At 48.7% G+C, this 84,390-nt stretch carries 66 protein-coding genes, 2 tRNA genes and 1 pseudogene (1 of these 69 cut by a window edge); 36 read left to right on the forward strand and 33 right to left on the reverse strand.

Features of this window, described 5'->3' with window-relative positions; all coding sequences use genetic code 11:
* The 5 genes and pseudogenes from coaBC to rlmD form a co-directional block, all read left to right on the forward strand.
* Positions 1–64: the 3' end of a bifunctional phosphopantothenoylcysteine decarboxylase/phosphopantothenate--cysteine ligase CoaBC gene (coaBC, locus tag G499_RS20665; protein ID WP_035727986.1), read on the forward strand. 1,172 nt of this gene lie to the left of the window's left edge; only the last 64 of its 1,236 coding nucleotides appear in the window; its start codon lies beyond the left edge, outside the window; it ends in the stop codon at positions 62–64.
* A 63-nt stretch (positions 65–127) separates the two neighbouring features.
* Positions 128–964, forward strand: a complete 837-nt coding sequence (gene menB / locus G499_RS0117660; RefSeq protein ID WP_027001032.1) for a 1,4-dihydroxy-2-naphthoyl-CoA synthase — start codon at positions 128–130, stop codon at positions 962–964.
* A 309-nt stretch (positions 965–1,273) separates the two neighbouring features.
* Positions 1,274–2,044: pseudogene (locus tag G499_RS20670) on the forward strand (sulfite exporter TauE/SafE family protein).
* Positions 2,045–2,201: 157 nt separating this feature from the next.
* Positions 2,202–2,900, forward strand: a complete 699-nt coding sequence (locus G499_RS0117675) for a hypothetical protein (protein ID WP_154658531.1) — start codon at positions 2,202–2,204, stop codon at positions 2,898–2,900.
* 45 nt (positions 2,901–2,945) lie between these two features.
* Positions 2,946–4,373, forward strand: a complete 1,428-nt coding sequence (gene rlmD / locus G499_RS0117680; RefSeq protein ID WP_027001035.1) for a 23S rRNA (uracil(1939)-C(5))-methyltransferase RlmD — start codon at positions 2,946–2,948, stop codon at positions 4,371–4,373.
* Positions 4,374–4,392: 19 nt separating this feature from the next.
* Here the strand turns inward: rlmD and G499_RS0117685 are convergent, their stop codons facing one another.
* The 5 genes from G499_RS0117685 to G499_RS20675 all read right to left on the reverse strand — a co-directional run bounded on the left by G499_RS0117685 (position 4,393) and on the right by G499_RS20675 (position 9,412).
* On the reverse strand, positions 4,393–5,145 hold the full coding sequence (locus tag G499_RS0117685; protein ID WP_027001036.1) for a polyprenol monophosphomannose synthase: 753 nt from the start codon (positions 5,143–5,145) through the stop codon (positions 4,393–4,395).
* 83 nt (positions 5,146–5,228) lie between these two features.
* The gene (gene hemG, locus G499_RS0117690) at positions 5,229–6,548 is read right to left on the reverse strand and encodes a protoporphyrinogen oxidase (protein WP_027001037.1); all 1,320 of its coding nucleotides are present in this window, start codon (positions 6,546–6,548) and stop codon (positions 5,229–5,231) included.
* A gap of 421 nt (positions 6,549–6,969) precedes the next feature.
* Positions 6,970–7,695, reverse strand: coding sequence for a PP2C family protein-serine/threonine phosphatase (locus G499_RS0117695; RefSeq protein WP_027001038.1), 726 nt, complete (start codon positions 7,693–7,695; stop codon positions 6,970–6,972).
* A gap of 54 nt (positions 7,696–7,749) precedes the next feature.
* Entirely contained in the window at positions 7,750–8,370 is a 621-nt protein-coding gene (locus G499_RS0117700) for a hypothetical protein (RefSeq protein ID WP_027001039.1), read from the reverse strand.
* Between the two features lie 154 nt (positions 8,371–8,524).
* Entirely contained in the window at positions 8,525–9,412 is an 888-nt protein-coding gene (locus tag G499_RS20675; RefSeq protein ID WP_051296375.1) for a WG repeat-containing protein, read from the reverse strand.
* Between the two features lie 76 nt (positions 9,413–9,488).
* Here G499_RS20675 and G499_RS0117710 point away from each other — a divergent pair, with 76 nt between their 5' ends.
* The 3 genes from G499_RS0117710 to G499_RS20680 all read left to right on the forward strand — a co-directional run bounded on the left by G499_RS0117710 (position 9,489) and on the right by G499_RS20680 (position 11,437).
* Positions 9,489–10,004: a hypothetical protein gene (locus tag G499_RS0117710; RefSeq protein ID WP_027001040.1), complete on the forward strand. Its 516-nt coding sequence runs from the start codon at positions 9,489–9,491 to the stop codon at positions 10,002–10,004.
* A 136-nt stretch (positions 10,005–10,140) separates the two neighbouring features.
* A complete protein-coding gene (locus G499_RS0117715; RefSeq protein WP_027001041.1) occupies positions 10,141–10,665 on the forward strand; it encodes a ferritin in 525 nt (174 codons plus the stop codon).
* Positions 10,666–10,822: 157 nt separating this feature from the next.
* On the forward strand, positions 10,823–11,437 hold the full coding sequence (locus tag G499_RS20680) for a DUF6935 domain-containing protein (protein WP_051296376.1): 615 nt from the start codon (positions 10,823–10,825) through the stop codon (positions 11,435–11,437).
* Positions 11,438–11,465: 28 nt separating this feature from the next.
* On the opposite strand, the gene G499_RS0117725 is transcribed toward G499_RS20680, so the two are convergent.
* Together G499_RS0117725 and G499_RS0117730 are read right to left on the reverse strand one after the other, a co-directional pair.
* Entirely contained in the window at positions 11,466–13,277 is a 1,812-nt protein-coding gene (locus G499_RS0117725; protein ID WP_027001042.1) for a MutS-related protein, read from the reverse strand.
* Positions 13,278–13,388: 111 nt separating this feature from the next.
* Positions 13,389–14,777, reverse strand: a complete 1,389-nt coding sequence (locus tag G499_RS0117730) for a type III PLP-dependent enzyme domain-containing protein (protein ID WP_027001043.1) — start codon at positions 14,775–14,777, stop codon at positions 13,389–13,391.
* Between the two features lie 103 nt (positions 14,778–14,880).
* Here G499_RS0117730 and G499_RS0117735 point away from each other — a divergent pair, with 103 nt between their 5' ends.
* Positions 14,881–16,323, forward strand: coding sequence for an arginine deiminase family protein (locus tag G499_RS0117735; protein ID WP_027001044.1), 1,443 nt, complete (start codon positions 14,881–14,883; stop codon positions 16,321–16,323).
* Positions 16,324–16,462: 139 nt separating this feature from the next.
* Here the strand turns inward: G499_RS0117735 and G499_RS0117740 are convergent, their stop codons facing one another.
* From G499_RS0117740 to G499_RS0117750, 3 genes are all read right to left on the reverse strand, one after another.
* On the reverse strand, positions 16,463–17,059 hold the full coding sequence (locus G499_RS0117740) for a nitroreductase family protein (protein ID WP_027001045.1): 597 nt from the start codon (positions 17,057–17,059) through the stop codon (positions 16,463–16,465).
* A 71-nt stretch (positions 17,060–17,130) separates the two neighbouring features.
* A complete protein-coding gene (locus tag G499_RS20685) occupies positions 17,131–17,946 on the reverse strand; it encodes a formylglycine-generating enzyme family protein (RefSeq protein ID WP_051296378.1) in 816 nt (271 codons plus the stop codon).
* A gap of 20 nt (positions 17,947–17,966) precedes the next feature.
* Positions 17,967–21,332, reverse strand: a complete 3,366-nt coding sequence (locus G499_RS0117750; protein WP_027001046.1) for a tetratricopeptide repeat protein — start codon at positions 21,330–21,332, stop codon at positions 17,967–17,969.
* Between the two features lie 290 nt (positions 21,333–21,622).
* Here G499_RS0117750 and G499_RS0117760 point away from each other — a divergent pair, with 290 nt between their 5' ends.
* The 5 genes from G499_RS0117760 to G499_RS0117780 all read left to right on the forward strand — a co-directional run bounded on the left by G499_RS0117760 (position 21,623) and on the right by G499_RS0117780 (position 24,960).
* Positions 21,623–21,817, forward strand: coding sequence for a hypothetical protein (locus G499_RS0117760; protein ID WP_027001047.1), 195 nt, complete (start codon positions 21,623–21,625; stop codon positions 21,815–21,817).
* 227 nt (positions 21,818–22,044) lie between these two features.
* A complete protein-coding gene (panD, locus tag G499_RS0117765; RefSeq protein ID WP_027001048.1) occupies positions 22,045–22,389 on the forward strand; it encodes an aspartate 1-decarboxylase in 345 nt (114 codons plus the stop codon).
* Positions 22,390–22,434: 45 nt separating this feature from the next.
* On the forward strand, positions 22,435–23,463 hold the full coding sequence (locus G499_RS0117770) for a lysylphosphatidylglycerol synthase transmembrane domain-containing protein (protein ID WP_027001049.1): 1,029 nt from the start codon (positions 22,435–22,437) through the stop codon (positions 23,461–23,463).
* Positions 23,447–23,938: a D-glycero-beta-D-manno-heptose 1-phosphate adenylyltransferase gene (rfaE2, locus tag G499_RS0117775; protein ID WP_027001050.1), complete on the forward strand. Its 492-nt coding sequence runs from the start codon at positions 23,447–23,449 to the stop codon at positions 23,936–23,938. Before G499_RS0117770 ends, rfaE2 begins: the two co-directional genes overlap by 17 nt.
* A complete protein-coding gene (locus tag G499_RS0117780; RefSeq protein WP_027001051.1) occupies positions 23,938–24,960 on the forward strand; it encodes a radical SAM/SPASM domain-containing protein in 1,023 nt (340 codons plus the stop codon). The genes rfaE2 and G499_RS0117780 overlap by 1 nt, the downstream gene beginning before the upstream one ends.
* Here G499_RS0117780 and uvrB read toward each other — a convergent pair.
* The gene (gene uvrB, locus G499_RS0117785) at positions 24,957–26,978 is read right to left on the reverse strand and encodes an excinuclease ABC subunit UvrB (protein WP_027001052.1); all 2,022 of its coding nucleotides are present in this window, start codon (positions 26,976–26,978) and stop codon (positions 24,957–24,959) included. The genes G499_RS0117780 and uvrB overlap by 4 nt on opposite strands.
* A 231-nt stretch (positions 26,979–27,209) precedes the next feature.
* Between uvrB and G499_RS0117790 the strand changes: the two genes are divergently transcribed.
* A complete protein-coding gene (locus tag G499_RS0117790; RefSeq protein ID WP_027001053.1) occupies positions 27,210–27,434 on the forward strand; it encodes a KTSC domain-containing protein in 225 nt (74 codons plus the stop codon).
* 91 nt (positions 27,435–27,525) lie between these two features.
* On the opposite strand, the gene gldJ is transcribed toward G499_RS0117790, so the two are convergent.
* From gldJ to G499_RS0117805, 3 genes are all read right to left on the reverse strand, one after another.
* A complete protein-coding gene (gene gldJ, locus G499_RS20690; protein WP_035727988.1) occupies positions 27,526–28,893 on the reverse strand; it encodes a gliding motility lipoprotein GldJ in 1,368 nt (455 codons plus the stop codon).
* 140 nt (positions 28,894–29,033) lie between these two features.
* Positions 29,034–32,393 carry a transcription-repair coupling factor gene (mfd, locus tag G499_RS0117800; protein ID WP_027001054.1) on the reverse strand — a complete coding sequence of 1,120 codons (3,360 nt, stop codon included), beginning with the start codon at positions 32,391–32,393 and terminating at the stop codon, positions 29,034–29,036.
* Between the two features lie 148 nt (positions 32,394–32,541).
* Positions 32,542–33,807 (reverse strand): DNA/RNA non-specific endonuclease, encoded by a 1,266-nt coding sequence (locus tag G499_RS0117805; RefSeq protein WP_027001055.1) that lies wholly within the window; start codon positions 33,805–33,807, stop codon positions 32,542–32,544.
* A gap of 215 nt (positions 33,808–34,022) precedes the next feature.
* On the opposite strand from G499_RS0117805, the gene dusB reads away from it, so the two are divergent.
* The 5 genes from dusB to G499_RS0117830 all read left to right on the forward strand — a co-directional run bounded on the left by dusB (position 34,023) and on the right by G499_RS0117830 (position 39,747).
* Positions 34,023–35,015 carry a tRNA dihydrouridine synthase DusB gene (dusB, locus tag G499_RS0117810; protein WP_027001056.1) on the forward strand — a complete coding sequence of 331 codons (993 nt, stop codon included), beginning with the start codon at positions 34,023–34,025 and terminating at the stop codon, positions 35,013–35,015.
* Positions 35,016–35,080: 65 nt separating this feature from the next.
* On the forward strand, positions 35,081–35,545 hold the full coding sequence (locus tag G499_RS0117815; protein WP_027001057.1) for a hypothetical protein: 465 nt from the start codon (positions 35,081–35,083) through the stop codon (positions 35,543–35,545).
* A gap of 72 nt (positions 35,546–35,617) precedes the next feature.
* Complete coding sequence (gene recJ, locus G499_RS0117820; protein WP_027001058.1) at positions 35,618–37,324, forward strand: single-stranded-DNA-specific exonuclease RecJ; 1,707 nt, start codon at positions 35,618–35,620, stop codon at positions 37,322–37,324.
* A 60-nt stretch (positions 37,325–37,384) separates the two neighbouring features.
* Positions 37,385–38,197: an LPS export ABC transporter ATP-binding protein gene (gene lptB, locus G499_RS20695; RefSeq protein ID WP_051296379.1), complete on the forward strand. Its 813-nt coding sequence runs from the start codon at positions 37,385–37,387 to the stop codon at positions 38,195–38,197.
* Positions 38,198–38,226: 29 nt separating this feature from the next.
* Entirely contained in the window at positions 38,227–39,747 is a 1,521-nt protein-coding gene (locus G499_RS0117830) for a GH3 auxin-responsive promoter family protein (RefSeq protein WP_027001059.1), read from the forward strand.
* 2 nt (positions 39,748–39,749) lie between these two features.
* Here G499_RS0117830 and G499_RS0117835 read toward each other — a convergent pair whose 3' ends face one another.
* From G499_RS0117835 to G499_RS0117860, 5 genes are all read right to left on the reverse strand, one after another.
* Entirely contained in the window at positions 39,750–41,663 is a 1,914-nt protein-coding gene (locus G499_RS0117835) for a RecQ family ATP-dependent DNA helicase (protein ID WP_154658533.1), read from the reverse strand.
* Between the two features lie 107 nt (positions 41,664–41,770).
* Positions 41,771–42,637 carry a bifunctional 5,10-methylenetetrahydrofolate dehydrogenase/5,10-methenyltetrahydrofolate cyclohydrolase gene (locus G499_RS0117840; protein ID WP_027001061.1) on the reverse strand — a complete coding sequence of 289 codons (867 nt, stop codon included), beginning with the start codon at positions 42,635–42,637 and terminating at the stop codon, positions 41,771–41,773.
* A gap of 218 nt (positions 42,638–42,855) precedes the next feature.
* Positions 42,856–43,980: a glycosyltransferase family 4 protein gene (locus tag G499_RS0117850; RefSeq protein ID WP_027001062.1), complete on the reverse strand. Its 1,125-nt coding sequence runs from the start codon at positions 43,978–43,980 to the stop codon at positions 42,856–42,858.
* 303 nt (positions 43,981–44,283) lie between these two features.
* On the reverse strand, positions 44,284–44,508 hold the full coding sequence (locus G499_RS0117855) for a hypothetical protein (protein WP_027001063.1): 225 nt from the start codon (positions 44,506–44,508) through the stop codon (positions 44,284–44,286).
* Between the two features lie 45 nt (positions 44,509–44,553).
* Positions 44,554–44,835 carry a hypothetical protein gene (locus G499_RS0117860; protein ID WP_027001064.1) on the reverse strand — a complete coding sequence of 94 codons (282 nt, stop codon included), beginning with the start codon at positions 44,833–44,835 and terminating at the stop codon, positions 44,554–44,556.
* A 343-nt stretch (positions 44,836–45,178) separates the two neighbouring features.
* Between G499_RS0117860 and G499_RS0117865 the strand changes: the two genes are divergently transcribed.
* From G499_RS0117865 to lipB, 3 genes are all read left to right on the forward strand, one after another.
* Positions 45,179–48,838 (forward strand): T9SS type A sorting domain-containing protein, encoded by a 3,660-nt coding sequence (locus G499_RS0117865; protein ID WP_154658534.1) that lies wholly within the window; start codon positions 45,179–45,181, stop codon positions 48,836–48,838.
* Positions 48,839–49,093: 255 nt separating this feature from the next.
* Positions 49,094–50,482 (forward strand): DNA repair protein RadA, encoded by a 1,389-nt coding sequence (gene radA / locus G499_RS0117870; protein WP_035727990.1) that lies wholly within the window; start codon positions 49,094–49,096, stop codon positions 50,480–50,482.
* Positions 50,483–50,738: 256 nt separating this feature from the next.
* On the forward strand, positions 50,739–51,431 hold the full coding sequence (gene lipB, locus G499_RS20700; protein WP_051296380.1) for a lipoyl(octanoyl) transferase LipB: 693 nt from the start codon (positions 50,739–50,741) through the stop codon (positions 51,429–51,431).
* Between the two features lie 2 nt (positions 51,432–51,433).
* Here the strand turns inward: lipB and G499_RS21365 are convergent, their stop codons facing one another.
* A complete protein-coding gene (locus G499_RS21365; RefSeq protein ID WP_051296381.1) occupies positions 51,434–54,508 on the reverse strand; it encodes a PAS domain S-box protein in 3,075 nt (1,024 codons plus the stop codon).
* 168 nt (positions 54,509–54,676) lie between these two features.
* A complete protein-coding gene (locus tag G499_RS21370) occupies positions 54,677–55,102 on the reverse strand; it encodes a response regulator (protein WP_161627783.1) in 426 nt (141 codons plus the stop codon).
* Between the two features lie 447 nt (positions 55,103–55,549).
* Here G499_RS21370 and G499_RS0117890 point away from each other — a divergent pair, with 447 nt between their 5' ends.
* A complete protein-coding gene (locus G499_RS0117890) occupies positions 55,550–56,125 on the forward strand; it encodes a DinB family protein (RefSeq protein ID WP_027001067.1) in 576 nt (191 codons plus the stop codon).
* A gap of 130 nt (positions 56,126–56,255) precedes the next feature.
* On the opposite strand, the gene G499_RS20715 is transcribed toward G499_RS0117890, so the two are convergent.
* Positions 56,256–57,812: a phytoene desaturase family protein gene (locus tag G499_RS20715; protein WP_081413887.1), complete on the reverse strand. Its 1,557-nt coding sequence runs from the start codon at positions 57,810–57,812 to the stop codon at positions 56,256–56,258.
* A gap of 286 nt (positions 57,813–58,098) precedes the next feature.
* Here G499_RS20715 and G499_RS0117900 point away from each other — a divergent pair, with 286 nt between their 5' ends.
* Both G499_RS0117900 and folE read left to right on the forward strand, forming a co-directional pair.
* Positions 58,099–58,506: a 6-pyruvoyl trahydropterin synthase family protein gene (locus tag G499_RS0117900; RefSeq protein WP_027001068.1), complete on the forward strand. Its 408-nt coding sequence runs from the start codon at positions 58,099–58,101 to the stop codon at positions 58,504–58,506.
* Positions 58,469–59,158, forward strand: a complete 690-nt coding sequence (folE, locus tag G499_RS0117905) for a GTP cyclohydrolase I FolE (RefSeq protein WP_027001069.1) — start codon at positions 58,469–58,471, stop codon at positions 59,156–59,158. Before G499_RS0117900 ends, folE begins: the two co-directional genes overlap by 38 nt.
* A 157-nt stretch (positions 59,159–59,315) precedes the next feature.
* Here the strand turns inward: folE and G499_RS0117910 are convergent.
* The 4 genes from G499_RS0117910 to G499_RS0117925 all read right to left on the reverse strand — a co-directional run bounded on the left by G499_RS0117910 (position 59,316) and on the right by G499_RS0117925 (position 62,757).
* Positions 59,316–59,388 (reverse strand) — tRNA-Met (locus tag G499_RS0117910).
* Between the two features lie 193 nt (positions 59,389–59,581).
* Positions 59,582–59,654: transfer RNA gene (locus G499_RS0117915), tRNA-Met, on the reverse strand.
* A gap of 106 nt (positions 59,655–59,760) precedes the next feature.
* Complete coding sequence (locus G499_RS0117920; RefSeq protein WP_027001070.1) at positions 59,761–61,923, reverse strand: muramidase family protein; 2,163 nt, start codon at positions 61,921–61,923, stop codon at positions 59,761–59,763.
* 21 nt (positions 61,924–61,944) lie between these two features.
* Positions 61,945–62,757 carry a DUF4905 domain-containing protein gene (locus G499_RS0117925; protein ID WP_081413888.1) on the reverse strand — a complete coding sequence of 271 codons (813 nt, stop codon included), beginning with the start codon at positions 62,755–62,757 and terminating at the stop codon, positions 61,945–61,947.
* A 281-nt stretch (positions 62,758–63,038) separates the two neighbouring features.
* Here G499_RS0117925 and G499_RS20720 point away from each other — a divergent pair, with 281 nt between their 5' ends.
* From G499_RS20720 to G499_RS0117950, 5 genes are all read left to right on the forward strand, one after another.
* On the forward strand, positions 63,039–64,445 hold the full coding sequence (locus G499_RS20720; protein WP_081413889.1) for an NfeD family protein: 1,407 nt from the start codon (positions 63,039–63,041) through the stop codon (positions 64,443–64,445).
* Positions 64,446–64,590: 145 nt separating this feature from the next.
* Positions 64,591–65,742: a GTPase HflX gene (gene hflX, locus G499_RS0117935; RefSeq protein WP_027001072.1), complete on the forward strand. Its 1,152-nt coding sequence runs from the start codon at positions 64,591–64,593 to the stop codon at positions 65,740–65,742.
* Between the two features lie 241 nt (positions 65,743–65,983).
* A complete protein-coding gene (locus G499_RS0117940; RefSeq protein ID WP_027001073.1) occupies positions 65,984–66,295 on the forward strand; it encodes an HU family DNA-binding protein in 312 nt (103 codons plus the stop codon).
* 11 nt (positions 66,296–66,306) lie between these two features.
* Entirely contained in the window at positions 66,307–67,119 is an 813-nt protein-coding gene (locus G499_RS0117945; protein ID WP_161627784.1) for a tetratricopeptide repeat protein, read from the forward strand.
* Positions 67,120–67,507: 388 nt separating this feature from the next.
* Positions 67,508–69,067, forward strand: coding sequence for an Rne/Rng family ribonuclease (locus tag G499_RS0117950; protein WP_027001075.1), 1,560 nt, complete (start codon positions 67,508–67,510; stop codon positions 69,065–69,067).
* Between the two features lie 289 nt (positions 69,068–69,356).
* On the opposite strand, the gene G499_RS0117955 is transcribed toward G499_RS0117950, so the two are convergent.
* Entirely contained in the window at positions 69,357–69,773 is a 417-nt protein-coding gene (locus G499_RS0117955; RefSeq protein WP_154658535.1) for an ISAs1 family transposase, read from the reverse strand.
* A gap of 367 nt (positions 69,774–70,140) precedes the next feature.
* Here G499_RS0117955 and G499_RS20725 point away from each other — a divergent pair, with 367 nt between their 5' ends.
* A complete protein-coding gene (locus G499_RS20725) occupies positions 70,141–71,565 on the forward strand; it encodes an amidohydrolase family protein (RefSeq protein WP_035727994.1) in 1,425 nt (474 codons plus the stop codon).
* Between the two features lie 81 nt (positions 71,566–71,646).
* Positions 71,647–72,672 (forward strand): hypothetical protein, encoded by a 1,026-nt coding sequence (locus G499_RS0117965; RefSeq protein ID WP_027001077.1) that lies wholly within the window; start codon positions 71,647–71,649, stop codon positions 72,670–72,672.
* A gap of 16 nt (positions 72,673–72,688) precedes the next feature.
* Here G499_RS0117965 and G499_RS0117970 read toward each other — a convergent pair whose 3' ends face one another.
* The 6 genes from G499_RS0117970 to rsmG form a co-directional block, all read right to left on the reverse strand.
* Positions 72,689–73,765 carry an ABC transporter ATP-binding protein gene (locus G499_RS0117970; RefSeq protein WP_027001078.1) on the reverse strand — a complete coding sequence of 359 codons (1,077 nt, stop codon included), beginning with the start codon at positions 73,763–73,765 and terminating at the stop codon, positions 72,689–72,691.
* A gap of 254 nt (positions 73,766–74,019) precedes the next feature.
* On the reverse strand, positions 74,020–75,504 hold the full coding sequence (locus G499_RS0117980; protein ID WP_035727996.1) for an FAD-binding domain-containing protein: 1,485 nt from the start codon (positions 75,502–75,504) through the stop codon (positions 74,020–74,022).
* Between the two features lie 113 nt (positions 75,505–75,617).
* Positions 75,618–76,475, reverse strand: coding sequence for a phosphatidate cytidylyltransferase (locus G499_RS20730; RefSeq protein ID WP_035727999.1), 858 nt, complete (start codon positions 76,473–76,475; stop codon positions 75,618–75,620).
* A gap of 30 nt (positions 76,476–76,505) precedes the next feature.
* Positions 76,506–77,510 carry a CPBP family intramembrane glutamic endopeptidase gene (locus tag G499_RS0117990; protein WP_051296385.1) on the reverse strand — a complete coding sequence of 335 codons (1,005 nt, stop codon included), beginning with the start codon at positions 77,508–77,510 and terminating at the stop codon, positions 76,506–76,508.
* A 237-nt stretch (positions 77,511–77,747) separates the two neighbouring features.
* Positions 77,748–78,965: an S-adenosylmethionine:tRNA ribosyltransferase-isomerase gene (locus G499_RS0117995; protein ID WP_027001081.1), complete on the reverse strand. Its 1,218-nt coding sequence runs from the start codon at positions 78,963–78,965 to the stop codon at positions 77,748–77,750.
* 34 nt (positions 78,966–78,999) lie between these two features.
* Positions 79,000–79,638 carry a 16S rRNA (guanine(527)-N(7))-methyltransferase RsmG gene (gene rsmG, locus G499_RS0118000; RefSeq protein WP_035728001.1) on the reverse strand — a complete coding sequence of 213 codons (639 nt, stop codon included), beginning with the start codon at positions 79,636–79,638 and terminating at the stop codon, positions 79,000–79,002.
* 234 nt (positions 79,639–79,872) lie between these two features.
* Between rsmG and G499_RS0118005 the strand changes: the two genes are divergently transcribed.
* The 3 genes from G499_RS0118005 to G499_RS0118015 all read left to right on the forward strand — a co-directional run bounded on the left by G499_RS0118005 (position 79,873) and on the right by G499_RS0118015 (position 83,899).
* Positions 79,873–80,475, forward strand: coding sequence for an NfeD family protein (locus G499_RS0118005; RefSeq protein WP_027001083.1), 603 nt, complete (start codon positions 79,873–79,875; stop codon positions 80,473–80,475).
* A gap of 47 nt (positions 80,476–80,522) precedes the next feature.
* Positions 80,523–81,992: a flotillin family protein gene (locus tag G499_RS20735; protein WP_154658536.1), complete on the forward strand. Its 1,470-nt coding sequence runs from the start codon at positions 80,523–80,525 to the stop codon at positions 81,990–81,992.
* 182 nt (positions 81,993–82,174) lie between these two features.
* On the forward strand, positions 82,175–83,899 hold the full coding sequence (locus tag G499_RS0118015; RefSeq protein ID WP_035728003.1) for an N-acyl-D-amino-acid deacylase family protein: 1,725 nt from the start codon (positions 82,175–82,177) through the stop codon (positions 83,897–83,899).
* Positions 83,900–84,390 lie beyond the last annotated feature (491 nt).

The following is an 84,390-nucleotide window of genomic DNA, read 5'->3' on the forward strand; positions in this document are numbered from 1 at the left end:
CCATATTGTGCAGGCTATTATAGCTTTGCGCAGCCCAAAAGCAAACCCTGAGCAGCTTTCTTGAGTTTGTCTTATTGTCGATATTTGTTTATCATTTTCCAATATTCACCCCCTAAACCCTCGCACTATGCAAGCTACTTGGGAAACCATCAAAGAATACAAGGAGATTTTGTTCCAATACCACCAACCCGAGGGCTACCCCGTCGGCGTGGCCAAAATAAGCATCAACCGCCCCGAGGTTCACAATGCCTTTACGCCCTTGACCGTGATGGAAATGCGCGAAGCCATTGACCACTGTCGCTACGATGACAAAATAGGCGCAATCATCCTCACAGGCGAAGGCGGAGAGGCTTTCTGTAGTGGCGGAGACCAAAAGGTGCGCGGCGAAGGTGGCTATGTGGGCAAAGACGGCGTGCCACGACTCAACGTACTTGATTTCCAAAAGCAAATCCGCTCTATCCCCAAGCCCGTAATTGCTGCCGTGGCAGGCTGGGCTGTCGGAGGCGGGCACGTGCTGCACGTAGTGTGTGACTTGACCATTGCCGCCGAGAATGCCAAGTTTGGCCAAACAGGCCCCAAAGTAGGGAGCTTCGACGGCGGGTTTGGTGCGTCATACTTAGCCCGACTCGTAGGGCAGAAAAAGGCTCGCGAAATTTGGTATCTCTGCGATGTATACAACGCACAAGAAGCGCTAGATATGGGCTTGGTCAATAAGGTGGTGCCGCTAGATCAACTCGAAGCCACTACGCTCGAATGGTGCCGCAAGATTCTGGATAAATCACCGCTGGCGCTACGGATGCTCAAGTGCTCTTTCAATGCGGAGCTTGATGGGCAGGCCGGCATCCAAGAGCTGGCCGGCAATGCGACCTTGCTTTATTACCTCACCGAAGAGGGCAAAGAGGGCAAAAACGCCTTTATTGAAAAACGCAAGCCAGATTTCCACAAATACCCCAAGTTCCCCTAGTCTTCTAGGCCATTAGTTTGCCAAAACCAATGTCGCTACCCTCGCTATACCTTGCTGAGGGCAGCGACTTTTTTGATTACTTAAAGGCCATACGATAGCGGTAGCCTATAGCAGAAAAACGATGCAATACTCAAGCTTTTGCCAAAGCTAAAAATCCTTTGCAACTTTACGCCCCCTGAGCCTCCACGCATTGATGCCAAGAGTTATTGGGCTTCAAAATTCACCGAATTTGATGTTATTGGTGCTCAAGGATTTTCAGCGCATATTTTGCTCAAACTAATTTCGATGGGGTTATAAAAATACATAACAATGCTTTGGACATACATTCTGGTAACGGTAGTGGGTGTGATGGTGGGATTTATCAATACCCTCACAGGCAGCGGTAGTTTGATTATGGTGCCGCTCTTGATGTCGATGGGTTTGCCTCCACACATTGCCAATGGTACTAACCGTATTGCGGTGGTGGTGTAGACCTTCACAGGCACCAGCGCCCTACGCAGTAGTGGGGAGACGATTTCGGGAAGGCAGGCTTGGCTATCGGTAGGGATTGGGGTAGTGGGAGCGCTATTAGGTGCTTGGATTGTAACACAAATCGACCCTAACCTGCTCAAAGACATCATCGGAGCTTTGCTTGTCGTGATGTTGGGTATTATCTTTATCAAGCCTTCGCGGTGGTTGCGCGAAGCTAGCGAGCCCGCTACAGGCCGGCGGCTGTATATAGGCTATGGACTGATGTTTTTGGTGGGGATGTATGGGGGCTTTATCCAAGGAGGAGTAGGGATTTTCTTGCTAGCTACTATGGTCTTGGTGTTGCGTTATAGTATGCGTCAAGCCAATGTACTCAAGCTATGGGTTGTATTGATTTATGCCATTCCGGTAGCGTGTATCTTTATTTGGCAGGGGCAGGTAGACTGGTTTTGGGCAATCTTTACCTCTGTCGGGCAATCGGTAGGCGCATACATCGGCGCGGTATTTTTGACACGCTTCAAGTCCGCCTCTCTTTGGACTTATCGGCTACTCTTGGTGGTTTTGTTGGGAACAGTGATACAATTTTATGAGCTTTGGCGTTTTGTTTTATGAAATACTTGCACACTAACCTAAGCATACTTAGCTACGTACATAGTACGTGTACGAAGATTCACAGGATTTGATTTTCTTGATTCTCAAGGATTTTCAGTGCAGACCTTTCCCAAACTAATTTTGATTGGGTAAAAATGCCTTAGCCTCTACTAAAGTTATGAAGACAATAAAAACCCCGGTGATGCTGGGACTGTGGAGCAGTCTGAGTCTCTTGCTTCTATTTCCAGCCTATGCCCAACAGCAAAAAGTGGCCGCGCCGGCCTCTTACAATATGCACGGCTTGCTCAACGGTGAAAAGGTATACATACACATTGCCGACAATCATCAGTTAGCGCCTGATAGTTACTTTTTTTATGCCCGCAGCCCGCAAGAGCCACGCCGCTTGGTGGTGGAGTTTCCCCCGGCCAATCGCTCAGATGTGTTTGATGTTTGGCGCGAAGAGTTTCAGGGCAGTACATCGGCTTTTTGGTATATTACTTCGTTTCCGGCAGAGTTGGCCATCAAAGGCTACCGCCAAGTAGGAACGGTACAACAAAAGTTTACCCTCTATCACGTCCTCAACATATTTGGAACCATCAACAGCAAGCAAATTCGAATGGTGTTGGAGTTTAATGGGCAAGAAAAGGCAGGAAAATTGGGCTACAAGGGCTATTTTTATTATCTCACCCACCCCCAACAACAATATCCTGTTACGGGTATTTGTGGCCCGGAGGGCATTGAGGAATTGATTCAGGAAGATGAAGACGGTGATTTTGTCGCTTTTTTTGAATTTACTCTCGACGCGCAGCGCCGCCCCATTATCCTCTGGCATAGCGCCGACGGCCAAAAAAGCTTTCCGGTCGTGCTCCGATTTTGAGTTTTTGGGCTAATTTTGCCTTTTATTTCTCAAAAATTCCTGCTGATGAAAAAGAAACCCCTGCCGCTATTGCAAGGCATTACGATAGAAGGCTTTGCGGCTGAAGGTAAATGCATTGCAAGACACGAAGGACGTGTAATCTTTGTAGAAGGCAATCAAGCGGCTCCACAAGATGTGGTTGACCTGCAAGTATTGCGCAAGCGCAAAAGCTACTGGGAGGCGGCAGTAGTGGCCATCCACCAAGCTTCTCCTCAACGCACCGAGCCTTTTTGCCAACATTTTGGTACTTGTGGAGGGTGTAAGTGGCAACATATCCCCTATGAGGTACAACTGGCACAAAAACAACAGCAGGTATGGGATAATTTTACTAAAATCGGCAAGCTTGACTTTCCGGCCATACGCCCCATCCTCCCCTCAGTCGATACTCAATACTACCGTAATAAACTAGAGTACACCTTTTCGAGTAGACGATGGCTGACCGCCGAGGAGGTAGCTCAAGGCGGCGATAACCTCTCCCGAGAGGCGCTGGGTTTTCATATCCCTAAGCGTTTCGACCGTATTCTCGACATCGAGCACTGCTACCTCCAAGCAGATCCCTCCAATGCTATTCGTTTGGCGATTAGGGCTTATGCTTTGGAACATCAGCTCAGCTTTTTTGACCAAAAAGAGCAGACCGGCTGGCTGCGCAACCTCATCATCCGTACTGCCTCTACCGGCGATTTGATGGTCATCCTCATCGTGTCAGAAGAGCAACCTGAAGCGCTCGAAGCCCTACTGGCACACCTTCAGGCGCAGTTTCCACAAATCAGCTCCTTGCAGTATGTCATCAACGGCAAACGCAACGACAGCATCCACGACCTGAGCGTACAGTGTTATGCCGGTCAGCCTTATATCGAAGAACAAATGACTTCGCTCTCCGGCCAACAAACTTTGCGTTTCCGCATCGGGCCGCAGTCGTTCTACCAAACCAATGCCGCCCAAGCCGAGCGCCTCTACCGTGTGGCGGGCGAAATGGCACAGCTCAGCGGCCAAGAGTGTGTGTATGACCTTTATACTGGTACGGGCACCATCGCTTGCTTTGTAGCCGACCAAGCCGCCAAAGTCGTAGGCGTAGAATATGTCGAAGCTGCCATCGAAGATGCCAAACGCAACGCCGCCCTCAATGGCATCAACCATACCCACTTTTTTGCCGGAGATATGAAGGATGTCCTCACGGACGAATTTGTACACGCCCACGGTACGCCCGATGTCATCATCACCGACCCGCCACGCGCCGGAATGCATACTGATGTAGTGGAAATGTTGCTGCGCATTGCGCCCAAGCGTATTGTATATGTAAGTTGTAACCCGGCGACCCAAGCCCGCGACTTGGCTCTGTTGCAAGAGGCATACGCCATCGAAGCTGTACAGCCTGTGGATATGTTCCCACATACACACCACGTAGAGTGTGTGGTGGCCTTACAGAAACGCTAACAATGTCCAAAACAAGGGTTTATGATTGTTGGGAAGCTTCTTGGTATCTTCTGAATAAGCTCCTCAACTTAATGGCAATGACACCCCAAAGTGCTTCTTTGAAAATACCGGATGACATTTTGGACTGACCCTTGGAGCGGTCTGTGAAGATAATGGGTACTTCTTTGAGCTTGAAACCGTGTTTCCAGGCCAAAAACTTCATCTCTATCTGAAAGGCATATCCCACAAACCGGATATTGCTCAAGTCAATAGTACGCAGTACCTCTGCGCGATAACATTTGAACCCAGCAGTAGTATCACGGATGGGCATCCCGGTGATGAGGCGTACATAGTAACTGGCAAAATAAGACATCAATACCCGCCCCATTGGCCAATTGACCACATTGACCCCAGTGATATAGCGCGAACCAATGGCCACATCAAAGCCTTCGTGCGCACAGGCCTGATAGAGCGCCTCAAGGTCTTGGGGATTGTGTGAAAAATCAGCATCCATCTCAAAAATATAGGCATATCCTTGGCTGAGAGCCTGACGGAAACCGTGGATGTAGGCTGTGCCCAATCCTTGTTTGCCCGGGCGTTGTAAGAGCTGTAGCCGGGTGGGATACTGGGGTTGTAATGCCTGTACTAGGGCTGCTGTGCCATCGGGGGAGTTGTCATCGACAATGAGCAAATCAAACCCTGAGGGCAAGGCCATCACCGCGTTGATGATGGCAGTAATATTCTCACTTTCGTTGTAGGTTGGTATGATGACCAAAGCTTGGGAAGCACTCATGAACGGGGTGGGGAAAATAAATGAAGTACAAAAGGCTGCCGTTTGGGTGTGGAGGCCTGAAATTTGGTGGACAGGTGTCTTGGCTAGCAAACACTGCAATTGATTTGGGTAAGCAGTTGGGCTAGGTCATGGCCTTTTTTGATACAATCGGGGAGGGAAACCCCTCCTTTCCAATTGGCACAAATATATAATTCTTGGTGGCTGAGCGGCAATATGGCCTGTTCGGCCTCAGCTTGTGCTTGGTCGTACTGGGGAATGGCTTGCGGCCAACGATAAATCTGACGATGTTTGGGGGGGGCTACGATTTGATAAGCTTCGGCCAGCTCGTGGGCTACTTTGTCGAAGATAGTCTCGTCGTCGAGGGCATAGTGTTTTGCGGCTTGGCTACCGCCTACAAAGTTGGTCAACAACACTTGGTCTTGGGGGCATTTGTTGCTAAAAATACTGCTGGCCCAGATGCTGCCCGCTGCAAAGCGCTGCTCGCGGCGGGGGTTAAGCCCACCAAAGCCATCGAGAGGGTGCTTGACAGCGCTGCGGTCATACACCAAATGTACGGCAGCCATAGGGGGGTAGTTGATTTTGGCCACAGCCTCTGAGGCTTGGGGAGCCAAATCGGCCAATAACTTGGCCGCCACCGGCGCAGGCGTAGCCAGCACTACTTGGCGCGCCTCAAGAATGCCTTCGGGTGTTTGGAGTTGGTAGTGTGTCCCAGTGCGGTTGATTGCCAACACAGGGCTATGGTACTTGATATGTCTGAGATGTTGGGCTATGCCCTGAGGGAGCGCCTGCATCCCATTTTGGAAGCTATAAGAGTGTTTGCGGCCTGTGCTTTTATTTTTGCGAAATCCTTTGATGACCGAACCATACTGCTGCTCATAAGCTTTGAGCTGTGGAAAAGTCTGTGCTACGAGTAGTTTGTCTGGGTCACCAGCATAGATACCGGCCACAAAAGGAGCTAGCGCATACTCTACAATCTCTTGCCCGAAACGGCGGCTAAAAAAACTGCTCAGAGTTTCGTTGGGAATATTTTTGACTGGCTGTTTGGTTTCACGCCAAAGTTGATACTTGGTTTTCCAGCTAAAGAAGTTGTTCCAAAGCAAATCTTTCGGGCCAGACGGTAGCTTGCGGTAGCGCCCCCGACGGTAGATATAGCGGTGTTGGCTTACGGCAGCTGCTGGGAGCAAGGCTTCGGCCAAGCCCCACTCTTGTATCCATTGAAGTGTTTGGGGGTCTGCCAAGATAGAGTTAGGGCCTACTTCAAATAAATAGTTTCCTTCTTGGATAGTTTGAATATAGCCCCCTACACGGTCAGAGGCTTCTAACAACACATAGTCTTGTTGGTTTTTTTGAAGGAAGTAGGCCAAGCTCAAGCCCGAAATACCTGCACCGATAATGGCTATCATATAGAGGGTGGTTTTGCTTCTATGAGGAAAATAAAAAGTACAGCCACTTGCCCAAACCCCCTTGATGGCTTCCAAACACATTGTTTGGGGAGGCATTGTGTCAGTATCTGGCCAAGGAGGCCACACGAATACCACAATTTTGCAAATCTCCAACAGTAGGGACAAAGGCTAACGAGCTTACAAAATAAATAGATATTGCTGAGGTAAAGAAGTTTTTAACTTTTTTTGTAGGTCGACTGTTATGCATTAAGGAGGCATTCAAAAAAAACTACCCCATTATTTGTTGAAGCATCCCTCCTGTGCTATAAGAACTTCACCCCCTTCGGGATATGGAATCATTGAAATAAAGAACATTCGAAGAAACATCCAATATCACCCTGAGGTCTTCTATGGAAATGGGGAAGTTATTTATTACCCTCGATTAGGACGTTGAGCGGCTGTGTCGAAAGCCCCAAACCAGCATATCGTCAATGGGCTGCTCGTGGCCTTGTGTCATCCAAGTTTCGATATATTCGGCAAGTGCGGCTGTTTGTTGGGCTGCTGGCAATAAGGCCACACGGGTAAGCAACTGCTTGAAGCGTTCCTTGCCTAGTTTTTTGTTTTCAGTCCCTCCAAATTGGTCAAGGTAGCCGTCAGAGGTCATATAAAACCACGTATCGGGCGGCAAGTCGTTTAAGGCCAAAGTATGTTGTTCAAACGCTGCGGTGGGGCTTGCGCCTCCAATAGAACGCCGTGTCCCTTTTAGCTCTCTGACTTGAGAGTCAGTAACGACAAAAAGGCTGTTTTTGGCTCCGGCAAAGCGTAGTGTTTGCTGGTCTTTGTCAATGACACATAAACTGACATCCATGCCGTCGCGGTTGCGGCTTTGGCCTTGTTTGAGGGTACGGTATACGCCCTTGTGTAAGGCCGAAAGAATGACCTCGGGCTGTGCTAAGGCATCTGTTCGGGAGATTTCATTCAAGATCTCCCCACCCAACATACTCATCAGAGCTCCGGGTACGCCGTGCCCCGTACAGTCTACCACTGCCAAGGCAATGTGTTGTGCTGTATGGCTCATCCAGTAGAAATCACCACTGACCACATCGCGTGGGCGATAAAACACAACACTCTGGGGCAATACCTCTGCGATATTTTCCTCACTTGGCAAAAGCGCCTGCTGGATACGCTGGGCATAGTCGATACTGGCATTGATATTGGCATTTTACGCGGCCAAGTCGGCGGTAGAGGCCTTGAGCGCCTGAGTGATATGGAAATTTTCGTAGATGCCCCGGTAGCGCATCCAGATAATAATGACCATCCCCACGCCTACCGGTGTGATGATGAGCCATTTTTGTACCCAAGCAACCCATAGCGTAGGGGAGTGAAACACAAAAATACTTCCACACAACAACACAGAGCCGACAAAGCAAATGGCTGCGTGCTTCCAGTGCCAAACCGTTAGTAGGGCAAAGGTAATATAAATGGCAATTTGTGTTTCGGTCAGAAACAGCCAGCTGTCATTGTACATACTGGCGTAGCCTACCACCAAAGCCCCCGAAACGGTAAGGGAGAAGAAGATGGTATATCCCAAAATCAGGCTATTGGCCTTGGCATAGCGCACCATCAGCCACGCGACAATGATAAGAGGAGCCGGAAGCCAGTTGCGCCACATCAATTCCCAAAACAGTTCTTGCGAAACATCATACTCCAGCCAAGTGCCCAAACTAGTGCCTCCACAATAAGTAACGATGGCAGCCAAGGCGGTAGGCTCCAGAAAACGACGGTTGATGCGTTCCTTCTCTTGAGGCCAAGCTACGGAGGTCATATTGATAGCTTGATTCATAATGGTAAGTAGTTTTTTGAGCGCTTATGGTTTATCCCCAATCAATATTGGTTTGGAATGTGTGTGTGCTGAAAATCCTTGAGAATCACGAAAATCAAATCATATGAACTTAATATAAAAACAGCCTTGAGGTACGTCAGGATAACAGCCTAGGCTATTGAGGACAGTCTTGTTGGCAATTTCCGTTTTTGTCAATGAAGAAAGTCTTGCCTTCTCGCAACACCTTGGCCAATATTTTAGGGCTGGTTTGTTTGTCTTTTTTTACTTCTACAAAATCTTCTACCCTATCGTATTGGGGCTTGATTACCCAGGTACCCTTACGGTCTATAAACCCCCACTTGCCCTCCAACCATACAGCAGCTAGGCCTTCGCTGAAATCACGTGCGCCATCATATCGGAGCGCGATGATTTCTTGTCCTTGTCGGTTGATAAAACCCCATTTGCCTTGTTTTGACACCTTAGCCAAGCCTTCATAAAAGTTGCCACCCCATTCATACTGCATCGGCACAAGCAGCTTACCCGTGGTATCGATATAGCCTACTTGTTTGTCTTTGACTACCATTGCTGCGCCCTCTTGGAAAGAGCCCGCATCATCATATTGCGCCTTGATGACTGTCTTGCCTGCTTTGTTGATAAAAGCCACCAATGAATCAGGTTTGCGCACCCGTGCCCTGTTTTGGCTAAACCAAGCAGCTTCTTCATAAACAGCCTCTATAACCAGTTGTTTTTTGGAGTCAATATACCCATACTTCCCCTTGATGCGCACCTTGGCCAGGCCTTCTGTATACACATCCACAAATTCAAAGGTAGTGGTATCGGTAGCCACGGCAAGCAGGCTATCGGCAGGGTCATAACTTTGGCCGGGGTCGCGGCGGTCTTCCATATCGGCGAGCGCATCGCTATGGTCTTCGGCGTGGCTCTCGTCCGTACTTTGAGAACGACAAGCCCACAACAGCCCGCCTAATAATAATGCGATAAAAATCCGGCTTATCGAACCACTTGCAGAAGTGTTGCGTAAAAGCAATCGTAACAAATTCTTCATAACTTTTTGGGAGTAATAGGAGTAAACACTCGTATATGTGTAGCAAATATCTCTCAAAACGAATTAATTGCTTAAAATGAGACACCACCTCCCTACCTTGGTATTGTTGTATAGTGTTTGGATGATGCTGGGGATGCCCCTCTTGTTAGCACAAACCGCCCTCAACTGGAACTTACAGTTCAGTATTCCACAAAGTTGGGAAAAAAGCCGAAAAAGCAGCCCTTATAGCCAATATTTCTCCAGCAAGAACGCAGAGGCAGTGATGGAATTGCGGCAGCTCGAAAAAGGAACCCAAGCCCAAACCAACCAGGCAATGCTACAACTCTTACAAGACTATGGCATCTCGACACAAGAGGCTGGCAGCGCTCGCCAACAAAAGCTAAACAACAACCATAACATCAGTTTTGTAAGAATCGACCATAGTGTCTTGAGAGCCACCGGCACACTCAACAAACAATACCAATGGTGGCAATTATATGTCTTTGAGATAGACCATACCCAATACCTGCTCTTTGCTTCTGAGTATTTTCAGCACAAACCTTCTATCCAAAAAGACGTAGAGGCCGTCATTTTATCTATAAAAACCTTATAGCTACTTGGTTTTAGACTCGTTATATATTGGCCTCAAAATAACAAAAACGGAACATTTGCTGCATAGCTTTTGTATTACTTACACAAGCCTAAAAATGGCAATCTCTATCTGTTTCGTATAAAAATTGACATAGACTATGAAAGACCTCGTAAGAATGCGAACTTCTCTGAGCGAAGAGGTTCAAAATATTTTGAATGAACAAATCCGCATCGAAGCTGTAGCTTCTGCCAAATATCTAGCAATGGCTTCTTGGTGTGATGAGCGCGGCTACGAAAATAGCGCCAACTTCTTCTACCACCAATCTGACGAAGAGCGCAAGCATATGCTCAAAATCTTCCACTATGTGGCCGATATGGGTGGCAAGGCTGCTTCGCCCGAAGTTGCCGGCATCAACCACGAATTTGCCTCACTGCGCGAAGTATTCGAAACTGCGCTGGAGCAAGAAATTGGTGTTACACACGCCATCAACCGTATCGTAGATACTTGCCGCAAAGTCAAAGACTTTGGTACTGAGCAGTTTATCGATTGGTTTGTAGAAGAACAACGTGAAGAAGAGTTTGTTGCCCGCCGCATCATCGAACTATTTGATGTCATTGGCGAAGAAGGACAAGGACTCTACTTTATCGACAAGGAAATTCCAAACGTAAAGTACGACGCATAAGCGGCTATTGACCAATAGGCAAAACTGCCATATATTTTCACCCACAGCGCTTGCGTTGTGGGTTTTTTGATGAATGAGCTATGCCAATAGTTGGCCATAGCAGCTGTTTTTGCGTAGAGGTATGAAGATAGTTTGATTCACCCAAAATTTTGCGCTTATGTCTTATACACATCTTCTCTACTACCTAGGGCTATGGTGCCTGATGGCCGTGGCCGCTCCCCTCAATGCCCAGCAAACAGCCCTTGCTACCAAGGGCATCAAACAGTTGCCCAACAGCACAGAGGCCTTCAAAACCTTGCGCGACCAAGTGGCCACTACGCCCCAAGGTGGGGCACAGATGTTTTTGATAGCCCTCAAGGTATATGTAGAAAACCCCGAACTAGGCGAGCAACTGCTGGTAATGGCCGTGGATATGGAGCGCTTGAGCAGCGGCAATACCTATCAGGGCTATGCCTTGGGCACTAGCGACGGCTCGCTACTGCGCCGCCAACTAGAGCAACACCCACACCTGCCCAATTCTTATTTCAAAGGCTCCAGCCCACAAAACGGGTATCAGGTAAAAACACCTCTCGACATTGAGTGTAGCAGCAATCCCTATAGCGGTGATATGGCACAGGGCAACTTCAAAGTATTTGTCAGAAGTAGTGGCGCAGACAGCCCCCGACCCTTACAAATGAAACGCAATGATAAGGGGATTTGGAAAGTAGCTGAGTGGAGCTCGGTGTTGGTGGGCATACGCCAACCAGAGCGAAAAGTTGTAGACGATTTGTAGGCCAAAGCGCCTCTAAGCCTTCCCCCAGCTAGTCTTGAGGGGCTTCATCCGCCACTGCAATCCCCATCTTGCGCATCAACTGTACGGCATTGAAGCTCTTACAAGCGCCGGGGGTGAGGCGATAGTCAAAAAGAATCTCGTCGCCGACTATCTGGCTGTTGAAGCTGTAGTTGTGGATAAAAGAATGGGTGGTTTCCATTTCGCTCAACACCAAGTCGTGTGTCGATACGATGCCACTGGCCCGTAGCTGATGGAGCTGCAAAATCAACCCGCGCGCGCCTTGGTGTCGGTCTTGGGAGTTGGTTCCCTTCAGAATCTCATCCAATAGATACAATACCGGAAGCTGAGGTTGAGCTTGCAAATGGTCAATTAGTTGGCGCAGGCGCTTGAGCTCAGCATAAAAAGACGAAATGTTCTCCTCTAGGGAGTCTTGGGTACGCATAGAGCTAAAAACCTGACAAACACTCAGGCGCATTTGCGAAGCCAATACCGGCGCGCCACAAAGCGCCAATACGGTATTGATACCCACAGTGCGTTGAAAGGTGGTTTTGCCCGACATATTGGCTCCTGTAATGAGCATCGTATGGCCGATACCCTGCAAGCGCATATCATTGTTAATTCGTTGACTATCAGGTATCAATGGATGTGCCAATGCCTTAGCCTCCCATACAAAATCAGTCTCGGTATCAATCGTGGGCAAAGTCCAAGTGGGATTGGCATACCAAGCTCCGGCAAGGCTGGTAAGGGCTTCCCATTCGCCCATTACCTGCCACCATTGTGCTACTTGGCTGCGGTTTGCTTCTTTCCAACGCTCCAAACGCCGGACGCTGTGGATGTCCCACAGGAACAGGCCATTGGCCAAAATTGTGAACCAAGGGTTATTGCGTTGGGAGAGCAAGTAGGCTGCGTAGGCCAATCGCTTGATTTGGATAGAGGCTGCGCCAGTACCTTTGCCCAAGCTTGCTTGGTACTGTCGGACAAGCGGCACATCGACCTCAGCCGCTTCTATGCAAGCAAAAACCTGTGCGTATTCGCGCAAGGCATCAACGCTAGGGTCGATTTGCTCATAGAGGGTTGTTATTTTTTTGAATTGAGGCAGTAGCAAGCTAAAATTGATGGCTACCGGCAGTAGTAGCGGATAATACCCCCACCACAGGGTAGCTATGAGGCAAGCAACAGACAACAAGCTCATTAGCCAAGGCACAACGCGCCAAAAACTACTGTTGAGCCACACAGAGGGTGTATTTAACCATTCGTTGAGCGCCGCCACGGCTTCCATATCTGCGCTAGCGTGTTTGCCCCGTGCTTCAGCTTCTTGGCGTAGGTCTACGGCCTCGCGTAGGGCGCTGAGAGCCTCTTGACGTGCGCTGATAGCCTCGGTAGTGGCGGGGGCTTGTAACCAAGCTGCCAAGGTCTGTGCCCCAAAAGGGCTCGTACTTCGGTTGAGCCATTGGTAGAGCGAACGCCTACCAAAAATATCTAAGTCGGAGGTATAGGGGTGTTTGGCATCTACAAAAGCAGCTCCATCGGGCAGGCTTGCCCAGTTGTTTTGGAGGCGATCAAGCTCTGTTTGGTTAATGGCAGCCAAAAATCGCAAGTGATTGCGTCGATAAAGCACTTGTTGGTGCCAGCGCATCAGCCCAATAAAAGCGCTCAAACCTACCAACAACACCAGCCCGGCTGTTCCCCAAGTCGTTTGCCAGCCTAACCAACCGACACCGATGGCCGTGGCCAAAAAAACCACCAGCCGCAGCCCCGCAACGAGGTTATAGCGGGCTTGCGCTTGTTGGGTTTGTGCTTGAAACTGTTGGAGACGTTGTTGGAATATCGCTTGGGGCATTGCTTGGGAGATGAGTGTTAGAGGGCTGTCGGGCTTAGGCCAAATAAACCCTGCCAACACACCGAAGGCTGTCGCCGTGGGTGTGTTGGGAGGCCAGATAAATCAATAGGTTTATTCAAACCCCAAAATCTTGAGCATTGCCTCGCTGTTTTGCTCTTCCGAGAAGAGGGCTTTGGAGAGGCTGCCATCAGGCTTGCGGTCGATAACGACATGCTTGGGCGCAGGAATGAGGCAGTGTTGGATACCCCCATAGCCGCCAAGCGATTCTTGGTATGCACCAGTATGGAAAAAGCCGATATACTGCTTCTCCTCATTATGAATCATAGGCAAGAACACTTCAGAGCTGTGTGCTTCGGAGTTATAATAGTCCATCGAGTCGCAAGTCAGGCCACCGAGGTTGACACGGTGGAAGGGGTTGTCCCAGTTGTTGATGGCTAGCATAATGTACTTTTGGTTCAGCCCCCACACATCAGGTAGGTGTGTGATGAAAGAGCCATCTACCATATACCACAGTTCTTTGTCATTTTGAAGCTTTTGGTCGATGACAGAATAAATCAAGGCACCACTCTCGCCTACCGTAAAGCTACCAAACTCTGTGAAGATATTGGGCGTGGGTACGTTGTTCTTCTTGCAAATCCACTGGATGTTTTCGATGATTTGCTCGGCCATATACTGGTAGTCATATTCAAATTGCATCGAGGTTTTGATAGGGAAGCCGCCGCCAATGTCGATGGTATCCAGCTCGGGGCATACTTTCTTGAGCTCACAATACTTGTATACAAATCTGCTCAACTCGCTCCAGTAGTAGGCGCTGTCTTTGATGCCGGTATTGATGAAAAAGTGCAGCATCTTGAGCGAATACTTGGGGTTGTTCTTGATTTTATCAAAATACAACCGAGTAACATCATTGTAACGAATACCCAAACGCGAGGTGTAAAAGCCGAAGTTTGGCTCCTCGTCAGAAGCCACACGGATGCCCAAACGGATATGCTCTGCTGTAGAGGCATCATATTGGTCTATTTCGGCCAAATTATCCAAAATCGGCACACAGTTCAAGCCCATATCCAGTATCTCACGGATGTATTGGGTATAAAGTGGGCGCTTGAAGCCATTACAAATCACGTAAGTATCTTTCGTGATTTTGTTACTTTTGTACAAATGTTTGACGATAGGAATATCATAAGAAGAAGACGTCTCAATATGCACATCGTTTTTCAAACTCTCTTCCAACACAAACTTGAAGTGCGAAGCCTTGGTACAATAACAGTAGACATAGTCCCCCTGATAGTTGTACTTTTTCATCGCATCTTTGAATATTTTTTTGGCATATTGAATATGTTCACTTATCTTGGGCAAATAAGTAACCTTGAGAGGAGTACCGTACTCCTCGATGATGTCCATCAAGGGAATATTGTTGAAGAACAGCTCGTTTTGCTCAACCTTAAACTCTTTCGTAGGGAAATCGAACGTCTGCTCAATCAAATCAATGTAACTTTTCATCGTAAAGGTAAAGGGGGGGATTGCAATGAAAGACCAACTATCGTAAAACAGGACAAATTTATTAATAATGCAAGTGAATCAATAATAAACCCACAGCTTTTTTATGAAACAGGATGCTAAGCAGAAACAGGCCATTCAGGTGGCCTCCGAAATCAGTACACTTAAGCGGGTGATGATACACAGCCCCGACAGCGGGCTGGGCAAGGTAGTGCCCTCAAAAGCACAGGATTGGCTCTTTGAAGACATCATCCACCTCGACAAAATGCAGCGCGAAGAGTATGACCTATACATCAAGCTACTGCTTTACTTCCTTGACCCTGAGAAAATCAGGGGTAGAGAAGCGGAGATTGATGACCCAGCCAATAACCGTGCTTTCTATAAACCCGACAACCCAGCCTATTTTTGCTCCGACAAGGTGGTCGAGCCGCAATTTTTACTCTCCGAGATTTTAGAAAATCCAGAACTGCGTGTGAAGCTAGTATGTTCGGTGTGTGCGGTCGAAAAATGTACTTACGAAGTACAAGAGCAGCTGCTACAGCTACCAGCCAAGGATCTGGCCAAAACCATCATCTCAGGCTCTACGCCTGAAGGTAAGATGATTTTCCCGCCCGTACCCAACTTTATCTTCACCCGCGACATTGGTATTGTCATCAACGACCATATCTTGCTCAACAAGCCTGCCAAGCGGGTACGTCTGCGCGAAGCCCTGATGATGAAGTACATCTTTTTCAACCATCCTGCCTTTGCTGAATACCGAAATAAAATCATAGAGCTGTCCGAAGACGAGCAGCACTTCTTCCTCAGCGACGAAGACAAAAAGGACTACGAAGTTACCCTCGAAGGAGGCGATGTGATGACCGTCGCCCCCAACCACGTACTAATCGGATGTAGTGAGCGGACTTCTGAGCACGCCATCAATCAAGCCATTGCGATTCTGTTTGACAAAAAAATTGTGGATAAGGTAACGGTCATCCAGATTCCGCCGCGTCGCGATTTTATGCACATCGATACCGTCTTTACACAAGTCAAGCGCAACGTATGGGTGCTGTTTGACAAGATTTTTCACCAAGACGAAATCAAGGGCTACTTCCGCAAAGACGAGCCGGACATCGAGGACGACAAGGTCAAAATCATCCAGTTCCACCGTGAGCGCAGCGAGCCCCGTATGTTCGATAAGATTGAGCAGCTGCTCGAAGACGTAAGCCGTACTGACTTGGGCGCTACCGAACCTGTCCGCTTTATTTACTCCGGCGGCGGCGAGCCGCTCTATGCCTCACGGGAGCAATGGACAGATTCTTGCAACGTGCTTGCCCTCAAAGAAGGGGTAGTGATTGGCTATGATCGCAACACCAAAACCGCAGAGGCATTTGCCCAAGAGGGGTTTCGTGTGGTAGAGGCCGCCACCTTATTGCAAGAGTTGGCCAAGGGCTTACAGCCTGATAACATCACTGATACGCTCATCTTGTTGCCCTCTGCCGAGTTGTCGCGTGCGCGTGGTGGCTCACACTGTATGAGTATGCCGCTCCTGCGCGATACCTTGCGCTAAACATAGGTACTAGAAGCAGACTCATCCGCTCGACAGATATCCATTAAGAAGGCGCCCCCAATCATCAGTATTGGGAGCGCCTTCTTGTCTATTGGATGAGCCACAAACGGACGAATCGATGGCTTGAGTCAATCCCTGACTAAATTCTCCAAATACATTTTTCTTGGATGGGTTTGCGGGCATTATCTGGTATTTCTACCTCATAATGTCCGACCATCACAAAGCCCATCAGGAGATCTTCTTCGCCCAAGGGAAGCCCAGCCCATTCAAAAAAAGGTACTTTGGCTGGAGCCAAGTTTGTGATTCCTCCCGTACTCCAAAATGCGCCCAAACCATAGGCCGCAGCCGTGAGGAGCATATTTTGTACAGCACAAGATACAGCCGCAATCTCTTCATACTCGGGCAGCAGTTTTTCGTGGCGCTTGAGTGCGATGGCAATTGCATAGGCTGGGCTGCTGAAATTGACCAAAACCTTGTCGTACTTGGCCTGATCAAAAGCCTCAGCAGGGGTATGAAGCTTGTATTGCTCAGCCTGAAATTGTGCCAAAGCCTCTAGTTGTGAGCCGCCAAAAACGACAAACCGCCAAGGCTCTGTTTTGCGGTGGTTGGGAGCCCAGTTGGCATTTTCGAGCATCTGCGCAATGATTTCTTGGTCTACAGCTTGGCGGCTGTATTGTTTGGGATATACCGAGCGGCGGCTACGGATGAGGGTATTCAGGTCTTGGGGGGTTGTCATGAGGGTATTTTGGGTTAGGGAATCGGCAGTGATATATTGCCTGAAACCCCTATTTGGCGCTAAAAGTTCGGCTAGTCAGCCACTCGAAACGGCCAGCAGACCCTAAAGCCCACATCTGATTCACGGCTTTGGGGGGTGAGTGCGCCCCGGTTGTGGAGGCGCAACTGAGGCAGGTCGTGTTTCCAGCCTCCCCCCCTGATGACACATTGTGTAGCCGTTTGGTCGTTTAGAGGGTTTTCTTCGGGGCTGCGGGCATAGAATTTTGCGTGGTAATAGTCTGCACACCATTCCCACACATTCCCGCTCATATCAAACAAGCCTAGGGCATTGGGTTGTTTTAAGCCTACAGGTTGTGGGTTTCGGCGGCTGTTGCGGCTATACCAAGCTACACTATCAGGGGTGGCGCTACCGGCATAGAGGCTGGGGTGTTGGTGAGTGCCCCCTTGGGCGGCATATTCCCATTCGGCCTCGGTAGGCAGCCGCCCGCCAATCCATTGGCAGTAGCCGGCAGCTTCAGCCCAAGTAACCCGCACTACCGGATGTGTGGGGCTGCTCCAAGTCGGTTGAGCCGGCATAGCCAACCCAGTTTGTTGGCAGTAGTATTCAAATTGTTCAACGGTAATTTCGTGTTTACTGAGCGCGAAACTACGGATATCGACCTTGTGCTCTGGCCGTTCATCGACCTCACCTTGGCGTGTGCCCATCACAAAGCTACCTCCTTCTACGACCACCATCGCAGGGCGAAGCCCCTCAGGTATAGCCAGCCACGCCTCCGGCGCAGGCATTTGCGCCCAAAGGTGTGTGGAAAACAAAACAAGCCAAGTAATAAACAGCAAGTGGCGGATATTGGGCGAGGGGTGAAGGATGTTGATGTATGCGCAAATCATATTGGAGGAGTGTGGGTGATTTATTTCAATGTTTGTGCAGCCCATTGGCTAATGGCTTTGGCTTGGTATGATGTTTTGGAAACGCCATTGCCCAGTGCTTCCCATTGGAACAAGCCATAGCTGCCTATGGGGCGATAAAACACCGTTTGGATGCCATCGAGGGCTTCGTTTAAAGGCTGCCAACAAGATTGTACCCAAGTTTGTGGGTCTTCGGGAGCTGCCTCTAAGGTATTGACAAACCATCGGGGCTGTTCCTGAGTGTCTTTCCGCAATATCCAAATCAGGTATTGTGGCGTTTGGGTATCCAGAGGGATGATATCAACGGCAGCGCTACGGCTTGGCAGCAGGGCTTGTAAGCTGCGCCAATCGGTGAGAGGCTGATGACGGGAAGCAAACAAGGGCGAGGCATTGCTGAGTTGTTGCGCAAGGGCGGTTACGGTCTTTTCCCAAGCCTCGGCTTCTATACCTTGGGCTTTGAGGGCTTCGGTGCTGAAGCTGGCATAATAGCTTTGCCGTTGTTTGAGTTGCTCCCATTGGGCATAGCGAGCCTGTTGAGCAGGTTCGAGGGCTAGGGCATAAGGCGCAGCCGCCTGTTGTTGTCGCCAGTAGGCCAGCAAAAGCGATGTGGCTTCTGGCGCATCTTTACCCTGTGAGGCCACCCAAGCGGCATATTGAGTGATATACTGCTGAAGCGCCAAACGAGCCGGCTCATCTTGTTGATGATAGCAGTAGTGGCGGTTGTCTAGGCTGCGCCAAATGGCCTGAGCCATCAAGTGATAGTGTTGCCCGATATCGGCTGTGGAGGCATTTTTTTTACGCTCTGCTAACACAGCGCGGGCACTGTGTAGCGGTATCCATAGGGAGTCCGCAGTAGCTGATTTTTCGAGTAAGCCAGCAGCCGCACCCAAGAGGGGCTCGGCTTTACTGTCTTTGTTGGTGCGCAGATGGTATTGCGCCAAGGCTAGGGTTGTAGCGGCCTGTAGCGGCGTATGGGCTAAGGTTTTGGCTAACTGAGCGGCTTCTTCCAACAAAGCCAAGGTCTGTTTCTCGTCTTTGAGCCCTTCAGTACTTGTTGCTATGCCCAAAAGTGCCTGTATATATGATGTTGTAGGAGCTTTATTTTTTTGCCAATAAGCCGTAGCCGCTTGGAGATTTGGCAATATCCAAGCAGCAGACTCGGGCACTTGGACAGCTTGAGCCAACAGCTGGAGCGTGTGTGGGTGTCCTGCTCCATAACGCAAAGCACTGGTTTCTAGCAAAGACTGCCAATATGCGGGTGTGGGGCTGTGCCTTACCAAACCTTTGAGTGCTTGTAGATAGTAGTTGTCAAGGGTTTTGTGGGGCTGGCTATGCACATACAGCTGTTGATAAGCCGCAGGGGTGGATTGTGTTTGGGCAGACAGCCACATCTTGGCTTCAGCCAGTTGGTAGGGGCTGTTGTCGATGGCGTTGAGCTGCGCCCACAGCGGGGCAAATAAGTCGGTCTGCTTGGTGTCGAGATACCATTGCGCAGCTGCCAAACGCGCCTCAAGGTAAAGCGTGTGCTGTGCTGTCAACAAGGTGTCTGTTGCTTGCAATAGTCTGCTATACAGTTGGTTGGTTCGAGTATATGCGCGCCGCTCTGCCCATACCTGTGCCCACTGGAGGAGGGCTTGTAGGTAACTGATGTCCTGCGCCGACAAGGTGGATTGGTAGATTTCTAGGTTTTTTTGGAAGGCATCCTCGGCGCGGTCGCGGCGGGCTGTTTGATAAAAGAAGCGTTCTTGTGTAAAGAGCGCCTCTGCGATACCCTTAGGGTATTGGAATTGCTGTGCTTGGCGAGTTTCGAGCAGGGTATTGAGCAGGGGCTCGGCCTCGTCTAGCTGTCCGGTTTGGAGAAGTTGCCTACAGAGTGCATCAAGCGTGGCTAAGTACTGACGGTGCTGTGTGCCCAGCAGATTTTGGTAAATGCCCAAAGCCAGCCGAAGTTGTTCTATAGCCAATGGATAAAAGCCCAATTGCGCAGCCAATGCGGCTTGTTGAGACAAGAGCTCAGCCAAGGTTTCGGTCGGTTTGTCGACTTGTTTTTGGTAAATGCGCACTGCTTCCGAGGCCTTGTCATAAGCCTCCTGGTATTGTCCGGTAATGTGAGCCGCTTGCGCCCATTCGGCCAAGAGCAAGGCATAAGATACCTCGTTCTTGCCCCATTGTTTTTCTATCAGAGGCCAATATTGCTGATATAGCTGTGTGCCTTGGGCATACTGTCGGAGTGCATAAAAACTTTGGATGCGCTGTAGTTGTAATTTATAAAACCTGAAATCTTGGTTTTGGGCTTGTTTTTGGAGTAGTTCGGTAGCCTCTTGTTGTAGACGTAGTGCTTCGGCGTGGTGCTGTTGTTGGGTGTTGAGCTGAGCCAGCTCCAGTAGTGCATCTACAAAGTTATCGGGCGGGGTTTCGGCTTGGCTGTAGATATCGAGTGTCTGGGCATACATAGCAGCAGAGGCGCTGGTGTTGCCGGTGGTTTGTTTGAGCTTAGCCATATTTTTCAGGGCTTGCGCATATTCTGCCGACTGTACCCCCCGGGTGTTGGTCAGTGCTTTCAGAATCTCCTCATAATACGGCTCAGCCTCTTGGTAGGCACCCATCGCAAAATGCGCCTGCGCCAACGCCTCGATTGTCTGGAGGTAGATAGGGTGTGTGCGCCCTGGTGTTTGGCGGTAGATATCGGCGGCTTCGCGGTAGAGCTTGATGGCTTCTGCATATTGGCTTGTCTTGAGGCTGAAATCAGCCTTGGCTACTAGCGAAGCAGCATACTCCATATTGCGTAGCCCCAAGGATTTCTGTACCTCTACGGCTTGTTGATAGTAGTTTTCGGCTTCGGTATAGCGATAAGTGGCCTTACACAAGTTTCCCATGGCTTGGAGTGCCTCAGCGTGGCCGGCGCTTTTGCCCTGTTTAATTTTTTGGCGAATATCAAGCGACTGCCGGTAGTAGCGTTCGGCATCGGAGTAGTTGGCCTGCGCTAAGTATATTGTTCCGATGCTTTGTAATGTTTGGGCATACGCCTCACTTTGAATACCAGTAGCATATTGACGAATTTTGAGTGTACGCTCAAAAATCTGTACAGATTGCTCCATTTTGCCTGTCGCATAGAGATAATAACCATAGTTGTGCATAAAATCGCCCAAGGCAGGGCTGTTTTTACCCAATACGGCTTCGGCCTGAGGGAGCAGTATTTCGGCCAAAGCCACTGCCTCGGCATAGCGTTTTTGCTTGGCCGCTTTGGTCATTTCGTCGTAACGGAGCTTGAAACTGTCTTGACCAACAAGTCGTTGGGCAAATAACAGGGCCATACCGAAGAACAAGATTTTGTACAAATCGTTGATTGTATAGATTCGCCAACTCATAAGTGTGTGTATTAGCATAATTATGGATGATTAAGCCGCCTCAGAGTTCAATGAACTATCGTAATTAGGTAAAAAAGCTAAAAAAATATTGCACATCAAAGATAATAAAGGTATAGCTTTTGATGTTTTGCCACAAACACATAAATTTCCAACAAATCTTACTTGTGTTGGCTTCTTCTAAACTAACGACGAACTGTGCTAAATCTTTTATATCCAACTTGTCGTAAAATACAAATAGTAACTTTTTGCCTCGTGGCCGGAGTGTTTTTACCGTTTTTGCTTAGTGATGTATGAAAAAGATAGAATATAAAGTCATCCCCAAACCATTTGCCCCTGACGATCCGGCCTTTTATCAAGAAGAGCAAGAAACGATTGAGCGCGAAGAAGCCTCTGGATGGCAGTTAACAGAACGTAAGCACCGCCCTCACAAAGAGGAGGTGATTTTTGTGTTTCAACGTGAAATACCCCCAACGTCACAAGAGTAAGGCTGCTTGCTTGAGCAAATGTACCCAGCACAGTGTGCTAGGGCCAACCTTATCTGGCAAGCAAGGTATAATCTGATTGTTGCAAAACTAAACTTCCACGAGCTTTGTTTTGGGGGTAGTTGTGCTCCCACTGTTGTAGTTTTACGCTGTGGCAAGTTGGGTGCAGTTATTTTTTTCTACTTTTGCACCCGAAAGAGCGTTTATACCTCCCCTCCTGTTCAAAAACTATGTTAGTCGAAGTTTTAAAATCCAAAATACACCGTGTCAAAGTTACGCAAGCCGAACTACACTATGTAGGCAGCATCACTATCGATGAGGCTTTGCTCGAAGCGGCACAAATGTTTGAAAATCAAAAAGTTCAGATTGTCAATATTGACAATGGTGAGCGCATTGAGACTTATATCATCAAAGGCAAACGTGGCTCTGGTGAGATTTGCCTCAACGGCCCTGCGGCGCGTCGTGTGCAGGTTGGAGATACCATCATCATCATTGCCTATGGTCTGTTACCTTTGGGCGAAGCCCAGAGCTACAAGCCGGTAGTCATTTTCCCGGATGAGCACAACCGCGTCTAGGGTCTTTATTACTGAGGAATAGCTTCCTCTCCACCAACACTGTTTATGCATCGCTACCTTTCGACAGTTTTGCGGTATTTGCTCTCTTTAGGGCTTGCTGTATTTTTGATGTACTATGCCCTGCGACAAATTGATTATCGCTCGGTATTGGCAAGCTTTGTAGAAGCCAACTACGCGTGGATTTTGGTATCGGCAGCGATGGGCGTACTCAGTCATCTTATCAGAAGCCTACGATGGAAAATGTTGCTCTCTCCCTTGGGTTATCACCCTAGCCTAGGGCAAGTTTTTACAGCAGTGATGGGTAGCTATGTGGTCAATTTGGTTATTCCCAGAGGGGGCGAAGTATACCGCTGTGCGGTATTGATGCGCAGCGCCAAAGTACCCGTTACTGTCAGTCTGGGAACACTCATCTTAGAGCGCTTGATTGATGTACTCATCCTAGGAGCAATGATTGGCAGCTTGTTTTTGGTAGAGTTCAGCCGTTTTTGGGGCATTATTGAGCAGGTACTTCAGCCCAAGCTTCAGGCCTTGGGCTTGTCCAGCAGTGCGTTGTTGCTGTTTCCATTAGCATTGTTAAGCTTAGGCCTCGCTTTTTGGCTATGGCTGCATATGCGCAAACGTCTTCAGGCCTGGCAGTTTTATGTGCGCGTAGAGCAATGGCTACAGGAGGTCTTCAAAGGGCTGCAAAGCATCCGTCAAGTCCCCAATAAAGCACTTTTTGTGCTTTATTCGCTCAGTATTTGGGGCTTGTACTTGGGGATGGCCTATGTGCTCTTCTTTTGTTTTGAGCATACTTCCGGCTTGTCGCTTTGGGTGGCGTATGTCAGCTTTGTGGCAGGAGCCATCGGAATGGCGGCTCCCGTACAAGGAGGCATCGGTGCATACCACATGCTCGTCAGTTGGGCATTTGAGAACACTGGACTGAGCGGGCAAGAGGCCATTGTGATGGCCACCTTTATGCATACCATCCAGACAGTGGTTGTGATGGTGGCCGGAGGTTGCACTTTGTTGATTTCTGCCCTATTTTTACAAAATCACCCACAGCCCAAACCCACGTATGCCGACAAAAATTAAAATTTATCCCAGCCCATCCGCGCTGCGTCCGTTGCTTGCCCAGTGGCAAAGCCAAGGCGAGCAGGTGGTTTTTACCAATGGGTGTTTCGACATTCTGCATTTAGGCCATATTGATTATCTCGAAAAAGCCCGCGAACTGGGGCAGCGACTCGTAGTAGGGCTCAATACGGATGCCTCTGTAGCAAGGCTCAAAGGCCCCAAGCGCCCAGTAGTGCCCGAGCACGCCCGCGCCCGACTGATAGCCGCCTTGGCTTTTGTTGATGCAGTGGTGTTGTTTGAGGAAGATACCCCTCTGACACTTATCCAAACACTACAGCCTGATATCTTGGTCAAAGGGAGTGATTATAGTGTAGACAATATCGTTGGCGCGGCAGAGGTCTTGGCCAATGGAGGGCAGGTACTGACTATCGACCTTGTGGATGGCTTTTCGACCAGCTTAATCATCGACAAAATCAGAGACGCTTACCGTGTATGATGCCGTTAGCCCTGCGCGAAGCGTGGTGCATCGCCCGCAAATCTAGCGTTCGGAAGCTTTACAACGCCTATCGACTGCGCCGTAGTTATGAGCACTCGCGCAAGTTGGGTAAGTCCCTGCACCAAGGTTTGCCCCTAAGCCTTTCAATAGAGCCTACCACTGCTTGTAACCTGCGCTGCCCAGAGTGTATCAGCGGCCTAAGGAGCTTTACCCGCCCCACCGGAATGCTCCAAAAGCAGATTCTCAAGGCTGTGCTCGATGAGCTGGACGAGTATTTGCTGTATCTCAACTTTTATTTTCAGGGGGAGCCTTTTCTCAACCCTAGTTTCTTGGAGCAGGTAGGAGAAGCTGCCCAACGAGGCATTTTCACCTCTACTTCTACCAATGGGCATTACCTCAACTCCGAAATGGCAGAGGCTGTGGTGCGCTCCGGGCTAGACAAGCTCATCATTTCGCTCGATGGTACTACACAAGAAACGTATGCCCAGTATCGTGTAGGGGGGCAGATTGACAAAGTACTGGAAGGTACTCGGCAAATCATCGAAGCCAAACGACGACTGCGCAGCGCCTCTCCCTTGGTGGTATGGCAGTTTTTGGTGGTACGCCCCAACGAACATCAAATCGAAGAGGCGCGCCAAATGGCAAGAAAGCTAGGCGTAGATGGAATCGTGTTCAAAACAGCACAGATTTATGACTATGCCCAAGGCTCTCCCCTCATTCCTACCAATACACGCTACTCACGTTATCGCCCGCTGGGCAATGGGCAATATGCCCTCAAAAACGCCCTTGATGATCATTGCTGGCGAATGTGGAGCAGCTGTGTCATTACTTGGGATGGGCGTGTAGTGCCTTGTTGTTTTGACAAAGACGCGCAGCATAGCCTTGGCAAGCTCCCTCAAGAAAGTTTCCGAAGCTTGTGGCAAGGAGAGGCTTACAACCATTTCCGGCAACTAATTCTGAGCAACCGCTCACAAATCGATATCTGCCAAAACTGCACCGAGGGTAGTAAGGTCTGGGCTTAGGCTTTGTTTTTGAGCAGCTCTTTGTATTTGGCCAACTCATCGCGCAGGTGTGCGGCTTCGATAAAGTCAAGGTCTTTGGCAGCTCGCTCCATCGCTTTCTGGGTGTTTTTAACGAGTTGTTCCAGCTCCGTCTTGTTCATATACGAAGTTACAGGGTCGGCAGCCAGAGCAGCACTATAACCTTCCATTTCGTAGGATTGGGGGCTTGCCTTGCGGTCGGCCACAAGTGTTTGCCCCATAATGGCTTCTTTTGATTTTTTGGGTGTGTAAGGGGTGATATTGTGCAAGACATTGTACTCGTGCTGTACTTTTCGGCGGCGCTCGGTTTCGTCCATGGCGCGGCGCATCGAGTCCGTAATCTTATCGGCATAGAGGATAACGCGGCCTTTTTCATTACGGGCAGCGCGGCCAATGGTCTGAATGAGCGAACGCTCATTGCGCAAGAATCCCTCTTTGTCTGCATCCATAATAGCAACCAAGCTCACCTCGGGCAGGTCTAGGCCTTCGCGCAAGAGGTTTACACCTACGAGTACATCAATGATACCAAGCCGCAGCTCGCGCAGGATTTCTACCCGTTCCAAGGGCTTGATGTCGGAGTGGATGTACTGACAGCGAATATCGAGCTTGGTGAGGTACTTGCTCAGCTCCTCAGCCATACGTTTGGTGAGGGTGGTAATCAGCACACGGCCTTCGTCTTCGAGGGTACGGCTGACTTCTTCGAGTAGGTCATCAATCTGATTGACACTGGGGCGCACCGATATTTCGGGGTCTATCACGCCCGTAGGGCGGATGAGTTGTTCTACAATCACCCCTTCAGAGGCTTGCAGCTCGTAGTCGCCCGGAGTAGCACTGACAAAAATTACTTGGTTGACTAAGCGTTCAAATTCCTCAAAATTCAGCGGGCGGTTATCGAGTGCCGAGGGTAGTCGGAAGCCGTGTTCTACCAAGGAAATCTTGCGGGAGCGGTCGCCGCCATACATCCCCCGTATTTGTGGGATGGTTACGTGACTTTCATCGATGACAAGCAGGAAGTCGTCGGGGAAGTAATCAAACAAACAAAAAGGGCGTGTGCCGGGCTTGCGGCGGTCAAAATAACGGGAGTAGTTTTCGATACCGGAGCAGTAGCCTAGCTCTTGCATCATCTCTAAATCAAACTCTGTACGTTCTTTGATGCGCTCGGCTTCTTCGCGCTTACGCTCTTGCTCAAAAAATTGAATCTGCTTGACGAGGTCGTCTCTAATTTCGTTCATTGCCGTGTGGAGGGTCTCTTGCCCTGTTACGAAGAGGTTGGCTGGGAAAATGGCAATGGCTTGCTCTTCGGCCAACTTTTGATTGTTGCTGGGGTTGATGCGGTGGATGGCTTCTACTTCATCACCAAAAAAATAAATGCGGTAGGCAAAATCATCATAGGCTACAAAAATATCTACGGTATCGCCTTTGACTCTAAAATTACCCCGCATAAAATCTCCCTCAGTACGGCTATAAAGGATGTTGACCAAGGCATACAAAAGCTGCTGTCGGTTGATGAGATCCCCTACGGCTAGACGCAGCACGTTTTTGCCAAATTCTTCGGGGTTGCCAATACCATAGATACAAGAAACTGAGGCAACCACCAGTACATCGCTTCGCCCCGAAAGCAAGGAAGATGTGGCGCTAAGGCGCAACTTTTCGATTTCATCATTAATAGCCAGCGCCTTCTCAATATATGTCCCTGTGGTGGGCAAATATGCCTCCGGTTGGTAGTAGTCGTAGTATGAGATAAAATACTCTATCGCATTGTTGGGGAAAAACTGTTTAAACTCTCCGTAGAGCTGTGCTGCTAGGGTTTTGTTATGGCTCAGCACTAAGGTCGGTCGGTTGATTTGGGTTATTACGTTGGCGACGGTAAAGGTCTTGCCCGAGCCTGTTACACCTAATAAGGTCTGGGCGCGTTCTCCTTTGCGTAGGCCTTCGACCAATTGGCGGATGGCGGCGGGCTGATCACCAGTAGGTTGATAATCTGAAACGAGTTCAAACATTGCGTTATACTTTTGGTATTATCTCCGAACAACGAAGATACGGCTTTTGTTTGAGAGCACAAAAATAATGTTTTTTGAATATTAGAGTGCGATTTTATGTACTTAAAAAACAATCATAAACAACTGTATATAAGGCTATTAGCTTTGTTTTTTAGTATAAAAATACGTCTTTTTGCTTTGGTTATGAATATGATTTTTTGTATTTTTACTTATTAACTAAAAGCAAAAACAATGGGTCAATTCAGCAGAGCAGCTGCCAATTCGAGCGGCATTGTATCAGTTAGTTATGATGCCTTTTGCGAGGTGTTAGAAATCATTTTCAGCCATGGCGGTATCTACGAGTATAGCCGTGTACCGGCTCCGGTGGTCAAGGCTTTGCGCCAAGCCAAGTCTCCTGGGGTATATTTCAATGAGTATATCCGGCCTTACTATACCTACCGCAAGGTGCGGGACTAGGCGAGGTAGAGCCAGAGCTTTAAACTTCAAAACCCCTCTTTTGGAGGGGTTTTGAGATTCACAGAAGTTGTGTGCAAAAAATAGGCTTGTCTTATTTCTTTTGAGAGCGGCGTTTTTCACCTTCGCGCTCGCCAGCCATAATCATCGCGCATCGGAAACCGATATAATCACGTTTAGCGTTTTTGTCGGCAAAGCGGCGTGTACCGGGCGACATCCAGTAGGCTACGTCTCTCCAAGAACCTCCTTTGTATACACGAGAGTTGTCGTCTACCAAAGAGTTGGAAGTATTGTCTGGGTTGTAGGGCTCTTTGCCATCACGGAATACGGTTTGTGTGGTATCAGAGCCTAGCTTAGAGTCGAGTAGTTTTTGGCGACGCACAGGGTTGAGGTCGTTGACATCACGGAGAGAGTTGGGTCGGTATACGTCTTCTACCCATTCGCTTACGTTGCCGCCCATGTTGTAGAGGCCGTAATCGTTAGGGGGGTAAGCAAAGATGTACTCGGTGATGAGCGAACCGTCATTGAGCTTTCCGGCAATACCGGCATAGTCACCACGTCCGCGCTTGAAGTTGGCCAACATAAAGCCCATCGGATACTGCTTGGTGTCGTAAGGGTTACGTACGGCGTGGCCGTCCCAAGGGTATACACGTCCATTAGATTGGTTTTCGTCGTTGTATTGCGTACCTACGAGCGCTTTAGAGGCATATTCCCATTCGGCTTCAGTTGGGAGGCGGTAATCGGGAACTACGATGCCTGATTCGAGAGATGCGGCTTCGTCGTCGGGCAGTGATTCAACAGCGCTTACTTTTCCTTTTTTCTTTGCTTCTTTGGTTAGGTTGAGGTTTACAACCATTGTACGCCAGTAGCAGAAGTCACGGGCTTGTACCCAAGATACCCCTACAACAGGGAAAAAGCGGAAGCCTGGGTAGCGCAAGTAGTTGGCTACATAAGAGTCGTTGAAGGCCAGCTCAGAAGCCCAAACGGTTGTATCAGGATAGATAATTTGCGACTTGAACACGTCTGCGCCAATTTCTTGGTACAACGGCGGAATACGGTCATCGTTTTCGCCGCTCAAATAAAAAGCCATATATTCCAACCAGTGGATATTGGCAATTTCGGTTTGGTCCATAAAGAAAGACTGGATACTCACTGTACGCTCGATGTTGTCGTGTGCGTTGGTGATATCCTCCTCAGCAGAACCCATAATCATACGGCCACCTTCGATGAAGACCAAGTTAGGGGCATCGGGTTGGCCTTGATAGTCGGCTACGACAAAGCTGATGGCTCCCTCGGAGTCATCATTATACTTTACGCCGGTAACCATACTGCGTTGGCCTTTGTTGCTGACGTTCTTGCTGTTTTGGAAACCTTTATTCTTTTTACCAAAACAAGAGGTGAGCAAAAATGCGCTAAGGGCGAGCAAACATAGGTTTTTGACAAATCGCCTATTCTTATTCATACCTGTAAATGTTACTTTATTAAAACTTCTGTTATGATGCAGTGGATTGGTTTTCAAACATACTAAAAACACGAATTATGCCAAATGATTCGGAGTGATATTTTTATTGTCATTTTAGGGCATTATTTTCTAACTCAGGCTTATAACGTAGCCTGAATGTCTGATAGTATATCTCGTGCCTCTTGAATGGTTTGAATTTCGGGGATGATGAGCATCGGTTTTTGGTTGACTTCCTTGAGGCGTACCCGTTTGGGGTTGGCTTGTACAAATCGGATGACCTTGCCGAAGCGGTCGGAGGTAAAGTAAGTGTCTTTGTCCACAAAATAACCGCGTATTGTTTGGTTTTTGAGGGTTAATTTTTCAAATCCAATATGGGCTGCCAACCAACGTAGCCGCACCGTATCGATGAGGTCTGCCACTTCGGAGGGTGGGTTGCCGAAGCGGTCTATCAACCCTTTCTTGAATGCTTGTAACGAAGATTCGTCCTGAATGTTGTCTAATTGATTATAAAGGCTGAGCCTTTCAGAAATATTTTTGACATATTCGTCTGGGATGAGCAAGGAGAGGTCTGTTTCGATGTTACAATCACGGTGATTGGTGGAGAGGCCATTTTTGGCGGCTTGGAGTTCGTGCATAAACAGCTCTCGGAAGTCGGTTTCTTTCAGCTCTTGTAGGGCCTCATCTAATATTTTGTGGTACATCTCAAAACCTACATCTGATATAAAACCGCTCTGCTCGGCTCCGAGCAGGTTTCCGGCTCCTCGGATGTCGAGGTCGCGCATCGAGATTTTGAAACCGTCGCCCAAGTCCGAAAACTCTTCCAACGCCCCTAAGCGCTTGCGCGAGTCGGCGGCAAGGGTAGCGCTGGGCGGGGTAATGAGATAGCAAAAGGCTTTGCGATTAGAACGCCCCACACGCCCGCGCATTTGGTGTAAATCAGAAAGGCCAAAGGTATGCGCGCTATTGATGAGTATGGTGTTGGCATTGGGGATGTCCAAGCCCGACTCGATGATATTGGTTGAAACCAGCACATCATAGTCTCCTTCGATAAAGCGCATCATCCGTTTTTCGATTGTAGCGCCTTCCATTTGTCCGTGTACTACCCCTATGCGGGCTTCGGGCACTAGCCTGAGGATGAGATTGGCGATGCTGTCAATATCGGCCACACGGTTGTGTACGAAGTATACCTGCCCACCCCGTCGGATTTCATAACTGATAGCATCGCGCACTAGCTCTTCGCTAAACGTATGTACCTCCGTGGTTACGGGTTGGCGGTTAGGTGGTGGGGTGGCGATGATGGACAGGTCGCGTGCACCCAAGAGCGAAAATTGCAAAGTACGCGGAATGGGGGTAGCCGTTAGGGTCAGCACATCGATATGGATGCGCATTTCCTTGATTTTTTCCTTGGTTTTTACGCCAAACTTCTGCTCCTCGTCGATGATGAGCAGGCCCAAGTCCTTAAATTTCACATCCTTATTGGCTATCCGGTGAGTACCGATAAGGATTTGGGTTTCGCCCTCGGCCACACGTTTGAGGGTTTCACGTATTTGCGCAGCGGAGCGAAAGCGGTTGATATATTCGACCTTACAGGGTAGGGTTTTGAGGCGCTCTGTGAAGGTGCGGTAATGTTGCATTGCCAGTACCGTGGTGGGCACAAGCACGGCCACTTGCTTGTTGTCGCAAACGGCTTTGAAGGCCGCCCTAATGGCTATTTCTGTTTTGCCAAAGCCTACATCACCACACACCAGCCTGTCCATAGGGTATGGTTGTTCCATATCTTGTTTGACATCGGCAGTGGTCTTGGCTTGGTCAGGTGTATCTTCATACAAAAAAGAAGACTCCAACTCGGCCTGTAAAAAACTATCTTGGCTAAAAGCAAAACCGGGAGCAGCCTTGCGTTTGGCATAGAGGGCTATCAGGTCTTTGGCAATGTCTTGGACGTGTTTCTTGACCTTTCGCTTTTTATTTTCCCATTCGCCAGAGCCAAGTTTGCTAATCACGGGTGAGCTACCCTCTTTGCCACTGTATTTGGTGATTTTGTGAAGGGAGTGGATATTGACATAGAGCAAGTCATCATCTCGATACACCAGCCTGATGACCTCCTGTGGTCGGCCATTGATTTCCTGCATCTCCATTCCGGCAAAACGCCCGATACCGTAGTCGATATGGGTTACAAAATCGCCGGGCTTGAGTGCCTTCAATTCTTTGATGGTGATGGCCTTGGATTTGGAATAGCGCTCTTTTTGGCGGTAGCGGTAGTAGCGCTCAAAAATTTGGTGGTCAGTATAGCAGACCCATTGCACCTGATGATCGATAAAGCCCTCACGCAAGCCACAGTGTAGGGATTGGAACTGCACCTGCGGGTTGATTTCGTCGAAGATGGTCTGTAGTCGTTCGGTTTGTTTGGCCGAATCAGTGGCAATGAAATTTTGATACTGCTTGGTTTGGTTATCGAGCAGGTTGTCGGCCAGCAGTTCAAAGTTTTTGTTAAATGAAGGCTGTGGCGAGGCTTGGTACTCGAAAGTATAGTCAGCCTTGGTATTGAAGCGCTTGCCAAAAGCCACGGTCGTAAACCGTTTCAGTTGGGTTTCGGCCTCGGTACGGGTCAAAAACAGTGTTTCGGGGCTACTCACCACTTGCGTGTTGTTGCTTGCGTCCATAATCTGCATAAAGGACTCCTCGACCTTCTGAAACGACTGCGCAAGGGTATCAAGTAAGTGGGTGCGGTCTTTATACCAAACCTTGGTTTGTTTGGGGATAAACTCAAAAAACGATTCCCGCTGTTCCTCGATGAGCTTGGTCTGTACGTTGGGAATGATGGCAATTTTGTCGAGCGTCTGCGTAGACAGCTGTGTAACAGGATCAAAAATACGGAGACTTTCCACCTCATTGCCAAAAAAATCAACCCGGTAAGGCCAGTCATTGGCAAACGAAAACACGTCCACAATCCCTCCCCGCACGGCATACTGCCCTGGCTCGGTTACAAAGTCTGTGCGCTCAAAATCATAGGAGGCCAGAATTTCGGTCAAAAACTGCAGGTCTATTTTCTCCCCCTGACTGAGCGAGAAAGTATGCTGCAGCAAGGATTTTCGGTTGATAACCCGCTCCGAAAGCGCCTCCGGATACGTTACCACCAGCAAACCTTCGGCACTTTGGTTGATGCGGTTGAGTACCTCAGCCCGTTGTAAGACATTGGCGTTTTCGATTTCCTCGTATTGGTATGGACGCTTGTAAGAAGTCGGGAAAATCTGCACTACTTCATCCGAACCTAGCAAATTTTGCAAATCTCCGGCAAAATAGGCTGCCTCCTCCTTGTCGTGCATAATGAAAAGATGCGTGGCCTGATGCTGGCGATAAAGTGCGGCTGCCACTAGTGCATCCAAACTCCCAACAAGCCCTTTGAGGTGTATTTTAGCAGGTTGGGGCTGATGTATTTGCGCCGCCAGTGTCTGGAGGAGGGTGTCTTGTTGGTAATGTAGCAGGAAATCGGTTCGTTTCATAGATATCTACGCAGGTGCCTTCTCAGAGCCAAGCAAGTGCTTGGTTGTGCAAATATACAACAAACCCTGATAGCTAGGGAAATGTTCGGGGGATTGGTAGGGCTTCTTCCCCAAAACATTTCCCCAGCAGCACTAACAGAGAGGGGGCTTAGTCAAAAAACTGAATAGCTTTGGCATTGTCGATGGCCATAGAGGCCGTGCCCTGAAAGTCCGTGATTTTCCCAGTGACGCATATCTGCTTGCCTTTAAGGTACTCGTGGGGGGCATAGGGGAAGTTGATGACCTTGTCGGCAAAGATGGAGACTGTAAAGATTTGGTTGGGGAAAGCCCTGTCGAGGTTTAAAAACACGTTTCCTTTGCCCGATAGTTTGGTGCTGACTACCGTTCCGCAGATAGTTATACTCTTGCCAGTGCCTACATGGTTTTTGGCTTGCAAAGTATTGAAATACCCTCGGGGCAATAGCTCTACCGATACCGGACGCACGTCTTGTTGTTGGGCATCGGGCAGCCAAGGCTTGGGGTCACTCATTGCTTCGAGTTTGGCCTGAAGGCCGGACTCAAGGTTGGGGAAAAAGTCTAGCCCGGTAAGCTTTTCGAGGCTGTCTATCGAAATGGCAAAGGTATAAAGCGGCTCATCACAATAACGGTTGGGCATCACGAAGGCGATACCGCGCTGGTGGGTAAGGTCAAGAGCGAGCTTGGCGTAATACGCTGGAATAGCTACTTTGTTGACACTACGGTCGACCACTGGCAGGCCTTCGTGTAGGATAGGTAGGGTAACGACATACAGTTTGGTGTCGCTGTGGCGGTCTACATAAGCCCTAAAGAGATCCTCGAGCGCAGCCCAACTCTCGCGGTTGAAGCGTGGGCGCTGAGGCGACATATTGGAGTAAAAATAGCTTTCGGATAGTGCCAATTGCGACCAGCGGAAGTCAGCAGAGGGGGCGAGATGCCCTCGGTCGAAGCCAAACCCATCGTATTGGAGTTTGCCATCGGGGAGTGTTTCGACCAAAAAATAATCCTCCTGTACTGCCGAGCCAGTGGGGATGAGCGGGTCGGGGCGGAAGTCATTTGTACGACTAATATTGCCAGTACTTACATCAGGGGTGAGCATATGCATCACCCACCGGGCTTGTTCATACTCCTCAGCATAGGCCAATATCATCGCAGCGTGTTCGGCCACAAAGTCATCATTGTAAGGGCCTTTGGGGAGGCCGATGGCTTTGAGGTCTTGGATGATTTGGGCTAACTTGAGTTTTTCAATTTCTTCGGCCTTGTCAGCCATCTGTTGTTGGAGTTGGGCCTCTTCTAACAAGGCCAGCGCCAATTGTTGGTTGAGGTCTTGGCTCCAAGCTGTTGGGACAAACCCCAAAAGCCAGATAGAAGCCAAACCCCAAAGGCAAAGGTATCGCATTGTATTACAGTGGTTTGTTCTGCTACAAAGATACACATTCTCAACAGTAGGTGCTATCAGGTGATTGCCTGATTCTTGGGATTGATGGATTCGTCACTCGTCAATCTAAAATAAACGACAATCCCCTTGCTTTCAGACAAAATGCCTAATTTTGTGTTTTGTTAGGCGGTACAGTTGAAAAAGCCGTTTTTCTTCAAAAAATCATCTGATATCAAATGGTAAAGATTGGAAGTGTCGAGCTAGGAGAGTTTCCGTTACTCTTAGCTCCTATGGAAGATGTGAGCGACCCTCCTTTTCGAGCGGTATGTAAACAACACGGGGCAGATATGATGTACACAGAGTTTATCGCTGCTGAAGGGCTTATCCGAGATGCTGCCAAAAGCCGCGAAAAACTGGATATATATGACTACGAGCGCCCTATCGGCATCCAAATATTCGGGGAAAATATCGAGTCTATGCGCCAAGCGGCAGCCATTGCCGAAGAGGCACAGCCCGAGGTTTTGGATATCAACTACGGCTGCCCTGTCAAAAAAGTGGCGTGTAAAGGAGCTGGAGCCGGCATACTACTCGACCTGCCCAAGATGCAGGCTATGACTGCCGAGATTGTCAAGCAGGTGTCGCTGCCCGTAACGGTCAAAACTCGCCTTGGTTGGGATGCGAGTACCATCAAAATACTGGAAGTAGCCAAGCGCCTTCAAGATGTTGGCATCCAAGCACTGACCATCCACGGGCGCACTCGCCAACAGATGTACAAAGGGGAGGCAGACTGGAGCTACATCGCCGAGGTCAAAAACCATCCCGATATCCATATTCCTATTTTTGGCAATGGAGATATCGACTCGCCCCAAAAGGCCTTGACCTACAAACAAACATATGGAGTCGATGGCGTAATGATTGGCCGCGCTGCTATTGGCTACCCTTGGATATTCCGCGAAATCAAACACTATATGGCCACCGGCGAGCTGCTGCCGCCTCCTACTTTGCAAGAACGGGTGGATACCTGTCGTGCACACCTCGATTTTTCGGTGGAGTGGAAGGGCGAAAAACGGGGTATCTTCGAGATGCGTAGGCATTATACCAACTACTTCAAAGGATTGGACGATTTCAAACCTTTCCGTACACAGTTGGTCGAAGCACCGGACTATGCCACTACACTAGATATTTTGGGAAATATTGCCCAGTATTATCAAGTTGCGCCTGTTTCTTAAATATTTGCAAGGGCTGACCGCCGGACTACTCAACACATTATCAAAAACTATCAAACTACTTTCTTATGAGCTTTATCTTTGTCGTTGTTTTGGGTCTTGGCGGGCTGATTGCCGTCTTGGCTTTTTTTGGTGCTCAACTTTCTGCCTCGGCAGGAAGGCGTGCCGCCCGCACCATTCTAAACTTGGAGCAACAATACAGCAGCTTGGCGGAGCAGGCTATAAATCGGCATATTTTGGACAACAACAATTTGGAGCTTGATTTGGAAACCACCAAGGCGCAGTTGCTTCGGGTGCTCAAACCACAAGTGGAGGCGCTCATCGGCCATATCAACAGTACTTCGCTTTCTGATGTGCGTATCAAAACCAAAACCCCTACTTTCCGCAATGTAGCTGCTACTGCCGAAGCATTATATGACCGCCGCAATAAGGATAAATCGCTACTTAGAGAAGAAGAAGAAGAGCGCTTATACAAAACATTAGCAACGGCCATTGAGGCTGACCTCAGCGCCCGAATGCTACGTTTGGGTTAAGGCAGCCCTATCACGCTTCGATATTTCATAAAAAATACCTAACTTACTGCCCTTACAAGCGCCCTCTAATCTATGTCTCAAACGAATTTCCGTTGGATACACAAACCCAATCCTAACCCTGCCAAAGTACAAGCTTTAGCCCAAGCCATCAACCTTAGTGAGCCGCTGGCGGCCTTGCTGGTACAGCGGGGCATCGAGACATTTGAGGAGGCCAAGGCATTTTTTCGCCCTGATTGGACACACCTACACGACCCCCTGCTGATGAAAGATATGCCTGTGGCCGTAGAACGCCTAGAGCGAGCCTTGGCTCAGGGGGAGAAAATCCTGATTTATGGAGACTATGATGTGGACGGGACTACGGCTGTGGCCTTGGTCTATGGATTTTTGAGGCAAAAAACACACCATATCGCTTATTATGTGCCCGACCGCTATGCCGAGGGCTATGGGATCTCGTGGCAGAGTATCGAATGGGCTGCCAAGGAGGGGTTTAGCCTTATCATTGCGCTTGACTGTGGCATCAAGGCCGTGGAGCTAATCCTGAAAGCCCAAGGCTTAGGTTTGGACTATATCATCTGTGATCACCACTTGCCTGCCGCAGACCTGCCACAGGCCTGCGCGGTGTTAGACCCTAAGCGCCAAGACTGTAACTACCCCTATAAGGAGCTTTCGGGCTGTGGGGTAGGGTTTAAACTCTTGCAGGGGCTTTGTTTGAAAATGGGTTGGCCACTAGAGCAGCTCTACCCTTGGGCAGGGCTTTGCGCCTTGAGTATTGCCGCCGATATTGTACCGGTTACGGGCGAAAATCGAGTATTGGCCACCCTTGGCCTGAACCAAATCAACCAAACACCCACACCGGGCCTACAGGCACTCATCCAAGTAGCGGGCTTCAAAAACCCCCAGGCGCTCAACATCCGAAATCTTGTCTTTGGTATAGCGCCCCGCATTAATGCCGCCGGACGTATCGAACATGCCCGCAAGGCAGTACAATTACTTGTCAGCCAGACGGCTGAAGAGGCAGAAGCGCTTGCTGCCCAAATTGACCAAAACAACCAAGATCGCCGCCTACTCGATCAACGCATCACAGAAGAAGCACTGGCGATGATTGCCGAAGAACAGGTCGATAAGGCTGCCACTGTTTTGTTCAAACCTGATTGGCACAAAGGGGTCATCGGGATTGTGGCCTCACGCTGTATTGAACATTATTACCGCCCTACAGTTATTCTGACAGAGCACGAAGGCAAGCTAACCGGATCGGCGCGTTCTATCAGGGGGTTTGACCTCTACGAGGCGCTCTCCCAATGCCACGACCTGATGTTACAGTTTGGTGGACATCGGCACGCCGCCGGGATGACCCTGTTGCCCGAAAACCTGCCGGCCTTTCGAGAACGATTTGAACGGGTAACGGCTGAACTGACCACTGCCGAAATGCGCCAACCGGTGCTTGAAATAGATTTGGAGTTGAAGTTTGATTTTCTGACGCTCAAACGGTGGCAGGTCTTACAACAATTTGCTCCCTTTGGCCCCGAAAATATGACCCCGGTGTTTTGCTCTACTCAGGTGATGGCCCTTTACCCCAAAATCATCAACGAGAGGCATCTCAAGTTTATGGCCAAACAAGAGGGCTGTAGCGCTACTTACGATGTCATCGGATTTGATATGGCACATTACTATGAGCAAGTGCTACAACACAAACGCCTTAGCATCAGCTACCAAATCGGAGAAAACACCTATCAAGGCAACACCAGCTTGCAATTGTACTTAAAAGATGTTAAATTTTGAACAAATGCCGCCTTCATCCACGTTTGAAGGATATGTTGCAGCATTTTATTTAGTGGAATTATGATTCTGAGAGCGGAAAACCTCGTCAAAAAATACAAAGGCAAAACCGTCGTCAACCAAGTATCTGTACAGGTAGAGCGCGGGGAAATTGTAGGGATGCTGGGCCCTAATGGAGCTGGCAAAACAACTACTTTTTATATGTGTGTGGGCTTAATCAAGCCCAACTCTGGTAAGGTGTTCTTAGAAAACCAAGATATTACCCATATACCAATGTACAAACGCGCCCGTCTAGGGCTGGGTTACCTCGCTCAAGAGGCCTCTGTTTTTCGAACCCTCACCGTAGAAGAAAACATACAGGCTGTGCTGCAAATGACCAAGCTCACCCGCAAGGAGCAACAGATGAAAGTCGATGCCCTCATCGATGAGTTTAGCCTAGGTCGTGTACGTAAAAACCTCGGAAAGGTGCTCTCTGGCGGGGAGCGCCGGCGGACAGAAATCGCACGGACGCTGGCCACTGATCCTTATTTTGTCTTGTTAGATGAGCCTTTTGCAGGGGTAGATCCCTTGGCTGTAGAAGAAATTCAGCGGATTGTTTACCAACTCAAGCACAAAAATATCGGCATTCTGATTACTGACCACAACGCCGATGCCATTCTCTCAATCACAGACCGCTCCTATGTAATGTCGGAGGGTAAACGCTTTGCCGATGGCTCCCCCGAAGATTTAGTGGCGAACCCTGCCGTAAGGGCTGGTTACCTAGGGGAGAACTATACGCTCAATAGGAAGTTTAGGAAAGAAGATGAAGACTTGCTCATACGCCAAAAGCAAACCACCGAAACCACGACCATCAACGCTACTACCCACCAAACCTAGTCAAACAGACACCCTCATTTTTTGTGCCTATGAAACTACTCAATACGCTCATCAAAAAGGTGCTCAAGCAGCGCCTCACCCAAATAGAGCATTTTATGCGCCACCCTCACGAAGTACAGGAGCGCACCCGCCGACAACTCGTAGCCCTTGCCGCCAATACAGAATGGGGAAAACGCCACCGTTACGAGAAAATCCGACACTATGAGCAGTTTCAAGCACAAGTCCCCGTGATGTCTTATGAGGAAACTCAACCCTACATCCGGCGGATGATGATGGGCGAAAAAAATATCTTATGGCCTTCACAGGTGCGCTGGTTTGCCAAATCATCGGGTACTACCGATGCCCGCAGCAAGTTCATCCCTGTATCGCGGGAATCCATGGAAACCTCCCACTTCCGTGGTGGGCGTGATGTATTGGCTTTATATATCCACAATAACCCCAAAACCAAATTCTTCTGGGGTAAAGGGCTCTCTATTGGTGGCACTTTCCAAGTAAACCCCGAAAACCCCAAAACCTACTACGGCGATGTGTCGGGGGTGATTATGCAAAACCTACCCCAGTGGGCGCAGCTTATCCGTACCCCGCCTGTACGCGTGGCAACGCTTGAAAAATGGGAAGAAAAAATAGAAGCGATGGTGCGTGTTACGATGCAGCAAAATGTAACGAGCATCCTTGGTGTACCTACTTGGACTATCGTGCTCTTGGAGCGTATGCTCGAAATCACCGGCAAGAAAAATATCCGCGAAGTATGGCCTGGCTTGGAGGTCTTTATTCACGGCGCGGTGGCTTTCCATCCCTACCGCCAGTATTTCGACTCGCTCATTCAAGACAGCGATATGCGCTATATGGAAACCTACAATGCTTCCGAAGGTTTTTTTGGCTTACAAGACGACCTCAGCCGCGACGATATGTTGCTGATGCTGGACTATGGGACTTTTTATGAATTTGTACCCATACAAGAGTTGGATAGCCCTTATCCAAGCTCGCTTACACTCAGCGAAGTAGAGTTAGGTGTCAATTATGCCATGTTGATCTCGACCAATGCAGGGCTGTGGCGTTACAAAATCGGGGATACGGTCAAATTTACTTCCAAAAACCCTTACCGGATCAAAATCACCGGACGTACCAAGCACTTTATCAATGCTTTTGGCGAAGAACTGATTATCGAAAATGCAGAGGTGGGTATTGCCAAGGCTTGTGAGCATACCGGGGCGATTATCAGCAATTTCACTGCTGCGCCCATCTATATGAGCGACCGCAGCAAGGGCGGACACGAATGGGTCATAGAGTTTGAGCGCGAGCCGGAAGACCTCGAAATATTTACCCATATCCTTGACAAAACCCTGCGTGAAGTCAACTCTGATTATGATGCCAAACGCTACCAAGATATGGCCTTGTTGATGCCTACTGTACACAGTGTGCCCTCAGGAACATTCTACGAATGGTTGCGCCGTCGAGGCAAACTGGGTGGGCAACATAAAGTACCGCGCCTGTCGAACAACCGTGAGTATATAGACGAAATCTTGAGCCAGCTCAATTGGCAGGATTAGCTCTAGGTAGCCAACATCAGTTGTTGGGAAGGGCTGAGCTGCAAAAGCCCTTCGTCAAGCATTTGCCGCACAACGGCCATCACCCGCTCCTGACGAGCGGCATCGATGCGCTGCGCCAATACTTGTGCCGATAGTGGTTCGGCGCTCAACAAAGCTTTAATTTGTGGGGAATAGAGGCCGTAATCTTCACTGGCAGAGGCTGCCTTGCGCTTGGCCAGACAAATGTCACAAATCTCGCAGGGCTGGTACGAAACCTCCCCAAAATACTCCAACAAGAGTTGTGTACGGCAGCGCTGGCGGTGCTGCATATAGTGCTGTACTGCTGCTATTTTTTCTTGTGCTACGGCCTTGCGCTCGGCCAAACGCTGGTGGTTGAGCGGCAGCCGGTCGGCGGCATAGCGGATGGTCAAAAACTGTAACTGTGGGCTGTCTTTTTGTTGCTCATAGCTCAAAATACCTTGTTGGTGGAGATATTGCAGTTGTTGTACGACAATCGCCGTTTTGGTACGCAACTGTGTGGCCAGTTGGGCTTCCGAAATGCGGCAAAACTGTTGGTAAAGTACTCCCCCATAAGTGCGGAGTAAGCCCGAAAGCAGCGGCTCGAAGGTAGGTTGCTTGAGCTGATACTCATACGTATCTTGATGGGGCAAGAGCAGCATCACCTGCGAGGGACTGAAAAAAGCATCGTTGAGCTGGATAAAGCCTTCGTCTTGGAGCACCTTGAGGCTGTAATAAACCATCGAGGCATTGAGCTGCGCCTGTTTGGCAAAATCAGCCACATCAAAGCTGAAACTCTGCGTACTTTCAGCCCCTACAGCCAGTTGGTAGTGGTTGGCCAAGGCCTGATATACCGCTCGCAACTGTTCGGCAGGCGGATAGCTCTGTGCCAGCTGACGGTCAAGCTCTTGTAAATCCTTCTGCTCATAAAGCGCTACAGCATAGGCTTTTTGCTCATCCCGACCACCACGCCCGGCCTCTTGGTAATAGGCTTCGAGGGAGTCGGGCAGGTCTAGGTGCACTACTACCCGTACATCGGGCTTGTCGATGCCCATTCCGAAGGCATTGGTAGCCACCATTACGCGGGTCTGGTTACGAATCCAGCGGTCCTGTTTGTGGGCGCGTTGGGTATGGTTAAGCCCCGCGTGATAAAAATCAGCGCTGATGCCTTGGCGGCTGAGCCACTCGGCAATCTGCTGGGTACGCTTACGGTTGCGCACATATACCACTGCTGTCCCTCGAACATTGTTTAGTATTTTGAGCATCCGTGTCTCTTTGTTCTCTTCTTCAAAAGCACTGTAGGACAGATTTGCGCGGGCAAAGCTCTTCTGAAACACGCGGCTATCAGGCTTGAAACGCAGCTTTTCCTGAATATCCAGTTTGACTTGTTCGGTGGCAGTAGCCGTAACGGCTATCAGACGGGTATCGGCAGGGAGGGTAGCCCTGAAGTCGGCTATTTGGAGGTAGGGCGGGCGGAAGTCATAGCCCCACTGCGAGATACAGTGTGCCTCATCGATGGCCAATAGCTTGATGGGCATCCGGGGGGCACGTGCCAGAAACAACTCCGTCCGGAGGCGCTCGGGCGAGAGATACAAAAACTGCAGCTGCCCCTGAGCGGCCTGCTCTAGGGTCAGGTCGATGGCCTTCGCGCTCATCCCGGAGTAGAGCGCCGCCGCCGCAATGCCCCGCTGTTGGAGCTGCTCTACTTGGTCTTTCATCAGGGCTATCAGCGGCGACACCACCACACACAGTCCGCCAAGTGCTAAGGCCGGCACCTGAAAGCAAATAGATTTGCCCCCACCCGTAGGGAGCAAGGCCAAGGTATCGTGCCCCTGCAAGACCGCACGGATGATGTCTTCTTGAAGGGGGCGAAATTGGTCATAACCCCAATATTGTTTGAGTAATTGATGAATCATCATATTGCGTGGTTTAGGCGGCAAGGTAAAACCTTGTTGGCCAACCCTGTGAGGCTTCAAAACCTTACAGGGTTGGCATTTGCCAAGACTCCGATGGGCTTGGCGAAGTATTATTTGGCCGCTAGGAGCGTGTTGTGTAAGAGCGCGACGCGGGTCATCGGGCCTACGCCTCCGGGCACGGGTGTGATATAGCTGCATTTGGGGGCTACTTCGTCGAAAGCCACATCGCCTACCAGACGGTATCCGGCCTTGCGACTGGTATCGGCGACACGGGTAATGCCTACGTCAATCACCACAGCCCCTTCTTTGACCATGTCACCGCGTAGAAACTCTGGCACGCCCAAGGCGGCGATGATGAGGTCGGCTTGACGGGTGTGGTGGGCAATATCCTTGGTTTTGCTATGGCATACGGTAACGGTACAGTTGCCGGGCTGGGCGTTGCGGCTGAGGAGGGTTGCCATGGGTGCGCCCACAATTTGGCTGCGGCCAATGATGACGGCGTGCATCCCTTGGGTATCGATTTGGTAGTGTGCCAAGAGCTGGATGATGCCTAGTGGGGTGGCCGAGATGTAGGTGGGCATCCCCTTGGCCAAACGCCCTACATTGACGGGGTGGAAGCCGTCCACGTCTTTCTCGGGGTCGATGCTACGGATGACCTTGTCTACGTCGATGTGTTTGGGTAGGGGTAACTGGACGATAAAACCGTCGATGTCGGGGTTTTGGTTGAGCGCGGCTACTTGCTGGAGCAAATCGGCCTCCGTGGTATCGGCTGGGAGATGGATGAGGGTAGAGCCAAAGCCGACTTCGTGGCAGTCGGATACTTTGCCTTGGACGTAGGCCTGGCTTGCGCCATCGTCGCCTACGAGGATGGCGGCTAGGTGTGGTGCTTTGCGCCCTTGGCTTTGGCGTTGTTGTACTTCTTGGGCGATGTTTTGTTTGAGGGCGGCAGCAGTTTGTTTGCCATCGAGTAGGATCATGTCGGGTAGGGGTTGGGGCGGTGGAAAATCGCACAACCCACCACGGGCGCTCATACAGGTGGGGCTAGGCCGGCGTACGCGGCTTAGGGATGGTTGCGGGGGAAGCCCCAGAAAATCGCGGCAACTACGTTGTGGCTTGTGCTTATACAAAGATACATGAAGGCATCGGATTTGTTGCGTTTTCCGGTTTTTTGGAGGGGCACGCCAAGCAGAAGCATCTAGGACGTTTGCTCTAGGCGGTGAAATATTTCGAGGTAGCGCTGGGTTTCTTGTTGGTGGGTAAAGTGCTGCTGCACTAGCTGCTGGCAGGCCTTACCCATTGTTTGGAGTTGTTGGAGGGGGCAGTCGGCCATTTGTTGGATGGCGGTACGGCAAGACTCCCAGTCGCCGGGGGCAAAGAGTTGGCCATGGATGCCGTGAGTGAGGGTGTCTTGCATACCGGCTACTTCGGCAGCCAATAGCGGGATACCGAGAGCGGCGGCTTCGAGCAGCACATTGGGCTGGCCATCATAAAAAGAAGGGATGGCGATAAGGTCGCAGGCTGCATAGTAGGGCAGTAAAGCCAAGCGCTCCATAAAGGCATAGTGGGTGTGGCGAAGCTTGTCTTGGGTTTGGAGAAAGGCCGCCACTTGCGCTTCCAACTCCCCTACGATGAGCAGGTGAAATTTGTCGTTGCGGGCGGCTACTTGTAGGCATTTGAGTAAGAACAACACCCCTTTTTTGGACTTGAGGTGCCCAAAGATGCCCATTACCCTGCGTCCTTCGAGCTGTCGGGCTTGCCGCCATTGGTGGGCAAAGCGCTCATCGGTGGGGGCGAGCTGCCATTCGTCTAGATCTACTCCGTTGGGGGTATGGTACACTGCCACTTGCGGGTAGAGAGACTGTATCTTGTGTACCTTGTCTTTAGACACACAAGCGACAGCAGCAGAGCGACTAAGGGCGCGCTCAAGGGTGGCCATTTTGCGGGGGTGGAATATGCCTGCGTCAAAATCATTGCCACGGATAAGCGTAACCAGCGGGCAACCCAACCAAGCCGCCCATACCGGAGCCGCCAAGAGAGAGGCGTGCCCGCCGAAGGTAATGACTTGGGTATAGCGCTGGCCTTGGTGTTGGAGAAAGTTCCAAGCTAGGTTGAGTGTGTGAGCTAAGTCTACTTCTACGGGAAACGTAATGTTATGCCCTCCTTGTACCATCGTATGCACAACTTGCTCAGTGCGGTCGCTGAAATGCAAGACATCTATCTGCACGCCGCTCTGACGGAGATGGTATACGATTCGGTCACAAGATTGCGCCATTCCTCCTTTATTGGGGAAGTAGTTGTCGGTAAGCCAAAGCAGGTACATACAGTAGTTTTTGAGGTTTTGAGGGGTTGGTTTGTTGTGGGTAAGGTGCAAGCAACGCGCCAAAGTTATACCAAGATTCAGAGGATTTGATTTTCTTGATACACAAAGGTTTTCAGAGTCTGTATTTCCCAAACCAGTGTTGAGTGGGTATATACCAAGATACAGGCCACAGGATATTTTCTAATTTGGCCTTAGTGCAATAGGTTTTTGCCCCGTAAGTACTTTCGAAAAACCCACAAAGCCTAAAAAAAGCCCACCCAATGGGTGAGCCTTTTTTGCTAATAGCACCTACAAAGGATGGCGTTATAGCTTTTTACAAATCGGCAATTGCTCGGTTGAAGGGCTTTTATGCTCCCAAGGAACACTGGTGGGAGCAGGTTGATGCCAAGGGTAAGGCTTTACTTGAGGGCTGCGCATACACCCTTGATAATGTTCGAGGCTTTGTTGCAACTGATGAATGTCTTGTTGCAAGCCTTGGGCATACTGTGTCAGTAGCTTTTCGAGATGGGCTAATTCGTGTGCTTGCATAATAGGCAGTGGTTTGGGGTTGTGAGGGGGAGGGTGAACCTAAACTTAGAGGCTAGGGGTGTAGGAAGTCAGGTGATCAAAGATTTTTTTGTCCAATGACTTCAAGCGCTCCAGGGCTTCGGTGTTGCCTTGTTGTCGAACAATCTTCATGTAATGAAGCAAGGCATCAGAGATACATTCCAAATCTTGAACACTGATGCGCAGCTTTTCAGTAGTGCTGACGCTGGGAGCCGGAGCTGTGGCAATGGGGGCGTTAATAGGAGCTTGGCCTGCTAATGTTTTGAGCGCAAAGCTCCATAGATTCTGAGGGTAGGGGATTGTTTGCATAACTTGTACGACTTCTTTGTTTTTTGCTTTAGCAAAGTAAGCGTTTTTTGAGCAAAAAACCCAAGTGTTTGGCTAATATTTTTAACAATTTGGATAAATGACTGATAGTCAAGCGCATATTTTTAGCAATTCACCTCTTATTGCTAATATTGTGAGCAAATTATTAAAATCTGCCAAGAAATGGATTCCGAAGCCTTGTAGGTTACTTTTGTCGAAAATAACCGATAATACGTAGTATAAACATTTGCGGCTTCGTTATTTTTGTAAGATTTTTGGTACAATTCCAGCGTTCAGCCACGCCTACAATACCATCACCATCAATTTTGCTTTACTATCAAATGCTATGGCCTATCGTCGTTATCAACCTTCGCTCTACTATCTGTGGGCGCTTTGTTGTTTGTTTTTGGGAAGTATGCCCTTCGGGCTACAAGCGCAAGTATCGGTACTGGATGGTTCCGGCGACCCATATCTGAGTATTCCTGATGTCAATTCCTTGTGTTTTGGCACTGCCCAGGTGCTACAAGCCAATTACACCGGCCCAGCTACTGTGGCCGAATATCGGTGGTTCAAGGATGGTAATACTACCCCGGTATTTATTGGGATGACCCTGACGCTCAACTTCGGCAACCCTAACGACGGTGGTGAATACCAAGTCAAACTCTTCGATGCGGGGAACAACGAAATTGAAAGCAGCAGTATCTACTTCTTTGAGCGCCGCGCTCAACCGCTGATTACCAGCAGCAATGGCTCGCCCACCATAGGCTGTGCTAACCCCAGTGTTACCCTTACAGCTACTCAAACGGGGTTTTCGGCTCAGTATCAATGGCAAGAAGAGATAGCAGGTACTTGGACAAACATCGGTGGCGCTACCAGTCAAAACTATACAACTAGTGCCAATGGGCGCTATCGTGTACGGGTACTTTATCTGTTTGGTAACCCTCCTTCTTGTACTATTTTTTCGGAAGCTGTAGACGTTACGACGGTTACGATGCCTCCGCCAGCATTTACAGTCAGCGGAATAGATGGCTCCAGCTTTATTTGTAGTGGCGGCACACTAAATCTGATTTCTAACATCAGCCCCAATAGCGCCACTAGCTACCAATGGTATGAGAATAGCGCCAGCCCCGGCAATGAAGTCATTGGCGCAACCGACCCAACCAGCTTTATTGTCAATACACCGGGTACGTATATCTTACAGGCACGCAATGCCTGCGGCACACAACAAAGCTCTATCACAGTCACCACAGGAAATGCGCCAGCCAGCTCTATCATACAAGCGTTCAGTATTGGCTCTAATACAGCCTGCGCTGGCAGCCCGGCAATCCTTAGAGCCATAGGGCCGGGTGGGGCAAACCCAGTACGGTATGATTTTTATAAAGATGGGATTTTGGTGCGCGCCGTTATCAACAAAGATACCATCCATGTTTTTGAAGGAGGGTCTTATCGGGTGATAGCGAAGAATAAGTGCGGAGAGGCAGCAATATCGGGACCAATAGTCGTAACCATCATTACCCCACCCACAGAAGTCTCTATCAGTAGTAATCCTATCTCGCCTACCTTGGGCTGTGGCACTAGTAGTGTGTTGCTGACGGCCACACACAACGGTATGCCTGCAGGCTCGTTCCAGACTTTCTGGGTAGAGTTGAGCGATACCGGTACCCCACTGGGCACAGGACCCACCTATTCAGTCAATACACCGGGGAGCTATTTTGCCCTCATTGGCAATGGAGCAGGCTGTAGCCCCATTCTTGTGTCAACAGACACTATTTTGATTAACCCTGTCACGATGGCACCCGTCGAAGTACCTGTTATAGGAGCTGCCCCTCCTCTGGTTTGTGGTGGGGAACGTGTGCTGACTGTCAGTACTACCGAAAGCGGTTCTTTCAAATGGTACAAAAACGGAGTTTTACTCACTCATGGGATCAGCCGGCGATTTACGGCAACCGAAAGCGGTAGCTATACTGTTCAAACAGTCAATACCTGTGGCGAAGGCCCCCTTTCGGCAGCTATTGAGATATATGTAGGCCCCGTGAATCCACCTACTTCTTTGTCTATTCAGAGCAGCCCAACACCTTTTATAGGCTGTAGCCAGTCGAGCGTGGTGTTGCGTCCTCAAACCGACGGAACGCCGGCCAACTATTTTGTTTATGAGTGGTTCTTGGACGGCAACCCCATTGGCACAGGAGATAGTTTGGTAGCTGTAGTGCCGGGCGATTATACTGTGCGCATACCCGCCAATGCCTGCAATACAGCCTTATTGAGCGGAGTTTATACACTCAACCCTATCAGTAGCCCTCCTGCGGGTTTGGTATTGACAGCGCCGGCTCCGGCAAGCTGTGGGGCGGCTATTTTGTTGAGTGCAACTGCTACAGGCGTTGGCGTGGGCTTTGAGTGGTATCGCAACGATACCCTAGTTTTGCAAGGACTGACAGACAACCTGCTGGCCGACCAATCAGGGGTATACAAAGTACGGGCTTACAACTTGTGTGGCTTTACGGCCTTCTCTCAAGAAGTATCCGTAGGAGTCAGTAGTAACCCTACCCTTCCTACCACAGTACGTGTGCAGCCGCTTACACCTCCTAGCCTTGGCTGTAGCCAAAGCAGCGTAACACTATCTGTAGCAACCGATGGCAACCCTCCTGCCTTGTTTACCTATACTTGGTATCAAGTAGGCAACCCCACCGCCTTGGGTACAGGGCTGAGGCTAGATGTGAGCAATGTGGGAGCATACTATTGTGTCGTAAGTAGCGCCTTATGTGAGCTGAGCGCCTTCAATAGTGATACCCTTCAGGTAGTAGCTGTTACGACTCCTCCCGGCAATGTGGTGAGTATCAGCTCGCCTACCAATCTTGTCTGTGGCAGCAGCATCACTATCAGTGCGCAAGTCGTTGGCGAAGGCTTGTTGTATGAATGGTTCAGAGATGGTCAGCGTTTTGCCCTAGGGCTAAACCCAACGCTCACGACCAATACCAGCGGAACTTACCGCCTACAGGTGAGTAATGCTTGTGGAATATCAGCGTTATCCAATGATTTGCAGCTGATTATCTCGTCCGAAGTATTGTTTGCCCCCAGTATCAGTATTGAGGGTCCCAGCACTACTTGCGCCGGGGGGACTATTCGCCTACAGGCCAACTCTACCAATAGCGGCACGACTTTCCGATGGTTTAGAAACGACCAACTGATTCAGGGAGCCAACACCGCTACCCTCGACGTAACCCAGTCGGGTCGTTATGTCGTTGAGGAGTCCAACAGCTCTTGTTCGGTATTGTCAGCTTCCCGAACAATTACCATCAACCCCATCGCACCAGTGTTGTTGAGTTATAGTGGTAACACCAATTTTTGTGAGGGGGATAGCCTCACTATCCTTGCCCGTTCTGCCGACAACAGCCTGCGTTATGTGTGGGAGGCCGAAGGCCAAAGTTTAGGAGAAGGGCCAACGGTTACGGTACGCAACCCCGGGGCATACAACGTAATTTTGCGTGCTATCAACAATTGCGGAGGCGAGAGCCGCCAAGAAATTCCCATAGTCGTAACACCAAGGGTAGCCCCAGAGCTGATTCAGTTTGGCAATCTCTTGCGCTCTAGCGAGCCGGCAGCTGCCTACCAGTGGCGCTACAACGGAGTACCTATCTTGGGAGAAAACAGTGTGGAGCTTGTGGCTACCGCCAGTGGACGCTATTCTGTAGTGCTTACTTATCCCTTTGGCTGTACGAGCATTTCGCCCGAGATTTTTGTGTCTTTGGAAGGAGAGGGAAGTGAGGTCTTGCGGGTATGGCCCAATCCCTCTACAGGGCCTTTCCAAGTCAGTCTCCTTCAGGCTGGAGATTACCGACTGCGTATCAGTGACTTACAAGGCAAGACAGTATTGGAACAAACAATGCCCCGCCTAAGTCTGAGCTTGAGCCAAGCTGCTATCAACCTGTCGCGTAGCCCTTCGGGGATTTATATCATCCAAGTATGGAACGAGGAACGACGCTGGAGCAAGCGCGTGATTATTAGGTAGAAAAGTACTGACGCTATTGTTGAGGTAGACACCAAATAAGTGGTGTGTATCTGGTAGCATAGGCTTCCAACCTGTGTGTTGGTGTTGGGTAGTACTGCCTTGAGGCTGTGGGGGCACAGCCTCGGGCGGGATAGTAGTGTAGTAACAAGCATTGTAGGCTGATAATGAGCATACTGCTGCAAGGATTTTGGTGTGAGAATGATTTTTTTGCCAAAAATTTGAGATATTGCAAAAAATATTAGCCGATTGAGCATTATGGCCAAAAAAGTCAAATCCTCTTATTTCTGCCAAAGCTGCGGACATCAATCGCCCAAGTGGCTTGGCAAATGCCCCGCCTGCGAACAGTGGAATACCTTTGTAGAAGAAATTTTGCAACACGATACTTCGCCCGCGCAAGGGGGGTGGCGCAGCAGTAGTAGCTCTTCCCAAAAAATAGCTACCAAGCCACAAGTACTCAAAGAAGTCCAGTTTGAAGAAGAAAGCCGCCTACAAACTCCCGACCAAGAGCTAAACCGTGTATTGGGCGGGGGGATTGTTCCCGGCTCTATGGTCTTGATAGGAGGAGAGCCGGGCATCGGAAAATCCACCTTGATGCTGCAAATAGCTCTACAGCTACAAGGCACTCGGGTATTGTATATCTCTGGTGAGGAAAGCGCCAAGCAAATCAAGATGCGTGCCGACCGTATCGCGCATAGCAACGAGGATTGTTATATCCTAACCGAAACGGCTACCCAAAACATTTTCAAACAAATAGAGCAAGTCGAACCTCAGTTGGTCATCATCGATTCTATCCAGACCTTGCAGTCGGCCTATGTAGAATCGGCGGCGGGTAGCATCTCCCAAATCCGCGAATGTACTGCTGAACTACTCCGCTTTGCCAAAGAGAGCGGTACACCTGTATTTCTTATCGGCCATATCACCAAAGATGGCGCGATTGCCGGCCCCAAGGTACTGGAGCATATGGTCGATACAGTCCTTACTTTTGAGGGCGACCGCCACCTTGTTTACCGGATTTTGCGCGCCAATAAAAACCGCTTTGGCTCTACTTCAGAGCTCGGAATTTACGAGATGTTGGGCGACGGCCTGCGCGAAGTCAGCAACCCATCAGAGGTACTCATTACCCAGCGTGAAGAAGACCTCAGCGGAATTTCCATTGGGACAACCCTAGAGGGCAACCGGCCTCTGCTGATAGAAGTACAGTCGTTGGTAAGTGTGAGCAATTACGGCCACCCACAACGCAGCAGCACAGGCTTTGATCCGCGCCGGCTCAATATGCTCTTGGCTGTGTTGGAAAAGCGTGGCGGCTTTAGGCTGGGCGCGCAAGACGTGTTTCTCAATATTACTGGAGGCATCAAGGTCGAAGACCCGGCCATCGACCTAGCCGTTTGTGTGTCGGTGGTATCGTCTTATGAAGATATCAGCCTGCCCAATACGGCCTGTTTTGCCGGAGAGGTAGGCCTAGGCGGTGAAGTACGTGCCGTACAACGCATCGAAAATCGTATTGCCGAAGCCGAAAAACTAGGGTTTAAGGAGATTTATGTCTCTAAATATAGCCTCAAAAGCATCCCGACAGAACAGTTTCAAATCCAAATCCATCCGGTAAGCAAACTCGATGAGATTTTTGAGCGTTTATTTATACGCTAAGCAAAAAAAGAAACCAAGCTGGCAGTACCGGCTTGGTTTCACTCTCTGTCGCATAGGAACGAAAATGAATACCATCATCTCGCACTATAGTATTAAGCACACATACAGTATGCAAACCAAAGGTAAGGCAAGCCGATACAGAATAAAATGACAAATGTCATAACACCAAATAATACTGAGTGTTGGCCTTTATGTGTATTATCAATCAGCAGGCAAGTTGTATCACCTTTATCCATTGCCCTAGCCCATACTTCCCATGATATACTTACAAACTCTCCGCCCTATTGCTTATGCAGCCGCCTTGGCGCACCAAACACAGCTTTTTGAAGCCAAAATAGCGGCTCACCAAAACGGCCAAGATTTCCCCCACTATTTACTTTGCTGCGAACACCCTCCTACCTATACCTTGGGCAAAAACGGCAAGAGCGATAACCTCCTCCTATCGCCCGAATACTTGGCACAACAAGGCGCCGCGCTTTTTCACATCGACCGTGGCGGCGACATTACTTACCACGGCCCCGGCCAATTGACCGGATACCCTATTTGGCACTTGCCAAGCTTGGGGCTTGGGGTAAGGGCTTATGTAACCTTGTTGGAAGATTGCCTGATTGATTTACTAAAAAACTATGGCATTGAAGCTGACAGACTGGCCAATGCGCCGGGGGTATGGGTAGCCCAAAGCCGTAAGATAGCTGCCATTGGTATCCGTTGTAGTAGAGGGGTTACGATGCACGGTTTTGCGCTCAACATCAATACCGATTTGCGCTACTTTGGCTATATCAACCCCTGTGGTTTTACTGACAAGGGCGTAACTTCTATCGCCCAAGAGCTAGGACACCCGGTAGATTTTGCGGCCTGCCAAGAGCAACTCGTAGCTTTGATGGCTGAGAGGGTAGCGCAGAAGATGGTAATACAAGTGCTGCCTGAACACCAAGTCTCAATCAAATAACCTTACACACGTTCGTGAGCTATTTTCTGGTGTAGCTCGGCCAAAATCTGCTCACATATTCGGCCTACAAAGCTGATAGAGCGCTTGAGTTGGGCTTCGTCAGCACTGATTTTGAGCAAATTTACGCCTTCGCGTAGCGCTTGAATGAGTGGACTAATGCCAAAAAAGCCGCTAGAGCCTTCTTGGTTGTGTAGCCAATCGCGTAGCCGATCTTGGTCGCGGTTGAGCAACATCTCGCCATAGGCTTGCTTGAGGGTTCTGATTTCTTGGATGAACATCTCTATCACCTGCCGTTTTTGTTGGGTATCGCCTTGAAAAATCTCGTCTATGTCCTGAAAATCGACAATATTGCTGGGCAATACTTCGGCCAGTTGTTGTTGGTTGACGCGGGTGAGGTATTTGATGAGCTTCTCATAAAGCTCGTTGGGGTTGAAGGGCTTGGTGATATAGTCCGTAACCCCAGCCACAAAGGCGCGGTCTTTTTCTTCGTGTAAGGCAGAGGCAGTCAGCGCAATGATAGGGGTTTTTTGATAATTAGGCAGCATACGCAACTGCTGGGTGGCCTCATACCCATCCATTACGGGCATAAGCAAGTCCATCAAGATGAGATCATAATTGCGTCGTTGTGCTTTTTCAAGCGCATCCAGCCCATCCATTGCAAAATCGGGCTCTATACCCCATTGTTTTAGAAATTTGGTAGCGACCATCCGATTGATGTCCCTGTCTTCGACCAAGAGTAGGGCAACGCTTTTGAGGGCTTGTGTAGCGGCGGGCATTTGTATACCAGGCAGACTGACTACTTTTTCGAGCTTGCTCTTGCGGAATACCAAACTGAAGGAAAAGCAAGAGCCTCTGTCTACTTCACTGACTACTTGTATGCGGCTGTTTTGTAGCTCTACTAGGCGCTTGCTGATGGCCAAGCCGAGACCAGTGCCGCCATAGCGGCGGGTAGTGTCTGTGCTGACTTGCATAAAAGCTTCGAAGATGCTCTCTAGTTTGTCTTCAGGAATACCAATACCGGTGTCTTCTACCGAGAAATTAATCTGTACCTCTTCCTTGTCCTCTGCGTCGAGGCGGAGCTTTACTGTTACAGAGCCATTATCGGTAAATTTAATGGCGTTGTTGATGAGGTTACTCAATACTTGGGTAAGGCGTACTGGGTCGCCTACGACAATATCAGGGATTTGCGCACTGATGAACAACTCTAGGTCAATCCCTTTTTCGATGGCTTTGTAGGAGAAAGACTGTTCGATATTGCTCAGCAAGTCTTTGATATGAAAATCGACCGCCTCAAACTCAATTTTACCGGCTTCTATTTTGTTGAAGTCCAGGATGTCGTTGATGAGGGTCATAAGACTTTGTGCCGAAAACTTGAGGGTGTTGAGTGTGCCGACTTGTTCGGGCTTGGGCGACTCTTGTAGCAGCAGGTGGGTCATCCCAATCACGGCATTCATAGGGGTACGAATTTCGTGGGTCATCGTAGAGAGAAACTGTTCCTTGGCTCGCGCTGTAGACTCGGCGCGTACCTTGGCCTTGATAAGCTCCATTTCTTTGAGCTTACTCTCCGTAATGTCTTGTACGGAGCCATAAACCTTCTGTACACGCCCTTCATTATTGAGCAAGCAGCTACCCCGCAGCCTTACATATACCGCCCCTCGGCCTGCTACGTGGCAGCGGTAGGTAAAGGAAAATTCTTCGCCGGTAGTTAATATTCTGTTGACGTAGTCTTCGACTTGTTTACGTTCTTTGGGGGCTACAAATTTCAACAGCTCTTGTGGGGCCTGTTGATAGGCTTGCCGGCTTTCATTGGTATGAATGGCCAAGATACTGAAACATTCTTCGGAGATAAAGGCCTCGTTGAGGTGGAGATCATACTCCCAACTACCGATTTGTGAAATCTCCTGTGCTTGTTTGAGCTTGCGTTCACTTTCATAGAGGCGTATTTCGGCCGTTTTTTTGTCGGTTACATCCCGCCCAACGCCCAATAGGTGAGTGATGTCCTGAGCCGCGTTGCGCTGAAAGGGTGTAAAAATGGTATCTAGCCACCGTACCTGCCCTGTTTTGTTGTAGATACGACAAGTAACTTCGCGGCTGTGGCAAGTACCGCTTTGGATTTCTTGTAGCGCTTGTAGCATCAACGGCGCATCTTCAGGGTGTAGAAAGGTTTTGATAAACCCCGTACCCATCTGGTTTAGTTCATCAAGGCTGTAGCCCGTGATAGGGTCGCTTGTTTTGTTGGCATAGGCATATTGATGTGAGCGGATATCATAAATATAGATAAAATCAGGCACAGCCTGCGCCATCCCTTCCAAAAATTTTTGGCTTGCTGCCAGTTGGTGCTGGATGCTTTTGTATTCTGTAATATCTCGGGAAGCTGCCTGGACATAGTGTTTGCCTGATTGTGCATCATACATCAGATAGGCCTGTGTGTCAAACCAACGCCAGTTGCCATGTTTGTGTCTAATTTTGTACTGAAAACGCACCACTGGCGAGCGTTGTAGCCCGGGGTTAGCGTTTTGAGAGAGATTTTGGGCTTGTTGTCGGAGTAGAGAAAAAATTCGTGGTTTGAAATCGGGATGGATAATCGAAAAAATGGAGAGTTGCATAAAGCGCGCCTCTTCGTAGCCCAACAAGCTGTATACCGAGGGCGACACATAACAAAGCTGCCCGTCTTCATCGTGTACCGAAATCATATCGCGGGTATAGGGTAGCAACCAAGCTTGTTGGGGTAGGTGTGTTAGGGAGGATATAGGCGGCATCGTGTTTTCGGGCAAGCTCCTAAACATCCAGAGGTACCTGTCGGTGTCCATTAGTTCGAGCTGTACACAAAGCCCTTGGGCAGGCAATAGCAAACTCGATACTTCGGCCAAGGGTGTTTCTGCCGGGGGTAGCAATAAGCCTAAGGAGGGGTCGATGGAGGCGATAGTTTGTCCTGAAAGAGAGAGGGGCAAGGTCGCAAACAGCTCTTGGAGCCGAGCGCTCGTATGTATAATAACCCCTGACAAATCGGTGATGACCCAGCTCACCGGCGCTTGGGGGGGAGTAGAAGAAGCAGCACTCAACATAGCTAAAAGCATTGGTACATATCTGTGTGGTTTAGCAATAACACGGATAAGTTGGCATAGCAACCATATCATGTTATTCTAGCAAGTTACACAAAAATGTAGCAAATAAAAAAAGGCAGCGGCGGACAAAAACACCGGCTGCCTGTTACACAAACCTAGTTTATCACGATGCTATGTAGCCTAAAACAATGCCTGATGTGTGTGCTGAGTAGTAGCTAAGGCCACTTTTACTGTAGCAATCAGGTTTGATACATTGAGGGGTTTGCGTACTAGGCCATTGAGCTGGAGCTGAGCCAGCTCTGACGATGGTACGGTGCCAAAGTTACTGCTCATCATCACAATCGGCATCTGCTGGTAAACTGACTGATGGCGCAGAGAACGAGCCAAGTCTATACCTGAAATACCGGACATGCGGATGTCTGTCAGTAGCAATTGCGAAAACGCACTTCTGTCCTCCAAAGGCTGACCAAAGTACTGCAAGGCTTCTTCACCACTTTTCAAAGACAACACCTCATAACCCGCTTTCTGAAGTACATATCCAGCTATAGCACGCACACTGTCCGCATCGTCTACGACAATGATGCGGGGTTTGGTGAGGTGAACCAAGAGGGGGCTAATTGAGTGTGATGTATTGGGTGTCAAGGGGTTTTTTGGATTATTGTGTTGTGGTTTGGTGAAACACATCAAGGCAAAATCACCAAAATCTAATAAATGCTCAATGCTCATGACAAAATTAGCTTTTCATTGGCGCTATAACAATCAAGTAAAGTCCTCAATTTGATATAGTTTTTGCCTGATAAATACTCAGGTATTTACCCTAGAAACATACCGCTTAGCGCTGCTCCGGCAAAAATGCTACTATAGAGTGTAATTTAACGGAGTAAGATTGATTTTTTTGGATGATAGTTGTACCTTGTTTTGGATTTCATACCAAGACTGACTTGATTTGAGGGCTCACGGAATTTGATTTTCTTGATACTCAAGGATTTTCAGTGGATATATTTCTTCAACCAATTTTGATTGAGTATAACACACACATCAACTTATCACTTTATGGCTAGGCAGTGGAAAAATGATTTTTTGGCCGAATTGCATGCCGCATATGAGGCAGTTTATGTGGCTTATGAACAACAAACACAACATCTAGATGAGCGGCAACTCAACTGGAAACCTAACGCCGACAAATGGAGTGTCGCCGAGTGTCTGCAACACCTTATCATTACTGCTGAAGGATACTTGCCCCAAGTGGCAAAACAGCTCGATGATGCTAACTTGCGCAGAGTAAAGGGCAAAGAGGGATATCAAACCACGTTTTTTGGGAAAATTTTCCTAGGTTTTCTCGACCCCGAATCGGCTCGAAAGCTCTCCGCTCCCAAAATGTTCAAGCCAGAGGCCTCACAATACGACCGCCAGATTGTAACCCAACATCTGGCCCTGCTTCGAAAGATAATGGATTGCCTCAAAGAGGCAGATGGCTACATACTCAACCGGCTGATTATCAAATCACCGGCAGCTTGGTTTATCCGATTCAATATGGGGGATTATTTCAAAATAGAATTATTGCATCACCAACGGCATCTCATTCAAATCAAAAAAACCATAGCGTTAGAGGAATTCCCGAAAGCTTGAACATTGGTTTACATCCAATTAAAATACAGTGCAATCTGCTGATAATCAGATGAATAATGGTATGACCCAGTACTAAGGAGTGGGGATACTGCTAAGTGTTTGAGAACAGTATCTGACGACAAAAAACGATTTATTCTGTTATTAGCACATCTGTTTGGCGGACTGTTGCGAACCTCTCAGAGCGGGCTTCTGGCCAGTCACGGAGGAGTTTCTCGGCAGCAATAATACCACTGAGTACCGTACCCGGGATGCCCTGCCCGGGGTAGGTCGTATCGCCGCAAAGGTAAGCGCCGTGGCCGTCGAGGCGTGCTTCTACCATCTGCCAAGGCTTGATACGCATCCATTGAGGGTATCCACCCACAAAACCAAAGGCGCGGCCTGTCCATTTTTCCCAACTCTTTTGGGTCGAAGAGTGCATATAGACAATGTGCTCCCGTTTCAAAAAACCACGTTGCTCCAAAATGTCCAATACCTGAGCCTCTGCGGCGCTTTTGTCAATAGCTCCTTTGTTGCCGGGATCGGGGAGGTGTGTGCTTACTGAAGCCACGCTATGGCCGGCCTCGTCGCAGCGGCTGTGGTCGTCGGGATGATTGATACTCAAGAAAATACTGGCCGCACCAATGCCGGTCAATGCTTTGGGGAGGTGTATCTGATGATGGATGGTTGCCGGTGTTGTGGTGCTGTTCTTGAATCCTATACCCATCTGAAAAGCACTGTTGAGGGACTCCGAGTCCAGCACTTGATGGGTATATTTGTTGGTTGGTAGACCTTCAAATAGCGCAAGGGTATTGTTGAGGGGAACTCCCGAAATGACAAATCTAGCACGATACTCCGCCTTGTCGGTGCGCAATACATAGCCCCGCTCTGCTCTCCTAACATGCTGTACGGCCTCACGTAGATGGCAAGCACCTCCTTGGCGTTCTACATATGCGATAATTGGATTTACCAAGTTGATCAGCCCTCCGTCTACATAGTAGTTGTCATAATTGGTATAACAAAGCGCTGTTGCTCCAAAGAGTACATTGACCTCCTTGGCGTGGTTTTGGGCGGTGATGAGCAGCTGTTCATTGATAAAGTCTACAAAGTCATCGTTTTTATCAAGCCCAAAATGCTTGAGCAGCCACTGAGTCGAGAAAAACGCATAACGTGCCAGCCGCACCTGCTCAGGGGTGGCGCGCAGGGCGCATTGCCAGAGGTCGCTTAGGCGAGCCGGTGGGAAGGCGGTCTGCTTTAGAGAAGTCTGCCATACAAACTGGCTGATACGGTAGCAAAACTCCCAAAATGGGCGTTGATTTTTGACACCAAAAACCCGCTCGGCCTCTGCTATCCAAGCCTCTAAATCTTGGTATCGGTTGAGTATGCGCCCATCGCGGAGGTGTACTTGCATAGGCAGCTCCAGCTTGCGGGCTGGAATCTTGATTCCCAAAGCATCGACCAAATGCTGCAAGGGCATCTGATTGCCCAAGCCTACCAAGGTCGTTGCGCCGCTTTCGAATACAAACCCCTTGCGCCAGTAAGCACTCGTGCAGCCTCCGGGGAGGTAGTTCTGTTCCAAAATCAATACCCGTAGCCCTTGCTTGGCCAACAAACCTGCGGCGCTCAACGCGCCCATCCCACTACCAATGACAGCAACATCATAATCATCAGTAGTATTAGCGTAAAACGAGGAAGTATTGGGGCTGTACATAGGCTAAGAACGATTTGGGTGGAAATGTTGTTATAGAGGGGATGTTTTTAAAAAGGAATAAAACTAAGTTTGTTTAACTTTTTTACCCATCTGTTAAACAAATCTAGTCTCAAAAAGTTTTAACCCTTGTACACAGCTTCCGCTAGGGAGCGCCGCTACACACTTCTCCCCTCTGACGGTCGACCACTGCCTAAACTCCGCAACGTCCCGTCTGTGTAGCTGTAGTTTTGTGTTTTTTAATGGTTTATTTACCCAACCCTAAAATTACGCTTTCGCCTTTCGCCTAATGAAAATCTCTGTCTTCCGCAAGGAACATTTCAACGCTGCCCATCGCCTACACAACCCGCGATGGAGCGATGAGAAGAACGCTCGTGTCTTTGGAAAATGTAATAATCCCAATTATCACGGACACAACTACGAACTGATTGTTCAGGTAACCGGAGAGGTTGACCCCGAAACCGGCTATCTGATAGATATGAAAGTGCTCAGCGACCTAATCAAGGAGCACGTAACCGAAAAATTTGACCACAAAAACCTGTCCTTGGATGTAGAGGAGTTCCAAGACCTCAACCCTTCAGCAGAAAACATTGCTATCGTGATTTGGCGCATCCTGCGTCAGCTATTAGAGGATAAATACGAGCTAAAAGTTAAACTTTATGAAACAGAACGGAACTTTGTGGAATTCCCCGCTTGACCACAATTACATTGACCATATCGGCGACGAGCACATCGGCACGGCCTATGATACCCCTATGCGCCCAGATGCTTTTGAGCTAAATGATGACGAGAAGATAGATAAAATCGAGGCCCACTTTCGCGAGATTATGCTCACCCTTGGGCTAGACCTCAACGACGACAGCCTCAAAGGGACTCCCCGACGTGTGGCTAAGATGTACGTACAGGAGATTTTTCAAGGCCTCAACCCTGCCAATAAGCCTAAGGTGGCACTTTTCGAAAATAAATACCAATATAACCAAATGTTGGTTGAGAAAGACATCACGCTTTACTCTAACTGCGAGCACCACTTTGTGCCCATCATTGGCAAGGCACACGTAGCCTATATCTCTAGCGGAAAGGTGATTGGTTTGTCCAAAATCAACCGTATCGTGCAGTTTTATGCCAAACGCCCCCAAGTACAGGAGCGACTGACGCGCCAAATTGGGGAAGAGTTGAAAAATGTGCTTCAGACGGATGATATTGCCGTGGTAATCGATGCCCACCACTTGTGTGTCTCTTCAAGAGGTATTCAGGATGTCAATAGCAGTACAGTTACGGCCTTTTATGGGGGCAAATTTGAGCAAGAGGCTACCAAACAGGAGTTTTTGCGCTATTTGTCTGGCCAATAAAGCGCCCCTACTGACACATATACAAAAAGCCACTCCCCTAGGCACGAGGGAGTGGCTTTTTGCTGGCCCCAGCCTCATAGTTAGGCATTGGTAGCCGTACAATGAAGTATGGACATAAAAAAAGCACTAACCTTTCGATTAGTGCTTCTTAACTGAGTAGCGGGAGGGGGACTCGAACCTCCGACCTCCGGGTTATGAGCCCGACGAGCTACCAACTGCTCTATCCCGCGATGTAATTGGACTACAAAGGTGAGGCTTTTTTATTTAGTTTCCAAATATCAGCCCCAAATTTATTTGATATAAGGATAGATTGAGACTGATTGTCTTGGTATGCGCTGATTTTCAGCGCATTGTTTCCAATTCAAGCTTGGTTGGGTATTAAAACAAAAAGCACTAACCTTTCGATTAGTGCTTTTGACTGAGTAGCGGGAGGAGGACTCGAACCTCCGACCTCCGGGTTATGAGCCCGACGAGCTACCAACTGCTCTATCCCGCGATGTAATTGGACTACAAAGGTGAGGCTTTTTTATTTAGTTTCCAAATATCAGCCCCAAAAAATAACGACTCAGCAACTAAATAGTGCTGAGTCATTGATAATGAGCTTATTGTACTGTATAATGAAGCGTAACTTTAAAGTTATCGGTACTGCTAGGCTTTAATGCATCAACCACGCTCTTAGACACACGAATGATTACCTTATCATCTTCGTTTTCGGGCAATTGGCCGATTATGCGGACAAAAGCCGTCAAGTTATTTTCAGGGTTGGACAAACGAATTACCTGTCCTACATTCGCATCTCTGTGTAGTGCGACATACTTGTTGTTGTCACCTGTCTCCTGAATGATATTTGCATATCCGCTTTCCTCACGCTCAATCTTGCCGTGTACCACGACAGTACTGACAGTAGGCTCCAACTCTTCTTGGACGGGTTGTTTGATAGCCTGTGTTTCTACTTTGACTTCTGTTTTTTGTTGTGTAGTAGCGGCAGCCGCTTGTGTATTGGCTACATTAGCCTGTGTGTTGGCAGCGGTATTGTTTTGTGTGGTTGCTGCATTATTTTGCTGGGCTACTTGTTGTATTGGGTCATTATACTGCGACGACTTCAGCACTTGGCTCTGTTGAGTAGCCTGTTGTTGTACGGCTTGCTGTTGAGTGTTGTTGTTAGTAGCACCACGGGTTGCTCCTTGGGTACTGTTGAAGAAATCAAGGATACCATCACCAGTGTCGACATTGTTATTCGGGTTGGTATTGGTATTGTTTTGTTGCCCGCTGCGCATCTGTGCGAGGTATGCTTCGCCTTCGGCAAGGGTAACTGTCGTAAACACATCAATTTCTTGATTGAGCTTGAGGACAGTATTGGGGGCTAGGTTATTCCATTTCTGCACATCTGCTTGTTGTACTTTGAATGCCTTGGCAATCCGGTAAACATTATCGCCTCCCTGCACCTTATACACTATTTTTTTGACAGCAGCATTAGTGGTTTGTGCAGTTTCGCCTCGGTTGGGGCCTTCTAAGCCATCAAAGAACCCACTACTATTATTGTTTGCAGCAGCGCCTTGCTTATTGCCTTGGCTGGCGTTGTTATTGCCGGCATCGGTAGGCATACTGATGATAGCATCGATAGGAGTGTCGCTGCTAGTTTGTTTGTTTTGAGTGATTTGTTGAGCTTGGACACTACCTTGTTTATTTTCCAAATACACAACCAGCTCCTGCCCTTCGCGCAAGGCGCTGGAAGTGAGTTTGTTCCAATCTTTGATATCGTCAATGGCCACTTGGTATTTTTTGGCAATGCCTTCTAACGATTCACCGCGAGCTACCTTGTGTTTCTGTACTTGGTATTGTTGGGTTTGAGCTACTTCGCCTTCGGCGATAGGCTGCGCTACGATAAGTACCTGCCCGACCCGGATTGTCTCCGCATCGATGTTGTTCCACTCACGCAACTGCGCTACCGACATATTGTATTTGCGGGCTATTTGGGTAAGGTTGTCGCCTTTGACTACAGTATAGTTGGTTGTTTGTTCGGCGAGATTATTAGGAATAGCCTGCCCGTCGCTATATCCTACAATGAGGCGCTGCCCAACCTGGACATTTTCGTTGGTGAGATGGTTAAAGGCTTTTAGGTCATCAATCGAAACCTTGTATTGTCGGGCTATTTGGGTAAGGTTGTCGCCTCGGACTACTGTATGAATGATAGGCCGCTCATTGTCGTCGTGCATACTGCTTTTGAGTACACGATTGGGGGTGGTGGCATTGGCACTGACATACTGCTTGTCAGGCGTATTTTTGCGGACAGTTTTGCGGTTACCTACCCCTACAATCAGTTCTTGGCCAAGGCGGATTTTATCATCCTCCAAATTATTCATTTCCCTTAGCTCGGCCAAAGAGAGGCTATACTGCCGGGCTATTTGGGTGAGATTATCTCCTTTGACGACCTTGTGGGTGAGGTTATAAAACTGCGTTTCGTCAGGAGCTTGGCTGCCGCTCGTCAGTACTTGTCCTTCTCCATAAGGCACCATCAAAATATCATTGGCCTTCAGGTCATTGGCCGTAGGGATATGTCTGTTGTACTCCAGTATTTGGTTCATTTGTACCCGATAGCGTTGGGCTATCTTGCTGAGGCTCTCGCCTCTGTCTACTTGGTGTACAATGAATATACGCTCTCCGATACGTTTGAGGCGGAGCGAGTCGGTAGGTTCGGCCAAGGTAGGTAGGCTTATCAAAAAGCCCAACAGCCATAGACTTATGCTAGATTTCAAACTTTTCATAAAGAAAGGGGTTGTTGAGGTTTACAGCGATAAAATGACCAGTTCCTGCTTATTTTTTTGATACATCAAGTGCTCATCAAGCAAGCAAAAGTGTGTTAAGCTAATGCCTTGTGTGGCTGTGGCAAGGGTATCTTGCCACAATACTCGGCCTTCTTGGCTGTCGAGTATGATTAATTGTTGGGTCATTTTGGTGTCGGTATCAGAAGGATGATAATAATACGAAAGCACTAGGAGCTTCGTTCCCTCCCAATAATTGATAGCTTTTGTGGGCACTATCTTTAGATTTAACTCTAAAAACTTTCTAAGGGTTGCAAAATACATATTTTCTTCAGCATAGTACAAAGGGTAAGCTACTTTATGTTGGTTAAAATCTTTTTGCGCAATATTCGTGCAAGGTTTTAAAGTTGGCTCTTTCCAAGGCAAACAGAAGTGCTGCGTTGTGCCGTCGGCTTGGGGCTGACTTAGGTATGCGCCTTGCTGGTCGTTGCCAAGCCAGAGGGCTTCGGGGAACTGCCCCAGCGCCTTGCCGCTGGGCAAATGTGCCCAATATACGCCGGCAGTGCGGGGTTGGTCGGGGTCAGGATAGTGTTCCCAGACAGCGATACCGTCCCAGATGGCCTTGGGGGTGAGCCACCAACTTTCGGCCAACGAAACCTGATGTAGGCTATATTGGCCCAGCTGATAATCTACACAGGCCCATTGTACTTGCATAGCCTCAGGGTCGCGCATTTCTACCCAAACCCAAGGGCGATACCCATCGACTACCAAACGCCAAATAGGCAAAGGCAGCATTACCGAAATTTTTGGCTGTATTACACTAGATATACCGGTCATTTTTTGTATCTTTATGCTTAGGCGTATTTTGTCTGGCTAAAATTTGTCTGAACCTTCAGCGTGAGCTTCCCAACAAACAATTTTTGCCTCCCAACAAAGCTCATATACAAGCCTACTGTGTCAACAAACAAAATGCTTGACTGATTCGTCTTAAATCTTAAAGCGTAGTGGTGGTCGACAAAGTATCGATGGGTATCTACATACTCATCGGCCAAACGATGCCCACCATCAACTTAGCTCAACACAGACTATACGCATTGACAAAGGTAAAAACAAGGACTATGAACTTATCAAAATATATCACTTTTTGTGGGATTACTCTCCTCTGCTGGTTTTGTTACCAACAATTCTCGTTTTCTTGGTTTCCAAAAGCTTGGGCGCAAGAGACACGCCCCTTGGTGTATGGGCTGAAGATAGACAGCGAAATTGACCCCACCACCCAACGGTATATACAGCTTGGTCTAGAAGAGGCCACCCGCCAAAACGCCGACTATATCCTGTTGGAGCTGAATACCTTTGGTGGGCGTGTAGACAATGCAGACGCCATCCGGATGGCCCTGCTCAACTACCCCAAGCCAGTGTGGGTGTTTATCAATCAAAATGCAGGCTCTGCCGGCGCGCTGATTTCTTTGGCTTGCAACAAAATCTATATGCATCCTGGCGCTACTATTGGCGCAGCCACAGTTGTTACTCAAGATGGTACCAAGGCCTCGGGCAAGATGCAGTCGTATATGGCCGAAAAAATGCGTGCTACTGCCGAAGCTACCGGGCGTAACCCCGAAATAGCTGCTGCTATGGTAGACGAAAGTATAGAAGTAGATGAGTTGCAAAAAGGCAAAGTATTGACTCTCAATACCCGAAGAGCCATCGAAAAAGGGATATGTGATGGCCAAGTAAGTACTGTTGAAGCGTTGCTGAAAGCCGAGGGCATCAAAGATTACCGTTATGCCATACATCAACTCAGCAACACAGAACGCGTCATTGCGATGTTCCTCAACCCCTTCGTAAGTAGTATTTTGATAATGATTATCCTTGGGGGTATTTATTTCGAACTACAAACGCCTGGGGTCGGCTTTCCTATCGCCGCTGCCGCCATCGCCGCTATCTTGTACTTTATTCCTTATTATCTCCACGGTTTGGCCGAATACTGGGAGCTGCTCCTGCTGGTGGTTGGGGTAGGGCTGATAGCCGCCGAGATATTTGTCATCCCAGGCTTTGGATTGGCCGGCATAATGGGCTTTTTCTGTACAGGTAGCGCGCTGATGTTGATGATGGTAGGCAACGAATGGCTCGACTTTCGGTTTGTAAGCCCTGCCGAACTGTATGCCTCTTTTGTGTCGGTGGCGGTGAGCTTGCTGGCAGGTGCCATCTTGATTATCTTGGCTGTGCCGCAGATTTTGAAGAGCAAACCCTTCCGCGACATCTCGCTCGAATCTGTTATGGATAGCAAAGAAGGCTATACCGCCGCCACTATCCGTACCAATTACATAGGCAAAAGAGGACAAACGCATACTGTGCTGCGTCCCAGCGGTACCATCATTATCGACGGAGAATATTATGACGCGCAAAGCCGTGGCGAATACCTCCCACGTGGGGTAGACGTAATCGTTGTAGGCCAAGAGGGTACTTCGCTGCAAGTACGCCGCGTAGAAACCCCCGTAGACCTAGATGTGCTCGAAGCCCAATAACGGCCTTTGTGTGCCAGCAAACATACAATGCCTCCAAAATTTAGCCTATTAGCTAGCCTTTGGAGGCACTTCCTTGTTGTTATACATTGATTGTCAGCCGGAAAATCCTTATCTTTGCAGGTTTATATTCGCATTCCAATTGCTTATGACCAAGACTTATGATACCCGCCCCGCTGCCGAAACAGCTGTGTTGGTGGCGGTAAGCCCTAGCTTTCAAACCCAAGAAACCACACAATCTTACCTAGATGAGCTGGCATTCTTGGCGACGACACTAGGCATAGAAACCCTACATACCTTCACCCAAAAACTCGACAAGCCTCATCCACAAACCTTTGTAGGCAAGGGAAAGCTAGAAGAGATAGTGCAGTATGTCAAAGAAAATGAGGTAGATATGATTATTTTTGATGATGACCTCTCCCCCTCTCAAGTCCGCAATATGGAGCGCGCCTTCAATGGTGTTATCATAGACAAGGCCAAACACAAAATCTTAGACCGCAGTTTGCTGATTCTGGACATCTTTGCCAAACGCGCCCAAACCATACAGGCCAAAACCCAAGTAGAGCTAGCACAGTACCAATATATGTATCCACGCCTGACGAGGATGTGGACTCACCTTTCCAAACAAAAAGGGGGCATCGGTATGCGTGGCCCAGGGGAAACAGAACTCGAAACAGACCGTCGGATTGTAAAGGACAAAATAGCCCTGCTCAAAACCAAGCTCTCCAAAATCGATAGCCAAAATACTACTCGCCGCAAAGCCCGCGAAGACTCGGTGAGGGTGGCACTAGTAGGCTATACCAACGTGGGTAAATCGACGCTGATGCGCCTACTGGCCAAGACCGATGTGTTTGCCGAAAACAAACTCTTCGCTACCGTAGACTCTACAGTACGCAAGGTAGTCTTAGACAACATCCCGTTCCTACTCACCGATACAGTAGGGTTTATCCGCAAGCTTCCGACTACCCTTATAGAGTCGTTTAAGTCTACCTTAGATGAAATTCGAGAGGCCGACATCCTGATTCATGTGGTCGATATTTCTTCATCTCACTATGAAGAACACATACAGGTAGTCCGAGAGACCTTGGCCGATATCCAGTCTGCCGACAAACCCACGCTGATGGTCTACAACAAAATAGACCTGCTGCGCCAAGAGCTGCCCGAAGAGACGACCTTCAGCCCACAAGAAAATGCACTCTATATCTCGGCTACTAGCCAAGAAAACATACAGGCGCTACGCGAAGCCCTGATGGAGTTGGTCAGACATAAGTACCAAGCCATCTATCCCAACTATTTGTAAGGCCAAAGGCTACGCAAGGGATTCGGAGCAAAACAGTTGTGAAAGCCATCGTTTTACCCTATCTTTGCCTAAATTTTTGCCAATCAAATCGCTTCAGTATGGCCGGCTAAACATTGTGGTTATAACTTTTAGCCAAAAAATTTTCATGTTAAGCGCCGAAGCCGTACTTTTGCAATCCTTATAAATCAATGATTTATAGTTTGTTACATCAGTTGTACAATATTTAAACAAGCATTTTAAAGTGACAAAAGCGGAGGTTATTACAGAAATCGCCAACAAAACAGGCGTTAACAAAGACGACGTACAGAAGACCGTAGAGGCTTTCTTCAAAGTAGTTCAAAAGTCTATGGAAGAAGGTCACAACATCTATGTGCGTGGCTTTGGTAGTTTTGTCAATAAAAAACGTGCGCGCAAAGTAGCCCGTAATATTTCAAAAAACACGGCTATCGTTATTGAGCCGCACTACGTGCCTACTTTCAAGCCATCTAAGACTTTCGTAGACAAAGTCAAAAATAGCAACACGCTAAAGGAGACCATCAAGCAGTCGTCATAAGTTAAATGCCTATGCAATACCCTACGAATCTGAAGATAGGAATAGTCGTTGTTGCAATAATCTTGAGTGTAGGCCTATACAGTCTACCCAAGGTCTTGGTCAGTAATGCTACCGAAAGCCTCAAAACGGACGCAGCCGAAATGCAGAGCCAACACGAAAGTATGCTCAGCCCGGCTGACCAGGCATCGCTCCTACAGCTCAAACAAGCGTGGCAACAAGCCTCCGAAGCGGCTACACAATCTGCCTTGGCAGACTCACTGTACACCTTCTTCAGAGCGCGTAGCCTGTTTGATAGTGCCGCCGTATACAAAGCTTGGCAAGCCGACCAACAACCCGACGAGGCCCACCTGATGGCCGCTGCGGATGCTTATTTGGAAGCTTCAGAATTTGCTATCGATGCGCAAAAAGCAAATCAATTGGCCCTGAAAGCACGTAAATATTACGAAGCTGTATTGGCCAAAACCCCTAGCAACCTGACAGCCAAGACCAAATTGGGCACCACCTATCTGACCGATAGCAACCCCATGCAGGGCATCGCTCTCATTCGTGAGGTATTGCAAGCTGCGCCCACTGACGAGCTTGCGCTCTTTACTTTAGGAATGCTCTCGATACGCTCCGGGCAATATGCCAATGCCGTGAGCCGCTTCGAAGAATTATTGGCAAACCACCCCCAAAACGAAGAAGCTAAATATTACTTGGCGCAAAGCTACCATAATGTAGGCCAAACCGCTCAAGCCAAAGACCTGCTTCAGGCGTTGGAAAAAGGGGCGCAAGACACGCTCATCCGTGCTGCCGCCCGACGTTATCTGGATGAGTTAAATTAATTGTTTCACCCAAAAACACTCAAAGTTATGCCTTGTGGTAAAAAAAGAAAAAGACATAAGATTGCAACTCACAAACGCAAGAAGCGTCTAAGAAAAAATCGTCATAAGAAGAAGTAATTTTCACGCAAATATCCTGCCAAGCGCGTCGCTCAGCCCCCTAGGCTGAGACGCGCTATTTGGCATGATATGGCTATAAAAGCCCCCTCAATTTTGCTTCTGGTATCTATCATTTAGTGCTGCAAGAAGTATTTTGACCGCAGGCTCGGGGCGAAGCCAAGAGCCGGTTTTAGTCTACTACTAAACAACTTGGCTGGAGTAAGCCCGCCAAAAGTCAAAAGATTACAGCATGTTTCGTGAAAATGTTTCAGACCATCAAACCAACAAAGACTTGAGTAACGAATTAGTCATCAATTCTACTCAGCAAGGTGAACGAATCGTACTGCTGCAAGACAAAAACATTGTAGAATACCATTTAGAAGAACGGGATAACCATTTTACGGTAGGTGACATTTATTTGGGACAAGTCAAGAAAGTAGTCCCCGGCCTCAACGCAGCCTTTATTGATATAGGCTACGAAAAAGATGCCTTTTTGCATTATTTAGACTTGGGCAAAGAGTTTGGCTCACTCCAAAAGCATGTCCGAGAGACGACCTCCAAAAAAAATAACCCCCTGCGCAAAATTAGCACCCTTACCCTAGAGCCTCAAATCGACAAAAAGGGTAAAATCTCTCAGGTGCTCAGCCGTAACCATTATGTGCTGGTGCAGGTACTCAAAGAACCTATCTCTACCAAAGGTCCCCGCCTTTCTTGTGAAATTTCTCTTGCAGGCCGCTACGTTGTGTTGCAGCCTTTTTCTAATGTGGTCAATATTTCCAAAAAAATTACTAGCAAAGACGAGCGCACGCGCTTAGAAAGGCTCATCGCGTCTATCAAACCCAATAACTTCGGGGTGATAGTCCGGACTGCCGCCCAAGGCAAAGATGTAGCCGAGCTGGATAAAGACCTCAGTAGCTTAGTAGAAAAATGGGAAGCAGGGATGGAAGCCCTGCGTACCGCCAAACCACGCCAAAAAATCATTGGCGAAATGCGTCGCGCTTCTTCTATTTTGCGCGATATGCTCAACGAAAGCTTCGACAGTATTGTCGTCGACGACAAGCAAATTTATGAAGAAACCCGCGCCTACATCCGCACGATAGCCCCCGACAAGGAGCGCATCGTTAAGTTGCATAGCGGGAAAGTAAAGGTTTTTGAACACTATGGCATCGAAAAGCAGCTCAAATCGCTCTTTGGCAAGTCAGTTAGCCTACCCAATGGCGGCTACCTTATCATAGAGCATACCGAAGCCCTGCACGTCATAGATGTCAATAGTGGCAACAAATCAAACACCGAACAAGACCAAGAGTCTACGGCCCTCAGTGTCAACCTCGAAGCCGCGCGCGAAGTCGCCCGACAGCTCCGAGTACGTGATATGGGCGGCATTATTATCATCGACTTCATAGACATGAAAAAGGCCGAACACAAAAAGCAGGTCTATGATTTTATGAAGAACGAGATGAAACGCGACCGCTCACGCGCCACTGTGCTGCCACTGACCAAGTTTGGGCTGATGCAAATCACCCGTCAGCGCGTACGCCCAGAGATGAATATCATCACGCGTGAGGTATGCCCCACTTGCAACGGCACAGGCAGCATCCAAGCAAGTATCCTGATTTCGGATGTGATTGAAGGACATCTAGAACACTTGTTTCGCAAACAAAATGAGCGTGGCATCACCGTTACGCTTCACCCATACCTCCACGCCTTTTTTACCAAAGGCATCTGGTCGCGACAGCGGCAGTGGTTGTTTATGTATGGGCGCTGGGTAAAGCTCATCAAAGACTCTTCGTTGCCTATTACTTCCTTTCATTTCCTCAACAAACACGGTGAAGAAATAGAACTGAATAATTAGACACCAATCACATTTGCCTAAACCATCCTGAAAATTCGGGATGGTTTTTTGGTGAATGGCTTGGGATATGAGTTTTCCAGAGGCTGCCAGTATTTAGAGCTTGTTTAAACTGGTCTTCACCAGTACCTAATGCTGCTTGTTGGCTGCTATGTTGTTGAAAATGGTCGTCATAGCCCTCCCACGATTTTATCGTGGGCTAGACATAAAATCTGCATTTTTCGCCTAGTATCAACACAAAAATCAGCTGTTTTTGAGAGCCACATTGAAAGTTTAAACAAGCTCCTAGTTTCTAGGATAGGGCTTCTGCACCAAAATCAGGGTGATAATAGTTGTTTGGTAGATTTATATCCCTTGCGATTTTTTTACGTTTTCTTTTCAAACTAATTTTATCGGGGTTCTTTTTGAGCAGAAATAGCGCCCACTTTCTGATGACATGTAGATTGACGATGGCATTGTCGCGTCTGATAGCCGATTGGTCTTCTCCGAAGGTAACCTCCAAGTGCCAATGCAACTGATTTTCGATGCTCCAATGTTGTCGGGTACAAAGGTACATCTGCTCGGCAAAAGGATTCATCAGACTGCTGATAAAGAAGCTGTTAGAGATATTTTCTTTGCCGTCTCTGTATATTTTTCTTTCCACCCGAATCAGGCTGTGACAGTTTTTCCAATCTTGCGCCTCCTCTAAAAATCGATTACTTTTTTGAATTGGCTTTAGACTTTACTATAATCTAGTTTATTGTATATCAGTATGTCCATTTTGGAGGGAATATTTTGAGGTGGGGCTATCATTTGGGGGTAGGTGTTACAACTACTAAACACATCAAATGGGAGCGCAATAGCGCAAGCAAATCAGCTGGAGATTTCATAGAAGGGCAGCACACACTGATGAGTGCCATACTTGATGAATCATGGAGCATTGTACACGGTGAATTAACACAAAAAAACAATCTACAGCAAGCCTATGACTTTTGTATGAAGACTTTTGAGTGGCGGGTGTCCTATAATTAGCAAAAAAGTATATCTTTGCCTAGCTACCCTGTATTGATTTTATTTACGCTCAAGCCGCTTTACTTTTGAAAACCCAACCATCTACTTCTTCGCGTCGCCGTGTGCTCAAACAACTGGCCTTGGCCGGAACCGGGCTTGCTATCGCCCCTACAGCCCTTGTGAGCTTGAGGCCACGAACTGATAGCCTCAAAATCGCCATTAACAACGGCAAGGTGTTTAGCCAAGGCAGCATCAGGCCTTTGCATCTAGGCATTACCCAAGACAACCGCCTGCGCCTCTCAACAGAGCTGCTCAATGCACCTACGGTGATAGATGCGTCGGGCAAGATTGTTTCGCCAGGTTTCGTAGATATCCTAGCCGATAACGCCTCGAACCCCAAGAATACCTACCGGATTTTTGAAAAATATAAAATCAGTGATGGCTGTACAACAGTCTTGCAGATGCACGGAGGCGATGAGTACCCCGCAGCCTTTCATCAATACTTTGACCGCCAACCACACTATGTCAACTATGGCATAGGGGTATTTGTGATGAGGCTCAAATACATTTATAGCAACCCCAAGGACGTGTACCGCTATGTAGAGAAGGGGCTTGAAGAAGGAGCCTTGGGTGTTTGTCATAGTATCGAATACCAACCTACACCTTTTGAAGAGCTGCTGGAGTATGCCAAACTCGTGCAGAAATACGACCGACCGCTGTTCTTGCACCTGCGCCATTCGTCCAAAGAAAAAGAGCTAGAAGGGGTAAGCGAAGCCATTGCCCTAGCCCAACAAACCGGCGCTAGAGTCCATATAGACCATCTGCACTCTACCGGAGGGACTTACAATATGCCTGCTGCATTGGAGATGATCGACAACGCTAACAACATGGGGATGGAAATCACTACCTGTGTATACCCCTACAGCTATTGGGCTACCTATATTGCCTCCAAACGCTTTGATGCCGGATGGCAACAGCGCTTTGGGCTGACTTATGAAGACCTGACTGTGGTAGGCACGGGTGCTAAGATTACCGCACAAAATTTTGACTTTTACCGCAAACAGATGGGCGTATTGGTGGCAGTACCCGAAGGGACTGTGCCTTTTGACAAAACGGTCAACCTTGCACTGCAAACAGACTTTTGTATGATAGGCTCTGATGGAGGCATCGAAAGCGAACCAAGAGCCAACAACCACCCGCGTGGCGCAGGGTGCTTTGCTACTGCGCTCCGGCATGCGCAGAATATCGGGATGAGTTTAGACAAAATGTTGACCAAGATGACTTCGTTGCCCGCCAAGCTGATGCGCCCATCGCTCAACGAGCGCGCCGTCATCAAAGACAAGGCCATCGCCGATATCACCATCTTTGACCCCAAAACGATTCAAGGGAAAGCTACCGTGACCAACCCCAACCAGTTTTCGGAAGGCATTGAGTGTGTAATCGTCAACGGGCATATTGCCTACAGAGACAAAAAAATATTGTTGAGCAAAGGAGTTCCTATTAGGTATTAAAAACCGCACGCAAATCGTATATTTGACACGCTTTTTGCTTATATTCACAAAAAACCATTCATTACAGCCGCAAAAGCTCCAATGCCTCAAAAAACGCCGTTATTCCGCTTTCTTTTGCCTATCTCAGGCCTGATTTGCCTCTTTTTTTATCAATGTGGCCCCGATGAACAGTCGCAAACCGAAAGAGCAAGCCGTGAGATAAACGCCCTTGCCCTACGACAAGACAATGAACCTGCCCAAACTGCCGAACAATCCGCCGAAAAACAAACAACCCAAACAATTCAAAAAACTGGTATAGACAGTACGCCGCGCCTACAGTGGGGCGACTGGAAGGTATTTGTAGAGCCTATCCAAGGTGCTTTTAGTGCTGCCGAAAATACCCATATCCGGGTATATCATCAGCAAAAACTGGTATATGATACCCGCACAGGCTCGCAAGAACTCAAGTTGGGTCTTGTACCTTTGAGGGTGCAGATGGGCGATACTGTTTATGTGAAAGACCTAGACGAAGACGGCGCACCCGAGCTCATCGTAGCACACTGGACCGGCGGGGTGCATTGTTGCTTTTATTGGGATATTCTGCACCTCAAACCCATCAAGGACGACAGCATCCGCGTTACGACTATCTTCGGCAATCACAGCATCCCGGCTCTTCACTATGACAGCAAAACCGACAAGCCGTATTTTGAAATATACGACGGGGTTTTTGCATATTGGAATGCTTCCTTTGCCGAATCGCCGCAGCCAAAGGTGTTTTTGAGCTTCCAAAAAGGAGAGCTCCTTGCGGATAAAGAACGGATGAAGCGACTCAAGCCCAGCAATCAAGAAATACGCGAGCGTTCGGCTATGGTCAAACAAGAGATGGAGGCAATCTACCAATCGGTGGCGGCTGAAGGCGCTTCGCAAAGCCAGTTTAATCATTATCGGCTCCCTCCAGAACTATGGGGCTTGATGCTAGATTTGATTTATAGTGGCCATCACAAAGAAGCTGACAAACTACTGGAAGAGCTTTGGGATGCGAAAAAATATGCTGGAAGGGCTAGTTTTAAAAAGGCTTTTGAAGAGCAACTCACTGAGAGTATATATTACAAACAACTAAAAGACTAGCCCACTCAGAAGCTAGCTAAATCCTACTTTCGGCTTCCTGTACATCTATCGGGATACAATGAGGTGCTTTGGCTTCTTTGAGGCCGAGGTACACCGTGCTACCTTCTGCGATGGGGTGGCTGCTTTGTACCTTCAACAGCGCCTGCTCTAGCTGAACATACAGCTCGTAGTGTGTGCCGGCAAACAAACACCGTAGTACTTGGCTGGCCACAACTTGGGGCGAGGCTTGGGTATTGATGTAGAGGTGTTCGGGTCGGAGTACAAGCCAAGCTTCCAAAGAAGCCATCTCCTGATGATGGTGCGGAATAGTACCCCAAGGGCTGTATACACTGCCATTTTCTACAACCACACGAAGGCAGTTGGCTTGGCCAAAGAATCGTGCTACATAAACAGACTGTGGGCTTTGGTAGAGTGCTTGAGGCGTATCAAACTGCAAGAGCTGGCCCTGACGCATCACAGCAATACGGTCGGCGATGGCAAGCGCATCCTGCACGTCATGGGTTACAAATAAGGCCGTAATGCCTGTTTTTTTGATAATCTGACGAATATCTTCTCGAATTTGTGTACGCAAGATACCGTCCAAATTGCTAAAAGGCTCATCCAACAACAACATATCCGGCTTGGGAGCCAAGGCTCTGGCCAAAGCCACACGCTGTTGTTGTCCGCCAGAGAGCTGGTGTGGGTATTTGCGTAGGTTTTCGTGTAGCTCTACCAACTGCACCATTTCTTGCAAACGCGCCTTACGCGCTTCTCTAGACCATTGGCGAAGCCCAAAGCAAATATTATCTTCTACACTAAGGTGTGGAAAAAGCGCATAATCTTGAAAAACCATGCCAATATTGCGGCGCTCCGGCGCTACAAATCGGCGCTCGTCGGCCATACAGGCTTCGCGCAGGTAGATAGTGCCCTTGTCGGCAACCTCAAAGCCGGCTACCAAACGCAAGAGCGAGGTTTTGCCACTGCCGCTCTCACCCAAAATAGCTACTAACTCTCCAGTATCGACCGCCATCGACACATTGTTGACTGCCCAGGGCAGCTGAGGGGCATAGCGTTTGCAAAGATGATGGAGTACGAGGATGGCGTTGGGTGTCATGAGTATAATGCGAAAAGTAACATGGAGTGCCAAAGATACACAAAAAATCACGCCATAGGCAACACAAAAGCCCGAACCAAGGCCGGGCTTTTGATGATATTTGACTAACAATGCAAATTGGAGTTACAAAGATGCGCTTGAAGCTAAGCGTACAAAATGACCACATACCTACATCTCATACATCTTTCTTCCGTGTTCAAGCAACAGCCCTTTGTATAGGTTAATGCTTTGACAATCATTAAAGTAACCCCACATTAAGCAGAATTGTTTTTGGGTGGTTTGCTTACGACATGCCTAGCCAAGATGCGGAGTGCTTCGGTTTTGGCTGTAGGGCTACGTTTACACTGCCAGAGCTGTTGGCGTGCCTTGGCAGCGGCTTGTGCTTCTTGGCAAATGGGCAAGGGGTAGTCTTTACCCAAATGGCATTGGTACAGCGCCTGTTCTAGCGGAGACATCAGCCAAGGCTGATGCAGGTATTTAAGGGGTAACGGAGCCAAAATAGGCAACCACTGTCGGATAAAATGCCCTTCGGTATCTTGTTCTTGAGATTGTTTGACAGGATTGTATACTCGGATGGTATTGATACCTGTAACGCCAGCCTGCATCTGAAACTGAGGGTAATGAATGCCTGGCTCAAAATCGAGAAAGAGGCGCGCTAGATGGGTAGCGCCGGCTTTCCAGTGCATCCAGAGATGGTGGGTCAAGAAGGAAACCAACATAGCCCTCATGCGGAAGTTGAGGTAGCCGGTTTGGTGGAGGGCTTGCATAGACGCATCGACGATAGGGTAGCCAGTGCGCCCTTCGGCCCACGCTTGCCAGCGCTCGTCGTTGGGGTGGTATTGGAGTGATTCATAGGCGCGGTTGAGGTGTTCAAACTCCATTCGGTCTTCCATCTCAAATTTCTGAATAAAATGACACCGCCACCACAGCCTCGACACAAAAGCATCGAGTTGGAATTGCCAACGGGTGGTATTTTGTAGGGCTTGGTATACCTGACGGCTGGAGAGGTTGCCCCAAGCCAAATAGGGGGATAGACGGCTGCAACTCTGCCGGGAGGGGGCGGGTTGGGAAATATGGCGCGTATAGTGTTGTGCTCGGCTGTCCAAGAAGGTCTGCAAGTAGTGGTGAGCCGCCGACTCTCCTCCAGGTTGAAACAGCGCCGCCTTGGTCTGCCAAGCAGTAGGGAGAGAGGTTTGGAAAAAGGGCGATTCCCAAGCTTGGCTTATAGGGAGTGCTTGGTAGCGCCGCCAGTCGGGGTGTGCTAAGGGAGCGTTCATGTGCTTTTCCCAGGTCTGTGTCCAGCCCTCTCTGTTGCGTAGCCCACGCCTTACTCCGTTGCTGGGGAACTCGTGCCAACGAATACCCTGATGGGTACACCATTGCTGTATGGCCTTGTCTCGTTCGTAGGTAATGCGCAAGCCCGTTTCTTCGTGGGAATACAAGGCTGCAATGTCAAAAAAACTGCGAAGGTGCTCCAGTACAGGCAATGCTTCTCCATAAGCAACTTGCAAAGGAATGTTTTGGGTGGATAACTCGCGCCGCATGCCCTGCAAAGACTGCCACACAAAGCGCCAATGTCGTGTGTCATATTCGGGTGCTTGACACACCGAAGGCTCATAGATATAGAGCAATATCAGAGGCAAACCTTCGGCTAAGGCCGCCTGCAATGGGGCGTGGTCGCGCAAACGCAAATCGCGTTTAAACCAAACAATGTTGACAAGAGGACGCGAAACAGCCATAGACAAAAACGTTCTTTGCCCTGACTAACTATTTGTCAGTGCGCAGTGTTTGAGCGCCATTCAAAACCATAGAGTATCGTGTGGCCTTGGGTAGACTACCAGATGACTTGAGATCAAACCTTACCCAGTAGCTTGAGCAAGAGCACGATAAAGGGCGTAGCCAACAACAGACCATCAAAACGATCCAAAAAGCCGCCGTGCCCGGGGATGGCATTGCTTACATCCTTGATTTGTAGGGCGCGTTTGTACATAGACATGACCAAGTCGCCATAAGTACCCAACACAATCACTATCAGCGCCACACTCATCCAAACCCAAGGAGTAAGCGCAGGGAAGATATACCTAAATGCTAGTGCCATCAACAAGCAAGCCACGCTGCCAGTGATAGAGCCTTCCCAGGTTTTTTTGGGTGAAATACGCAAGAATAGTGGGTGTTTGCCCCATTGTCGGCCTCCAAAATAGGCCGCAATATCGTGTGTCCAAATCAGAAACAAAATCGCCAAAACCACATCGGGACGGTAAGTACTGTCTGTTTCAAAAGCAATCAACTGTATCAGAGAGAGCGGCAACGCTACTTGGGCAATGCCCAACAGTGTGAACCCTATGTCGCCAAAAGGATTACTAGTGCTTTTCTGATAGAGCCTGAAAATCATAACCAAGCCAAACAAAGGGTACAGCGCTAGGTATGCTTGTGTGGGGAGGTAAGCATTCTCGACCAAGTACATCATCCCATAAAGCGCAATGCCTAGTGCGGTTCCATAATGGCGCAAAGGGGTATATCCGGCCAGACGCACTAGTTTGTAAAACTCTAGCTGGGTCAGGATGAGTATTCCCAAAAAAATAAGCGAAAATGACCATCCATCCCACAGAATAGCCATCAACATCAGCAAAAAACCCAACACACCACTCACAACTCGTGCTTTGAGGTCTTGGTAAGTGGCTGCTTTGTTTGAATCTTGCGAAATAATCATAAGAGGGGGATCTTCTTGCTTCAACACGGCTCAGGAATGGGGGCTAAGGTGATTGCGGATGTGGATACGGTGAAAGATAAACAGCAGCCCTGCCGTGATTGCTAGCGAAGTCAGTGCTGTAGATAAGGGAACGGCCTGTGTGTCTTCTATATCGAACCCAAGGCTGCCTTGTTGGTGTAGGTAAATCATCGTTACTGTAAAGGCATTGTTGACAAAGTGTGCCAAAATCGGCAACCATAAATTCCCTGACCAATAAAACAAATAGCCAAACAAAATCCCCAAAGCCATACGAGGGAAGAATCCGTAAAACTGTAAGTGTATGGCGCTGAAAATCATCCCGCTTAGCCAAATAGCAATGTGGATGTTGCATACCTCTGATAGGCGGCGCTGCAATACTCCTCTAAAAACTAGTTCTTCGCCAATGGCAGGTACGACCCCAATCACCAATAAACCCAAGGCAAATTCCCAAGGGCTGGCAAAAGAAGTCATAAATTCGGTCAGGGTTCGGAGTTGGTCTTCTTTGCTTTTGGCCCATTGTTCCCAGCCCGAAAAAACCGATGGTAGCTGGATATGTGTATTCCACTCGATGAGCAGGGCGTTGAAAGGCATCACCAAAAGCGTAACCAAGACCGTTAGTACAAGGGCTTGAGCCAAGATACTCGGACGAGGGCTGAGCACCCTAAGTGAATTCCCCTCTACCCAACGAAGATAGGCATAGGTACTAATGATAAACCCGCCGCTGGCCATCATTCCCTGCAAAACCAAGAGCACTACACGGCCCTTAGATGGTGGTTGGACGCTCATGGGGTCGCGCATTACATCGGCCAGACCTTGAAAATCAAGAGAGAAAAACGGCATCAAAGCTGCCAACCCTACCAATTGAAAAACAAACAACCCTACCAACACAAAGCCCAACAACAACAGCAAATGGCTGACGAGTTGTATCCAGCGGGCTACAGGATTGTTTTCGGGAGTATGGAGCTTGGGCTCCGGGGAGTTGGAGTATAAAGTTTCTTGAGGAGTGTTCTCCGACATATATTTTGAGGGTCGAATGACTGATGTTAAACCAATAGCGGATAATGCTCAATTTAAGCATTCATAGCTCATTATCAAAGTTTTATGGCTATGATTGTAACATATCCTGAGGAAGTGCAATTCCAGCTGATGACAAAATCAACAAACTGCACAGTGTCAAACGGCAAAGGTAGCTAAAAAACCCCAAAATAAGCACCCTCAACAGCAGGTTTGCACAGCCTCAAAATATGGGGTGGGTCAACCTCTTGGCAACAACAACGAAGAATCTCCATAGCTCAAAAAGCGGTAGTCGTTATCGAGCGCCGTTTGGTAGACTTTGCGCCAGTCTTGGCCTATCAGCGCAGCTACGAGGAGTATGAGGGTGGTTTGTGGTTGGTGATAGTTGGTAATCAAGCCTCGGCAGAGCCGCATTTGGTAGCCGGGCATAATCATTATCTCAGTATACCCTTGGAGCTGTGTTAGATTTTGGGCTTGCATATAAATCTGGACAGCCTTGAGCGCCTCTTGAGCGCTAGGAAGCGGTTGTTGGCTGCGGGTATAGGCCCAAAGTTGGGGGATGTGAAAGATGCCTTGCCCTTGTTGGTCAAGCAATTGTACGCCAAACCAGTAGAGGCTTTCGAGAGAACGCATGGCCGTAGTTCCTACCGGTATAAGGCCTTCAGGGTACTGTAGTAGGGCCGCTAGCTGCGCTTGCGAAACAACGATGGCCTCGTTGTGCATAGGGTGTTGAGCTACATCGCCTTGGTGTGTTTCTTGGATAGGTTGAAATGTACCCGCGCCCACATGGAGGGTTACAAAGCCCTGAGCAATGCCTTTGGCGGCCAACTGTTGCATCACTTCGGGTGTGAAGTGTAGACCGGCAGTGGGGGCTGCTACAGCACCTTCGGCCTTGGCATAAACGGTTTGGTAACGCTCATAGTCTGTAGCTTCGGCTTCTCGTTTGAGATAAGGAGGCAGTGGCAGCCTGCCTGCCTCCTGTACGACAGCAGCAAAGGGCAAACCCGTGGAAGCCCAACGGAGAGATACCTCGTTTTGCTCGCGGTTGTGCCAACGGGCTTCGAGCGTGGTGTGTGTTAGGGTCATTGAAAGGCTGAGTGACTCCGGCCAACGTTTCTTGTTGCCTACCATCACTTTCCACACAGTTTCGTCAGTAGTGCTCATTGCTTGTTGCATATCCGTAGGCTGGAGCGGCGACAACAACAACAACTCTATCAAAGCTCCGGTAGGCTTTTGGAAAAAAAGCCGTGCAGGAATGACCTTGGTATCGTTAAAAACCAACATCACCTCGGAGGGCAGCAAGTCGGGAAGGGCGCTAAAACGGTGGTGGCTGATGGCTCCGCCTTTGTAACACAACAACTTGGCACTATCACGCGGGGTAACAGGGTGCTGCGCAATACGCTCGTCAGGCAGATGATAGGTATAATCAGCTAGGCTAATTTTTGGAATGGAGGGCATAGTCCTATGAACAGTAGGGTTGGCGACGGGAGGCTTATTTAATCATTTGGGTATAAACTACCTTCTTGGTCTCGAAAAATGATTCCTCAAAAAAATCACTAATCTCCCAGACTTTACAGGGCTTGCGACAAGCCTTGATTTCTTCGGCCAAATCACCGCCTTTGAGGCTGATGATGCCGTTTTTGAGGGGGTGGTTGTACATCTGAGCAAACTTGTCGCGAGTCCAATACACCAAGGTTTCGAGAGGAGCCACTGCCCGCGTAACCACGAAATCAAAATATTGGTCTACATTCTCAGAGCGCTCGTGCAGGGCACGGGCATTCTTCAGCCCAAGCCCTTCTATCACTTCCTCGACTACTTTGACCTTCTTGCCGATAGAGTCGACCATCAAAAAGCGGGTTTCGGGAAATAAAATAGCCAAAGGTATACCCGGAAAGCCTCCGCCCGTGCCCAAATCCATCACTTCGGCCATAGGCTTAAAGCCCATTACCTTGGCAATAGCCAACGAATGAAGTACATGGCGCTCATAGAGCAAATCTACATCTTTGCGCGAAACCACATTGATTTTCTGGTTCCAATCTTGATACAAGCTCCCGAGGCGCTCAAAATGCGCTTTTTGACTGTCAGTAAGTTCGGGGAAATATTTTTCTATCAACGCGACCGTTGGGTTCATAAGTGTAATTAGGGAATTGGCACAAACTCATCCTCAGACCCCAATGGCCTGAGCTACATTCATCGACACAAAGGTACAGGTTTTTTGCTTCTTCAAAACCTATCCGCCCAAAGCTAACCCTTGTGGCCTATTTACACATGATATTTTGATACGGATAAATACTGATGTTGGATTGTTTTTGTGCTAGAATAGCAGTATCTTTCCTAAACTATATGTACTTCTCAAACTTGTCTTATGATGCTCTACACTTTATTTACCCACCCACTTTTGCTCCAGCAACTGACTTGGGCCGACCAAAACCTACCTATGCTTTATTGGTGGGTCGCCATAGGCTGTACAGGCTTCTTGGTACTACATATCACCCTAAGCGGGATGTTGGGCATTGACCTCGACTATGACTTTGACTTCGATATTGGCGACCTCGATTTGGGCGATGTCTCTCTTTCTGCCTTCATTACACTTTTTGCCATCATGGGCTGGGCTGGCTACTTGGGCTACCAAATGACCAGTTTTTCACACGCCGGCATCGTAGGGGTGTCAGGTACTGCCGGAGTGCTGGGTTTTGTGGCGGCAGTTTGGCTACACAATCGCCTCAAAGCACTGGAACAAACCGGGAATGTCGAACTACAAAACGCCATTGGCCAAATTGGCAGTGTATACCTGACCATCCCCCAAGGCGGAGAAGGACAGATACAAATTGTCGTACAAGGCAAACTAATGACCCTCGATGCCCGATGCGACGAAGCCACCCTGCCCACTGGTGAGCAGGTCATCGTCTATGCGATTGAAGAAGATAAACTCATCGTAGGCCCTTATCAGACATTGATTAATTCATAACTTCCAAACATATACCTTAAACCTCGACAAACAAAACACACATGATTATGGAATACCTGTTCAGTACCATCGGCGTTAGTATTGGCATTCTCTTCCTACTAACCCTTTTTTTGCTATCCCGCTACAAACGTTGCCCCTCCAACAAAGTGTTAGTCATCTACGGAAATGTAGGCAAAGGCCGTAGCGCCCGCTGCGTACACGGTGGCGGCGCTTTCATATTGCCCGTCATCCAAGATTGGCAGTTCCTCAACCTCAATCCTATCCCCATCGAAATAGATTTGCGTGGGGCGCTCTCTAAGCAAAATATTCGTATCAATACGCCCAGTACTTTTACGGTCGCTATTTCTACTAAGCCCGAAATTATGCTCAATGCTGCCGAGCGATTGCTTAGCTTAGACGAGAGCGAAATCAAAACTCAAGCACTTGACATCATCATAGGGCAGCTGCGATTAGTGATTGCCACCCTGACCATCGAAGAAATCAACCAAGACCGTGAGCAGTTTCTGTCACTTATCAACAAACACGTAGCTACTGAGCTCAACAAAATCGGGCTAGAGCTTATCAATGTTAATATAAAAGACATTACCGATGAATCTGGTTACCTCGAAGCCATCGGCAAAAAGGCCGCCGCCGAAGCCATCAACGTCGCCAGAGTAGAAGTAGCCCAACAAGAGCGTAGCGGTGCCATTGGCGAAACCAAGGCCCTACGAGAGAAAGAAGTGGAGGTGGCTTCCGAATTGGCCGCCGCTGATGAAGGACGAAAAGAGGCTGACTCTAAAAAACGTATCGCCATCGCCGAGCTAGAAGCCCAAGCTATCGAAGGAGAAAATATCTCCAAAGCCCGTGTGGTAGAATACAACGCTACCCTGGCCGAGAAATCTGCCGAAGCCCGCCGACGTAGTGAAGTAGCCGAGGCAACAGCCAAACGCGAAATCCTCGAAAATCAAAAAGCTACCGAACAAGCTCGCCTCGAAAAAGACGAAATTATCCACAAGGAAGTCCAAAAACGCAAACAAGAAATTGATGCCGAAGCCGAAGCCGAGCGTGTCCGCCGTATCGCCAAAGGGGAGGCCGATGCCGCATTGCTTAAATACAACGCGGAAGCAGAGGGTCTTCAAAAACTCCTCGAAGCAAAGGCCAACGGGTATAAAGAAATTCTCAACGCCTGTGAAGGCGATACCAATGCTGCTGCCATTTTACTCTTGATTGAAAAGCTCGAATCCCTCGTAGCCAAACAAACCGAGGCCATTGCCAACCTCAAAATCGACAAAATCACGGTTTGGGAAGGCGGTGGCGAGCAAAATGGCAATGCTACGACCAACTTCGTCCGCAACTTTATCAACACACTCCCCCCAATGCACGAGCTAGCACAGCAAGTCGGGATAGAGCTGCCCCAATTCTTGGGCAATATCAACCCCCAAGACCTACAAAAAGCGCTTGAAGTTAGCACTAAGGCCAACGGACGAAAACGCAAACAAACCGAAAGCTCTGAAAAAGCCGAAACAATAGAAGAGTAACCGACCTAGCTTCCCGAAACACATCAGCCACCTCAATCAATTGGGGTGGCTGTTTTGGTAAAGATAGCCTGAGATAAACTTTTGAATTTCGTTGATTTTTTATAACTTTATCCTGAAAAACACAAAATACCTTCTGATTGGAAGGGAAAAACTAACCACTACATCATTGTCGCCACAAAATCATGAGCAAGACAAGTACACTCATCCAAAACGGAATCTATTTCGATGGCTTAGGCAACCCCGGTCGTAAAGCCGATTTATTAATCAAAGACGGAAAAGTCGCTCAAGTAGCCGACTATATCCCCCCACCCGAAGGTGTAAACATACTCAAGGCCGATGGCCTGTGGGTTACCCCGGGGTTTCTTGACATACACACACATTATGATGCTGAGGTCGAAGTATTGCCCGGGCTAGAAGAGTCCGTAAGGCACGGTGTAACGACGGTCGTCTTCGGAAACTGCTCCCTGTCCAGCGCTGTCGGTACCGAAGACGATATCATTAACCTATTTAGTAGGGTCGAAAACATGCCCACTGATATCTTACAAAGCTGGGTGCGCAACAAAATCACTTGGAAAACTACCCGCGAATATTATGAACATCTCGATAGCTTACCTGTAGGCCCTAATATCGCTACCTTCATCGGGCACTCTAATCTCCGTATTGCGACCATGGGCCTAGAACGAAGCCTTACTATCCACAAAGCCAACAAAGCCGAAATAGAAAAAATGAAAGGCACCGTACAAGAGGCTATGGAAGCAGGATACCTTGGGCTTTCTATAGATATGTTGCCGCTGCATCGTATGGCATTAGGGGAATTCAAAGGGGTATCAGTGCCTTCGCAACAGGCGCACTTTAGTGAATATATTAAATTGGCTTCCGTTGTGCGCAAGTACAACCGTGTTTTGCAGGCTACCCCCAATGCCCTCGACAAACGCTCGGCGGCCTTGTTGTTCCTAATGAGTATGGGTGTTTTTCGCAAACGACTGAGTACCACAATCGTAGCTGCACTAGACGTAAAATCAGACCCAAAAATCCATAAAGTAGCAACCGGCCTAGCAACAGTTTTCAACAATGTCTTTCGTACAGATGTACGCTGGCAAGCCCTAGCCGAACCTTTTCTCAATTATGCTGATGGAGCCATCAGCCCACTTTTCGAAGAATTCCCTTCCGCAGCAAAAGCCATTGGAATGAATAGTGAAGAACGTAAGGCGATGTACGCCGACCCTTCCTTCCGTGAATGGTTCAAAAAAGACTGGAATCACAAAGGCCCTGCCGTATTTCATCGCCGCTTAGACGATATGTGGGTCGTCAAATCCCCAGAAACAGGCCAAGAAGGGCGATCTGTCGCCGATTTAGCCGCCGAGCGTAAACAAGACCCCCTTGACTTTTTTATGGATATGGTGGCTAAGTATGACCAAGACTTTCGATGGAAGAGCGCCGTGGCAAATCATCGAGAGGAAAAGCGGATCAAACTATTGGCACACAAAACGACCATACCAGGATTCAATGACTCCGGCGCACATAACGTCAATATGGCTTTTTATGATGGCTCACTCCAAACCCTCAAACAAGCACAGAAGTACCCGCATGTCATGTCTATCGAAACAGCCATTCATCGTATGACTAAGATGGCTGCTGACTGGCTGGGCATCGACGCAGGAGCCTTACGGGTTGGAGATCGCGCCGACTTGGCTATTCTCGACCCTACACAGTTAGCCTCAGGGCTTAGTGAACCCATCGAACATCACGACCCAAGGCTCGGCGGCACAATGCGTCTCGTCAAACGCTCAGATAAGGTAATGAAGCATGTGATGGTCAAAGGAGAGTTGCTATTTAGTGAAGGGCAGTTTGCTCAAGACTTAGGGCAACGTCAATACGGCCAACTACTCCGATCTACTAGGCGTTAGTGTTTATTCAAATGGCTAGAGCGAGGGAACTAACCCTGCCCCGCTCTAGTCTATATCTTCCTTCGTTGTTGCTTAGACTACGAATAGATACTACTCCCACCTCCCTATTCATTATCTGTGAACACATCCTATGTTGGGGTTTTCGGTCTATGTTCAACAATTTTCTTCTTGACAGTCAGTGGTTTAGGGTTTTTGGGCAAAAAAAACGGGGTATGCTGCTTGCGAATTGGTGTTGCGTGCTTACCTTTGCACTCCCAAAACGATGGGATGTGGCATTTGCCGCGAGAGAGAGGTTGAAAAAAGTTTGCTAAAAAGTTTGGAGTTAACAAAAGCTTGCTTACCTTTGCACTCCCAAAACGATGGGAATGTTTGAGAAAGGGATTGCAGAAGTTTGTTGAAAAAATAAAGTTGTCCAAAAGCTTGCACAGTTTAATAACGGCGCTTACCTTTGCACTCCGAACCCTTTGTAAAAATCAAGTTTTACAGCAGTG

The sequence above is a fragment of the Eisenibacter elegans DSM 3317 genome (genome assembly GCF_000430505.1).
GTDB classification, from domain to species: domain Bacteria; phylum Bacteroidota; class Bacteroidia; order Cytophagales; family Microscillaceae; genus Eisenibacter; species Eisenibacter elegans.

Excerpts from the sequence above, each read along its gene's own strand:
- G499_RS20720 (WP_081413889.1), top strand. The coding sequence starts at position 63,039 with ATGAACTTATCAAAATATATCACTTTTTGTGGGATTACTCTCCTCTGC.
- G499_RS20735 (WP_154658536.1), top strand. The coding sequence starts at position 80,523 with ATGGAATACCTGTTCAGTACCATCGGCGTTAGTATTGGCATTCTCTTC.
- G499_RS0117740 (WP_027001045.1), bottom strand. The coding sequence starts at position 17,059 with ATGACAACCCCCCAAGACCTGAATACCCTCATCCGTAGCCGCCGCTCG.
- hemG (WP_027001037.1), bottom strand. The coding sequence starts at position 6,548 with ATGATAGCCATTATCGGTGCAGGTATTTCGGGCTTGAGCTTGGCCTAC.
- folE (WP_027001069.1), top strand. The coding sequence starts at position 58,469 with ATGAAACAGAACGGAACTTTGTGGAATTCCCCGCTTGACCACAATTAC.
- G499_RS0117675 (WP_154658531.1), top strand. The coding sequence starts at position 2,202 with ATGAAGACAATAAAAACCCCGGTGATGCTGGGACTGTGGAGCAGTCTG.
- G499_RS0117700 (WP_027001039.1), bottom strand. The coding sequence starts at position 8,370 with ATGAATCAAGCTATCAATATGACCTCCGTAGCTTGGCCTCAAGAGAAG.
- G499_RS0117900 (WP_027001068.1), top strand. The coding sequence starts at position 58,099 with ATGAAAATCTCTGTCTTCCGCAAGGAACATTTCAACGCTGCCCATCGC.
- G499_RS0117995 (WP_027001081.1), bottom strand. The coding sequence starts at position 78,965 with ATGCCCTCCATTCCAAAAATTAGCCTAGCTGATTATACCTATCATCTG.
- rsmG (WP_035728001.1), bottom strand. The coding sequence starts at position 79,638 with ATGAACCCAACGGTCGCGTTGATAGAAAAATATTTCCCCGAACTTACT.
- G499_RS0117815 (WP_027001057.1), top strand. The coding sequence starts at position 35,081 with ATGAGCTTTATCTTTGTCGTTGTTTTGGGTCTTGGCGGGCTGATTGCC.
- G499_RS0117685 (WP_027001036.1), bottom strand. The coding sequence starts at position 5,145 with ATGAGTGCTTCCCAAGCTTTGGTCATCATACCAACCTACAACGAAAGT.
- G499_RS0117760 (WP_027001047.1), top strand. The coding sequence starts at position 21,623 with ATGAAAAAGATAGAATATAAAGTCATCCCCAAACCATTTGCCCCTGAC.
- G499_RS0117750 (WP_027001046.1), bottom strand. The coding sequence starts at position 21,332 with ATGAGTTGGCGAATCTATACAATCAACGATTTGTACAAAATCTTGTTC.
- G499_RS0117945 (WP_161627784.1), top strand. The coding sequence starts at position 66,307 with ATGCAATACCCTACGAATCTGAAGATAGGAATAGTCGTTGTTGCAATA.
- G499_RS0117990 (WP_051296385.1), bottom strand. The coding sequence starts at position 77,510 with ATGTCGGAGAACACTCCTCAAGAAACTTTATACTCCAACTCCCCGGAG.
- G499_RS20675 (WP_051296375.1), bottom strand. The coding sequence starts at position 9,412 with ATGAAGAATTTGTTACGATTGCTTTTACGCAACACTTCTGCAAGTGGT.
- G499_RS0117725 (WP_027001042.1), bottom strand. The coding sequence starts at position 13,277 with ATGCCCCAAGCGATATTCCAACAACGTCTCCAACAGTTTCAAGCACAA.
- G499_RS20715 (WP_081413887.1), bottom strand. The coding sequence starts at position 57,812 with ATGTACAGCCCCAATACTTCCTCGTTTTACGCTAATACTACTGATGAT.
- G499_RS0117970 (WP_027001078.1), bottom strand. The coding sequence starts at position 73,765 with ATGACACCCAACGCCATCCTCGTACTCCATCATCTTTGCAAACGCTAT.
- G499_RS0117980 (WP_035727996.1), bottom strand. The coding sequence starts at position 75,504 with ATGGCTGTTTCGCGTCCTCTTGTCAACATTGTTTGGTTTAAACGCGAT.
- G499_RS0117710 (WP_027001040.1), top strand. The coding sequence starts at position 9,489 with ATGAGACACCACCTCCCTACCTTGGTATTGTTGTATAGTGTTTGGATG.
- G499_RS0118015 (WP_035728003.1), top strand. The coding sequence starts at position 82,175 with ATGAGCAAGACAAGTACACTCATCCAAAACGGAATCTATTTCGATGGC.
- dusB (WP_027001056.1), top strand. The coding sequence starts at position 34,023 with ATGGTAAAGATTGGAAGTGTCGAGCTAGGAGAGTTTCCGTTACTCTTA.
- G499_RS0117840 (WP_027001061.1), bottom strand. The coding sequence starts at position 42,637 with ATGATCCTACTCGATGGCAAACAAACTGCTGCCGCCCTCAAACAAAAC.
- G499_RS20730 (WP_035727999.1), bottom strand. The coding sequence starts at position 76,475 with ATGATTATTTCGCAAGATTCAAACAAAGCAGCCACTTACCAAGACCTC.
- mfd (WP_027001054.1), bottom strand. The coding sequence starts at position 32,393 with ATGAAACGAACCGATTTCCTGCTACATTACCAACAAGACACCCTCCTC.
- G499_RS0117925 (WP_081413888.1), bottom strand. The coding sequence starts at position 62,757 with ATGACCGGTATATCTAGTGTAATACAGCCAAAAATTTCGGTAATGCTG.
- G499_RS0117735 (WP_027001044.1), top strand. The coding sequence starts at position 14,881 with ATGAAACAGGATGCTAAGCAGAAACAGGCCATTCAGGTGGCCTCCGAA.
- G499_RS0117770 (WP_027001049.1), top strand. The coding sequence starts at position 22,435 with ATGCATCGCTACCTTTCGACAGTTTTGCGGTATTTGCTCTCTTTAGGG.
- G499_RS20685 (WP_051296378.1), bottom strand. The coding sequence starts at position 17,946 with ATGATTTGCGCATACATCAACATCCTTCACCCCTCGCCCAATATCCGC.
- G499_RS0117835 (WP_154658533.1), bottom strand. The coding sequence starts at position 41,663 with ATGATGATTCATCAATTACTCAAACAATATTGGGGTTATGACCAATTT.
- G499_RS21365 (WP_051296381.1), bottom strand. The coding sequence starts at position 54,508 with ATGCTTTTAGCTATGTTGAGTGCTGCTTCTTCTACTCCCCCCCAAGCG.
- G499_RS0117780 (WP_027001051.1), top strand. The coding sequence starts at position 23,938 with ATGCCGTTAGCCCTGCGCGAAGCGTGGTGCATCGCCCGCAAATCTAGC.
- rlmD (WP_027001035.1), top strand. The coding sequence starts at position 2,946 with ATGAAAAAGAAACCCCTGCCGCTATTGCAAGGCATTACGATAGAAGGC.
- G499_RS0117965 (WP_027001077.1), top strand. The coding sequence starts at position 71,647 with ATGCCTCAAAAAACGCCGTTATTCCGCTTTCTTTTGCCTATCTCAGGC.
- G499_RS0117730 (WP_027001043.1), bottom strand. The coding sequence starts at position 14,777 with ATGAAAAGTTACATTGATTTGATTGAGCAGACGTTCGATTTCCCTACG.
- panD (WP_027001048.1), top strand. The coding sequence starts at position 22,045 with ATGTTAGTCGAAGTTTTAAAATCCAAAATACACCGTGTCAAAGTTACG.
- G499_RS0117850 (WP_027001062.1), bottom strand. The coding sequence starts at position 43,980 with ATGTACCTGCTTTGGCTTACCGACAACTACTTCCCCAATAAAGGAGGA.
- uvrB (WP_027001052.1), bottom strand. The coding sequence starts at position 26,978 with ATGTTTGAACTCGTTTCAGATTATCAACCTACTGGTGATCAGCCCGCC.
- lptB (WP_051296379.1), top strand. The coding sequence starts at position 37,385 with ATGATTCTGAGAGCGGAAAACCTCGTCAAAAAATACAAAGGCAAAACC.
- menB (WP_027001032.1), top strand. The coding sequence starts at position 128 with ATGCAAGCTACTTGGGAAACCATCAAAGAATACAAGGAGATTTTGTTC.
- G499_RS0118005 (WP_027001083.1), top strand. The coding sequence starts at position 79,873 with ATGATGCTCTACACTTTATTTACCCACCCACTTTTGCTCCAGCAACTG.
- G499_RS0117860 (WP_027001064.1), bottom strand. The coding sequence starts at position 44,835 with ATGCAAACAATCCCCTACCCTCAGAATCTATGGAGCTTTGCGCTCAAA.
- gldJ (WP_035727988.1), bottom strand. The coding sequence starts at position 28,893 with ATGAATAAGAATAGGCGATTTGTCAAAAACCTATGTTTGCTCGCCCTT.
- G499_RS0117805 (WP_027001055.1), bottom strand. The coding sequence starts at position 33,807 with ATGCGATACCTTTGCCTTTGGGGTTTGGCTTCTATCTGGCTTTTGGGG.
- G499_RS0117715 (WP_027001041.1), top strand. The coding sequence starts at position 10,141 with ATGAAAGACCTCGTAAGAATGCGAACTTCTCTGAGCGAAGAGGTTCAA.
- G499_RS0117865 (WP_154658534.1), top strand. The coding sequence starts at position 45,179 with ATGGCCTATCGTCGTTATCAACCTTCGCTCTACTATCTGTGGGCGCTT.
- lipB (WP_051296380.1), top strand. The coding sequence starts at position 50,739 with ATGATATACTTACAAACTCTCCGCCCTATTGCTTATGCAGCCGCCTTG.
- hflX (WP_027001072.1), top strand. The coding sequence starts at position 64,591 with ATGACCAAGACTTATGATACCCGCCCCGCTGCCGAAACAGCTGTGTTG.
- G499_RS0117830 (WP_027001059.1), top strand. The coding sequence starts at position 38,227 with ATGAAACTACTCAATACGCTCATCAAAAAGGTGCTCAAGCAGCGCCTC.
- radA (WP_035727990.1), top strand. The coding sequence starts at position 49,094 with ATGGCCAAAAAAGTCAAATCCTCTTATTTCTGCCAAAGCTGCGGACAT.
- recJ (WP_027001058.1), top strand. The coding sequence starts at position 35,618 with ATGTCTCAAACGAATTTCCGTTGGATACACAAACCCAATCCTAACCCT.
- rfaE2 (WP_027001050.1), top strand. The coding sequence starts at position 23,447 with ATGCCGACAAAAATTAAAATTTATCCCAGCCCATCCGCGCTGCGTCCG.
- G499_RS0117890 (WP_027001067.1), top strand. The coding sequence starts at position 55,550 with ATGGCTAGGCAGTGGAAAAATGATTTTTTGGCCGAATTGCATGCCGCA.
- G499_RS20680 (WP_051296376.1), top strand. The coding sequence starts at position 10,823 with ATGTCTTATACACATCTTCTCTACTACCTAGGGCTATGGTGCCTGATG.
- G499_RS0117920 (WP_027001070.1), bottom strand. The coding sequence starts at position 61,923 with ATGAAAAGTTTGAAATCTAGCATAAGTCTATGGCTGTTGGGCTTTTTG.
- G499_RS0117855 (WP_027001063.1), bottom strand. The coding sequence starts at position 44,508 with ATGCAAGCACACGAATTAGCCCATCTCGAAAAGCTACTGACACAGTAT.
- G499_RS0117790 (WP_027001053.1), top strand. The coding sequence starts at position 27,210 with ATGGGTCAATTCAGCAGAGCAGCTGCCAATTCGAGCGGCATTGTATCA.